Genomic DNA, 115,343 nt, shown 5'->3' with positions numbered 1-115,343 from the left:
ACAATGTCCAGCATTGACAGGTCAGGTATATTCTATAGCGGCAGTAGCCAATGCCACAAGTTACGTTTGGACAGTTCCTACAGGATGGTCTATTACGTCAGGTCAAGGAACAACAAGTGTTACAGTTACTACTGGAAATTCATCTCAAAGCGGTAATATTTCTGTTGCTGCAGTAAATGGTTGTGGTACTAGTACGAACCAAGCTTACTTTTATGTAAATGTTAGTAATCCAGCTCCTGCATCTGCGCCAGTAGCAAGTGCGGCAACTTCTGCCCAATGTGAGGCAGTGGTAGCCAATTGGTCGACAGTAACAAATGCAACGGGTTATTATTTAGACATCGCAACAGACAATGCTTTTACAAATTTTGTTTCTGGATATAATAATTATAATATTGCTTACTCAACAGGAAGTTTTTTTGCTGGTGGATTACCTGGCGGAACTTTATATTATAGAGTAAGAGCGTATAATAGTTGTGGTGTAACAGGCAATTCTAATACGATCGCTTTTTCTACTACAGGTCCTGTAGGCGGTACAGTAGCTTCCGCACAGACAATTTGTTCAGGTACTCAGCCAGCTACGTTAACTTTGAGTGGCAATACAGGAACAATTATCAGATGGGAAAAATCAAGTAACGCGGCTTTTACATCACCTGTAACCATCAATAATACGGCATCAACTTTGACAGGAGCTACTATTGGAAATTTAACTTCCAGTACTTATTTCAGAGCGGTAGTTCAAATTCAATCAGGGTCTTTTTGTACGGCTTTTTCATCGGCAGTTTTAATAACTGTGGGTGATTCTGGAGGGACAGTTGCTCCTTCACAAACAATTTGTTCAGGTACTCAACCTGCTACTTTAACTTTAAGTAGCTATAGCGGAACAATTGTTAGATGGGAAATGGCAAATAATCCTGGTTTTTCATCTCCGACAACAATAGCAAATACAACTGCAACCTTAACAGGTGCTGCAATTGGAAATTTAACTGCAACAACTTATTTTAGAGCTGTAGTACAAAGTGGTAGTTGTCCTGCTGCTTTTTCAAACGCTGCATCTATAACTGTTCAGCCTAATACAAGTGTTGGTGCTGCTTCATCAACTCCAAATGTTTGTGCAGGAACTCCAATGACAACAATTACACATACTACAGCGGGAGCAACAGGAATTGGAGCTCCTTCAGGGTTGCCTGCGGGAGTTACAGCATCTTGGGCGACAAACACAATTACAATAACCGGAACGCCAACTGTTGGAGGTAGTTATAATTATAGTATTCCATTAATAGGTAGTTGTGGTCCTACAGTTTTCGCAACGGGTACTATTAATGTTTCGGGAGCGGCTCCATTAGCCACAGCGGCCACTTCGCCAAATTGTAATGGTTTTACAGCCAATTGGTCGAGTGTTGTTAATGCTACGAGTTATGTATTGACAATAGCCGAGGATAATGCTTTTACAATCCCAGTATCAGGATATAATAATCTTAATGTTGGTAATGTGACGACGTATGTCGCTACAGGATTAACGGCATTAAAAACGTATTATTACCGTGTTGTAGCGGTTTCAGGTTGTGGCAACAGTGCAGCTTCTAATGTTATTTCGATAGAAGTAAAAGCATTATTGAGCACGACTTGGAATGGGACAAGCTGGGATAATAGTGCTCCAAAGAATCCAAATGTAAACATTATTTTTAATGGCAATTATAATTCTTCGGGTGATTTGTCAGGTTGTTCATGTCAGGTAAATTCAGGAACGGTAAACATACTCAACGGTGATATAGTAAAGCTAGTCAATGCCTTGAAAGTTTCGGCAGGTACTTTAATATTCAAAGACAAATCTACTTTAGTACAAACTACTGATGTTCAGAACACAGGAAATATTGTTTATGAGCGTAACACGCTGATCAATCGTTTTGATTATACCTATTACGGGTCACCTGTTACAGGTCAAACAATGGTGGGATTCTCACCAGAGACTTTGGGTGATAAGTTTTTGACTTTTGATGGAGCGAATTCAAAATGGTTTTATGAGAATAATGCCAATGTGATGCTACCAGGAAAAGGTTATGTTATTCGTGGACCACAATCGTTTCACGATACCAACCGATCTTTGTTTGTAGCCAGATTTACAGGAATTCCAAACAACGGTCCTGTAACAGGCGAATCGGTAATTGCAGCAAAAAGTTATGTTGTGGGTAATCCTTATCCCTCAGCGATAAAAATAACAGATTTCTTAGCCGCCAACCCGTTTTTAGAAGGAACGGTTAGATTCTGGACACACAATACCAATATCTCGCCATCAGGCTCATTGTATGTTTATACCTCAACAGATTATGCTTCTTGCAACGCTACAGGTGGTACAGCAGCACAATCAGGAGGAGTTGCTCCAAATGGTTATATTGCTGCCGGACAAGCCATAATGGTAAAAGTAAGAGCAGGAGAGAGCCCATCGCAAATTGTTTTCAATAACGGAATGCGTAAAGCAGATACCGGTAATAATTCGCAATTTTTCAAAACGGGTAAAAACAATACAGAGGCCAAAGTTTGGCTTAATTTTAGTAACCCAAGTGGTGTTTTTAAACAAGCTTTAATTGGTTATGTTGATGGAGCCAGCAACAGTTACGAAGATAAATACGACGGAACAACCAGCAACGCCAACACGGTTGCAGATTTTTATAGCTTAAGCGACAACAAAAGCTTGGCGATTCAAGGTCGTGCGTATCCGTTAGCTTCCAACGATGTTGTGCCATTAGGATACAAATCGACTATCGATGGCAGTTTTACTATTGCAATCGATCATACAGAAGGTGATTTAGATTCTCAAAATGTGTATTTAGAAGACAAAGTACTAAATGTTGTACATGATTTAAAAGAATCAGCGTATACTTTTACTACCGCCAAAGGAACTTTCAAAGAAAGATTTGCACTTAAATACACCAACAAAACGTTGGGAACAGGCGATTTTGAGGCCGATCAGACAGGTGTTGTGGTTTCGGTAAAAGATCAGGTAATCAAAGTTTCGAGCGCTTCGGAGAACATCAAAACGGTTTATGTTTATGATCTCTCAGGAAAGTTATTGTATGAAAAAACGAAGGTTAACGATCTTTCATTATCGATCGAGCGACTACCATCAAGCAATCAAATGTTGCTTGTCAAAGTAGTCTTAGACAATGATTTTGAAACTACTAAAAAGATTGTTTTCTAAAAACATACCTTAATAAATGACAAACCCACTCGAATTAACGAGTGGGTTTTTTTATGTTAAAATTTTAAATTTCAAGAGAAAGAATCACTAAATGTGGGTATTGTTTAGCTTCAATTATTTGGTTAGATTTACTATTAGATGCATATAAAATACTTACCTACAAGCTAATTTTATGCATTTCTTACATATTTTACGTGAAGCCCCAGTTCGCGATTATGTAAACATGACAACTGATAAGTGCAATTTATAATTTCTACTTATTGATTTTTGTAAAAGAAGTACGCCACCATCAGTACCTCTTTTCGTTTTTTTATTACCATTAAAAAGTGTTGTCCTGAATACAGGTAATAGCACGAGTTCATTATGTTCTATTTATGCCCAAATTAATGTTGTTATTTCAACTTCTACCCGTTTAGAAGATACTTGCCTTTTAAAAGACTTTTTTGCCAAGATTGAATTGTAATTTAAAACTATTATCATGCACAAAAAATCACTTTTTAATGCCCAATTGCTATTGGAGCGATTCTTCCTTTCTGATGTTTCGATGGTGCAAAAATCAAATTACTGTAAATTATTTTGTGTCACTTTATTGCTAATAGCTTCCTATACCAATGCTGCGACTTATTATTCGCGTGTAGCAACAGGAGATTTCGCAGCTGTATCGTCTGATATTATTATAGGTAATTTTAAGAATGTCGAAATTTTTACTAAGGGATTTTATTATTATCAATTTGCTTCTAGGACAATGAAAAGCGATAAACTAAATGGCATTACTTTCTTGTTTTGTAAACCTAATCATAGTAGTTTATCATGTTGTTTTTATTGCCATAATGATTCATCTTGTAATCTCGAATGTACAACAGCCGAATCAGTAATAGTGATGCCAAATCCCTTTATTGCATCGGGACAATCTGAGATATTAAAGAGGAAAACGGCTGATCCCGAAGTAAAAATCTGGTTGAATTTTACGCATCCTGAAGGTATTTTCAAGCAATTATTAATAGGATATGTGCCAGGAGCGACTAACGGTTATGAAGATAGCTATGACGGAACTACCTTGGACGCCAATCCGTATGCGGATTTTTATAGTATATGTGATGGAAAAAATTTGGTGATACAAGGACGTTCTTTACCCTGGACGGAGGATGATGTTGTAGTATTAGGTTATAGATCTGCTATAGTGGGCACTTTTGCAATAAGCATTGATCACACAGAAGGGAATGTCGAGAATGTTAATGTGTTTCTGCATGATAAATTGCTTAATGTTTTTCATAATCTAAAACGAACTCCTTATGTGTTTGCCACATTGCAAGGAACATTTAAAGAAAGATTTGCCTTGAAGTATATTGGCAACTCATTAGGGACAGGAGATTTTGAAGCAGGTTCAAATGAAGTTGTAGTTTCTGTAAAAAACAAAACCATTAAGATAGCCAGTACATCAGAAAATTTAAAAAATGTTTTTGTTTACGACATTTCAGGAAAGTTGCTTTACGAAAAAAATAGAATTGATACTACTTCATTAGCTATAGAAAGTTTGCCATTTGGTAATCAGGTTTTGGTGGTAAAAGTTATTTTAGATAATAATTATGAAACCTCAAGAAAGATTGTTTTTTAAAAAACGAATAAATTTTAAGAATTCAATCAAAAGATCACTTCTCAAGTCAAGCAGTTTTTTCAATATCATAAAAAATATATTAAAAAACAGTAAATTTTTTATTGTTTGTTTTTAAATTTTTGTTTAAATTTATTTTTATTATTAATAAAGTGAAGATGTGTTAATTGACTTGTTTTATTGCTGTTTGAATTTTCTGCATGTACTTATGTAAAATTTGGAGCTTAAACAAATTGTATTATTTTCGTTTATTGATTTTATGAAAGAAGTATGCCACTATTGGTATCTTTTGTTTTTTTAAAGAAGAAGTTATCTTGATTTTGAGAGATAATTAAAATTTTGAATGTCGTTTTTGTGCTCTATTTGTGTTTTTACTCTAGCTTCTGACTAAAGATTAGAAGGTTTTTATCAAGATTGAACCTAACCAAAATTAATATTATGAGCAAAAAAAAAACCCTCCGTTCTGCGTTCTTAATGCAACCCTTTGTTCTTCCTCAAGTTGCTATGGTGCTAAAACAAAATTATCGCAGATTATTTTGTGCGATTTTGGTACTGTTAACTTCCTTTGCTAATGCTTCTACCTACCGTTCGAGCCTAACAACAGGAAATTCAACGGATGTGTCACACCGAAGTAGTTTGTCATCGTATTATTTTTGTTCTGATAGTATTTCATTGTACGAAGCCGGATGCGGTGTATCAAAAATCAAAGATAGATTTTCGAATGGTTTTATTCCAACTGAGAAAGCATTAAAACAAAAAGAAGGAATAAACGCTTCTCCTATTGTTTCAAAGAATAAGCCAAAGGTTGATGCAAATGATAGTTTAGTGTTTTTTAATTCTTCAGTAACACAGAATCCAGAAGTGAAAATTTGGTTGAATTTTACTCATCCTGACGGAATTTTTAAACAAATATTGATTGGATATGTTCCAGGGGCGACCAATGGTTATGAAGATAGCTATGACGGAACCACGATGGACGCCAATCCGTATGCGGATTTTTACAGTATTTGTGACGGAAAAAATTTGGTGATACAAGGACTTGCTTTACCCTGGACTGCTGAACATGCCGTGACATTGGGTTATAGATCTGCTATAACGGGTAGTTTTGCTATAGCCATTGATCATACAGAAGGAAACACGGCAGATGTTAATGTATTTCTGCACGATAAATTACTGAATGTTTTTCATAATCTAAAACGAAGCCCTTACACGTTTTTTACATTACAAGGAACGTTCAAAGAAAGATTTGTTTTAAAGTATAGTGACAAATCTCTCGGGACACATGATTTTGAGGCAGATAAAAATGAGGTTGTAGTTGCAGTAAATAATAAAATCATTCAGTTGGCCAGCGAATCAGAAAATCTAAAAACTGTTTTTGTTTACGATATTTCGGGTAGTTTACTTTACGAAAATAATAGAGTCGATAATGCTTCATTATCTATAGAAAGTCTGCAGTCTGAAAATCAGGTTTTGTTGGTAAAAGTTATTTTAGAGAACAATTACGAAACGTCAAGGAAGATTATTTTCTAAAAAAAATAAAATTTTTTTAAAATAAAATTAAAAACTCACTTGTTAAGTCAAGTGGGTTTTTTTGTGTAAAATTTTAGCTACTTATCAAATGCAACTGGTTGTTTATGAGGTTTTTTTGTGTAGGATTTTTAGCTTAAGAAAAGTTTTATAAGATCAATTTATTGAAGGTAATAACTTATTATTTACTAAATTTTAACGTAGCTTATCGGTTTGCACTGACAAAATTTTTATTTTTTGACTTTATGTTGATAATAATTTATATTTTTAACAAAAATTTCGCTATGTGGTCATAAAAAAACGGTCCCTTTTTAAGATCATAATTGTTGTACTTTTAAATGTTATGATATGATAAAAAAATTACTTTTTTCTACACTGCTGTTTTTTGTTTTTTTTAGCAATTACGGACAGTCAGCCAGTAGTTATTGCCTCACTACAACTAACGTAACCTACGCCCATTTTACAGGAACCAATTTCCCCGGATTTCCAAATAATGATGATGACGATGCTATTTCTGGTGCAGTCACACTTCCTTTTTCTTTTGGATTTGGTGGTGCTGATTATTCGCAAGTTAAGGTTTCAAGTAACGGTTGGTTGACTTTTGGTTCTTCGTCTGTTACAGGAACCCAAGATTATGAGAATGTTGTTGCTAATGCTTCAACTTCTAAGCCTATCTTAATGCCTTTATGGGATGATTTAAGAAATGTGACCCGACCTCATTATGAAGTTACGGGTACGGCACCGAATAGGGTTTTTAAAGTAGAATGGTATCAGCAAAGATGGAATTTTCAATCAAATCCTGATGTTATTTCTTTTCAAATTTGGTTGTACGAAACCACAAATGTTATTGAATATCGCTACACAGGAGGAGCAAATGCTATAACTAGTGGTTCAGCAACAATTGGTATTTATGATGCTAATGATACTTATTTGACATTAAATAATGGAACGAATACTGCTACTGCACAAGCGAATGTATTTACTAGTAATATATCTGCGAAGCCAGCAAACGGGCAAGTTTTCAGATTTACGCCTCCAACTCCTACTGCTCAGGCTGGTGGTGCAATTACTTTCTGTAAAGACAATACAGATACGCAGACACTATCTGTTGCTGCGGGTCAGTATGCTTTGGTTAATGTAATAAAGGGTTTTAACTATACTTTTTCGGTTCCAAATATATTTACAGCATCTAATGAAAATTTAACTTTGTTGGATACTTCAAATAGAAATTTCAGTCCCCCAGTGAATGCAACAGGTGCCAGCGGAACTTCTATTACTTGGACTGCTAATTTCTCGGGTCAGCTTAGAGTTGCGTTGTCAAGTAATTGTGGAGGAACTGGCACTGGTACAATGACATTGGTTCAGAATAGTATCGGCAACACCCAGGATTCGCAAATTGCTTCTGGAGCAGGTTCTTGGATCGGACATATTTACAATGCAGGAGGAATTGCACCTGAACCGTTTACAAATGCAAATTATATGGGTTATTACACCGCTGGACTAACAGAATCTTTTAGTGCCAATTTCGGAGGTGATGCCGCTTGTATTCCGGTTCTTTCAAATGGTGTACAAAGAGCTTCTATTTATGCAGAAGGTTTTGCGGTACGTTATAGAATGCAATCGGCAAAAACGCCTGGTTGTTATGTTATTAGAATTACAGGTGACGACGGAGTACGACTTTTTGTTGATCCAAGTGGAACCACAACGCCTACAAACAAGGTTTTTGACCGATGGGTAGAGCAAGGTTCTACAACGTACAACTATATTCTGGTAAATCTAACTGCCAGCGCAAATTTGGTGTTTGACTATTATGAAAATGGTGGGGCTAATGTTACAGAATTTGATATTCAGCCTTTTAATGCTGCATCAAATACTATCACGGCACCCGCAACTGTGAATTTTTGTAGTGGTGGAGATCCTGCAGTAATAAATGGATCTTTGCAATACAATGAGCAAGATGGTAATATGGAGCACCCGTATGTTAATTTTCAATGGCAAGTTTCTACGGATAATGTTACCTATACAGATATTACTGTCAACGGGACATTGAGAACGTATGATCCTGCTGCTATAACAAATAACACAAGCAGTAATATAGTGAGATACTACAGACGAATAGCCACTGTAAATGCAACTAATTCTCCTGGTTTTAGCTGCACTTTCAATGTAAGTAATGTGGTATCAATAACGACTTATCCGGTTAGTGTAGGAGGAACTCTTGGTTTAGTAACCAACGGTACTCCTGTAGTAGGAAGCTCAACGTGTCATGCAGCAACAACTAGTTCTACTACGTTTAGTCTGTCTGGAAACGTAGGATCAGTGATACGATGGGAGTCTTCAACAGATAATTTTGCAACAGCTGGAACTCCAATTGCCAATACAACTACTACATTAACAGTAACAAATTTAAGTGCGACAACCTATTACAGAGCTGTTGTGCAAAGCAACGGTTGTACAGTTGCTTATTCTAATGTTGCTACTATTGTTGTAACGGGAGCTCCATTAGCCACAGCGGCCACTTCGCCAAATTGTAATGGTTTTACGGCCAATTGGTCAAGTGTTGTTAATGCTACGAGTTATGTACTGACAATAGCCGAGGATAATGCTTTTACAATTCCGGTATTAGGATATAATAATCTTAATGTTGGTAATGTGACGACGTATGTCGCTACAGGATTAACGGCATTAAAAACGTATTATTACCGTGTTGTAGCGGTTTCAGGTTGTGGCAACAGTGCAGCGTCTAATGTTATTTCGATAGAGGTAAAAGCGTTATTGAGCACGACTTGGAATGGTTCAAGTTGGGATCATGGCGCTCCAAATAGTGAGGATGTGAATATTGTTTTTAATGGAAGTTATACTTCATCAACCAATTTATTAGGCTGTTCATGTCAGGTAAATACAGGAACGGTAAACATAGTAGGGCCTAATGTCCTGACTTTGGTTAATGCTTTGAATGTTTCATCAGGTATTTTAACCTTCAATGACCAGTCTAGTTTGATGCAAACTACCAATGTTCAGAACACAGGAAATATTGTGTATCAGCGTAACACGATGATTAACCGTTTTGATTATACCTATTATGGGTCACCTGTTACAGGTCAAACAATGGTGGGATTCTCACCAGAGACTTTGGGTGATAAGTTTTTGACTTTTGATGGAGCGAATTCAAAATGGTTTTATGAGAATAATGCCAATGTGATGCTGCCAGGAAAAGGTTATGTTATTCGTGGACCACAATCGTTTCACGATACTAACCGAGTGTCGTTTGTAGCCAGATTTACAGGAATTCCAAACAACGGTCCTGTAACCGGCGAATCGGTAATTGCAGCAAAAAGTTATGTTGTGGGTAATCCTTATCCCTCAGCGATAAAAATAACAGATTTCTTGGCCGCCAACCCGTTTTTAGAAGGAACTGTTAGATTCTGGACACACAATACCAATATCTCGCCATCAGGCTCATTATATGTTTATACCTCAACAGATTATGCTTCTTGCAACGCTACAGGTGGTACAGCAGCACAATCAGGAGGAGTTGCTCCAAATGGTTATATTGCTGCCGGACAAGCGATAATGGTAAAAGTAAGAGCAGGAGAGAGCCCATCGCAAATTGTTTTCAATAACGGAATGCGTAAAGCAGATACCGGTAATAATTCGCAATTTTTCAAAACGGGTAAAAATAATACAGAGGCGAAAGTTTGGCTTAATTTTAGTAACCCAAGTGGTGTTTTTAAACAAGCTTTAATTGGTTATGTTGATGGAGCCAGCAACAGTTACGAAGATAAATACGACGGAACAACCAGCAACGCCAACACGGTTGCAGATTTTTATAGCTTAAGCGACAACAAAAGCTTGGCGATCCAAGGTCGTGCGTATCCGTTAGCTTCCAACGATGTTGTGCCATTAGGATACAAATCGACTATCGATGGCAGTTTTACTATTGCAATCGATCATACAGAAGGTGATTTGGATGCTCAAAATGTGTATTTAGAAGACAAAGTATTAAATGTTGTACATGATTTAAAAGAATCAGCCTATACTTTTACTACTGCTAAAGGAACTTTCAAAGAAAGATTTGCACTTAAATACGCCAACAAAACGTTGGGAACAGGCGATTTTGAGGCCGATCAGACAGGTGTTGTGGTTTCGGTAAAAGATCAGGTAATCAAAGTTTCGAGCGCTTCAGAGAACATCAAAACGGTTTATGTTTATGATCTCTCAGGAAAGTTATTGTATGAAAAAACGAAGGTTAACGATCTTTCGTTATCGATCGAGCGACTACCATCAAGCAATCAAATGTTGCTTGTCAAAGTAGTCTTAGACAATGATTTTGAAACTACTAAAAAGATTGTTTTCTAAAACATAATATTACATTCAAAAATCCACTTGCCAAAAGCAAGTGGATTTTTTTTGTCCTTTATCTAAATATCACTAAATGTGGGTATTGCTTTTTAAATTTTAAATTTGAAAGTTTACACTTGTTAAATTTAATAAAATAAAAACATGTAGTAGATGAAAAAATTAGTGGTTGTGGCTGTTTTTGCCTGTTGTCTTTTTTCGAAAAGTACTCAGGCACAACAAGGCAAAATAGATCCTACATTTAACACTTATGATGATGGTTTGATTGGGGATGGTTTTGATAATACCGTGAGAGCAATAGCGTTGCAGGCAGATGGGAATTTGATTGTTGGTGGAGATTTTTTAAATTTTAACGGAGCGTCATTTCCTTATCTGCAAAGGATAAATCCTGATGGAGAAATAGATACTGGCTTTAACCTAAACGGAAATTTTAACAATAAAGTATATGCGATTGCAATTCAGCCCAATGGCAAAATTATCGTTGGTGGTTCTTTTACGGCGTTCTCTGGAAATTCCGTCAATCGATTGGTGCGACTTAATCAGGATGGTTCTTTAGATGCGGCTTTTTCTAACGCTTCAGGTCTAAATAATATCGTTTACGACATTGATTTGTATCCAGATGGAAGCGCAATTATAGTGGGTAGTTTTACAAAATTTGGAGACAGTACCGCTTCTCGCATCGCTAAAATTTTACCGGACGGAACTCTGGATGCTTCTTTTTCGACAGGAGTAGGAGCCAATTCATTGATCGAAAAAGTAATTATTCAGCCCGACGGCAAAATAATTCTGGCCGGAACTTTCACCAAATTTAACAATCAGAATAAAAACAGTATAGTTCGCCTAAATCACGATGGAAGCATTGATGATGGTTTCAATATCGGAGATGGTTTTGATAATAAAGTAACTGCTTTTGATCTGCAAGCAGATGGAAAAATAGTTGTCGTAGGTGCTTTTTTGCATTATAATGGAGTTGCTGTCAACAGAATGGTTCGACTCCTTCCGGATGGTACGATTGATTCAGGTTTTCAGTCGGGTTCTGGTTTTGATGATGATACTTTGTATACCGTGAAAATTGACGAGAACGGAAATATTATGGTTGGAGGTGCTTTTACGGGATCATATAATGGTATTGCGGTCAATAGATTGGTGTTTTTAAATCCTGACGGGACATTAAAATCTGATTTTGATATCGCTGCTGGTCCCGCTTCTTCGTCTGTTTTAACTTTAGAGAAGTCAGTAGATGATTTTTGGTTTGTTGGTGGCTCGTTTTCTGCTTTTGAAGGTCAGAATCAGGGTAGATTAGCAAAAATCGATTCTGGAGGCGTTCTTGATGTCGGATTTCTAACTCCTGGAGTTGGTTTTGATAATTCTGTTTTAAAAATTCTCCCTTTGGAAAATGAAGAATGTATGGTTTTTGGTAGTTTTTCAAAGTTTAATAATCATCCGTCATCCAGAATTGCGCGTCTTTTAGAAGATGGTTCTTCAGATTTTAATTTTAATGTTGGTAACAGCGGAGCCAATAATACGATTAGAAACGCTGTTCAACAAAAGGATGGTAAAATTATAATAGCGGGTAATTTTACAGCTTATAATGGCAATTTGTGCAACAGGCTGGCGAGGATTCTGCCTAACGGAGATTTTGATGCTACGTTTGATACCGGTACCGCAGCCAATAGTATCGTATATGCACTGGCGATTCAGCCCGATCAAAAAATCATTGTGGCAGGAAATTTCACCAAGTTTAATAATCAGACCGTAGGCAGAATTGTGCGGTTGATGCCTGATGGCACTACAGATACAAGTTTTAATACAGGTTTAGGAGCAGATGCTATTATTGATGTAATTGCTATTCAACAGGATGGAAAAATTTTAGCAGGAGGCAGGTTTTCTACTTTTAATGGGGTTTTGTCTCCGCATATTGTACGTTTAAATGCAGACGGTACGATCGATACAGATTTTGCGGTTGGTGCTGGTTTTGATAAAAATGTGTATGCTATCGCTTTTCAATCGGATGACAAAATAATAGTGGGAGGCTCTTTTTTAACCTATAAAGGAGTGCTTCAAAAACGGATTACACGATTATTACCCAACGGAAATTTAGACTTAAGTTTTGAGTCAGGATCTGGTTTTAGTAAAGGGGATGTCAGGGCAATCTTGATACAGCCAAATGATCGAATCTTGGTTGGAGGTACTTTTTCAGGAACGTTTAACGGAGTGCAATCGTTCCGAATTTTAAGGACATTGTCTACGGGAGCGCGCGATATTACTTTTGAGTCTTATTTGAATAGTACTCTTTTTGCGATGACTTTGACCGCCAATCAAAAATTATTGATTGGGGGCAATTTTAACTCTGTCTCTGGTAGTGCAAAACATAGAATTGCCCGGTTGTATCTGTGTACAGATGGCACGACGTGGAGCCATAACTCATGGTCACGTGGTCTTCCGTCTGCGGGGAAGGAACTTTATTTTGAAGATGATTATGCTTCTCTTACGACTACAAACGCTTGCAGTTGCGCTATAGATTCAGGAAAAATAGTCACGCTTCTGGCTGATAATTCTCTATCATTAACCTATAATTATACAGGTGCCGGAACTTTAGTTTTAGAAAATTCGGCTTCTCTTTTTCAGTCGGATAATGATATAATGAATACCGGAATGGTACATCTCAAGCGAATTACGCCACCCATTCGCAGGTTTGATTATACCTATTGGTCGTCACCGGTGCATGACTTTAAACTTGGGGATGTTTCGCCCGAAACTCTTCCTGACAAATTGCTCTCTTTTAGCGGCAAATGGGTTTACGAAGATAAAGAGAGTACTATGAAAAATGCAATTGGTTACGCCATAAGAGGTCCGCAAAGTTATTCAACTACAGAGGCTCAAACCTATAGAGCCGTTTTTAAAGGGATTCCCAATAATGGTATAATTAATGGGGAGGCCGTGTCTGAGGGCAAAAAATACTTGGTAGGAAATCCTTATCCTTCGGCAATTGATGCAGATGTTTTTCTTCAAAAAAATGCTTTTTTAGGCGGAACGATAAAATTTTGGACACATAATACAGCAATTGCTCCAAACGGAAAGTTTTATGTTTACTCTTCGGATGATTATGCGGCTTATAATGCGCTGGGCGGAATCAAAGCGCAATCTGGAGGGGAAATTCCGAATGGTAAAATTGTATCAGGTCAGTCTTTTTTGGTTACTGCAATGGCAAATGGAACTGTCTTTTTTGATAATAGTATGCGAATAGCCGCCGCCGATCAAAACAATCAATTTTTTAAAACCTCTAAAGCAAATAAGTCAACTTCTGAAAAGAGGAGAATATGGCTGAATTTCGTTAGTAACAAAGGTGCTTTCAAACAAATTTTGTTAGGATATGCATCAGATGCTTCTAATGGTTATGACGGTAAATATGATGAGCCAAGCGCTAATACCAATGCTTTTGTTGATTTTTACAGCATTAATGAAGGGAAGAATTTCGTTATTCAGGCAAGAGGTCTTCCATTTGAAACTTCAGATGTGATTCCGTTAGGCTATCAAACATCGGTCGAAGAAAATTTTACGATTACTTTAGATCAAAAAGATGCTTTTTTTGAAAAGAAAAATGTGTATCTGCAAGACAAAAAACTAAATGTTATTTGCAATCTAAAAGAAAAGCCATACACTTTTGTCTCTCAAAAAGGAACTTTTAACGACCGTTTTGTATTGCGGTTTGCAGACAAGACTTTGGATATAAATACGTTTGAAAAAGTGAAAAACACTTTAATTATTTATCAATCTCAAAAAGAAATTATTGTAGAATCTTTCGATCTCAATATTCAAAAAATTCAGGTATATGATGTAGTAGGAAAGTTGATTTTCGAACAACAAACCAACCAAAACAAGGTTGTTGTTTCTAATCTGAAGCCTAGAAATCAGGTTTTAATTTTTAAAATAAAAAAAGAAGGAGGTAAAATGCAGACACAAAAAATAGTATTCTGACGGAATATCAATCATTTTTATTTTTATACTTAAATCAAAAAAAATGCTTTTGACTCGTATCAAAAGCATTTTTGTTAATAGTAAAAGTATTTTTTAAGCTTTTGTTTTTCCAGAAGCTTCAAGATTTCTTTCGATTGTATGCCCTGGTCGGGACCATTTAGGTTTTTCGCCCAATGGAGCAAATTGAGAATCCGCAGCTTCTACAGTTTGTGGCTGCGAAACTTTGGTAAAAGGTTTTTGCGGAATCAATCCTAACATTTCAAACATTTTCATGTCTTCCTGCACATCAGGATTGGGAGTGGTTAATAATTTGTCTCCGGCAAAAATAGAATTGGCACCCGCAAAGAAACACATTGCCTGACCTTCTCTGCTCATGTTTGTTCTTCCTGCAGACAAACGTACCTGAGTATCTGGCATTACAATTCTCGTGGTGGCAACCATACGAATCATTTCCCAAATTTCAACTGGTTTTTCTTCTTCCATCGGAGTTCCTTCAACGGCAACTAATGCATTGATCGGCACTGATTCTGGTTGTGGATTTAAGGTAGAAAGTGCCACAAGCATTCCTGCTCTGTCTTCGATACTTTCTCCCATGCCGATAATTCCTCCGCTACAAACCGTAACATTGGTTTTACGAACATTTTCTATGGTTTGCAAACGGTCTTCAAAACCGCGTGTCGAAATAACATCTTTATAATATTCTTCAGAAGTATCTAAGTTGTGGTTGTAAGCATACAAACCTGCTTCTGCCAAACGTTGCGCTTGGTTTTCGGTAATCATTCCCAAAGTACAACAAACTTCCATGTCTAGTTTGTTTATGGTACGAACCATTTCTAGAACTTGGTCAAATTCTTCGCCATCTTTTACGTTTCTCCAGGCAGCTCCCATACAAACACGAGAAGATCCGCTGGATTTTGCACGCAAAGCTTGTGCTTTTACCTGACTTACACTCATAAGGTCGTTTCCTTCGACTCCAGTGTTGTAACGTGCTGCTTGCGGACAATAACCGCAATCTTCAGGACAGCCTCCCGTTTTGATGGACAATAAAGTAGAAACCTGAACCACATTCGGATCATGTTTTTCTCTGTGAATTGTGGCTGCTTCATACAGCAAATCCATCAAGGGTTTATTATATATGGCGATTATTTCGTCTTTGGTCCAATTGTGTTTTCTAATGCTCATTGATACATTTTTTTGATGCTTCAAAAGTAGTCAAATTGTTCTAATCAACCAATCGTGAATTTCTTAAATAAATATTTGTTAGTTATTTTTAAAAAAGAAACACTTTAAAATCATAAAATTGTATTTTTTATGATTTTAAAGTGCTTAAAAGCTATTTTTATTTTAGAAAATTAATCGGCAGCGTATTTGTTATTCCAATACAGCATGAGCATCATTGTCACAATTACTGAGGAAGCAATTCCTTCAAAAAACAAGCAGATGCAATAAGCGGTTACAGAAGGATCTCCGCCAAATAAAAAGGTTTCCGAAAGCGATTTTACATAAGCATCTCCGCCTCGAGCATAACTGTAAATCAAGAGACCGAACACGCTCATCGAAACGCCAACTACAGAAGTTGCCATTGCCGATACAGCATTCGATACAAAATTGGTTTCTCCTTCAAGAAGGTTCATTTGTAATGTTTTATTGACTCCCCAAAAGATAAAAAACACGTTTAAGGTACGCAGGTAAAACAAATCGGCAAGGCCCAATACATTCATTAATAAAAAATAAAGGCCAATTCCGAGGAAAATTAAAAAGCCATTGAGGATTTCTTTAGGTAGTTTCATAGTGGTTATTTTTTAAAGAAGTTAATAGTAAAGATTTGACATAGAGCTGTCTATATCAAATTTACTAAAAAAATAGCTACAATGATTTAAAAATAAAGAAAAGTACGATTTGAAGTTCTTTAGACTTGACTTACAAAGTCTAAAGCTGCGATTTTGTCCTGATGTAACTGCTCTTTTAGTTGCTCAACCGAGTCGAATTTTTGCTCTTCCCGAAGATATTGTAACAATGAAACTTCGATTTTTTTGCCATAAATAGTGTCATTAAAATCAAAAAGATGTACTTCGATGGTTTGCTTTTGTCCGTCTACCGTGGGGTTAAAGCCAATGTTCATCATTCCAAAAATCTCTTTTTGGTCTACAATTGCTTTTACCACATAAACACCATTTTTAGGAATTAGTTTGTAATCTTCTTCAATTTTGATGTTGGCTGTCGGGAAACCAATCGTTCTGCCCAGTTGTTTTCCTTTTACCACCTCGCCCGAAAAAAAGTACTGATATCCGAGATAATCATTGGCCAAAGCCATATTGCCTTCTTGTAAAGCGGTGCGGATTTTGGTAGAACTCACCGAAACATCCTGAATTTCTTGTGCCGAAATTTGCTCGACTTCAAAACCATATTCTACTCCAAAAGCGATTAAATTATCAATATTGGCAGTTCTGTTTCGGCCAAAACGATGGTCGTAACCAATAATTATTTTATGAATGTGAAATTGATCTACCAAAATAGAATGCACAAATTCTTCGGCGGTTAGTCTGGAAAAACTTTCGTCAAACGGATGAATAACAAGGTTTTCTATTCCGGTTTGCTCTAGAAGTTTGGTCTTTTCGGTTATCGTATTAAGAAGTCTGATCTCTGATTTGTCCTGCAAAACCATTCGCGGATGCGGAAAAAAAGTAAGAACCAGGCTTTCGTACTTGCCGTTTTCGGTATTTTGAGTGATTCGTTCTAAGATTTTTTTATGACCAATATGTACGCCATCAAAGGTGCCAAGAGTTAAAATTGTTTTCTTGGTTGACCGAAAGTCGTTTATAGAATGAAAGAGCTTCAAAGCAAGTTATTTAAGATGTTGCAAATTTATACTATCTATTTTAAATCTAATAACAACCCGAATTGATTTTTGCTATTTTAATTTAATTTTAAAAAAAAATGAAGAACTCGTCGACAAAATCGTATTAAACGTCGTATATCTATTTGAATTTAATTTAATTCGTTTATTTTTGATCAATTATAATTTTTCGGTTATGAAAAAAGCGCTACTCTTTGTTTTAGTTATTTTCAATTTTACGCAACTTCAGGCTCAAAAAAATGAGCTTTGGCAAAGGGTTGGCGGAAGTGTTGCAACGGCCAAAGGTCAATCTGACACAGACGATAGAAAGCTGTATTATAAACTGAATGATACATTTTTGAAGGAAAAATTAGCCGCCACTTTTGCTTTAAAAGATGATAAAATTACTACGGTAGTTACTTTTCCTAATGCTCACGGAGTTTTAGAGCGTTTTATGGTTTGGGAAGCGTCAAATTTTGCCCCGGAATTACAAGCAAAATATCCCGATATAAGAGCTTATGCAGGTGTCGGAATAGATGATAAAAATGCAAAAATTAATTTTAGTATGTCGCCACTAGGTTTGCAAACAATGGTAATTCGTGCTACTGAAAATAATGAGTTTATAGAAAACAATATTGCTGATCAGTCTCAATATGTAGTTTTTACTTCAAAAGATACTAATTTTTCTAAATCTGCTTTGATTTGCTCAACTGTTGATAGTTTCAATTCGATTGCAAAGAAAACAAGCACTGCAAAAACCACTGCCAATAATAAAGTTTTTAAGACGTTGCGATTGGCGTTGTCGTGTACTGGCGAATATGCTCAGTATTATGGTGGAACAAAAGCAGGAGCTTTGGCTGGTATGAATGCTACAATGACTCGGGTAAACGGAATTTTTAATAAAGATTTGGCTTTAAACTTGATTTTAATTGCTAATAATGATGCTGTAATTTTTACTACTGCTTCTTCTGACCCTTATTCAAATGCTTCTTCTGGTGTAAATGGTGCATGGAATAATGAGGTACAGACTACATTAACCAATTTTATTGGAAATAGTGCGTATGATATTGGTCATTTATTTGGCGGTTCTGGCGGAGGCGGAAATTCAGGTTGTATTGGTTGCGTTTGTGTTGATCCTACAGCTTCTTTTCCAAATGCGAAAGGTAGTGCTTACACCTCGCCTTCGGATGCAAAACCACAAGGTGATACTTTTGATATCGATTATGTGGCTCACGAAATGGGGCACCAATTAGGAGGCAATCATACTTTTTCTTTTGATGGTTCTGAGCGCACAGATGTAAATGTAGAGCCTGGAAGTGGTTCTACAATTATGGCTTACGCCGGAATTACCGATGATTATGATGTTCAAGGGGCTTCAGACGATTATTTTGCGTACGCTAGTATTTTGCAAATACAAGATAATTTGGCAACCAAAAGTTGTCCTGTTAGCACCAGTATTGCTAACAATCCTCCCGTTATCAACGCTGGTGCCGATTATACGATTCCGAAAGAAACTGCTTTTGTGCTTACAGGCACAGGTTCTGATCCTGAAGGTGATACAATTACGTATTGTTGGGAACAAAATGATTCGGCTACTACCACTTCTGCAGACAACAGCAGAACATATCTTACCAAGCCAGATGGGCCTATGTTTCGCTCTTTTGCGCCAACAAATTCGCCTGTTCGATATATGCCAAGTCTTAGTTCTGTTGTGCAAAACAGGTTGAGCACTCCTTGGGAGTCTGTTTCCTCAATTGCCAAAACAATGCGTTTCACGCTTACCGGCCGTGATAATGCGGCACAAGGTACTGCGCAAACCAATACCGATTTGATGTTGGTAACCGTCAATTCGTCAACGGGACCATTTGCGGTTACATCCCAAAACACAGACAATATTAGCTGGGCAAATTCAAGCCAGCAGTTAGTAACTTGGGCGGTAAACAACACGACGACTCTGGCGGGTTCTTCATCAGTAAATATTAAGCTTTCTACCGATGGTGGACTGACTTTTTCTACCGTTTTGGCTTCTAATACTCCAAATGATGGCTCAGAAGTAATAACGGTTCCCGCAGATGTAAAAGCAACCAATTGCAGAGTTTTAATCGAGCCAACAGCCAATATCTATTATGCGGTAAATGGCAAACCGTTTTCTGTCGGGTATACTTCTGTAACAAATTGTAATTCGTATAGTTTTGGAAACTCATTTTCGATTCCAAACAGCAACAATTTTACTGTAAGGACCATTACTGTTCCTGCTTCTGCACAAAAAATTTCAGATGTAAATGTTTCAGTAAATGTTACGCACGCCAGCCTGTCTGATTTAGAGTTTCAAATGGTAAGTCCGCAAGGAACGGTAGTAAAATTACTTTATAAAACATGTGCGGCAAGTACGAGTCAGAATTTCTTAATGCAATTTGATGATTCCGGAACAGCTTTAGATTGTACTGTGGCAACATCTCAAACAGTACTTCCTTTTGAATCTTTGGGTGCTTTTACGGGAGAAAATCTTCAGGGAACCTGGACTTTTAGAGTTCGTGATCTTGTATCGGGAACATCGGGTACAATAAATGCCGTTTCTCTAAATATTTGCGATCAGACATATACTTTGGGAACAAAAGAAATAGATAATATCAATTTTGTGCTTTATCCAAATCCTAATAAAGGAAATTTCACTGTTCAGTTTTCGAGTGACTCCATTAACGAAGTTAAAATTTTTGTGCACGATATTTTAGGCAAAAAGCTGTACGAAAAGACTTTTGAACGTACTTCTGTTTTTAGTCAGGAGATTCAAATGCCAATTACCAATGCTGGTGTGTATCTCGTAACTGTCCTCGAGGGAGAAAAAAAAACAGTTAAAAAAATAATTATCAATTAAATTTTTTAATGGGCTATTGCCATGCAGGCGATACTAATTTTGGCTCCGGGAATTTTTAGCAGTGCTCTCGAGCAGGCTTCAAGAGTGGCGCCAGTCGTGATTACGTCGTCTATGATCAAAAAATGTTTGTCGTGGTTTTCTACCTTCAAAATCACATCAAAAATATTTTCTATGTTCTCAGATCTTCCTAAAAGGTTTTTCTTAGATTGTGTTTTTGAATATTTTTTTCGATATAAAATAGAATCATCGTATTTTATTTTTAAGGCATCAGATAACGCTTGTCCAAAAGTAGTGACTTGGTTGTAGCCTCTTTCTTTTCGCTTTTTTTGATGCAACGGAACCGGAATAATCATATCAAAAGGAGTTTCTGCGTGGGCAAGTTTTAAATCTTCGCCATACCAATTTCCTAAAACTGTTCCAATTTCTTCCATGCCTTTGTATTTTAAGTTGTGAATGAGTTCCTGAACGATTCCTTTTTTATTAAAATACAAAAAAGCAGATGCATGCTGGATTTCTATTTTACCATAAAATTTCTTTACTGCTTCGTTTTCTGGATCCAAATGATACTGAGTCAATGGCATTTCATGACGACAATGGCTGCAAAACACTATTTCATTGGTCGTCAAAAGTGTGCGGCATCCGGCACAAACTTTAGGAAAAAACAGGTCAATAATATATTTAAACACAAATAAGAAGAATTTAGTTACAAAAATACAAAAATCACGCCTTCAAACTTTATTATTTTTCTTTTTTTTAAAAGTACTTTTTATATTTTTGCATCACTATGGCAAAACAAGAAGATATATTTAAGAATGTGGTTTCGCACGCAAAAGAGTACGGATTTATTTTTCCGTCAAGCGAAGTATACGACGGATTGAGTGCAGTGTATGATTACGCACAGAATGGCGTCGAATTAAAAAAGAATATCCGTGAATATTGGTGGAAATCAATGGTGCAGATGAATGATAATATTGTGGGCCTTGATGCTGCAATATTGATGCATCCTACTACCTGGAAAGCTTCAGGACACGTGGATGCTTTCAATGATCCATTAATTGATAATAAAGATTCGAAAAAAAGATATAGAGCTGATACTTTAGTTGAAGATTATTGTAAAAAACTTGAGGATAAGGCTAAAAAAGAAATTGATAAAGCAAGAGCTCGTTTTGGCGATGCTTTTAATGAGGAAGAATTTGTAACTACAAATGCTCGTGTAGTTGAATATTTTGCAAAAAAGAAAGAAATTTTATCAAGGCTTGCAAAAGGTATGACTGATGATCTTCAGGATGTAAAAGCTTTAATCGAAGAACTTGAAATTGCTGACCCCGAAACAGGTTCCCGAAACTGGACAGATGTAAAGCAATTCAACTTAATGTTCGGAACTAAACTTGGTGCTTCTGCAGATTCTGCAATGGATTTGTATTTGCGTCCGGAAACGGCACAGGGTATTTTTGTAAATTTCTTAAACGTGCAAAAATCGGGTCGTATGAAGGTTCCTTTTGGAATTGCGCAAACAGGTAAAGCGTTTAGAAATGAGATTGTTGCAAGACAATTTATTTTCCGTATGCGTGAATTTGAACAAATGGAAATGCAATTTTTTGTGCGTCCAGGTGATGAAATGCAATGGTACGAACACTGGAAAGAAACCCGTTTGAAATGGCACTTGTCTCTCGGTCTTGGAAAACAGAATTACCGTTTTCACGATCACGAAAAATTAGCGCATTATGCAAATGCAGCAGCAGATATCGAATTTAATTTTCCTTTTGGTTTTAAAGAATTAGAAGGAATTCACTCAAGAACTGATTTTGATTTAAAAGCACACGAGCAATTTTCGGGTAGAAAATTACAATATTTTGATGCAGAATTGAATCAGAATTACGTGCCTTACGTGGTAGAAACATCTGTGGGTCTAGATCGTATGTTCTTGGCTGTTTTTGCAACATCATTGCAGGAAGAAGCTTTAGAAGACGGCTCTACCAGAACAGTTTTAAAATTACCGGCCGTTTTGGCGCCAACAAAAGCAGCCGTTTTACCGCTGGTTAAAAAAGACGGTTTGCCAGAAATCGCAAAAAAAATCATGGATGATTTGAAATGGGATTTTAATGTGGCGTACGATGAGAAAGATGCTGTAGGACGTCGTTACAGAAGACAAGATGCTTTGGGAACTCCGTTTTGTATCACAGTAGATCACCAAACTATCGAAGACGAAACGGTTACTATTCGCCATAGAGATACCATGAAACAAGATCGTGTTAAAATAACCGAGCTAAAAGATATTATCGAAAATGAAGTTTCGATGAAAAACTGGTTGATGAAAATGTAATTTTTCAAAACTATTCAAGACATCCCAAATTCCGTTACGGAGTTTGGGATTTTTTTTGGCTTTACTTTTGTGCATAAATTTTATTACATTTATGCGCTTTGTCGACTATATTTGCATTTGGTCGATTATAGGACAGTTTAAATGATTTCAAATCGTAATCATGCTACTTTTAGTCTACTGTAAACCGTAAATCAATACGCCAATAAACTTGAAAAAGTATTCGTACATAATCGTAGACGAGAGTGCTGAAAGTATCTTAAAAACCAAATCGCTTTTGGATGGTTTTGCAGAGTTTAGCTATTTGGCTGCGGGCGAGAATTATCGGGACGGCCTTAGTTTGGTTTTAGAACATCAGCCGGAACTTATTTTTCTCGAAATCGATCCCGAAAATGCTGAAACTCACTTATCTTTTTCTTTTATCAACGAATTGCATCGTTTTTTAATTCATATCCCTAAAATAATTATAATAACTTCTAAAAAAGACAAGGCTTTTGAAGCTATTCAATATCAGGTTTTTGATTATATTCTGAAGCCTTTAGGCAGGGTAGATGTGATGAAAACCATTTTGAAACTGCATAAAATTGCCTTTGAAGCATATCCGATGCAATTGAGTCTTGAGCCCGCTTTGATGACATCACCAGTTGTCAAAAGAGAAAAACAATTGATAATTTGTGTAAAATCGTACGGAGATTATCGTTATCTGAGAGCAGCCGATATTTGCTATTTTCAGGCCGATAATAACTCTACCGATATTTATATGAATTCGGGCGAAATGATCACTGCATTCAAGACACTTAAACATTTTGAGGCTATTTTGTCAAGTCCTTTTGTTAGAATACATAACAGCTATATTATCAACATCAATTATATCGCCAGAATACATAACGGAAACTCAGTCTGTTACATTAAAAATTCGCCAAAAAAAATTCCTTTCTCTAAAACATATAAGTCTAATGTTGATCTTATTATTACAGAATTTTCAAAAGGAAATTATATTGAGGTCTAAAAATTAAATATTTACACGTTTTTAACACTCATTCACTATCATTTGGGGGTATTTTACCACAAATGCTAATTTTTGTGCAAGAAAATCTCGATTTAGGTTTTAGTTTTACATCAGAGAATTAGCGCTAAGCTACTCATTTAAAAAGATTTATAAAAACTAAAATAAAACCTCAAATCATGAAAAAAACAGCTTTAACAATCGGATTATTTTCTTTAGTAATGGTATTAACTTCTTTTGCTTCACCAGAGGTAGTTACAAGTACAACCCCAATCATGGATGCTGGTATTAACGAAGGATATACAGTAGTAACTAGAAAACTTGATGTAGAGAAAGTGGGGTCAAAAAGCACAGAAGTTGCACTAAAATCGTTAATAGCTATTGAAGACAATGGAGGCGGTTCTACAGGCGGCGGAAGAAAATTAGATTAAAAAAATATACCTCAAAATAGTAAAGGTTGTCAATTTTTTGGCAGCCTTTTTTTTTGTGTTCATAGTTTTAGTATTTTTGATTAAACTCAAACGCTGCAATTGAAAAATAAGTACCAAATACTATTGTTTTTATTTTTTATTTTATGGGCTTGTTCCAAAAAAAATAATTCGAATGAAAAGATAACTTCTCTCGAAGATAGCCTCTCCACGTATCTTTCTTTGGCCAACGATATTAATTTGCCTCTTGAGTTTAAGCAGAAATACAATCAGAAAGCTTTTAATGTTATCATCAGTCAGGATAATGATTCTTTAAATAGAGTAAATCTTTTTAAAGTGGCCAATCGCTATTATAATATGAGCGATTGGAAAGCCTACAAAGACATCACAGAGATCGTTTTGGAGCGGTCTATTAGCAGCAAAGATTCTGCAAATATGGCCAAAGCCTACACGTATCTCGGCGATTATTACGGTTCACGGTCTGTTGCAGATAGTGCGTTTCTACATTATTTTAGAGCAGAAAAACTTTATTTAAGAATTGGAGATCATTATAATCTGGCCAAAGCTTTTATGAGCAAAGCGAGTTTGCAATATAACGAAGGCATTTTTTTTGAAAGTGAAATAGCCGTTTTTAAGGCTCTAAGCAACTTAAAAGGATTAAAAAATGTAAACGATCAGTTGTATGAATGTTACAATCTTTTGGGACTTTTGTACAATGAAAGAGAGGAATATGATAAGGCTTTAGAGTTTCAGAATAAAGCTTTGGAGGTGTTGCAAGATAAGTCGATACCATCAGAATTACAGTTAAAGGCAACTTCATACAACAATATAGGTTTTGTATATTTTAGTAAACGAAATTACAGGCGAGCTAAGTTTTTCTTTGAAAAAGGTTTGGCAGAAAATAATCTGTTTAAAGAAAAAACTATTTTGTACGCAATTCTACTGGATAATATTGCTTATTGTAATTTCAAATTGAATGAAGATAAAGATTTACCGGAACAATTTTTTACTGCTTTAAAAATTAGAGATAGTTTGGGATTAAAGGCGGGAATAATTTCTAGTAAAATTCATTTGTCTGAATATTTTTCTTCTAAGAAAGATACTTTAAGAGCCATACAATATAGCAAGCAGGCACTTTTAATGTCAAGAAATTCAAATAGATTGCGCAATACTCTGGAGGCGCTCAAGCAACTTGCTATTGTTGATCCCGAAAATGCTTCGGTCTATTCTAAGGAATACATCAAACTCAATGAACAAATGCTCAAAGCCGAGCGTGTCATTGGGGAAAAATTCTCTCGTATTGAATACGAAACCAATGAAATTAAAAGCGAAAATTCAAATCTGGAAGTTCAAAACAGAACATTGGTTTATGTTTTTAGTTTTTGTACGCTAATTGGACTGTTTTTTTACATTTATAAAACACAACAAGCCAAAAACCGAGAACTTATTTTTAAACAACAGCAGCAAATAGCCAATGAAGACATCTATAATTTGATGATCTCTCAGCAAAAAGAGATTGAGGCTACTAGAATTAGAGAAAAGAAAAAGGTTGCACAGGAATTACACGACGGTGTTCTGGGCAGAATGTTCGGAATTAGGATAAGCCTGGATAGTCTCAATAAAATAGACGAAGAGTTTGCTGCGCCTAAAAGAAAAAAATATTTGGCAGAGTTAAAAAATATAGAACAGGATATTAGGGAAATTTCTCACGACTTAAGTAGGGAAAAGTCAGAATTAATTAATAACTTTATTCTTATTTTGACAAAACTTTTTGATGACCAAAGAAATACCTATGATACAGAGTTGATAATATCGATGGATTCTCATATCAATTGGGATTTGGTAAGTAATACAATAAAAATCAATTTATACCGTATTATTCAGGAGGCTTTACAGAATTGTAATAAGTATGCAAATGCAACAACAATTTCAATCGAATTTAAGAGCGAAATTAATCATTTGGTGCTTTCAATTTCTGATGATGGAGTTGGGTTTAACCCTAAAAAAGCAAAAAAAGGGATAGGCTTGCAAAACATTTTTTATCGAACCGAGGAATGTTTGGGAGCTGTAAGCATCAATTCTAGTAAAAATGAAGGAACCTTGATTACGATTAAGATTCCTATAGATCAAAAAATTAACCTACAAACAAATGATAGCTGAACTAAACCCACCGTCCATTTCGCAATTAATCCAGCGAAATATCCTAATAGTAGACGACCATCCGTTTATTATCGAAGGATACAAAAATGCGATTACCCGCTACAAGCCCAAAGGGTATGAGTTTTTTATTTGGCAAGCCAACGATTGTAAATCGACGTATGATCTTTTGGAAGACTCTAAAACGCCTCAGTTTGATATTGCTTTTCTTGACATAAGTATGCCCGCTTATGATGAAAAAGAAATATTTTCTGGCGAAGATCTGGCAAAATTAATCCTCAAGAAAATGCCCGACTGTAAGATTATTTTGCTCACTATGTATACAGAATTACTCAAAATCAAGACGATTATCAGAACCATTAACCCCAGTGGACTCATTATCAAAAATGACTTGACTTTTGACGAGCTTCTTTTTGCATTTGATAAAATAATGAAAGGAAACAGGTATTACAGCCAATCTGTTGTAAAAATGCTCAATCAGTCGCCTCATAATTCGATCGAAATTGATCAGTTTGATAAACAAATATTATTTCATTTATCAAAAGGAACGCAAACCGAAGAAATGCCGCAATACATTCCGATTTCTTTGAATGCAATTGAACGCAGAAAAATTAATTTGAAAGAATTACTAAAAATCAAAACCGGAGAAGATGTCGATCTGGTGAAAGAAGCCAAAAGTAAAGGACTTTTTTAAATAAAAAACGACATCTTATCTGATGTCGTTTTTTGTCGCAGGCAATTTTTTTATTCGCTTAAAGCGTCCCATCCTCTTGCTTTTAGCGGAATTTGAGTATTGGCTCTCGTGACCAAATTGATTCCTTCGCTTTCGTGAGCCATGTGACCAATAACCGAGAAATTTGGATTTCCTTTTATTTTATCAAAATCATTAATATCAATGGTAAATAGCAATTCATAATCTTCACCTCCATTGATGGCAACGGTAGTACTATCAATATTAAACTCTTCGCAAGTCGAAATAAATTGCGGATCCAGAGGCAATTTGTCTTCGTATAAATTGCAACCCACATTTGATTGTTTGCACAAATGAATGATCTCTGAAGACAATCCGTCTGAAATATCAATCATAGACGTTGGTTTTATTTCGAGAGCATGCAATAAGGTGCGTACATCTTTTCGTGCTTCTGGTTTTAACTGACGTTCAATTAGATATGTGTAAAGATCTAAATCGGGCTGACTGTTTGGATTGACTTGAAAAACTTGTTTTTCGCGTTCTAAAACCTGCAATCCCATGTAGGCAGCACCGATATCACCTGTAACAACCAAAAGATCGGTTGCTTTGGCGCCGTTTCTGTAAACAAGTTCTTCTTCGCTGGCTTCACCAATAGCGGTAATGCTAATAATCAATCCTTTTTGCGATGAGGTGGTGTCGCCACCAACAACATCTACTTTATATTCGTTTGCAGCGTGCGTAATGCCTTCAAAAAGTTCTTCTAGGGCTTCTAGAGGGAAACGATTAGAAACGGCAACAGAAACCGTTATTTGCGTCGCTTTGGCATTCATGGCACAAATATCAGAGATGTTAACCACCACTGCTTTGTAACCTAAATGTTTTAAGGGCATGTAGGCCAGATCAAAATGTACGCCTTCGATCAATAAATCGGTAGAAACGACTACTTTTTTATCTTTAAAATCTAGAACGGCGGCATCATCGCCAATGCTTTTTAGTGTCGATGCCTGTTTTACATCAAAGTTTTTGGTCAAATGTTCAATAAGGCCAAACTCGCCTAATTGTGCTATACTGGTACGTTGTGGGTTTTTATCTTCAATCATTTTTCTAAATCCAAATGGTTTTTATCAGACAAAGGTACAAAGTTGTAAAGGTTTTTGTCTAATTTTAAAAGAAATCCCTTTGCATTCTTGGTTTAGGATTTGATTTTTTCGCATCTTTAAAGTTGAATTAAAATAGTATATGATGAAAAACTTTGATATTGTTACCCTTACGGTGAATCCTTCTATTGATAAAAGCACTCATTTTTCGGGATTGATTGCCGAACAAAAAATAAGATGTCAAACGCCTCTGTTTGATGCTGGCGGTGGCGGAATCAATGTTTCGAAAGCTATTTCCCGCTTGGGCGGAAGTTCGTTGACCGTATTCACTTCTGGCGGACCCGTGGGCGAAATGTTGCAAGATCTTGTTGCCAAAGAAAATATTGAGTTTGAAAGCATAACAACAAAATCTGCAACACGCGAAAATTTTATTGCTGTTGATGATCATACCAATTCGCAATACCGTTTTGGATTTACAGGAGGGAGTTTGTCGGAAACTGAAAGTAAAGCGGTTTTGGACACTATTTCGAATCTAAAACCAAAGTTTTTAGTTGCCAGCGGAAGTCTGAATGAAGGTTTGGGAGATGATTTTTATCAAAAAGTAGCACAAATTGCCCAAGCATCACATTCAAAATTAATAATAGATACTTCTGGAGCAGCATTGCAGAAAGTGCTTGAAGTGGGTGCTTACCTCATTAAACCCAATGTGGGAGAGCTGGCTAAACTTATTGGAGTGGAAAGACTGGAAATGGAGGAAGTAAACGAAGCCGCACAAAAAATTATTGCCAAAGGCGGTGCCGAAATTGTAGTGGTTTCGCTCGGGCCTCAAGGCGCAGTGCTGGTTACTAAAGAGGTTTATGAATATGTGCCTGCGCCCAATGTGGCCAAAAAAAGTACGGTTGGCGCTGGTGATAGCATGGTAGGCGGAATGGTGTGGGCATTGTCTCAGAATAAAAGCCTGAAAGAAGTGATTCGCTGGGGAGTGGCCTGTGGTTCTGCCGCAACAATGAATGAAGGGACTCAATTGTTTAAAGAAAATGATGCCAAACGTTTGTTTGAATGGTTGAAAAATAAATAATAGAAATAGTAATAAAAAATATTTTTACTGCTGACAAACTGTTGTCACCGACCCTCAATAATTTTGGAGTATTAAAATATAAAACTTTAAAATCATGAAAACATTAGCAGCGCAAGTAATTACTCCAGAAGATTTGTTGAAACATTGGCAAGGTCATCGCAACCTTACCCGTCGTTTAATTGAATTGTTTCCTGAGAAAGATTTTTTTGAGTTTTCGATAGGAGGTATGAGACCTTTTTCTCAGTTGGTTGATGAACTTCTGGCAATTGCCGGTCCGGGTCTAAAAGGAATTGTAAGCCGTGAAGTGCAACCGTATACCGAAAGTCCTGAAAAATTAATTTTTAAAGCGCAATATCTTCAAAAATGGGACGAAGCAACAGCTCAAATCAATGAGTTGTGGGAAAAATTGAGCATCGAAGATTTTAATGAAACGTTTAATCTTTTTGGGCAGTATGAATTTCCGGTTATCCAGAACATTCTTTATTTTATTGATAATGAAGTGCATCATCGTGGGCAAGCTTATGTGTACCTGAGAGCTTTAGGTATCGAACCTCCTTTTTTCTGGGAGAGATAAATTGCTGCCGTTTTGCATTCTAAAAAAACACCTAAAGAGATAGCCTTTCTCTTTAGGTGTTTTTTATTGTAATTTAATTTTAATTTTCTCCAGCAATTCCAATACTTTTTCTTTTAAACTTTCGGGTTCTACGATGGTAGCATAATCGCCAAACATGAGGATCCATCGAGGAAAGCCTTCTTCGATGCTGCTTGACATAAAAGTCATTTCGATCTCTTCGCCTACTTCTTTTTCTGAGACATAACCGTGGTATTTTTGCTCGTAACGCAGGTAATTGATAATTTTTTTTGAGACTAAAATCCGAACTTTTGTGGAGGGAAGGGTTTGGTCTTTGTTGAGGTAGGTCTCGAGCGAGTCGTGTTCTAGGGTAAAATCATGTTCTGTTTTCTGAATGCCCTGAATGCGGTCTGTACGAAACTGCCTGTACTCTTTGCGCAAATGGCAAAAGCCTAAAAAGTACCAATTGTTGTGATCGTGAAAAACGCCAACGGGTTCTATGTTTCTGTTGGTAGCAGTTTCGGATTCGAGGGTTTTGTACGAAAGTAGGATTTGCTTTTTTTCGGCAATACTTTCGAACAAAACGGCCAGTGTATTGGGAGAACTATCATTGAACATGGGTTCTGAGGCTTGCATGACAATTTTAGACTCGATGTTGGTCAGCCAATCTTTGTCGGTGCTGCGCAAAACCGATTTTAGTTTGTACATCGCCGAGGCGTGATGATTGCCCAGGGCGGTGTCTGTAAATTTTTGCATGAGTTTTTCGGCAGCAATAAAACTGCTTACTTCTTCTCGGGTAAACATGACGGGTGGTAATCTGTAGCCTTCCATCAAGGCATAACCCACTCCGGCTTCGCTATAAATTGGGACACCCGAGGCTTCAAGAGTTCGAATGTCGCGGTAGATGGTTCTTAAACTTACTTCAAAACGATCGGCCAATTCCTGCGCTTTTACAATTTTTTTGGATTGTAATTGAATCAGGATGGCAACAATTCGGTCAAATCGTTTTGGGGTTTCGTCCATTTTTTTCTTTTGAAGATTTTTTCTAAGGTGCAAAGGTTCAAAGATACAAAGGTTTTTGCTTTTACTTCTTTACATTTTTAACCCATAGGCGTGCATATTTCGATCAAAAAACCATCAAGGTCTCTTATGTAAGCTACTACTTGCCCCCAAGGTTTTGTTTTTGGGTTTTCGAGAATTGTTGCGCCTGCTTTTACCGCCAATTCTACAGTTGCTTCGACATTGTCTGTTGTAAAACCAATTTCGATTCCAAAAGGTTTGTTTTCCAAACTGCTTTGGGTAAAACCGTCTTTTAAATTTGAACTTGCCAACGTTACCGAAGCAAACGAAAGTGTTGTTTCACCCATTAAAAGTTCGCCATAACTGTTGTCTGGTGTTGTAAATTTCTTTGAAAAGCCGAAAGCTTTTTCGTAAAAGGCAATTGTTTTCTCAACGTCTTGTACATAAAGTATTGTGTAAGCAAATTTTATCATTATTTCTATGTTTTAGTTTTTGAAGTTAAACATTTTAGCTTTAAGTTTTTGTGGGGTAAAGTTGTAGTCTATTTTCTGATCCTGCATTGGTTTTGGTACAAAATAATTTTCTATTAAGCCAATTGCGACTTTCCATTGCTGTAGTTGTTGTCAATAGTGCTTATTTCTCGAGCTCGAGTATCAATTTAGCTATTTCATCATCTATTTCCGTTATTGAAATAGGATTCCCATTTCCTATTGAATAAAAATTGTTTGATATTTTGATTAATCTTCCCATGAGTGAATTATCATTGTTAAAAACCGTTGCTGTCAGCGATAGTATTTTATTCAATTAAAAGATTGCCTAAATTCAATGGGTGAGCTATTGGTTTTATTTTTAAATAATTTACTGAATGAAGCAGGATATTCAAAACCCAATTCATAAGCGATTTCACTAACGCTTAGGTCTGTAGTTGATAATTTTTCTTTAGCCTTTTCAATTAATTTATTCTGTATGTGTTGTTGCGTACTTAGCCCGCTACTATTTTTTAGTACACTACTTAGGTAATTAGGCGAAAGATTTAGATCATTTGCTATTTGAGTAACAGTAGGGACTCCGTTGATCAGCATTTCTTTATTTTCGAAATAGTTGTTTAATGTTTCTTCTATTTTTGTAAGGATTTGGCGATTCGTAATTTTCCTTGTTATAAATTGTCGCTCATAATAACGTTCTGCATAATTTAGTAATAGCTCAATTTGGGAAATAATTATATTTTCACTGAATTTATCAATATTAGTTTGATATTCTCTTTGAATGTTTTTGAATATTTCCACTAAAATGTTTTCTTCTTTTTCGGACAGAAAAAGTGCCTCATTAACAGCGTAACCAAAGAATTCATAGTTTTTAATGGTTTTTGCTAGGGATGTATTCCATAAAAAATCTGGGTGGAGGAGTAACAACCACCCAGTTGCATTTGTTTTTACATTTTGATTTATTTGAATGTTCAGCGTTTGTTGTGGCGCAACAAAACACAATACACCTTCGTTAAAATCATATTTCTGTTGTCCGTAATTAAACTTTTCAGTTACATTTCGTTTTAAACCAATAGAATAAAAATCTTGTACCCACTTAATTTCATCTGAATCTGCGGGGTAGTTTACTTTACTATAATCTACTAAACTGATTAACGGATGTTCTGGTTTAGGCAAATTACTGTAATTATGTAATTCACTAATAGATTTAAACCGATGTATTGTTTTCATTCGTTAAATTTAAGAATTACATTTCTTTATACAAAACCATTCCTGCGTGATAGAGGATTCTATTTTTGAATTCTCCATCTGCAATAAAACCAGTATCGTCTTTATAGTCAATATGATTTCCAGTTACTTTATAATCTCCTTGATAAGCATTTTTTTTGTAACCTCTTGCTTCATCGTATCGGTTATTGGGCAATAATTCGTGACGGATATGTCCATCATCTGTTACCCATATTCCAATATATTGTTTGGATTCTTCCATTGTTATATGCTCCATATTTTAATTGTTAAATCCTGAAGATGTTCCCAAAACCTGATGCTCTTTCATCGCTTTTTGGATAGTTTCAATTTTTAGATGGGCATAATGGTAAGCATCTTCTCCCATGAAAAAATGTACAGGTGGGTTTTCCTGTTCACTTAAAGTGATAAAAATTTCTGCAGCTTTTTCTGGGTCATTAGGCTGATTTCCATTTATTTGATTTAAATGTGCTTGTTCCATTTCACGAGCAGATTTGTAATCTTCAATCGGATTAGCAGGTGTTTGAACAGAGCCTTCTGATAAAAAATTTGTTCTAAAATAACCTGGATATACTAGGGTTGTATGTACTCCAAATGGCTTCATTTCTTCGGCCAAAGCTTCTGTAAATCCTGCAACTGCAAACTTTGTAGAACAGTAAATACCAAAGCCTGCAAAGTTTCCTGTATAACCTCCTATTGAAGAAATGTTGAAAATATGCCCCGATTTTTGATTGCGCAGGTATTTTGAAGCATTTCTAATTACATTGAGAGAGCCAAAAACATTTACTTTAAAATTACGCTCTACTTCAATTTCAGACAGTTCTTCCAAAGTTCCAATTTGACTGTAACCTGCGTTATTAACTAAAACATCAATTCTACCAAAGTGACCAATTGTAGTTTCAATAGCGTTTCTAACATCATCATTTTTGGTTAAATCCATTTCAATTGGTAAGAAGTTCTCATTTTCTTCTCCAATTTCTTTAATTAACGATTTTCTGTCCCTTGAAGTAGCAGCTACACTAAAACCTTGCAAAAGAAGCTTTTTGACTAAAGTTAGCCCAAGACCTTTAGACGCTCCTGTTACAAACCAAATTTTTTTTGTATCCATTTTTCTTTAGATTTTAAATTAGGGTACAAAATTGGTCCAATAAAAAGGTTATCACTTTTCCAAATCTAAGAAAGATATAGTCAAATCTACTTTTGAGTTGAATCTCTTAGTTTATAATAGTGCTAACGCTCGGCTACCAAAGCTAGTTTGTCACTAAATTAAAAATCTATTTTCGGATTTGCCAAAACATCCCAAAGATAAAACCAACTTTCTTATTTGGCCTGAAACTCAAATCTAGCGAATTCTTTGCTGTTACGAGAGATTTTTATTCTTTGAGCGTTTTAATTAATCCCAAAATTTTAAACTCCAAATAACTTTCTATGGATGATTTTTTTGGTCTAAATTCATTAAAATTCTCTAAATTTTTAATCTCATTTAATTTAGATTTAGGATATTCTGGAGTCTGCTTGAACTTTAAAAATTGTTTTTTCTTTAGTTTTAAAAAACTTTTATAGTTTAAATCATAATGTTTTTCAACTTTTCCGTTGTTAAATTCAAGCACAAGATAATTTGGATAATGTATATCAGTCCAATTTGATTTTCTTACTTCAATCTTTTTCCCATAAGGAATTGTTTGTATTTTAGAATATAAATCCATTATGATTTTCTTTTTGTCTTTAAAAAAAACTTCAAAGACTGACCTTGATTCTAAATGTTTTTCTTTCTTAACTAAAATTTTAATATCGGTTAGAAATAACGAGTCATTTTCAATTGTATAAGTGAAAATATAGTATCCATAATTTGCAGTTGTTTCAATTGCATCATCAGGAACTTTAAAATTAAACGTTTCTAAATAATCTCTTGCTGGATTATAATTATTCCATTCATATGTTTTTCCATTATATATTAAAATATCAGAGATTTGTTCTGTTGCAAAAACTTTCAAAGATATTATTAATGCAAATAGGATTAGTTTCTTCATTTAAGAATGTTTCTTAAGTGTTGCAAAAACTTTTCAGGTTCAAAATCTTCAGCTATTCCACTATCAATTCCTTCTTGAATTGCTTTTCGTAATAAAATAATTTTGTTTTCTTGATCTTCAAGAAGACGAAGAACTGCACGTACAACTTCACTTGCATTATTTAACCTGCCATTATTGACGGTACTTTCAATAAAACTGTCAAAATGATTTCCTAGAGATATAAAGGTATTGCGTCCCATATTTTAATTTTTAGCTAAGTTACCAAAAATGGTAATTTTGAAATTTGAGCACGAGTTTTTGGAAATCTGACATGACGTTGTTCTTTTACTACAGCCGCTTTGACAAATTCCAGAAATCCATCGTGTTAGCTGTTATACCTTGTTATTTTAGAATTCGTATATGTTTCAATTTCCTGCCATTGAATAATTCTATTTCTATCTCTAATTTATTAAATTTTTCTAATGAGGTATTTAAATTTTCGGGTAACCAAAAAGAATAATATTTATTAGAAATACTCCAACCCGAATCTAAACCTCTATTGTCATATTTTCCTTTGTATGCATCCCCAGCTATTGAATTATACAACTTGATAAAATCGTCTATATTTTTTATGATATGATTTCTATTCTTTGTTATATCACTTTTAGTAAGCTTTCCTCCGAGATGTTTTCTTTTTAGGTTTTCAATTAATTTACCATTTTTAGGTTGGTAACATTCACAACTAAAATCATTTACATTAAATCGTCCTTGAATGTATTTTTCAAAACCGTTGAGCATTTGAGATTCTTCAATGTTAAATAGTTTGTCTGTAACGTCTATTTGTTTTTTAATGTTTTTAAAAATTATTTTTATTTTCTTGATTCTTTCTTTAGTTCCATCTACACCTGGCTCAAAAGCACAACAATTACTTCCTTTCCGAGGATTGTCATAAATTACGTCAAGTTTAAATATTATTCCAATTTTTCTATTCTTTTTTATTGAGTCAGTGACATTAAATAATGAACAAGGTATATCATTTATTTTTTCATTATAAATCATCGCTATATTGACATCATTAAGTGAAAACGTGTCTTTTTCTTCATTTTCTTTCTTTTGCGAACATGAAGCGAATAAAAAGACGAATATGATATATAAGGTGATTTTCATTTTTCTTATGCGATTTTGTTTATAATAAGGTATTACGTTCTGGTATTATAGCGGGTTTGGGACTAGATTAAGCCATATTCTCGAATTTGCCAAATCATCGCAAATACAAAATCAACTTCCCATCAAGCCAAATGCCAAAATCCGTTGTAGCATCTGTTGGCAGATCTGCGGTTATTCAGATTTCTCTTTTGTAATTTCCAATTTCATTAATTCTTTTTCGTCGAATTCAAAACTTTGGTTATTCCCATCTGTTCTTTTGATATTTACAATTATGTTGTTAGGAATTCTGTGATTATTTATTAAATGTTTTTTATATAAATAAGCAATATTTTTAGAGTTCAATGTTAGATTTGTTGAGTTTTCTTTTAAAGAATCACAATTAGTAATGTCAATTATGTAATCTTTTTTTTCATTACGATGTTCAACTTTCTTAGATCTTGTATCTATTTTTTCAGGATAATATATTTTTCCAATTTCTTGTATAAATGTGTCATCCAAATCCTCGCCATTGTCAACGACATCTTTTTTTCCTTGACAAGAAAATGCAGCAATCAATATTAAATATAGTATAAACTTTTTCATAGTTTCTTTTTAAGTGTTCCGGTAAACTGTCTGACACTTCTTAATTCCTGAAAAAACTTTCGCTTATCTATACCATAATCAGGTTTAAACACAAAGTCTTTCTCGAGCATTTGTTTCTCAAATATATTTATTTTTCCTTACAAATGAGCTATTGTTTCTAGCAAACAAAAAACCCAACAACTTTCGTCATTGGGTTATTATTATTTATTTCGATTCTTCCAGATTTCAGGACTTCTTGAAGTATGGAAGATAGCAAAAACGTTTACTACTTTAAGTTCGTCATCAATTGTGTAATGAATTAGATACGGAAATTTTTCAATCTTTCGGCATCTTATTTCATCATATTCTATTGAGAACAAATATGGATTTTTCTTTAAGGAATTAATCTGTTTTTTGGTTTGATTTTTATAACGCAACCCCAAACCTTTCGATTGCATTTCGTATCATTCAGAAGTGTTTTGAATGTCATTGAAAGCATCAATGTCTATTTTTATAGAGTAATTCAAAAATTACAGCTTTTTAGAAACTTCATCCCAGTCTAAAAGCCTTTCAGGATTGGTTTTGGCTTTTGCTATTCTGTTTAAAACTATTTCCTGATGCTCAATCGGAATTTCAATGTTATCATTCCAGATCGCATCATTGATTTTCAACCGGTCTTTAGGAGATAATTGTTTAACCGCTTCAACCAATTGGTTTACACTGAGATTTATATTTAATTTTATACTTTCCATACTAACAAAGTTAATAAAAAAATGATTTACGCTTTAAATTTTCTAAAGGATTGGAATAATCTGTTACTAAAAAGAATTTTTGTTGCTCTGTTGTAAAATTTACTGCTGTTATTGTGCTTAAAAACATTTTCTCTATAAACTTAAACAAAAAACCCAACAACTTGCGTCATTGGGTTAAATCTATATTCTTTGTTCTTTATTCTATTTTCTAAAACAAATCTAGTCGTTAAGTTTCAAAACAGCCATAAAAGCTTCTTGCGGAATCTCAACGTTTCCTACCTGACGCATACGTTTTTTACCTTTTTTCTGTTTTTCAAGCAATTTACGCTTACGCGAAATATCTCCTCCGTAACATTTTGCGGTAACGTCTTTACGAAGTGCTTTGATGGTTTCGCGAGCGATAATTTTGGCTCCAATTGCAGCTTGAATCGGAATATCAAATTGTTGTCTCGGAATCAATTCGCGTAATTTCTCGGTCATTTTTTTACCGATATTATACGCGTTGTCTTCGTGAATCAATGCAGAAAGCGCATCAACGGTTTGTGCATTTAAGAGAACATCGAGTTTTACTAATTTTGAAGTTCGCATTCCGATAGGTGAATAATCAAAAGAGGCATACCCTTTAGAAACTGTTTTCAAACGATCGTAAAAGTCGAATACAATTTCGGCCAAAGGCATATCAAAATTCAATTCGACACGCTCTGTTGTCAAATAGGTTTGATTGGTGATTAACCCACGTTTTTCGATACACAAACTCATTACGTTTCCTACGAAATCGGCTTTTGTAATGATGGTTGCTTTGATATATGGCTCTTCGACTCTGTCTAAACGAGAAGGTTCAGGCAAATCTGAAGGATTGTTAACTACGAATGGAGTGTCTGGTTCTTTTTTGGTGTAAGCCAAATACGAAACGTTAGGAACAGTGGTAATAACCGTCATGTCGAATTCACGCTCTAAACGCTCTTGTATGATTTCCATGTGGAGCATTCCTAAGAATCCGCAACGGAAACCAAATCCTAAAGCAGCAGAACTTTCGGGAGTAAAAACTAGCGAAGCATCATTTAATTGCAATTTCTCCATAGAAGAACGCAAATCTTCGTAATCTTCGGTGTCAACAGGGTAAATTCCGGCAAAAACCATTGGTTTTACATCCTCAAAACCCGTAATCATATTAGTGGTTGGTGTTTTAGCATCGGTTAGCGTATCACCTACTTTTACTTCTTTAGCTTCTTTAATTCCAGAAATCAAATACCCAACATCACCTGTCGAAATAACATTTTTCGGAACCTGATTTAGTTTTAAAGTTCCTACTTCATCAGCAAAATATTCATTGCCAGTGGCCATGAATTTGATTTTTTGCCCTTTTCTGATTTCACCATTTACAACTCTGAAGATAACTTCAATTCCACGAAACGGATTGTAATGTGAGTCAAAAATTAAGGCTTGTAGCGGTTCATCAACATTTCCTTTTGGAGCAGGAATTTTTTCGATAATAGCCGCCAAAATATTTTCGACACCAAAACCTGTTTTCCCCGAAGCATGAATAATATCCTCTAATTTACATCCGAGCAAATCGATAATATCGTCACTCACTTCTTCTGGATTGGCACTTGGTAAATCTACTTTATTCAAAACCGGAATAATCTCCAGATCATTTTCTAAAGCCAAATATAAATTTGAAATCGTTTGTGCCTGAATACTTTGTGCTGCATCTACGATCAAAAGAGCGCCTTCGCAAGCGGCAATCGAACGAGAAACTTCGTATGAAAAGTCAACGTGACCAGGAGTGTCAATTAAATTCAGAATATATTCTTCTCCTTTATAGGTATATTCCATTTGTATGGCGTGACTTTTTATGGTAATTCCACGCTCACGCTCCAGATCCATGTTGTCCAGCAATTGTGCTTTCTCTTCACGAGCGGTAACGGTTTGTGTGGCCCCAAGTAATCGGTCTGCAAGTGTACTTTTACCGTGGTCAATGTGTGCAATAATGCAAAAGTTACGTATCTTCTTCATTTTAATATATCAATTCTCTAAACGAGTTTTAGTAATTTTTGGGTATGAATCTGCGCTAGAGCAATTGCTTTAGAGCGTGTTATTAAGGAGCAAAGATAGCGCAAAGTTTTGGATTCTGGAATGAAGATGAATTATAGTTGATTGGGACGATTGTAAATTCTAAAAATTAGGCTTTTTTTGAATCTTCAACAGGCTTTTCTTCGTGCTTTTTCTTCAATGTTTCGTACCATTTTTCTATGGATGGATACACAAATGCCGCGACTTTTTTGATCGGATTGTAAAAAATAGAGCGATCAAGCGTTTCTTTTTTGGCAAAAGTGTTATTAAAATTTACTTTTTCGAATAAAGCAATAACAATACTTAAAATCAAGATGGTTTTTAGAACTCTAAAAAAGCCACCACCTAGGTTGTTTAACCATCCCAATTGAGCAAAATCGGCCATCCCGGTTAAGAATTTGGCCAATAAATAAACAGCAATTACCACGAGTATAAAAACCAAAAAGAACGCCACGACCTGAATGGTGCTGGGATTCCAGGAAACATGTTTGATGAGAAAATCTTTCATAAACGAAGAAAATTTTATCGCCAAATAAATTCCTAACAACAAAGAAACAAAGGAAGCAATCTCTACAAAGAGTCCGTTTTTGATGCCTTTGTACAAACTAAAAGCCAAAAGAGCACCCAAAAATATATCCAAAAAGCTCATATTATTTGTCTGTTTAATAAAAAGGCAAATATAAAAGAATTATCAAGGATATGTTCTCAAATTTCAAGTGTGTATCTTTGCGGGAACAATTTTAGAGTTGAGATTGTAGATTTTAGATCAAAATCCTTTATAATCAACAATGTAAACGCTACATTCATAATATATTAACATCATGTCAAGAGATACACAACTAAAAGAGCGCTGGGAAAAGCTTGTCGATATATTATCCAATCAATTCTCGCAAGGAGAAGATTTAGATCTGGATGCCATTATTTACCTTATCGGAGTGCAAGAACTCGGAAAAGTGCATCGCGAATTTAAAAAAGACGAAAAATTAAACCTCATGCACATTGCAATTTGCCGTTTATTAGAACCTTACGGTTATTACGAATTTGAGTTTTTTGATGATGAAGGTTGGCCACATTACAAGGTAAAAGAAGAATTGCCGCCACTAAAAGCAGGAGAACAATCAGTTTTAATGAAAGAAGCGATTGTCAATTATTTTTTAGAAAGACAACTTATTGAGTAAATTGTAGCAGGCAGATTTTAGATTTTAGATAGAAAATTTTAGGAGATTGTAGAAATAGTTCTTACATCTCACCGCTAACGTTTCACTTTTTTCGCTAAATTTGCACCTTCAAAGAAAGACCGATGATAGAGAAGATCAAACAGCATATAGAGGAAGCTAAAGCATTCAATGATAAAAACAAAGAATCTTTAGAGCAGTTCCGAATCAAATATTTAGGAAGTAAAGGTTTGTTGAAAGAGCTTTTTACTGAGTTTAAAAACATCCCTAACGACCAGAAAAAAGACTTCGGGCAAGTGATCAATACTTTAAAGGCTGTTGCCGAAGAAAAAGTAAGGGTAATTCAGGAAGAACTAGAAAGCAAAGTAGAAGTAAAAGGCGTTTTTGGCGATTTGAGTCGTGCGCCAGAACCCGTAATTATTGGTTCTCGTCACCCGATTTCGATAGTTAAAAATCAAATTATAGATATTTTTGCCAATATTGGTTTCAATGTTTCCGAAGGACCAGAAATCGAGGACGACTGGCATAATTTCACCGCTTTAAACTTGCCAGAATACCATCCGGCGCGTGATATGCAGGATACGTTTTTTATCCAGACCAATCCAGACGTGTTGTTGCGTACGCATACATCATCTGTTCAGGTGCGTTACATGGAGAACAATAAACCGCCAATTCGTACCATTTCTCCGGGCCGTGTGTTTCGTAACGAAGCGATTTCGTCACGTTCGCATTGTATTTTCCATCAAGTGGAAGGATTGTATATTGACAAAGACGTGTCTTTTGCCGATTTGAAGCAAACCCTGTTGTATTTCACCAAAGAAATGTTCGGAAAATCTAAGATTCGTTTGCGCCCGTCTTACTTTCCGTTTACAGAACCAAGTGCCGAAATTGATATTTATTGGGGCCTAAAAACCGAAACCGATTACCGTATCACCAAAGGAACTGGCTGGCTGGAAATTGGAGGTTGCGGAATGGTTGATCCTAACGTACTTAAAAATTGCGACATCAATCCTGACGAATTCAATGGTTTTGCTTTCGGAATGGGAGTAGAGCGTATCGCGATGTTACTGTATCAAATTGGTGATATTCGTATGTTTTACGAGAATGACGTTCGTTTCTTAGAGCAATTCAAAGCCAATATATAACATAATTCGAAAATCAAAAGTCGAAAGTCTCAAAGTTGAGGCTTTCGACTTTTAATTTCAGAGCTATTTTTCTGAAATCAAAAATCAAATTATACTATTTTAAGTTTTAAGGAGCTATTTCAGCTGTCATTCCAATCTTTTTTTGGCTAAGAAAAATAGCCCAAAAAAGGATTTTCCCTTCCATCTGGGCTATGGCTCTCCGTTACAAATGATATTTTAAATAACTTAATGACGTTTTAGTTGAGGAGTAATATCTGAAATCAAAAATCGTTATTCGACAATCAAAAATCAAATGAAAAAAGACATAACAATCCCAGAAGTAGAAAACGTATTTCTAGCCGCAGTGCAGGAATGGAGCGATGATTTTATGGAGAAAGTATGGTATGCTTATCTCGTAAACGACAGCGATTTTAATTTAGATAGCGTGATGGTGGTCTCAAAAGCATTTGGAACCATCGATGGCGAAATGAAGAAAACATCAGTATTACGTCATGCTTTTGTTGAGGTTCCAGCGGTTTCGGTAGTAAAAATCGAAATGATAGAAAAAAGCCTGTTGGTTTTAAACAACGAATTTATGGTCACTTTCTTCATCGGAAACACCTTATACGACAAGAAATTTATTTTTAAGTCTAACTTAATCAACGAAAACAATACAGAAGAAGTGCCGATTCTCTTTGTTGAAGGTGTGATGGTGAAGTAGTATTCAGTGGTTGGTTTTTGAGTGAGCAGTCACAGTAATATAAAAAGTCCGAAAAAATGTTTTTTCGGACTTTTTATATTTTAAATACGGGGCTTCAAATTTAAGAACCAAATACTTCGACTGATCACTCAAAAATTGGCCACTGAATACTGTACTATTTAATCCAACGATTCGGTTAGTTTCTTAAAAACAGATTTAGCATCTTTTCCTTCGTATAAGATCGCGTAAACTGCATCGATGATAGGTGTTTTGGCTCCATAGCCCTGATTGAGTTTATAAGCGCTTTTAGTGGCGTAATAACCTTCGGCAACCATGCTCATCTCCATCATCGCACTTTTTACGGTGTAGCCTTTACCAATCATGTTTCCGAACATTCTGTTTCTTGAAAACACAGAATAACCTGTAACCAATAAATCGCCTAAATAAGCCGAATCATTGATGTTACGTTTCATTTTATGTACTTTTCTGATGAATTTCTTCATCTCACGAATACCGTTACTCATCATTACCGATTGAAAATTATCGCCATAACCCAATCCATGTGCAATTCCGGCCGCAATAGCATAAATATTTTTAAGCATCGCTGCATATTCTGTCCCGATAATGTCATCAGAAATTTTGGCTTTGATGTAGTTTCCGGACAAATATTTAGCAACATTTTTTGCTTTATCAGGATCACCGCACGCAATAGTCAGGTAAGAAAGTCTTTCTAAAGCAACTTCTTCGGCGTGACAAGGACCCGTAATAACCCCAATATTGTAATACGGAATGTCGTATTGTATATGAAAATGTTCGCCAACGATTAAACTCGTTTCAGGAACAATTCCTTTTATGGCCGAAAAAATAATTTTATCAGCCAAAGAAACTGTTAGTTTCTCGAGTTCAGCATTTAAAAAAGCAGAAGGAATCGCAAAAATGATATAATCTGCATATTCGACCGCTTCGTTTATATTGTTGGTGAGTTTAAGTTTGTTGGTGTCAAATTCTACCGAACTTAAATAATTTGGGTTGTGTTTGTATTTCTGAATGTGCTCTATAGCAGCATCGTTGCGCATGTACCACGAAATTTCGGGCAGATTCACACAAAGCATTTTTACAATTGCCGTCGCCCAACTACCTCCTCCAATTACTGCAAATTTTAAATTTTGGCTCATTATTTTAATAATTTAAAGCAAAAGTACTTAATAATGTACTAATAATACAATGTGTCATTTAAGAAATTTGAAACGAGTGTATGATATTACTTCAAATTTAGAAAGTATTTTTTATCTTCGGAAAAACTAATTACTATAAAAAAGTATTACATTAGATGAAATTTCTTTCAAATATGAATAATAAAATCTTGAATCTTATTTTGATTTTTACCGTTGGCTGTTCTTTTTCACAAAATAAAGATTTCAAATATTTTGATAAAAACTGGCAAGAAACTATTAAAGATAAAGCATTCTTTTATAGAATTATGCCGTCTAAAAAAATTGATAATCTCGTTCTAATCGAAGATTTCTACATTAATAAAACACCTCAGTTTCAAGGTTATTCTTTAGAAAGTGACGAAAATAGTCATGTTGGGGATATTGTCTGGTATGATGAAAACGGTTTTGATTCTTCTGTTTATCAATATTATAATGTTTCAGCTCCTGTTTTGACTTATTATTATCCTAACGGAAAAAAGCTCAGAACGGTTGAATACAAAAAAGGTAAAAAGGACGGATTTACAATTCTTTATCACCAAGACGGAACCGTTTTAATGAAAGGGAAATATCTTGAAGGTAAACCTGTAGAAGGAGATTTTGAGGATATTAGTACTTGGGATGATTACAGACGCAACGAGTCAGAAGTAGAGACTGACTCTACAATAGACGCTGATCCTGTAGTCGTATCGTCGGTTGAGGTTATTACAAAAGATTCTCCTGTAGAAGTTACTACTATGCCTAAAAAGAAAACAGCAAAGAAAATAGTGAAGCAAAAAATATTCTGGATAAACTCAAAACAAGTGGCACAGGAAAAATGGTACGATCCTGAAAATTATCGCATGTATCCGTATAAACAGATGAATTATGATGTAAACGGAAAACTGTTGCAATCCATCGATAAAAGTGGTTTTGAAGAATATGGTAACAGAATTTCGAATGGTATTTTTTATTGTTATTATCTTCAAAATAAATTTGCAGTCGCCATTAAATGAAAAACTGTTTATAATCATGGGCAAAAATCAGGAGAAGAAATTAAATATTATCCAAACGGTAAAATTCAGGAATTTACTAAGTATCTCGATGGTAAAAAAGTGGGTGATGAGGTGGTTTATGATAAAAATGAAACCGTAATGAAAAAGCGAACATATAAAAATGGAGAACCTTTTGAAGGAAATTTTGACAATCATTTTTTGAGCGGCTTAATAATAAACGAGAACTATGTAAAAGGTTTAAAAGAAGGCGAATCAATCGTAAAATCCGATAAAGACAGTATTGTCGCTAAAGGTATCTACAAAAACGATAAGCCCTACAATGGAACATTTATTGTGAAAATAGGAGAAGATGATTATGAGTTAGTTCATTTGGTAGATTTTAAGAAAAACGGATTGCAAAAAGTTTTCAAGTACAATATTGATGATGTTATTAAAACATATACCTGTGTAAACGACGTGATAAATGGTGAAACTATTTTTTATGAAAGTGGACAAGTTACCGGAAAACTGGAATATAAAAATGGTTTGCCTTATGAAGGAAAATTAGTTAAGGCTGAAAGTGCAACAATCTATAAAAACGGCGTAATTACCGAAGAGATTTTTTACATGAGCAATTACGAAAGTAAAGATGAAACCAATATCCTGAAATCGAAATATTATACGAACGGAAAACTCTCGAAAATAGCTAATCGCTCTTTTGCTATTGCAGATGATGTTAAGGATTCTTATGAAGGGATTTATAAAAATGAACAGCCTTATTCAGGATATTTTTCAGCAGATTTGAGGGAGTTTAATTATGTTGATTATTACGAAAAAGGTGAAAAAAAATATCAATTTTCTAATAATTATTTAGAAAATTTGGACAATTATAAACATCCAAATTATAATATAAAGTCTACGTATAAGGACGGAAAAATAATAGACGGTGTAGAATATATAAAGTTTGATCGCCAGTTTATTTCAAAATACTGGAAAAACGGCGTTTTGCAAGCTTTTGATTGTGACCTTTTTGCAACACATTATTTTAATCGTTTTCATTTTGAATTAAAAAATAATACCATCTCAATTACCGAATTTAATACAGAAAAAACAGGTAAAATCAGCAGGCAAAAAATAGGTAATAAATATGTAAGCCAATTAATTATTGGGGAAAAAGTAATCATGTCTGTTTCATCTTTAGAAATAAACGATGTAATTCCGGAAGAGACAGGAAGTATAGTGTATTATGAATCAGATAATACAATCGAAGCTAAAATTTTAAGTTCTGAAGAAATAAATTATGAAGGGCGAAAAGAATCAGAGTTGATGTATGAGATATTTTCATCAAGTATAAATAGTTCAATAACAATGGAGGAAAACTTCAATTTATTGGCAGATAATTTTTCGAAAGGAAAAAATATTGAAGGGATGTTTGGTAAAGGCGATACTGCGTATGTATTGACAGGTATAAGATTTAATGAGGCAAAAAAACCAGAAATCGGAACCCTGATATTAAAAAACAAAAACAATAGTTATGACCTGAAATCATTTTTTAAACGAAAAATTTTTGAAGAAAAGAAGAACATCGAACTGAAAAATATCAAGCAGGAGATTGAAATACTGGCAGCATCTTTTCAGAAGAAACTGAATGAAGATTTTAAATAAGACACTTCTTTCAGTTGTATCTTAATCATTTATAAAAAAATATTGTATAGACTGCGAAATAAAATAACAACAGCTATGTTGTAGCTCTTTCTAAATTGGGACATTAATAAGTTTGCCAAGAATTGAGTTAGTTTTGTCTTTAGTATAATAAAAAGGCGTTCTTAAGTATGTTTAAGAACGCCTTTTTATTATAATTAAATGAAGTTTTTAATAACTCATTTCGACAATCGATTTTACTTTTTCTAAAGTAACTAATTGTTTTTCACCCAATCCTTTCCAACCTCTTTCCTCGAAACGGTTAACAATAAAGTCGGCTGTTTTTGAGTAATCATCAGTGTATTCAGAAAGTTTGGTGTCCATTCCCATAGTATGGAAAAAAACTACAGTTTGGTTGATCGCTTCTCTAGCCACTTCATCATCAGTACCCGTTAGGTTGAAAATTCTTCTTCCGTATTGTGCTAATTTTTCCTTTTTTGTTTCAAACATCACACGGTACAAACTAGGCCCGATAATTGCCAACGTTCTCGCATGATCAATGCCGTACAAAGCCGTTAGTTCGTGACCAATCATGTGTGTCGCCCAGTCTGAAGGAACTCCTTTCTGAATCAAGCCGTTTAGCGCCATTGTACAACTCCACATAAAATTAGAAGCCAACGCATAATCCGTTGGGTTTTCTACCACTTTTGGACCTACTTCTATTAGGGTTTGCAAAATACCTTCGGCAATTCGGTCTTGTAAATAACCTTCGTGCGGATACGTTAAATATTGCTCCATTACATGCGTGTAAGCATCTACAACACCATTTTGCAATTGTCTTTTTGGTAAAGAAGCAATAACAGTTGGGTCGCAAATAGAGAATTTAGGAAACATTGCGCTACCACCAAAAGCCAATTTCTCTTGTGTCGCCTGAATGGTTACCACTGCTCCAGAATTCATTTCGCTCCCTGTTGCTGGCAAAGTCAAAACGGTTCCAAAAGGCACTGCATTTTCTTTAATGAGAATACGCTTTTGCAAAATATCAATCGGATTGCCATCAAAATTAACAGCTGCCGAAATAAATTTTACACCATCAATAACAGAACCACCACCTACAGCCAGAATAAAATCAATTTTTTCGGCTTTAATGACTTCAACCGCTTTCATCAAAGTTTCAAAATGTGGATTTGGCTCTATTCCGCCAAATTCTACAATATCAAAACCTTTTAAATTTTGGATGACTTGTTCGTGAATTCCGTTTTTAAAAATACTTCCTCCGCCATACGCCAATAGTATTTTGGCATCCTTTGGCACTAAAGTAGATAGCTTTTCTATTTGTCCTTTTCCGAAGATTAAATTCGTTGGATTGTATAATTCAAAGTTTAACATTTTTTTTAAGTTTCTGAGATACTAAGTTGTTAAGGTTCTAATTTTTAAATCCTGGCAACTCGATATCTTTTTTATTAATATTTTATTTGATACTAAGTCGCTAAGTTTTTTTAAGATATTCAAATCTTAGGAACTTAGCGACTCAGCAACTTAGAACCTTATTTGTTCAATTTTTCCAATAATTTACCAGCAACTAACTTAGACGAGGCTGGATTTTGTCCCGTAATTAGCAATCCGTCCTCAACAGCATAAGGTTGCCAATTGCCTATTTTTGAGAATTTTGCTCCGTTTTGAGTCAACGCATCTTCTAATAAAAACGGAACCACTTTTGTTAAACCAACTGCTTCTTCTTCTTCATTTGTAAATCCGGTTACTTTTTTGCCTTTTACTAGAAATTCACCGTTCACTTTTACATTTTTTAAAACTGCTGGCGCATGACATACAAAAGCAACAGGTTTTTTATGATTGTAAAAAGATTCGATCAAAGCGATAGAATTTTTATCTTCGACCAAATCCCACAAAGGTCCGTGTCCGCCTGGGTAAAATACAGCATCATAATCTTTTTGGTCAATTGTAGAAAGTTTGTGCGTGTTTTTTAATTTTTCCTGTAATGTTGTATCGGCATCAAAACGCTTGGTGTCTTCGGTTGCAGATGCAGGATCGGCACTTTTAGGATCAATGGGTGGCTGGCCTCCAAGTGGTGATGCAATTGTAATTTCGATACCTTTGTCTAATAATTCATAATAAGGTGCAGCAAATTCTTCTGACCAAAATCCTGTTTTCTCTCCTGTGTTGCCTAGTTTATCATTACTAGTAACAACAAATAATACTTTTTTCATCTCTTTTTTATTTAATTTTTGAGCCATAACTGAAACGTTTCCAGTTATCAATGTCATAATTGCGATTAAGGCTATTTTCTTCATTAGTGAATAATTTTTTACAAATTTACGACTAAAGTGATATTAGTAAAAATAAAATAAACTATGTTTGTTATAAATATATCTATATCATGGTAAATCTGGAATGGTACAGAACTTTTAAGTCTGTCTACAAAAATGGAAATTTTTCGGTGGCTTCTAAAGAATTGTTTATGAGTCAGCCTGCTGTTAGCCAGCAAATTGCGATGTTAGAAGCACATGTTGGTTATAAATTGTTTAACCGAAAATCGAAAGGTGTCGAACCTACGGAATACGCTAAGTTACTCAATAATTTGATCATTGACGCACTAGATCGATTAGAAAACGTTGAAAGTGGGTTTAGGGCAAAAGCAGAAGATTCGGTTCGGTTGATTTCTGTAGGTATCTCCAAGGATTTATTCAATAGTTGTGGAAGTATCTTAATTTCTAAATTCGATTTTATCGATTTTACCTTTGCAGAAGACGATGCTCTTTTTGCGCTCGTTGATGCTAAAAAACTCGATTTTGCCATCGTAACCAAAAGATTTGATACGTTTGATACAATGTATGAAATTGTCGGAAAAATTAAATTGGTAATGGTAGCGCCAACAAGTTTAGACATAACAGATTTTCGTCAGAAACTAAAATCAGATAATTTATCTGAGACAGAACAATGGCTGAATGAACAAAAATGGTACAGCCACGACGCGAGAATTCCGTACGTAAAATTATTTTGGTTGCACGCTTTTAATAAAAAAAGGCCATCAATGGTGCCCAATTATATTATTCCGTTTGAATCTGAAATGCTCGAAATGCTTTCTAAAAATACAGGTATTGCAGTAACCTGGAACTGCAATGCAAGGAAATATATCAAGGAAAATAAATTGCAATTGGTCTGGAATAGTTTTCACGTTCCTGAGGAGTTTGTTTATTTACTAACCGCTAAAAACAACAATCTGAACTCATTTTATGAGAGTATTGGAAAAGAATTAAAATTGTTTTTAGGTAATAGAATGTAAGTATTTAATTGTGTCTTAGTTTACTTTTAATAAATATTTAATTAACCAAATTTCTAAATAACCTAAAATGAAAACACCTGTAAAGTTTTTATTAATTATAACAGCATTTTTTGTTATTAATTCCTGCACCGAAGAAGACTTAGACAGAATAACAGATTGTTGGGGACAATCATCTGTAGTTGAGATACAATATTCTTTAGATCCGCTTAATGCCAAGAAAATTACGTATTCAATTAAATACGAGGGAAGCGGAACCTTAAATGATGTAACATGGTCGTTTGGCGATGGAAAAGCAGCTGTAAAAGGTTTAAAAGTAACACATATTTATGAAACTGCAGGAACCTATGAAGTTAAGGCTGATATAGCAGTTAAAAAAAATCAAACGGATTGCAGTTTAAACCTAAAGAAAGATGTACAGGTAAACTAAAATTAAATTAGGAAAATTACTGAAATTCATGGCAAACTTTTTCGTTTTAGTATAACAACAGGGAACTTCAATAGTTATATTTGTTGTTAATGTGTTTGAGTTATGGAAAATTTTCAAAATATTAGAATTGCCGTTGATGCCATTGTTTTTGGATATAAAAACAATAGTTTATACGTGCTTTTGATTGAACAAAAATTTGGTTCGGCAGATCAATACTGGGCGCTTCCGGGCGGTTTGGTAAAAAATGATGAATCGTTAAGTGATGCCGTTATCAGAGAGCTGCATGAAGAAACCAATGTTCAGTTAACTTTCATGGAACAGCTTTATACTTTTGGGGATGATATTTATAGAGATTCTCGAAACCGCGTAATTTCTGTTGCGTACTATGCTTTGGTCGATGCTTCCAATCTTGAAATCAAAGCCGATTCAGATGCCGAAAAAGTACAATGGTTTAAAATAGATGCAATTCCAACTTTGGCATTTGATCATAACTTAATTATTGAAAAAGCCATTTCACGATTAAAGGCCAAACTAACTTATGAACCAATTGGATTTGATTTACTACCGCCTGAATTTTTGTTTTCTGATCTCGAAAATCTTTATTGTACCATTTTAGAAAAAGAAATTGATCGAAGAAATTTCAGAAAAAAAATACTTAGTTATGGTTTTTTGGAACAAACAGATCATTTTTCGCCGGTAAAAAATGGTAGACCCGCTAAATTATTTCGATTTAATAAATTGAAATACAATGCTTTGTTAGAGCAAGGGTTTCACTTTGAAATAAAGTTTGCGTAAATTTTACACAAAATAAATTGTAGAACAAAAATATTAATCTATATTTGCGTAATATTAACGCAAACTAAAAAACTATGATACTTAATTTAGACCCAAAATTTACTCCATTTCTTAATCAGGAAGAAATCAAATTTCAAAGTTTTACCTTTTTTGGGGGAGAACCACACATTAAAATCGATCCTAATTTTGATGTTAGTCAAAAAGTAACCATCACGCACCGATTAAATTCCTTCAACGATTTAGGTTTGTTGTGTATTACGGTTGATGCCTTACGCAGAATGGATGTTCAAGTAATCGATTTGTTTATTCCTTATTTTCCAGCTGCAAGACAGGATCGTGTGATGATAAAAGGAGAATCTCTTTCTGTAAAAGTGTATGCCGATATTATCAATGCTTTACAACTTAATAAAGTTTTTGTTTTTGATGCGCACTCTGAAGTTACGCCGGCGTTGGTCAACAATTGCGAAGTGATTCCGAATCATACTTTCATAAAAGAAGTTTTAAAAGTAATTGGCGAAAACGTAAAATTGATTTCTCCAGATGGTGGCGCTCTCAAAAAAATCTACAAAGTTTCTGAGTTTTTGGGCGGAGTTGAGGTCGTAGAATGCAGTAAAAGCCGTGATGTAAAAACGGGCAGATTGTCTGGTTTTAAAGTGTATGAAGATGATTTAAACGGTGTAGATTGTTTGATTGTTGATGATATTTGTGATGGTGGCGGAACTTTTGTTGGCTTAGCCGAAGAATTAAAAAAGAAAAATGCTGGAAAATTATACTTAGCCGTAAGCCACGGAATTTTCAATAAAGGTTTTGAAGTTCTCAATTGTTTCGATAAAATATTCACTACCAATTCTGTAAAAGATTTTGAGGATGAAAAAGTACTTCAAATAGCATTGAATGAGTTGGTATGAAATACACGATCCAAAATATAGTATCAGAAAGTAAATTTTTATTTTTCTGGGGACATCAGCCTAGCAAAGACGGAACCATAACCAAAACTTGTTTTAGCCAATGGTGGTTGAGTTCTTTTGAAGTTGATAAAATAATTTACAAAACAGCAGAACATTGGATGATGGCCAAAAAAGCCGAGTTGTTTAATGACAGTGAAGTTTTAGAAAAAATCATTAAGGCTAATTCTCCCGCCGAGGCGAAAAAGTTAGGTCGAGAAGTTAAAAATTACGATGATAAACTTTGGTTAGAAAATAGATTTGAAATGGTAAAGCAAGGAAATTATCATAAGTTCAGTCAGCATGCGGCTTTAAAAGCATTTTTAATCAATACAAAAGATAGAGTTTTAGTAGAGGCAAGCCCCGTTGACCCTATCTGGGGAATCGGAATGGCGAGCGATCATAAAGATGTTTTGAATCCGGAAAAATGGAAAGGTCTAAATCTTTTGGGTTTTGCTTTGATGGAAGTTAGGGATGAATTGAAATAAGTAGTGAAATGAAAGATATTAAATATACAAAAGGTGATGCAACATCTCCTCAATCAGATGATAATAAAATAATAGTGCATATCTGCAATGATATTGGAGGTTGGGGAAAAGGATTTGTAATGGCTATTTCAAAAAGATGGAAAAAACCAGAAGAACAATATAGAGAATGGTTTAAATCAAAAGATGGTTTTGAATTGGGAAAAGTTCAGTTTGTTCAGGTAGAAGAAGATCTTTGGGTAGCAAATTTAATTGGTCAGCATAAAATCAATAAAGATGAAAATGGAAATGCTCCAATACGATATGATGCTATTGAGGATGGCTTGAAAGAAGTAGCTTCATTCGCAAAAGAAAACAAAGCAAGTGTTCACATGCCTAGAATTGGATGTGGCTTGGCAGGAGGAAAATGGGAAGAGATTGAACCTATTATTTTAAAAATATTATCAGATAATGATAGTGAAGTAACCGTTTATGATTTCTAGACCAAAAAAAACAATTAGAATCATGAATGAAAAAACAGCAAAAAATATTAGCAAATTTCTAAGTTTAGTTCTCAGACATTCTCCACAGACCATCGGATTAAAATTAGATGAAAATGGCTGGGCCGATGTTGAAGAATTAATCGCAAAATGTTCTCGAAACGGAAATGTTTTGAACAAAGAACTTTTGGATTATGTGGTAGAAAACAATGATAAAAAACGTTTTGCTTTTAACGAAGATAAAACCAAAATTAGGGCAAGTCAAGGACATTCTGTTACTGTAGAATTGAATCTCAGAATCGTCGAGCCATTAGATTATTTATATCACGGAACAGTCCAAGCCAGTATTGACGCTATAAAAGAGAAAGGTTTGCAAAAAATGAGCCGTCAGCATGTGCATCTTTCTAAAGACAGAGAAACGGCTATTAAAGTGGGGAGTAGAAGAGGAGTTCCGCAGATTTTAACAATCAAAAGCGGAGAAATGTTTAGAGATGGATTTACATTTTATTTGTCTGAAAATAATGTTTGGTTGACAGATGAAGTTCCAGTGAAATATATCGAGTTTCCATCTTAAAAAGAATTAAACTCCATTCAAATTAATAATCAAAAACAATAGTTATGATACTAGAAGCAGCAATAGGCGATGCATATGGCGCAGGTTTTGAATTTCGCGATTTAGATTTCATTTCTCAAAACAACAATTTGACACATTATCACAAGCATGGGCTTTATACCGAGATTTATAAGAGATATACAGATGATACCCAAATGGCCATTGCAATTTCAGAATTGTTATTAGAAGAGGAAAATTGGAACGAAATTAAAGTTGCAGATAAGTTTGTCGAAGTATTTCACAGAGACAAAAGGCGAGGGTATTCAGACAGAGTTTACAATGCTTTGGATGCGAGTAAAAATGGATCTGATTTTATCAAGATAATCAATAACGGCAGTAACGGAAATGGTTCTGCAATGCGCGCGTATGGTATTGGCTATTTGAAAAATATTGATCAATTGATGGATTTCTGCGAGATTCAGGCAAAAACTTCTCATCATACAACAGAAGGAATTAGTTGTGCGAAACGTATCGCTTTGGCTGTTCATTATTTTAAATATAATTTAGGTGATGGATCTAATTTGACTGCTTTTTTGAATGAAACTTTAAAAGAAAATGAAACGTATAGAATCACTTCGCCAATTGACATGCATGGATATCCCACAACTCAAGCTGTTATAAAAATTGTCTCAGAAGCTACTTCTATGAACGATTGCCTGAAAACAAGTATCGGTTATGGTGGTGATACAGATACTGTGGCAGCTTTATGCATGGCGATTTTAAGTCATAAACAAAATTGTGATAAAGTACTTCCTTCGTTTTTGTATGAAGAATTAGAAAATGATACATTCGGGAAAGACTTTTTGATTAAATTGGATTTGGCGCTATTGAATAAGTTTAAATAATTGGCGATATCATGAAACGAACATTAGTTTTTGGTGATATTCACGGCGGTTTAAAAGCTTTAATTCAATTACTTGAAAAAGTAGAGGTTAAAGAAAACGATAAACTTATTTTTCTTGGAGATTATGTTGATGGCTGGAGTGAGTCAGCGCAAGTAATTGATTTTCTGATGCATTTGACTCAAAAGCAAGAATGCATTTTTATAAGAGGAAATCATGACGTTTGGTGTCACGAATGGCTAAAGAACGGAGTTGTAAATGATATCTGGTTTCTGCATGGAGGAAAATCTACTATAGAAAGTTATCAGAACATTAATTCGGTAGTTAAAGAGAGGCATTTTGATTTTTTTGAAAATATGAAAGATTATTTTGTAGATGAATATAATAATTTGTTTATTCACGCTGGTTTTTCATCGATGCATGGTCCAGAAAAAGAACATTATGCCAGCAATTTTTCTTGGGACAGAACGCTTTGGGAAATGGGTTTAACGATGGATAGGAGAATCCAAAAAGATTCGCTTTCTTATCCTAAAAGATTGTTGCTTTATAATGAAATTTACATCGGTCACACCCCAACAATTCATTATAATATTGAGATTCCGATGCAAGGCTGTAATGTCTGGAATATTGATACTGGAGCAGGTTTTTACGGAAAATTAACTTGTCTTGATATTGAAACAAAAGCATTTTGGCAAAGCGATGTAGTGCAAACATTTTATCCAGGTGAAAAAGGAAGAAATAAATAAATACAATGAAAACAATTTATAAAGCTCCTGAAGAAATTCCTTTAAAAAATAGCTTGAAAACAATATTTTTGGCTGGTTCTATTGAAATGGACAAAGCAGTAAACTGGCAAAAAAAGTGTGAAGAGTTATTAAAAGATAAGTATATACTTTTTAATCCGCGAAGAAGCGAATGGAATAGTAGTTGGTCACAATCTATAGAAAATGATAGTTTTAAGCAACAGGTAAACTGGGAGCTTGATGCTTTAGAAAAAGCAGATATAATTATTATGTATTTTGCAAGCGATACGATGTCACCTATCTCTTTACTTGAGTTTGGATTGTATGCTCAATCAAATAAAATGAAAGTAGTTGTAGACGAGAATTTTTGGCGTAAAGGTAATATCGATATTGTATGTGAAAAATATAATATTCAACAATTTAAAACATTAGAAGAATTAATTAAAAGTTTACTAAACTAAAATATATGAACCCACTACTATTAACAGATGGTTACAAAGTTGACCACAGAAGACAATACCCAAACCAAACAACTTTAGTCTACTCTAACTGGACGCCAAGAAAATCAAGAATAGAAGGTCTTGATGAGGTCGTATTTTTTGGATTGCAATATTTCATCAAAAAATATATCATTCATGATTTTGATACTCATTTCTTCAAGCAACCAAAAGAAGAAGTGGTTAAAAAATACGCGCGAAGAATCAATAACTATTTGGGCGAAAATCAGGTTGGCACCCAACATATCGAAGATTTACACGATTTAGGGTACATTCCGATGGTGTTTAAAGCGTTGCCAGAAGGCGCAAGCGTTCCGCTTAGAGTACCTATGTTTACGATGTACAATACGATTCCGGAGTTTTTTTGGCTGACGAATTATTTCGAAACCTTACTTTCTGCGGTAATTTGGTTGCCTTGTAATTCGGCTACAATTGCCAGAGAATACAGAAAAGTATTAGACAAATATGCTGCTGAAACGTCATCGGTACCTGATTTTGTCAATTGGCAAGGACATGATTTCTCGATGAGAGGAATGGGCGGAATCGAAGCGGCAGTAACTTCAGCAGCAGGACATTTGCTAAGTTTTACGGGATCGGATACAATTCCGGCAATTGATTTTTTTGAAGAGTATTACAACGCTAATTCAGATAACGAACTCATCGCAGGTTCAGTAGCCGCAACAGAACATTCTGTAATGTGCATGGGAACTACCGAAGGAGAATATGAAACCTTCAAAAGATTAATTACCGAAGTATATCCAAAAGGAATTGTATCGATAGTTTCAGATACCTGGGATTTATGGAAAGTGTTAACAGATTATCTGCCGCGTTTAAAAGAGACTATTGTTGCCAGAGAAGGAAAAGTAGTTATCAGACCTGATAGTGGCGATCCTGTGGATATTATTTGTGGAAATCCAAACGGAAAGACGGAAGAAGAAAAACAAGGCGTTATAGAGCTGCTTTGGAATGTTTTTGGTGGTGAAGTTAATGCAAAGGGATATAAAGAGCTTGTGCCTCAAATTGGAGCCATTTACGGCGATAGTATTACGGTCGCTCGTGCCACTCAAATTTGTGAGCGTCTAAAAGCAAAAGGTTTTGCTTCTACTAATGTGGTTTTAGGGATTGGTTCGTTTACCTATCAATACAATACCCGCGATACGTTTGGTTTTGCCATGAAAGCCACTTACGGCGAAGTGGATGGTGAAGGAAGAGCCATTTTTAAAGATCCTATTACAGATGATGGTACAAAAAAATCAGCAAAAGGATTAATGCGAATTGATTTAGTTGATGGCATTTATCAATTAAAAGATAATGTGAGCTGGGAAGAAGAAAAACTAGGAGAATTGAAGGAAGTTTTTAGAGACGGAAAACTTCTGGTTAATGAATCTCTTAGCGATATACGATCTCGAGTAAAATCTCAGATTAGCGTTACGGCATAAAACTTAAAAAGCCTGAATTTTTAAAATTCAGGCTTTTTTTTGCGTTCATATCCTTTGGTAAGGGCTGCGAAAAGCATAGTCTTTGCGAGGTACGAAGCAATCTCACTTGCTAAGTTTAATGAGTAGTATTCTAGAGAGATTGCTTCGTACCTCGTAAAGACAAAATTGCGGTTATTTACTTCTTATAAAAATTGTTGTGATCAATATATTCCCAAACTTTTGACGGTAAAAGGGGCTGAATGTTTTTTCCTTCCTTGATGCTATTTCGAATAAAAGTAGACGAAATTTCTACAATTGGCGCATCAATAATATGTACTTTGGGGTGTGATTTGAGTTCTATATTTTCTTCTTCTGCAGAAATTCTGGGATAAACATAGATGTCATAATGCTCTAAAATAACTTCGTAGTTTTTCCACTTATGAAGCGTTTTCAGATTGTCTTCTCCCATAATTAATGAAAATTCGTGATTGGGATATTTCTCCTGCAAATGAACCAGGGTATTTACGGTATAATTGGGTTGCTGCAATTTAAATTCAATGTCCGAAGGTTTTATTTTTGGATAATCTTCAGTAGCCAAAAAAACCATTTGAAAACGATGATGATCGTCGAGTAATGTAGCCTTCTTTTTTAATGGATTATGCGGCGTAACCACCATCCAAATCTGATCTAAATCTGCAAATTCGGCCATGTGATTGGCAATAATCAAATGACCAACATGAATGGGGTTGTACGTTCCGAAATATAATCCTACTTTCATAGTTGTCTTGTTTCAAAGAGATTCACGAAGATTTCACAGAGATTCGTAAAGTAATTAAAAAAAATCTGTGTCTCTCTGCGCTTTTATTTTGTGCAGCTCTGTGTTAACTTATTTATTTACAAAGTCTTTTACCAATTGATACGCTTCTTCTTTAGCGGTATCTAAATCGTAATTTTTTATGATCGTGTCAAATTGTGGCGCTGTAGCCAATTCTACCGAGGCTTTGGCGATGCGCATGTTGATCTTGTCATCGCTTTCGGTCGAGCGTTCTTTTAATCTGCGCTTCAATTCGTCAACGCTGGGTGGTTTTACGAAAACGGCCAAAGTTTGTTCTGGAAATTTATGTTTGATACGCAATCCGCCAGAAACATCAATATCAAAAATCACGTTTTTTCCTAAAGCCCAAATTCGTTCAATTTCCGATTTTAATGTACCGTAGAAATTATCGCGATACACTTCTTCCCATTCTAAAAAATCTTCTGCTTTAATGTGCTTTTTGAATTCTTCTAGCGAAATAAAATAATAATCTGTCCCGTTGATTTCTCCTCCACGTGGCTCACGCGAGGCTGCGGAAATCGAAAATTCTAAATTCAAATCTTTCTTTCCAAGTAAATGTCTTACTATAGTTGTTTTTCCTGATCCTGATGGGGCTGAGAAAACAATTAATTTTCCTTTGTTCATTATGTGTGCTTTAGGCTCTAAGCAATACGCTTTAAGCTTTTATTCTTTTGTTTTTTATCCTACAGCTCAAAGCCTATAGCTTTACAAAACATTCAAAACCTGTTCTTTAATTTTCTCCAATTCATCTTTCATCATTACTACCAATTTCTGCATTTGTGCATGATTGGACTTTGAACCCATTGTGTTGATCTCACGACCCATTTCCTGCGTAATAAAGCCTAATTTTCTACCATTGGCTTCGGTTCCTTTGATCGTCTCTAAGAAATAATCTAAATGGTTGGTCAAACGTACTTTTTCTTCTGTAATGTCCAGTTTTTCTAAATAATAGATCAGTTCCTGCTCAAAACGATTTTCATCCACATTTACTTTCAACTCGGAAATTGCGTTTTGCAAACGATCTTTTATAGCCTGAACGCGCTCCGGATCTAGTGCCAAAGCATCATTCATGTATTGGCGAATGTTTCCGATACGCAGGTTGAATTCTTTTTCCAGAGATTCACCTTCGTCTTTTCTAAAATTCAGAATGTTTTGAAGCGCTTCTTCTATGATTACCTGAATCTGATCCCAATCGTTTTCATCAATTTCTTCTCGTTCGGTTTTCAGCGTGTCAGGCATACGAACTGCCATTTTCATCAATTCAGTTTCATCGGCAGCAGGATAAACTTCCTTAAGCTGTGCGATATAGTTTTTTACAACAGGAACATTTACTTTGGTCGAAGTCTGCTCAGAAGTACTTTCAATGTAAATTCCAAAATCTACTTTTCCTCTTTCAAGTTTAGTCGATATTTGAGTTCGCAAACCCAGCTCCATTTCGCGATAAAGCGATGGCATTCTTACGTTTAAATCTAAACCTTTACTATTTAAGGATTTTACTTCGACGGTAATTTTTTTTGTAGGCAATTGCAAAGAAGCTTTGCCAAACCCTGTCATAGATTGTATCATATAATTGAGTATAAAGGCGCAAAGATACTAAAAAATTCAAAGTGACAGTTTCTCGTTTTTTAGAGCTAAAATTTTAGTTTTCTTGGGCGTTCCCTTCGGGCGGGCTATCCGCTCCTAATCTTTTTTTGAGCAGAAAAAGCTCAAAAAAAGGATTTCTGCTTTTATCCCTAACGCAAACCCAGAGGTTTTTAGAATTTTTAGAGTTTATTATTGCCCTAAAGCTTTCATCATGGCAAGAATGTTTGGCTGTGTATTACCAATAAAAATTTTTCCATCAATAATAAAAACAGGACGGCTTAAAAAAGTATAATGTTCCAAAATGTATTTTCTAAAATCATCTTCTGTCAGGGCTTTGTCTTTCAAGTTCATAGACTTGTACAATTGTGCTTTTTTACTAAACAATGCTTCGTAACTTCCCGCAAGCTGGTACATCTCGTCAAGTTCTGCAGGAGTTATTGGGGTTTGTTTTATGTCATGAAAGGCCAGATTATTATCTTTCGGAAGATTTTTGATGATTTTTCGGCACGTATCGCAAGACGCTAAGTAGTATATTTTGTTCATGGTTTTGAATGTTTTAGAATGCAAAGAAAATTCATTTGAACCTTAAATTTGATTATTTTTACAAAAAAAAAATATAATATGAAGTCAGTTTTAGAAGTGCACAAAACCCTTAGAAGTATTTTGATAAAAGTTCTCGATAGTCATTCGTTAGAACAACTCAACAAAATCCCAAACGGATTCAATAATAATCTAATCTGGAACATTGGTCACTGTGTGGCTACGCAACAAGTTTTGGTCTATAAATTATCGGGTTTACCTACTTTGGCTTCGGATGAATTTATAGAAAAATACAAAAAAGGAACAAAACCAGAGGGTGATGTTTCGCAAGAAGAAGTGGCAGAAATTAGAGGTTTACTTTCTAAAACGGCAGAGCAAACAGAAGAAGATTTTAGAAAACAACTGTTTGTAAGCTACAATGTGTACACAACAAGTATGGGTTTTACCCTAAGCAATGTTGAGGACGGATTGAGCTTTAATAATTATCACGAAGGTATTCATACCGGAATTATAATGAATATCCGAAAGCTGGTTTAGGCTTTCGGATATTTATTAATTCATTATTATTTCTATAGTAACTTTCATGGCGCCATGCGCTTTATTGGTCGTTATGTCCATAAAAGCTCTTTTAGACAAATCCAATTCTCGGGTTTTTACAAAAGGGCCACGATCGGTAATTTTTACAATTACAAACTTCCCGTTAGCCTCGTTGGTTACTTTAAGTCTTGTTCCAAAAGGAAGTTTTTTGTGTGCAGCAGTATATTTATTATTATTAAACCGACTGCCATCTGCGGTCTTTTTTCCATTAAATCGGTCAGCATAGTAGGATGCGTGCGCCGTTTTTTTGTATGGCTTTAGTTTTAAACCTTCGACCGAAAAAAGAGAATCACTTTCTGTAGGTATAGCAATCTTCTCTTTTGGCGTTTTTAAGGTGTCTTGTGTTATTTTGGGATCAATTGGTTTTGCCTGACTCATTAAGTATGTAAAGCTACAACTCAAAAAGAGAAGGGCAACAATTGAGACTATTATGGTTTTTTTATTAGTCATATATTTTTATTTTTCATAGTTTGGGGACTTATGCAAATAACGTGCCTGTATAAAAAAAGACCTATAATGGGTAGTTTTTTATTTTTGAAACCAAAGGCTCCAAGGTAATCTGATCAATATAAGAACTAAGCCTAATCCGTAAAAGATGGCGAATTTTTTGAATTTGTCTTTGCTGTTAATTAGTTTTTTGTGTTGAGACCAGCCAATAGTAATCAAAGTAATGGCGATGAGGTTGATTAATGGATGCTCTAATGATGTAAGTCGCAGCGCAGCATTTGACATTTGTCCGAAAGCAGCTTTTCCAAGCGGAGATACAAAGTAAAGAATCAATCCAACCAAGAGTTGAATGTGAATTGCAATCAAGGCAAACAGGCCAATTTTGCGATCTTTTGCGGTAAATTCTTTTTTAGAAGTGATACCAATGATAGCATTTACAACCGCTACCAATAATAAAAGTAGTGCCAAGTAGGCCCAACCTGAATGAAATTTTTGAATAAAATTATACATAAATTAATTGTTTTATTTTCAAATGTAATAAAAAAAGGCGTAAAAAAAACGGCATAGAGTCTAAAGTCTATGCCGCATTTTATTATTTATTTTGTTTCTTATTTAGAATACAAAGGATAAATTAGTTACCAAATGTATATCTAAGTGTAAATTGTGCTTGCCAAACATCAAATGTTGAAGCATTTTTCTGGAAAGTATCTTTAATTAAGAATCTGTTTCCATTAACGTCTGTTTGTGTTGCCAATCTGTAAAAAGGTACATTAGCCGTTGTTGTATTATATGCCAATACGTTTGCGTTAGTCGCTCTTTGGCTAATTCCCCAATCTTTATTTAACATGTTAGTAAAGTTTAAGATGTCAGCTCTAAATTGGAATGAATTCTTTTTACCAGCAATTTTAATGTAAATGTCTTGAGAGATAGACAGGTCTAATCTGTGTAGCATTGGTAATACAGCACCATTTCTTTCTGCATATTTACCTCTTCTTGTACGTAGGTATTTGTCCTGATCGATATAGGCATCAAATGCAGTTCGTTGTTCTGCTTCTGTATAAGTTCTAGTTGTTGTAACTCCACCAACTGTACTTGATACTGTAAGAGGAGAAAAACGTAATTCGTTTGCATTATTTGGTACATAAAGTAAATCATTTCCATTTACTAGATCGCCATTCATGTCACCACTATAAGCGTAAGAGAAAGGGCTTGATTGTTCTCCAATATATCCTAGGTTTATAGAAGTTGCACCACCCAAACCTTTACCATATTCGATTCTGTACCCAATAACACCCACTAAACGGTGAGGAGTGTTGTTGTTTGATAAAGAAACATCTAAATCATTATTTCCGTTTACAGATCTGGCACCTGTCCAAGAACCAGATGCAACTGATCCTGGAGAAATTAAGTCTGTAGCCTCAGAATGTGTGTAGGCAAATGATCCCCATAGACCTTTTTGGTATGGATATTCTAATTTGAATGTTGTAGAGTAGAAATATCCTTTGTCAGAGTTAGTTAAAACGATACCATTTGAAACATTATCATTAACTCTTGTACCAGCATCGTTACGTGAATATCTTGGTCTGTTATCAGTACCAACAAAAGTACCTACTGGAGCATCAAAGTTAGCGTTGTAATAGTTGATCGCATTAATGTTTTTCTGTAAAATACCTTCAACGGTACCTACAAATCCAAAAGGAAGTTTTTGGTCAACTGCCATAGTAGTTTTCCATACTTGTGGATATTTGAATTTTTTGTCTGTAAAAGCCAAGTCAAATGTAGCAGGCAATGTAGGAGTTGCAGGAGTAAAATAATCAGCAGGTCTTGGTGTAAAACCATATCCGCCAGTTGCTACGTTAGTGGTACTTGCATCTACAACACCTGAAAGTACTCCATTGTTTCCAATTTGGTTTGATAAGTATACTGATGGAGCTCTACCTGTAAAGATTCCAGAACCTCCACGAACAATTGTTGAAGCGTTTCCGTTTAAATCTAAATTGAAACCAAGTCTTGGTTCGAATAAATATTGAGCATCAGGCAAATCTCCAGTGTTGAACTTTTCGCCATTAGCAAAAGTCATAGCAGTTACTGCAGGGTTTTCTAATGCAGTATCAGCAAACCAAACTCTAGAGGCTCTAAGACCAACTGTTAATTTAAATTTGTCGCTTAACTTCATTTCGTCCTGAGCATACAAATCTATTTTGTTTGATTTTAAAATTTGTAATGGTTCTGCACCACCTGGTAAAGCAGAATATCTAAATTGAGTTCTAACTGGCAGAGTAGCTACAGTAGTTGAAGGCGCACCTCCATTGTTTACAGATTCTGTCGCAGCAGCGTAAAAATCATCTAATGAGTTAAAAATAAAAACACCGTTTGATCCTTGGAAGAATAAGTTACTTGATTTAAAATATTCAAAGTTAGCACCTAAAAGTAGAGAGTGTTTTCCAATAGTTTTAGTTAAATTATCTGTAAAGTGTAAAGTTGAATAAGTAAGCTTATTTCCTTGTGTAAATGGGTCTAAACCTACTGATATAAGTGTAGTTGTTCCTGTTGTTGTTGCAGTACCATTTTTAATGTCAATAGTAGGGAATAAACCACCGCCTTGTAAACCTCTGTCTTCAATTTGCTTGTCGTAACCAGCAATAAAATTGTTGTACCATGAGTTACCAAATTTACTGTTTAACTCAACTACAATAGATCTTGTGTTGTCTAAGATAGTGTAACCACTATTTTTATATGACATCGCTAAATTGCTTGTTCTTCTGTTACCAAAACCTAACGATGCAGAGTTCGAAGTCAACTCGTCTGAAGATGAGTTATGAAATACGTAACGAGCAGTAAGTTTGTGATTATCGTTGATGTTCCAATCTATTCTTGTTAAGAATTTTTTAGATGTTTTTGCAGCGTCATAATTTTCCCAAGGCCCTGTTTCATATCCAAATTTATCTCTCATAAAGTTAGATAATGTTTCCATTTGAGTATAAGTAGGATTTGATATTTGTCCACTTGGGTTAGGAGACCCAGTAGAAGTCCATGTCGTAGCAGGGCTTGTGTTGTCGATTGTCTCAAGGTTACCAAAAAAGAATAATTTATCTTTGATGATTGGTGCTCCAATACGAGCTCCCCATATTTTTTCTTCAAATTTACCAGGAACAATTGTTATATCACTACCAGGATGAGTTCCAATAAAGCTCTTTTTATTGCTTCTTGTAGAAGTGTAAACAGATCCTTCAATTTCGTTTGTTCCACTTCTTGTAACAGCGTTTATTCCAGATCCTAAGAATCCTGATTGACGAACGTCATAAGGAGCAATATTTACTTGCAATTGTTCAATAGCATCTAATGAAATAGCCGTTGAACCTGTTCTGCCTCCAGCCTGAGAGTCAGATCCTAGTCCAAAACCATTGTTAAATACAGATCCGTCAATTGTAAAGTTGTTTAATCTTGAATCCTGACCACCAAAAGTTCCGTTTGCACCAGCATTTGCATTGTATTTTGTAACAGAGTTGATTGAACGAGCTCCTAATACTGGAACTGCAGCGATTTCTCTGTTTGAAAATTGTTGTGATGCTCCAGTTCTTCCTTTATTAAAATTCCCTTTCGATTTAGTCGTAACAACTACTTCTTGTAAAGCATTTTGTTCTTCCTCAATGGTTACGTTTACAGTTAAGTTATTTCCTAATCCAGCGGTAATGTCTGTAATAGCAGTCGTTTTATAGCCAATGTAGCTAACTTTTACCGTGTATGGTCCACCAGGTCTAAGCCCTTGTGCAGAGTATCCTCCGTCAAAATCAGTTGTTGAAAAGTACTTCGTCCCAGTTGGTGTATGAAGAATTTCAACAGTCGCGCCGGGAAGGGCTTCTCCTTTATTTGATCGTACCATACCAGACATTGCAGCGCTGGTAACTTGGGCATGCCCAATGGCCGATAGTAAGACAATCAAAATAAAAATAATTTTTTTCATTTCTTAAGTTTGTTAGTTTAATGTTTTTGGCAAAATTATAACAATTAAATCAGTTAATGTTATCGAAATGTTAAGAAAGTTTCGATTTAGGACTTGTGTTGCAGATTTAAATGACTTTTTCAATTTTTATTAAATAAAACGTTTGTTTTCTAGGTTTGGGGCTGTATATTTTGTTAAAATAATAAGTATAGTGGTGGTGTTGTCAGTCGAAACATGCAAAGAAGGGTGCTTTCTAATCTTAAATTGGTCAATTTGTACAAAAAAACGCCTTAATTATTGTTAAATTAAGGCGTTTCAATTTGTTAAGAAAACTTTTTTCTGCTTTTTATTTATTTTTTAAAAAATGATTCAACAAAAATGAAGTCGAACTATCATGATTTTTAACTGTTTTTGTATTGATTTCTTCCAGAATAGAATTTGCCAATTGTTTTCCTAATTCTACTCCCCATTGATCAAAACTAAAAATGTTCCAAATTACCCCCTGCACAAAAATTTTGTGTTCGTATAAAGCAATTAGTGAGCCCAGAGTTTTTGGAGTTAATTTCTGAATTAAAATAGTATTGGTTGGCTTATTGCCTGTAAAAACTTTAAAAGGTAGTAAATAAGATGCTTTTTCTGCCGAAAGGCCTTGTTTGTTAAATTCACTCTGAACTTGCGCCTCCGTTTTTCCAGTCATCAAAGCTTCTGTCTGTGCAAAAAAGTTCGACATTAATTTGTCATGATGATCTTGATTTCTGTATAAAGGTCTTACAAAGCCTATGAAATCTGTCGGAATTAATTTTGTCCCTTGGTGTATCAATTGAAAAAAAGCATGTTGCGAGTTAGTTCCGGGCTCTCCCCAAATAATTGTCCCAGTCTGATAGTTAACAGGTTTCCCGTCGCGACCAACACTTTTTCCATTACTTTCCATTGTAGCTTGCTGCAAATAAGGAGCTAATTTTTGTAAATATTGTGTGTACGGAATCAAAGCTTCGCTTTCTGCGCCATAAAAATTATTGTACCAAATACTTAGCAAAGCTAAAATTACAGGGATGTTTTGATCAAATTCAGATGATTTAAAATGCTCATCCATTTCGTTGGCACCTTTCAATAATTCATTATAATGCTCAAAACCAACTGCCAGACTAATGCTTAGTCCAACGGCACTCCACAAAGAAAATCTTCCTCCAACCCAATCCCACATTGGGAAGACATTTGCAGGATCAATACCAAATTCTGTTACTTTTTGAATATTTGTTGAAACTGCCACAAAATGTTTGGCAATATCTTTCTGCGAAGCCGATTGTAAAAACCATTCTTTAATGGTTTCAGAATTGGTTAGTGTTTCTTGTGTTGTAAAAGTTTTAGAAACTATTACAAATAATGTTGTTTCTGGATTTAGCTTTTTTATGACTTCGTTGACGTGGTCTCCATCTACATTTGAAACAAAATGAATATTCAGGTGATTTTTGTAAAACTGCAATGCTTCAACAGCCATCACTGGTCCTAAGTCAGAACCTCCAATACCAATATTAACAACATCTGTAAACGCTTTTCCGGTAAAACCTTTTCTTTCGCCTGAGACAACTTCATGCGTAAAGTTTTTGATTTTATTTTTTACCTCGTAAACTTCCGGAATCACATTTTCTCCATCTACTTTTATAACAGCAGATTCTGGTGCGCGTAAAGCAGTATGTAAAACGGCTCTATTCTCAGTTTGATTGATGATTTCTCCACCAAAATATTGAGCAATTGCATCTTTCAATCCAATTGAATTTGCAAATTCTAATAAAAGCGTAATAGTTTGCTGGGTGATGTTATTTTTAGAATAATCAAGCAAAAAGTCATTCCATTGCAAGTTAAATTTTTCTGCACGAGCTGTGTCTTGCTGAAATAATTCTTGTAATGTGGTGTTATGAATTGCGTTATAGTGGTTTTGTAGATTTTTCCACGCTTCAGTCCCGGTTGGGTTGGTTGTGTTTAAAGCCATTTTTATATAAATTGTAATATTGTTTTTTGAAACACAAAAATACTCAAATTACTTTTAATACTTTTAAGCTTCGCAATTATATAACAATTAGTTACGAAAACGTTTTATGAGGCTATTTGTTTCGATTTCGGGTAGTTATTATCACCGCGCCATCATTTTCTTTTTCATTATAGATAATACGACTACTATTTATATTCAAGAAATTTAAGTTGCCTATATCAGATTTTTTGAGAGGAAGTAAAATAGTGTCTTGTTTTTTATCGTATCGAAAGGGAATTCCGTCGATTACCATTATAGGAGATGATCCAATTTGATCTTTTTCGAAAGCATTTCCAACTGATGCTGAAACAAAATATCTGTTTTCTGTCGTGTCATTCAAAACAAATACTTTTGGATTAGAGCATCCAGTTAGTATTGTAAAAGAAAGGATAATCAAAATTTGTTTCATCAATTTTGAGATTTAGGACATTGTTTTTAATCGAAAGCCTTACCAAATTTTCCACCAAGGTTTTTTAATTTCAATCTTTTTTGTGTTTTTGTTGATTGCTATTTCTTGTGGAGATTCGTTTATTTCTGAGTCGTTAAAAAACATTTCGCCATCAAGGCTCATCCCAATTGGGAGTTTCGTTCTTTCGATCCAGTCTTCAGTTTGTAATGCTAGAATTAAATCTGAATTAATTTTGTCAGCAAAACGTTTTTGGGCTTTTTCGATGATTTCTTCTTCAATATTTGAAATTGAATTTTTAAACAGCGAAACAGCATTATCTGGAATATTTAAAAGAAAAACTTGGGTTTTATTTTCCGCTTGCTGAATATCTAGTACTTTAAAATAGGCATCCGAAGCCAATAGATAATGTCCTGTTTTTGCCGCATCAGGATCAAATTTTGATAAATCTTTGGCGTCAGCACTGGCAATCAAATATCTAAAATTACCTGAAAGTCCGCCACCAATAAAAGTCATATCGGTAAATCCTCTTTCTTTAATTATTTGCCCAATTTTATAATTTGAAATTAAATTTTCAGTAAGATTGGTGTCTCTGTAAAATAATTTTAAACCTGAAAAAGTTTCGTTGTAAATTGCTTCAATCCTTGCATTTTCCATAGTTTACTTTTGTTTTTTTAAATTAGATGTAAACAAAAAAACATTAACTTTTACAGTATTATAGATTTCCAATACTGTCCAGCTCTCTTTTCAAAGGTTCCATTTGTTTTAAGAAACGCTCTTTTGCATTTCCTGTCAAAGATTCTCCAGTTGGTAAGTTAAGACGAAGTGCATCAACCTGCATGCCGTTTTTCCAGAAACGATAACAAACATGGGGTCCTGAAGCCAATCCTGTGCTTCCTACCAAGCCTATTTTTTGTCCTTGGGTCACCCGTTGACCGCGGCGAACCAAAATTCTCGACATGTGCAAATATTGGGTAGAGTAGGTGCCATTGTGTTTTACTTTTACAAAGTTTCCGTTTCCGGCAGTATAACCTGTTTGTTCCACAACTCCAGAAGCGGTTGTAGAAATTGGAGTTCCTCTTGGGGCGGCATAATCGGTTCCTTTGTGCGCTTTCCATCTGTGTTGCACTGGGTGAAAACGATTCATCGTAAAGCGAGAAGTAATGCGGCTGAATTTGATAGGCGTTTTTAAGAAAAAGTTTTTCAGTGTTTTTCCCTCATCGTCATAATATTCGATTTTTCCGGAAAGTGAATCTTTTTCAAACGGGAAGGCATAAATAATTTTTCCTTTGTATTCAAAAAAAGCAGCTTGCAAATCTTCGACACCATCGTATGTTTTGCCATTTATAAAACGTTCGGTAAAAATGAGTCCGTAACGATCGCCTTTTTTTAGTTTAAAGAAATCTATTGACCACGAAAATACTTTTGTGATTCTGTTGGCCAGTGCAGCTTCTACGCTTTCGTTTCCTAAAGTTTCAGAAAGAGAGCTTTTTAGAACGCCTCCGATTATTTTTCGCTTTAGCGTAACCGGTTTTATTTTTTTGAAACAAGTGGCAATACTGTCTTTTAAATTAATAACATAATACGTTAAAGCATCGGGCTGATAAATGAAGTATTCCAGTTTGTTGGTTTTGTTTTTTGAGCGAAGAATCGTATAGGGTTTGTTGTATCGAATGCTTCTTACATCAAAAGTATCTTTTACCTGAGCCACAATATCATAGACTTTTTTATCACCAATATTCTGACTTTGAATGATGGTTCCAAAAGAATCTCCTTTTTTGATGGTGTCCTGAACGACATTAAAATCTGCGTAATTAAAACCAAATTCTATTTTTTTGGACTTTGGCTGGCTAATTTTAGCGGCTACTTTTTGATCGGTTTTATTACATGAAACAATAGAAAATAATACTATTATGATGACGAATACCTTTTTCAAACTTCTACTTTTTAAAATTAAACTCCCGATTCATTTCCCCAATTGGTCAATTCCTCTTCGGTCCACAATTTAGGAAAAAAGATGCGTCTTTGGTATTTAGGATGCATATATTTTTGCCAGTCACTTCCGCCGGTCGCTTCGCCGTTTCCTTTTCCGCTTTCTAAGATGTATTTTCTTGCAGTGTTTAGGTGCTGCATCACCCAGGTAATGTTTACGGTGTGATCATAATGACGCATCGCTTTTACTAATTCCTGATTTTGTTGGTCCTCAAGTGGTAATTGTGTGAATTTTTGCCAAATATTTTTGGTTTTAAATTCGGTCATTTGTTCTAGAAACAGCTTTTTGTATTTGTTTTCAAACTCTGACAATAAATAAGATTTTTGACCTGTTTGATAATCTTTTCCTGCAGCTTGCCAATACAAATGCTCGAAAGTAGTTTCTAGATCGGTATTTTCGTCAAAAGAATCTTTGTATCTTCTGTCGGTAAGATTGATGACGTCTGTAGAAGCAAATTCAATCAGTCGGTATTGTGCACTCTGAAAACCACTTGCGGGAGTCAGTGTGTTTCTAAATTTCATGTATTGATCTACTTCCATTCCGTTTTCCATGATGCTAAACGAATTGGTCAGCATATCAAAATAACGCGTGATTCTTGATAATCTTTCGCTAAAAAAAGCAACCTGAATATTTTGGTTTTCAGCAATTTGCTCAATTTCCCACAGAATCATTTTAAAGATCAATTCGTTTACCTGATGGTACATGATAAAAACCATTTCGTCAGGAAGTGTAGTGCGTTGTATTTGAAGGTTTAAAAGAGCGTCAGTCTGTATGTAATCCCAGTAAGTAATTGGTTTTGACCAAAGTAAACCTTCAAGCTGGACTTCAGTTTTTTGGTTTAATGATTTGTATTTCTGGTCAATTTCTTCTAAAATTGAGGCTGATCGATCCGCTGTGGTATTCATCATTTTTTTACTTTAAATGGATTTTTTAATCCTTTGTATTCGTCCAGATCTGCTTTAAGTGATCCTACGGCCAAATCTGCTTTTATTCTAATCGGGACTTTGTTGTTGTCGTCTGAAATCCAAAGTGTTAAACTTTCTTTTTCCTTAAAAACACGTCCTGTCTGCACAAGTGGTTTAAAGACCATGCAGGAAACGGTTCCAAATTTACTTGTAATATCTTGACGCCCTATGTATTTTAACTTAAATTTTGTGATTTCATCGTCAAAGAACATATCGATTCCGATGGATTCACCCGATTTTAATTTATCAATATTCGGATGATTTCTTAAATAATAAAAAGAAGAAACGATGTCTTGAACTTCATCATTATTAATAACAAGTGTTTTTTCAGATTTGTGTTTATAATCTTTAACCAAAATTCTATTTTCTTTTTGATTAAAAATACCTTCCTGGTTTTTAGTATAACCGCCTTCGTCAATTTTTCGAATATAGCGATACGGATTTCCGGTTTCTTTGTCAAAGTAGCTTTCGTAGAGATCTTCGACCTTAAAGAAAAATTTTGACATACCGGTTGTGTAGCCTTTTCCCACGGCATGAAAAACTTTTTTGTTGCTTATTGTGGCGTCTTTTACTTCTAATGTGGCGTAACCGGCATTTACAATTCCGTAGTGAATTCTAAATTTAAAATATTCTCCCGTATCAAAGGCATCTTCCCTTTGAGTATCGAAAGCAAAAGTGGTGAGAACAAATATGAGTAGGACTAATTTTTTCATAGTACATTTTTTACATTTAGTTATTAAAGATAATTAAATGCAAATTCTATTCCAAATGTACCAAAACAAAAAAACTCAGTCAAGTAAATGACTGAGTTTTTATGCTATTAACTAACCAAAAAACTATAAATTATGAAAATTTATATCAATTCGGAAGGAAACCACCCCTTCCTGATTTGCGAGTGCAAAGGTAGATACAAAGTTTATAAAATAAATAGCAAAAAGTGAGTTTAACATAACTTTTGCATTAAAATCATCAATTTACAGAGGATTTTTTTACATAATGTAATAAATATGCAATTTTACAAGGTTCCTCTCAATTCTTGTTCTCTCTCAATTGACTCAAAAAGGGCTTTAAAATTTCCTGCACCAAAACCTTTGGCTCCCATTCTTTGTATGATTTCAAAAAACAGTGTTGGTCTGTCCTGAACCGGCTTTGTAAAAATTTGCAATAAATAACCATCTTCATCAGCATCGACCATGATGGCTAATTTTTCTATTTCGTTAATGTCTTCTTTCATCATCTCCATGTGAGCGCCTAATCTCTCCGGAATTGCCTGATAGTAAGTATGAGGCGGTGCTGATAAAAACTCAACTCCGCGAGCTTTTAATTCAGATACCGTTTTGATGATATCGTCTGTAGCGATGGCGATATGCTGAATTCCGGGACCGCCGTAAAAATCCAAATATTCTTCTATTTGTGATTTCTTCTTTCCTTCAGCCGGTTCATTAATTGGGAATTTTATTCTTCCGTTGCCGTTAGACATTACTTTACTCATCAAAGCAGAGTATTCGGTATTGATTTGCTTGTCATCAAAAGACAGGAAATTGACAAATCCCATTACGTCTTCATAGAATTTCACCCAAGTATTCATTTCGTTCCAACCCACATTTCCTACCATGTGATCGATATATTTTAATCCAGTTGGTTCAGGATTGTAGTCTGATTTCCATTCTTTATAGCCTGGAAGAAATACTCCGTTGTAATTTTTTCTTTCTACAAAAATATGAACGGTTTCTCCGTAAGTGTAAATTCCAGAACGAATCACTTCTCCAAATTCATCTTTTTCTACTGTTGGCTCCATAAAAGAGCGAGCGCCACGTTTCATGGTTTCTTCGTAAGCGCTTCTTGCATCTTCTACCCAAAGTGCTGCTACTTTTACACCATCGCCATGTTTTTGAAGATGGGCGTGAATTGGCGAATCTTGTGTTAATGGCGTAGTTAAAACAATTCTGATTTTGTCTTGTTTCAAAACATAAGAAGCCTTGTCTTTTACACCTGTTTCTAGTCCTGCGTAGGCTAAAGACTGGTATCCGAAAGCTGTTTTGTAATAATGCGCTGATTGTTTTGCGTTTCCTACGTAGAATTCTACATAATCTGTTCCTAATAATGGAAGGAAATCTTGTGCTCCTTCAAAGATTTTCTCTAATCCGTATTCTACTGATTTTACTTCTTTGCTCATTGTGTTTATTTGTTTAATCGGTGCATCGTTTAATTGAGGAACCGAAGTGTTGTTTTTGAATTTTGATTTTTAGCCCTGATAGAAGGGAAAATCCTTTTTTGTTGCTTTTTCTGCAATAAAAAAGATTGGAATGATAGCAGGAAACAGCTCCTTAATAGTATTTGAAATACGTAGTAAGATTGCTTCGTTGCACGCAATGACTATTCACACCAAGATTTATAATATTGCCCATCGTCAAGACCCATCGCTTCTTCGGTAACCATTAAGGGTCTGAAAGTATCAACCATAACGGCCAATTCTTGCGTTTCTTTATGGCCAATACTGCGCTCCATAGCGCCGGGTGCTGGACCATGCGGAATGCCTTTTGGGTGTAAAGTGATATGACCTTGCTCAATATTATTACGGCTCATAAAATCGCCATCGACATAATATAAAACTTCGTCTGAATCGATATTGCTGTGATTATAAGGTGCCGGAATTGCCTTTGGATGATAATCGTAAAGTCTTGGGCAGAACGAGCAAACGACAAAAGTAGCCGTCTCGAAAGTTTGATGCACCGGTGGCGGTTGATGCACGCGTCCGGTTATTGGTTCAAAATTATGAATCGAGAATCCGTAGGGAAAATTGTATCCGTCCCAGCCCACAACATCAAAAGGATGTGTAGCATAAACGACTTCGTGAATCATGCCTTCTTTTTTGATTTTGATTAAAAAATCTCCTTTTTCGTCATGCGTTTCCAGTTCGTTTGGCAAAATAAAATCGCGCTCGCAAAACGGCGAATGCTCTAAATGCTGACCAGATTGGTTTTTATAACGTTTTGGTGTGTAAAAAGGGGCGAAAGATTCTACGTAAAACAGTCGGTTTTCGGTTGTTTCAAAATCTATCTGGTAAATAATGCCACGTGGAATAATGAGGTAATCACCGTATTCAAAAGGAATATTGCCCAGCATCGTGCGTAGTTTTCCTTTTCCTTTATGGATGAAAATCATTTCGTCTGCATCGGCATTTTTGTAAAAATAATTGCGTAGTGATTCTTTGGGAGCAGCCAAACCAATAATACAGTCTTTATTGACTAATATGGCTTTGCGGGAGTCGAGAAAATCGTTTTCAGGTCGTAATTCGAAACCTTTTAACAACAATGATTTTATGTTTTTGCCAATTGCTATTTTGGGCTCAACCGAATATGATTTTAAAATTTCTTTTACCTGTGTAGGTCTGTGAACATGATAGGACAATGAAGAGTGTCCGTGGAAACCTTCGGTGCCAAATAATTGTTCATAATAAAAACCACCGTTTGGCTTTTCGAATTGTGTGTGTCTTTTTTGAGGAAAGTCTCCAAGTTTGTGATATAATGGCATGGCTTTTCAATTAGATAATTTGTAAATTAACTTAGTAGAAAATAAGAATTGCAAGAACAGATAACTAGATTATTTTCTAATTGTCTAATTATCTCAATTCGATAGTTTACTCAGGATTTCTCTTGATGAGGAATTGAAGATACTCTAATAAACCTGTCCATTTTGTTTTCATTACAACAAATATCGTAATTTTTATTGATTTAAATTACAAATTAAAACAAAAATCCTATGCTAAACCACGTATATCCTTTTGGTGTTTCCGGAGACCATGAATGCTTGATCTCAATAGGGCCGATAATAGTTTCCAATCCGTAACCTACAGCATAACCGGTGTATTTGGGCATCGAAATCCAGTCTACGGTTCTAAAAAGCCCGTCGCCCAAGTTGGCGAAATTAGCAGAAAAGTTCACGTGATTTTTTTTCAGAATTTCATAATCCAGCGTAATTGTGGTTTTGATATAGCTGTCTGCGGCAATACTTAAAAAGTCGTATCCGTAGAAATAATTAAAATTATTGATTTTATTATAACCGTATCCTCCTAAAATAAAATCGAAAAAAGGAACACTGTCGCCTCCAATTGATAGGCCGGCTTCGGTCTGAAATTTTACAGTAGCATTTTTGAAAAGTGTTCTGGCAAAACCAGCTTCTGCTCTGGCAGTGGTAAAAGGATTAAAAAGTCCTGTATAATTTGATGAAGCCAAATACGTCTGAATATCGCCAGAACCATACCAGCCTGTACTTGGGAAGCTTTTATTGTCGAAAGAATCGTATTTTAAATACCCAAAAAGACTTAAATAAGTACTTTCATCAATTTTGGGAGCGGTTGTCGCAATTGTGGGCGATTTTATGTTTAAGAATTTGTATTCGACTCCACCACCCATTAAAAATTTCTGAACAAAAATAGTTTGAAAATACGCCTGATTCGAAACGTCCAGAAAGTCAACATTGATCAAGTTGATGCTAGGATTATCAACCCCGATATTACTGATGCTCTTAACCACATTTCTGTTGAATTGATTGAGTCGTGAGCGAAAACCAAAACTTATATTGAAGCCATTTTCGACATAATAATTTAAATCGTATCTAAAATTATCTCCTAAAATAATATCCAGCGAAGTGTTGTCATTTTTTAAGAATGTTTTCTTATGTGTAAGATTCAATAAAATGGCGCTTTTGTAAAGTCCGTCATAATGAAGGCCTAATTTCAGGTAGGTTTGAGTAGGGTTTTCTGTTAATTGTAAATTTAGATCATCTTTTTCTCCATTCGGATCCAGACGATACGACATAGCACTAAAGTTTTGCGTAGAATTTATATTGTTCATTCCTACTCGCAAATCTTCATAAGTAATTGTGCTTCCAGGTTTAAAACGAAGCTTACTGTTGATGTATTCTTTTGTAAAATTTTCGAGCTTATTACTGTTTATTTTTCCTATGTGTAAGGTATCAGAGCTTATTTGAAGTTTTGGCTTTCTATACAAATTTTGCTTATCGGCCAAAGAATCGATTTTTTCATAAATGCTAAAAGCAGCTTCTTCTCCTTTTCGGATGATTTCGGTGCCTTTATCAAAAGAGATTACACCATAATTGCGAATGTCTGGTTTTATATAAAGATCAGTGTTTTTAATCTTCCTTTTCATCTTTTCTATAGAATGAAGATTGGAAATCTGAACTAATATTCGGGTAGCATTTTTCAAGCTTTTTCGATCCAGCAAGTCGTCTTGCACATCGACACCAATGATGATATCGGCACCTAACTCCCGAACTTCTTTTATGGGGTAATTATTGATTACACCACCGTCAACTAATAATTTACCATCTATTTCTACAGGTGAAAATAAAGAGGGAAATGCAGCACTGGCCATCATTGCCTGAACCAAATTTCCTTTGTCTAGCAACACTTCCTCGCCTGTTTCGATATTGGTACCAATGCATAAAAAGGGTATGGGCAATTTATTAAAATCACGAACATGACGCACATTTCTGGTAAGGCTTGTCAATAAATTATAGTTGTACATTCCTTTTGAAAGTGCTTCAGGAATTCCTACTCTCAATTTGTTAAAAGGCAAAACCAATGCATATAATTCGTCGTTTCTTTTGCCATAAAAGTTTTTTGAAGATCGCGGAATATAATCGTTTATCAATTCATCAAAATTGGTTTGTTGAAAAATAGAATCAATTTGTGTTGCATTGTAACCAGAGGCATAAAGGCCTCCAATTATGGCACCCATACTTGTCCCGCCAATAAAATCAATTTTAATTCCAGCTTCTTCAAGGACTTTCAAAACACCAATATGTGCAAATCCTTTGGCTCCTCCACCGCTTAATACAAGTCCGATTTTTTTTCTTTTTACGGTATCTTGCTTTATTTCTTGCGAAAATATTTTTTGAGAATTAAATAAAATGACGCAAAAAAGAATCAGCCACAATTTACAAATAGAAAGAGAAAAAAGGGTCTGAAAATAAGATGTTTTTTCTTTTAGAAGTACCGCCAGCCAAGAAGCCTCTTTTTTAGGTTTGCGAAAAAAGCCTTTTGAACAAGTATCTAATTGGTATGGCAAATTTTGGTACATAGAAAAAAACGGGTTGGTTTTGTAAAAGTCGGAAATATTATTGAACTATATAAATCATTCTTGTATTAATAACATTATTTATTTAATAATAATAGGTTATTGTTTTTGTCAAATTTCCAAACATCAGTGTGCCATTGTGCGCCACCGCGACAACTGGAATCAAATGTTTTCTGTTTTTTGTTTATTTGAACATCACAAAATTCATCACATTTGGGATCACAATTTGAAGGCATTTTTAATTTTGCAAACGCTTGATTTTTCTGATTATAAATAAAGATTTGGTAAATCGAGTAAACGCCCATTCCGTCATCAAGGCGATAAACTGCAAAATCATTAAAACCATCAAAATTGTAATCTTCGATGATAAAATTTGTTTCTTTTTCGGTTAAAGATTCTTCGAGATTGTTTATAATCTGTGTTTTATCATTCTTACTATTCGAAATTTCTAATTTTTCAAAATTATTTAGTGCCTTTATTTTTATTTGCGTTTGATCCTTTAGATAAAATTCAATATTTTTTTGGCTGTAACTTTGGTATGAAAATAAGGCGATGATCAAGAAAAGTACAATTCTCATTTGGTTAGGGTTGACTGTTATGGTAAAAAAGGGTGATTTTTTTAGCTTTTGATACTCCAATAACGTCTGAAATCTCTTTTTCTGTTGCTAACTTTAATCTTTTTACACTTTTAAAATGTTGTATTAACGTAACCATTGTTTTTTCGCCAATGCCCGGAATACTTTCTACCGAGGAATTTAGTGCTGCTTTGCTGCGTTTGTCACGATGAAAAGTAATTCCAAATCGGTGTGCTTCGTTTCGCAATTGCTGAATAACTTTCAATGTTTCAGATTTTTTATCAAGGTAAAGCGGAATCGAATCTCCGGGATAAAATAGTTCTTCCAGACGTTTTGCGATTCCTATTATGGCAATTTTTCCGCGCAATTCTAATGCATCGATACTTTTTAGTGCCGCAGAAAGTTGGCCTTTTCCGCCGTCTATAATAATCAATTGCGGCAAAGGTTCGTTTTCGTCCAATAATCTTTTGTAACGGCGATAGACAATTTCGCTCATCGAAGCAAAATCATCAGGTCCTTCAACAGTTTTTACATTAAAATGGCGGTAATCTTTTTTGCTTGCTTTTCCGTCTTTAAAAACTACGCAGGCCGCAACGGGATTGGTTCCCTGAATGTTAGAATTATCAAAACATTCGATATGGCGAGGCTCAACAGGTAAACGTAAATCTTTTTGCATTTGCGCCATGATGCGATTTGTGTGTCGGTCAGGATCTACAATTTGCAATTGTTTGAGTTGCTCAATTCTGTAAAATTTGGCATTTCGAATGGATAAATCCAGAATCTGCTTTTTATCTCCAAGTTGCGGAACCGTGACTTTGATGTTTTCGCCTAAATCAATTTCAAACGGAACAATAATTTCTTTTGATAATAAATGAAAACGCTCACGAAGCTCGACAATTGCAAGCTCCAGCAGTTCCTCATCTGTTTCATCCAGTTTTTTCTTGATTTCTAAAGTATGCGATCGAATGATCGATCCATGCGAAATTTGAAGAAAATTGACATAAGCTGCACTTTCATCAGAGATTATCGAGAAAACATCAATATTGGTGATTTTTGGATTGACAATCGTAGAACGCGACTGATAATTCTCCAGAACTTCTATCTTTTCTTTTATTTTTTGTGCTTCTTCAAAGTGTAAATCTTGAGCGTATTGTAACATCAAACGCTTAAAATCTTTCATGCTTTCCTTAAAATTTCCTTTCAGAATTTCGCGGATCGCATCTACTTGTTTTTGATAATCTTCCAGTGATTCCAAACCTTCACACGGTCCTTTGCAATTGCCAATATGATATTCGAGGCAAACTTTAAATTTGCCCGAATTGATATTGGATGCATTCAAATCATAATTACAGGTTCGTAACGGATACAATTCTTTGATTAAATCTAAAATAGTATGAACCGTTTTGAAACTCGTGTAAGGACCAAAATATTCAGAGCCATCTTTTACCATTCTTCGAGTCGAAAATATTCTCGAAAAAGGTTCTTTTTTAATACAAAGCCAAGGATAACTTTTGTCGTCGCGCAACAGCACATTATATCTTGGCTGCAAGGTTTTGATTAAGTTATTCTCTAATAAAAGCGCATCGGTTTCTGTGGGAACCACGATGTGTTTTATGGTAATGATTTTTTTTACCAATACATTGGTTTTGGCTGTGTCGTGAATTTTGTTGAAGTATGAAGAAACTCTTTTCTTTAAATTTTTGGCTTTGCCAACATACAATATTTTGCCATCTTTGTCATAATATTGGTACACACCAGGATTGTCTGGCAAGGTCTGAATTTGTAATTCTAAAGATGGATTTTGCATTCGTTTTAGTGCTGAAAATACTTGAAATAGTGAACTCCAATAATCATTCCGATTTTCTGGGGAGTTTAACATTGAATTAGTTTCAAATTTACAAAATCCAAATAATAATTTCTATATTTAGAATTTTATATTTCGATATGAAATAGGCGTGTCCCTTCTTGGGTCATAAAACTTCGATACAATATGCAAATTTCATGTTTCAATACCATACAAATAGTATCTGCTTATGAAAGATAGTAAAACCATGCTCATTTTTGGGGAGTCTATTTTACCCGGAGAAAACAGGACGATAAATGTCGAAATTGCTCGTTTGCATACTACTACAAAACTTAATATTCCGGTGATTGTTCGGCGTTCTAAGATTGATGGTCCAGTAGTTTTATTTTCAGCAGGTATTCATGGTGATGAAATAAATGGTGTCGAAATCGTGCGTCAGATCATTAGTAAAAAAATAAACAGACCTTCGAGAGGTACTATTATTTGTATTCCGGTCATTAATATGTATGGTTTTGTCAATAAATCTCGTGAGTTTCCTGATGGCCGAGATTTAAATCGTGTTTTTCCTGGAAGTAAAAAAGGCTCTTTGGCCAGCAGATTTGCCTATCATATCGTCGAAGAAGTTTTGCCGATTATTGATTATGCGATCGATTTTCATGCGGGTGGAGCAAGCCGTTTTAATGCGCCACAAATTCGAATTTCAGAAAATAATCCCGACTTAAAACTTTTGGCCGATGTTTTTAATGCGCCGTTTACCTTGTATTCAAAAAACATTTCGGGCTCCTTCAGGAATACATGCGAAAAAGCGAATGTAAAAATGCTTCTTTTTGAAGGAGGAAAATCAATAGACATCAATAATGAGGTCGCTAATGAAGGAGTGAAAGGAGCCAAACGCCTGCTCGCTCATTTGAATATGTTAGATGCCAATCAAATGGTAGATCCTATAGAAACGGCCACTATTTATATAAAAAATTCGGTTTGGTTGCGTGCCAAATGTTCGGGCTTGCTTCATGATTATGGTTTTATTGCAAAATATGTTCAAAAAGGAACTATTCTCGCCACGATTACAGATCCGTTTGGTAAATTTGAGCGAAAAGTAAAAGCCCCTCACGACGGTTTTATTATCAATGCCAATCATTCGCCTATTGTCTACGAAGGCGACGCTATTTATCACATGTCTTATACCACTGCAACCAATGCCAACGAGTAAAAAAGAGCTGCGTCTCCATTACAAAAATCTTCGCAAGAATCTTACTCCCGATCAAGTCGAAGAATTGAGCCTTACAATAGCCAATCAGGTGCTGCAATTGCCTATTTGGGAGAAAACATATTTTCATGTTTTTTTGCCTATCGAAGAACAAAAAGAAGTCGATACCGAATATCTTTTGCATTTGCTTTCCGGAAAAGATAAGGAAATTGTAATCTCGAAAAGTGATTTTGAAACCCGAAAAATGACTCATTTTTTATTGACAGAAAATACTAAAATAAAAAAGAATGAATACCACATTCCAGAACCTGTAAATGGTCTGCCAGTTCCATCAGAAACAATAGAGGTAGTTTTTGTACCCCTTTTGGCTTTTGATGTTTTAGGAAATAGAGTGGGGTACGGAAAAGGTTTTTATGATAAATTTTTATCCGAATGTAAACCCGAAACCATAAAAATTGGTCTTTCTTTTTTTGAAGCAGAAACCAAAATAGAAGATATTTTTGAATTGGATATACAATTAGATTATTGTGTAACGCCCTGGAAAATCTATGAATTTTAATTTTATTCAGACGGTTTTGATAATGTTTTTTCCAAATTTGTAATTCTTCGGATAATATTTTCTAAAATTCCTTCTGGAAAAGTATTGCCTAAGTTTTCTATTTTTCTAATCATTGTATTATTATCATTTTGTGAGAAAGTATAGTTCTCATTATTCTCTAAAAAATAATTTAGGTTAACACCAAAAAGGTTGCAGATTTTCTCCATTAATAAAAAATCAGGAATATTTTTATCAGCTTCAATATTAGATATAGAAGTTTGTGCAATACCCACTTTGTATGCTAATTCTTCTTGACTCATCTTGTTATTTTGATACCTTAGTTTTCTAATTTTTGTTCCTATACTCATAAATTTTATTATTTTAATGTTCAAAAATAGCAAATATTTATTGAAATTTCTTACAATAAAAATAGATAAAGAAAAGTATTGTTAATATTTTTACATCAATTATTAATATTTTAAAACTTTACTTTATGAAAAATGTTGGAATTCGTTGTGTTAAAAATTTAAAACTATATTTATTATTATGTGTGTTGTTGTTTATAGTAGGGACAATTTTTGTTGCGTGTTCAAGTACTTCTGACGAGAGATTTAAAGAGACCTCGATTGATTCTAATTTGAGAAAAGATTTTCTTGAAGGGAAAAATTTCGATGAAGTTAAAAACAATTTCTATGAATTAGAAACTAAAAATAAATATGCTCTCTGGAATGATAAAATTAATCAGTTACTTACTCAAAAATTACCAGATGAACATGTAGCAATTTTAAAACAACTTAAAGTTGAATTGGTAAATATGGCAGATGATAAACCTAATAAAATACCAGAATTAGCGATACAATTAGCCAAAATTACGCCAAAACAAGATTTTATTAGAATGTTTGCTGAATTAGAAGATTATAAATACGAGGGTAGATTTCATGATGACGAAAAAATATCTAATGAAATAATAAATACTTTCAGAACTGTTATTAGCAACAGGACTATGGAAGCTGATAGATCAAGTGCTAAAACGAGTAAGAAAAAAAAGTGTAATTGTAGTTGGACTTGTGATAGTACTGTTGGAGGTTATACAACAAATTGTGAAGAGACAACATCAGGTTGTGGCTTTATGTGGGCTTTTCCATGTACAGGTCGAGTGTTTGATTTAACAGAACCTACACCTGCCTTACCTACGTTTCCAAAAGATTCATTAGGTATTAAGCCCTAAAAAAGGTTTTACAAGAGAAGTAGTTATCAATATTTAGAAATCATGTTTTAATAGTAAAACATGATTTCTAAATATTGTTTTAATGATTTATTGCTGGAATATTAAAAAATAATTAGTTGTTATGAAATTAAAACAATTTTTTTTGTCTATTGTGATTATTTTACTCTACACGATTTTTGGAACTATAACTTATGGTGACCATTCTTTGATGCTGATTTTTACATTGTCATCCGTATTTATGATTTCTTTATTCATTTTTAAAAAAGTAGATAAAGAGGAGTATTTTAAATATATAGGTTTGCTAATTGTCCCCTTTCTGTCTATTCTTTTGTTTATTTCTATAGGTTATAGTGAATATTCGAGAACTATTTTATATCTTATTTTTATACCCATAAGCAGTTGTTTAGCATACTTATATTTTAAATATAGAAAAATTATAATTGTACTATTCTCTATTGCATTATTCTATAGTGTTGGTTATATTCTATTTCCTAATATTTTTAGTTTTTTACAAAATAGAAATGCGGTAGTCAATAAATTATTACCAAATGTGACGATCATAGATGAAAATAATAAAAAAGTTAATCTAGAAAAAGATAAGATTATTGTACTTGATTTTTGGTCAACAAGTTGTGCAATTTGTTTTGCTAAATTTCCATACTTAGAAAAAACATTTGAAAAATATCAAAACAATCCTAAAGTTGAAATTTACACTGTGAATGTTCCTTTAAAAAATGATGACTTTGTAAAGACAAATAAAATATTAGATAGTATTGGCTATAAATTCCCTAAGCTATATGCGAAATCTTCTAAAGAAATCAAGGATAGTTTGAATATATCTTCTTTCCCACATTTATTAATTTTAAAAAATGGACAGATTCGTTATGACGGTACATTTATCGAAGACAAAACAGTAATCTATAATACAGAGAGTGAAATTGAAAAACTTTTAAAGGAATGATTATTTTATTTTTTTAAATTAGATTATTGTGTAACGCCCGAGAAGCTTTATACCTTTTAGAAGTTTATTCTTTTTTCAATAGTGTTTATAGTTTTTTAAACAAGAATAGCTATTGAAAAATAGTTGGCATTAGTTAAATTTAAAATTTTTAAACAAACGATAGTTAGCGGATAGATTTACTATATCTTAGTGTTTTTAAAAGAAAAAAAATATGAATTTGAAAAATAGTCTGGTCATCAAAAAGTTTTTTACTCCAATGATTTTTTTATTGTTAGTCGTCCTTATCGGCGCTATTTTTCCGCATGAGTACAAAAAGTATCTTCTTTTCATCGTTTTGCCATTTGCGATAGCAAAGATCGCAGCTGACCTAATAAAATCCAGAAAAAGAGATCAATTGAATCAGACCAACAATTTCTGGTTTTCTTTGCTTAATCTTACCGTTACCATTGTTATATTGCTGGTTTTGTGGTTTACAATTAAAGGATAAAATTATTTTACTTCCCGAATCGCCATAGTATCAATCCAGCCTTCTGTTCCGTCCGTGAGTTCTATTTTTTTCCAGTTCCCTAATGTTTCTTGCACATAGACTTTTGCGCCTTCGTGCAATAAAATAACTGACGAACCTTTCTTTTGAGGCTCGCTTCGCACTTCGGTCATTTCAGCGAAAACAATTGCTGGTCTGTCATTTTCAAAGTTATTTCTCTCAGACATTCCTGCGGCCACACTCAGTAGTAAAGCAAACAACATTACAAACATTCCGATAAAAAACAACCTTTTTGAAAGCGAAAGTTCTGAAAAATAATACCCAATAAAGCTTAACAAAAAAGCAAATGAAAGGCTAACAGCAATAATCGCCCAGGTATTGTAATCAAATATTGAAGTAAAATTTTGAATAAGTTTTGAGAAACCTACTTTGGGTATTTCTTTGATTTCGTCAATAGTTAGTTTTTTGGCAAATTTTAAATTGTTCAAAGTTTCGGGATCATTTGGTTTTAAAACCAAAGCTTTCTCGTAATTATAAATCGAAGGTGCCACTTTGTTTAGTTTGTAATAACAATTCCCTAAGTAAAAATACAACTCTGCCGATTGCAGTTTGTCTTCTGCAACAACGCTTTCATACGCCTGTGCGGCTTCTTTATACAGCCCTTTTTGGTACAAAGCAGTTCCTTTTTCGAAATTGCTTTGAGCAAAGAAAACTTGTGAAATTAATAAAAAGAGATAAATTATATTTTTCATTTTAATGCTGTTTTAGCGCTTTAAACTGTTTTATAAACCTGTTAAAACTACTTCTTAATCTAAACAATTTGTTTTTCTAATTCTGAAATAATCAAAATTGCTTTCTCATAATCCTGCTGAATCGAAGCACTTGATGCCGGAGCATAGCGGGCAAATTCGCAATTTTCTGTCAGTGTAATAAAACTTTGTACCGCTTCCGGATTTGCATTGCGTGACAATAACAATTCCTGAATATTGTCTTTGCTCATTTCTGAAGTTTCAATATGCAATTTGGCTTTCAGGAAATTATGCATTGCTTTCTCCAAGGCGATATAAAATGGTTCTTTGTTATTAAGATGTTTTTTGGCTTCAGAAAGGTATTTTTTGGCTAGTTTGTTATTCATCTTAATTCGTTTGCCAGTAATATCGTTGTCTATCGCTTCTTTTCTCTTTTTTGCTATGATAATAATGGGTATAATGATAAACGGTAAAAACAATAATGTATAATACATTTTTGAACCATAAAAATCATTTTTGGACATGCTCACTAAAACCGTTTTTGGTCGGGTATATTTGAATTGTTCGACCGCTGTACTAATGTTTTTTGAGGTCTGATTGGCTTCTGCCAAAACAGGGCCATCCAAAACATCTACCATTATTTCTGGGGAAGTTATCTTTTTGTAAGTGCCCGAATTCAAATCAAAATAAGAGAATTCCATTGGTTTTATAGCGTATTTCCCTTTGTATTGCGGAACAATAGTATACTTATCCGAAATTTTTCCGCTCATTCCAGCCAGAGAAGTCGTTACCTTTTCGTCATGAACAGGATCGTACATTTCTAATGCATTAGGCACAACTGGTTTTGGTAATGTAAACAATTTTGTATTTCCAGTTCCGCTTGCACTTACGATTAAGTCGAGACTTTCTCCGTTTTTCAAAGTTGTTTTAGAAGGGGTAACTTTAAAATCAAATTTACCAACAGCTCCTGTAAAACCGGCTGGTTTGCCTGTTTCCGGAAGTGCTTTTACGCTAATGGTTTTGGCTCCAGCCGAAACGATTTTGTTTCCATCGGTAAGAATCATTTGGCCAAACATATCTCGGCGGTTGCTCGGATATTGTACTCCAATATCAAGTGATAACGGCTCAATGGTTAATCGTCCTGATTTTTGAGGATATAGAATAGTTTTTTTAAGAACAACAAAATAGCATCTTTCTCCCTTAAAACTGCCTTCTTCTACCTGCAATTGTTTGATTTCGATATTTTGGTTCCAAAAATCATTGTATTTTGGTTTTCCAAGCTCTTTAAAACCTGTTACATTGATATTATTAAAATATAATTTATAAACAACGGTAATCGGTTCATTTAGATATGGAGTAGTTTTAGAAATTTCGGCAACCAGATTTATGGTCGCCTCCGGGCCACCTTGTTGTTGCTGTCTGTTTTCAGGATCATTTTCGGGAGCAACGGCATTGGTCACTTTTATTTTTACAGGAGCGGTTTTATAAACCTGCCCATTGTACTCAATAGACGCTTGTTTGACTACAAAATTACCTTTTTGAGTAGGCTGCAATATATACGAATATATTTTTTGAAAAGAGCTTCTGCCATTCACCCAGGACTGACTTATTTGCTGACTTGGGCCCGCAACAACTCTAAATCCTTCAAATGTAGGTTGCTCAAAATTGTCACCATCGACATTCATCATAAAGTCAATGCGAAATCTCTCATTAACACCAAGTGTGTTTTTACTTACTCTGGCTTCAAATTGAACTTGGGCCATGAGCCCTTGAAAAGTGAACAGTAATAAAATTAAATATCTTTTCATTTAATGTTTAATCGTTTTTAATATTTAATCGTTTAATGGTTAATTTGTTTAATCGCTTTTTTAACGTTTTAATTGTTGAGTAGAATTAACAATTTAAAGAATAAACGATTTACCCAAAATCCTTACCAGTCTTTTTCTGTTTTTCTAGGAGTTCCTTTTACTTTTTGTGCGTTTACTTTATCTTGAATTTTCTTTTCTTCATTGTTTACAGCGTCTAATAAATTCTGAACACGCTCTTTTGAAATCCCTCCAGGCATTGGTTTTGGTTCGCCATTATTAGACGGATCATCTTTTTTTGGATCTCCTTTTCCGTCTTTTTTGTCCTTGTCTTTATCTCCTTTGTCGTCTTTCTTCTGGTCGTCTTTTCCGTCCTTCTTGTCTTTTTTGTCGCCGTCTTTTTTGTCGTCTTTCTTATCTTTGTCCTTGTCCTTATTTTTATCCTTGTTTTTATCGTTTTTAGGCGGATTCTCTTTTAGTTTTTGCTTGGCATAAGCATAATTATAACGCGTTTCATCGTCTGTAGGATCATTGCGCAATGCTTGTTTGTATGCTTCAACAGCTTGCGTATAATCTTTCTCTTTCATAAAAACATTTCCAAGATTATGAAAAGCTTTGTGTTTGTCGGTTTTCGTTTTGGCATTTTTTATGGCTTTCGCGTAAGCAAATTTAGCCTCAGAAACTTGGTTTTGTTTGTAAATGCTATTTCCTAAATTATAGGAAGAAATACTTTTCTTTGGAAATTTTGATTGCGAAATTCTATAATTAGCCTCGGCATCAACAAATTTATTCTGCTTATATTCTTCATTGGCATCCGGCAATGTTTTGTCTTTCTCCTGAGCCGAAACCGTCAAAGAAAACGTTAGTAAAATATAAAGAAGTAAATTTTTCATTCTAATTTTTTTTATTTTTTGCTTCGAATCTTTATCCGAACCATTATTTCTTTTCATTAAACAAATTCAATTCATTAATCCAATTTGTTTTTCTTTCTAATAGAAAAATATCCAAAAACAACAGCAAAAAAGCAAAGCTCAGAAACCACTGAAATTGCGATTGAAAGTCTGCCATTTGCGTCGCTTCAAATTCTGTTTTCTGGATGTTATTTAAAGCATTTTTTATGTATTCTAAAACCTCTTTTGTGTTTCCGCCATAAACATAACCTTTAGTAGATTTTGAAAGGGTTCTTAAACTTTCTTGATTGAGTTTTGTAATGACTGTTTCGCCATTTTGATCCTTTTGATAACCTTTGATGACACCGTTTTCTTTTAGTGGAATCGTAGCTCCTTTTTCGGTTCCAACACCTATTGTAATAATTTTCATCCCGAGTTTGGTGGCTTCTTCTGCTGCAGCTAATGCGCCTTCAGAGTGGTCTTCTCCGTCTGATATCAAAATCAATAACTTGCTTGTTTTGCTTTTTTCATCAAAATATTTTGACGACAATTGAATGGCTTCGTCTAGCGAAGTCCCTTGCGATGAAACCATATCTGGACTCATGCTTTGCAAGAACATTTTGGCAACGCTATAATCTGTTGTAATAGGTAAAACGGGGAAGGCGCTTCCAGCATAAGCCACAATACCTATACGGTCATTTCCTAATTGATTAATGATTTGAGAGACCAATTGTTTGCTTTTTTCAAGTCGACTTGGTGCTACATCTTCGGCCAACATACTTTTAGAAACGTCAACGGCAAAAACAATATCAATTCCTTCGCGTTTAACGGTTTCCATTTTAGTACCGATTTTCGGATTTACCAAACCAATAATCAAACATGTTAAGGCCAAAAGTACTACCACTAATTTTAAAACCGGTTTAAAAGTAGAGCGCTCAGGGCTTAGTTTTTTTACCATTTCCAAATCACCAAATTCGCGTTGTTTTTTTCTTTTCCAATACAAATTAAAAAAGAAAATACACACCAGAATTGGGAGTAATACAAGCAGGTATAAATATTTTTTTTCGTCTAATTCCATCTTTTAATTTCAGATTTCTGAATGTAGATTTTAGATTTTTTCTAAAATTATTTTTTATTTTTAAATTCCCCTTTCGGGGGTCAGGGGGCTTTAAATAAAGCTTCTGTAAACTGTATTTCGTAATCCAACTTCCAACAATAATAAAAATACTGCCAGTAAGACAAAAGGTCTGTATTTTTCGTCGTAATCGTAGAATTTTAGTTCCTCGATTTCTGTGGTTTCTAATTTATTAATGGAGTTGTAGATTTCGGCCAATTTATCATTGCTGGTAGCTCTAAAATATTTTCCGTCTGTTTTTCTGGCAATGCTTTTCATCAATTGCTCGTCGATTTCTACTTTTTGCATTTTAAATAAAAAGCCTCCGTTTGGTGCATACGCATACGGAAATTCGGCCATTCCGTTGGTTCCGATTCCTACGGTGTATACTTTTATACCATATTGCTTCGCAATATCTGCAGCCGTTTCTGGTTCGATAAAACCGGCATTGTTTACACCATCGGTCAACAAAATAATCACTCTGCTTTTTGCTTTGCTGTTTTTCAATCGGTTAACTGCGGTCGCAAGTCCCATTCCGATTCCGGTTCCGTCCTGCAAAACATTATCATATTTGATGTCTTTTATGGCTTGCAATATAATCGCTTTGTCACTCGTTACGGGCGTTTTTGTGTAAGCCTCAGAAGCGTACAACACCAATCCGATTCTGTCGTTGGGTCTTTCTTCAACAAAATCTGCAGCCACTCTTTTTAGAGCTTCCATACGATTGGGTTTTAAATCTTTTGCCAGCATACTTCCCGAAACGTCAATGGCCATGACAATATCAACTCCTTTTGTCGTTTTGGTCTGATTGCTAATATCAACCGTTCTGGGTCTTGCCAACGCAATGATCAACGAACATAACGCAATAATTCTGAAAACGTATAAAGAAGGTTTTAGTTTGGTTAATAACGATTCCGAACCTTTAAAACCTTGTATCGAACTCATTTTTAAGGTTGCCGACTGTTGATTGCGTTTCCAGAAGAACCAAGCAATTACAACTGGAATCAATAAAAACAACCAGAAAAAAGCTGGATTTAAAAAAGTGATCTTTCCCATTAGTTACTTGCTTTTTTAAGTTCAACCGAATTTAAAATACGCTCTGCAATTTCGTTGCCATAAGTATCTCCTTCTTCGTGAAAAATAGCGATCTGCTGCAAGCCACCGTCTTGACTAAAAAGCAAGATTTCGTAATACATTTTGGTACTTGATTTACTATTTGTATCAATATTGCTAAAGGTTCCGTATCCTTTTATTCCCGTAATTCCTTCGTTGGTTTGAAAGTCTTCTTGCTTTACAATCATATTTCTAGCACCTTGCGCTTCAATTGTTTTGAGTGTAACTTCGAGAGATTTTGCTAAATCTATTTGGGTTTCCTGCTTGTATTTTAATGTAGAAACCATTATCGAAAAATTATCTATAAGACTTCCATAACCAAAAGTCTGCATTTGTTTTACCAATGCCAATCCTTCTTTTGGAAGTGTTTTAGTAAGGTCAATTCTTTTTAAAACTTTTGGAGTTTCAATCAAAATGCCAGGGTTTCCGTACTCGCTTTTTACCCAGTCACTTTCTAATAATTCTTTCGTTGGATGACCTATTACATTATCTTTTACAAAATTGAAACCTTTGGTAACAATAAAGTAAGTTGTTGTGGCAGTAACCAAAAACACTACAGTTGCAGTTGCAGTAATAATACGTTTGTTTCTTTTTCTTTTTAATTGAAGTTGAATCTGTTTTTGTTTTTGTGCTTCATTCAGTAACAAATCTTCTTCTTCAACAGGTATTTCAGTTGGAATTGCATTGTCAAGCGTTAAAATCGCTTTCTGAATTTTGTTGCGATCTTCGGTAATTTCAAATTCTAAAGGTTTAGATTTTGCAAATTTTACCAAATCGGCCTGACGTAAAACACGCTCCAGATTTTCTACCGTTTCTTTACTCAAACTCATTTTCTTCTTGGTTGAAGCCGTTTTAAGACCCTGAATCAACTCAGAAGTAGTGCTTTCCATGGCTGGAATCTGAATGGCTTCTTCGATATAATTTCTCGCAATATCAGTCAATTCACTGTAATATTCTTTTATTTCACCTTTTTGCCAAAGTTCTTTTTTTTCAAGGCTGTTTAGTAAACTTGTCGCTTTTTCGATAGGTGTTTTATATACTTCTTCCTCGATTTTTTTCTGCTGGCGTTTTTTGATGTACCAATACACAAAAGCACCAATTCCTAAAATAATCAAAATGCCCAAAACATATTTCCACCAGTCTCCCAAACCATTGTCTACAACAGTAATGTCTTTGATTTCATACATTTTTTGCTGTAAAGTATCTAGTTTTACATTGGTGACTTCAACAGCTAAAGAGTCTGTTAAAAAAGGCGCTTTATCGATTAAGATTTTGATACTTGGAATCGTATATTTTCCAGAATCAAATTGCGTTAAGCCATATTTTTTGATAAGCTCGTACTGGTCATTCTTTTTGACAGTGTCAATCGGGTAGGACTCAATTACTTCAAGAGCACCGATGTTTTTCAGTTGAGGAAATACAACTTTAGATTTTGAACTCACCACCGTTTTAAGTGTTAACTTAAACTCGGCACCAATTTTATTTTTTGTAGTATCAATGCTGGTTTCCACTTGTTTTTGTTGTGCAAAAACAGCGGTTGAAAGCAGTAATAAAAATATGTAAAGCTTTAATTTCATTTGATTTTTTATTTCAGATTTTATTCTAAAATGAATGCTTAATAAGGCACGCAGATTTAAGCGGATTTTATTTTGTATAATTTTCAGCAGAAATCTAAATTCTAAAATCTGCACTCTAAAATTTTATTTATCTCGATTTAAAATAACCTAACAGTTTAGTAACGTAATTTTCGTCAACTCTTGTATTGACAACTCCTGCACCAGATTTACTAAAAACTTCCTTGAAATAATTGACTCTTTCATGATAATGCTTTTCGTAATTTATTCTCACCGATTTTGAACCCGTATTGACCAACTGAACTTTCCCAGTCTCAGCATCAACCATCGTGACCATACCTAAATTTGGGATTTTTTCTTCTCGAATGTCATACACCCGAATTCCGGTAATATCGTGTTTTTTAGAGGCAATTTTTAATGTTTGCTCATAATCTTCGGACATAAAATCTGAAATCATAAAAATAATGGCTTTCTTTTTTTGTGTTCCCGATAAGAATTTCAAAGCTTGAGCAACATCTGTTTTTTGACTTTTTGGTTCAAATTCAATCAATTCCCGAATGATTCTCAGAACATGCGAACGGCCTTTTTTGGGTGGAATATACAATTCAATAGTATCCGAAAATAATATTAAACCTATTTTATCATTATTTTGAGTGGCCGAGAAAGCCATGGTGGCCGCAATTTCGGTAACGATGTCTTTTTTAAATTGACTTTTAGATCCAAAACCTTCAGAACCCGAAATATCAACCATCAAAACCATGGTCAGTTCGCGCTCTTCTTCAAAAACTTTTACGTGTGCTTCGTTATAGCGTGCGGTCACATTCCAGTCGATGTTACGAATATCATCTCCATATTGGTATTGACGCACCTCGCTAAAAGTCATACCACGACCTTTAAAAGACGAGTGATATTCGCCCGAAAAGATATGATTGCTCAGTCTTTTGGTTTTGATTTCTATTTTACGTACTTTTTTTAAAAGCTCTTTTGTATCCATTGGATTTGTTTAAAGTTTAAAAGTTTCAAGTTTCAGGTTAGCTTTATTACAACATGAAACTTGAAACATTAAACAAATTTTTAAGGTACTTCAATCTCGTTTACGATTTTGTTGATAATGTCTACAGAAGTAATGTTTTCGGCTTCAGCCTCATATGTTATTCCAACTCTATGACGCAGAACATCGTGTACAACCGCGCGAACATCTTCCGGAATTACATATCCACGACGTTTGATAAAAGCATAACATTTTGCCGCATTGGCTAAATTGATACTTCCACGTGGCGATGCTCCAAAGCTAATAAGTGGTTTTAAGTCGGCTAGCTTGTACTTCTCTGGATAACGAGTAGCAAAAATAATATCTAGAATGTATTTTTCGATTTTTTCATCCATGTAAACTTCACGAACCGCTTCTTGTGCACGTAAAATTTGTTCTACAGAAACAACAGGATTTACTTTTTCGTAACTTCCTTTTAAGTTTTGACGAATAACAAAACGCTCTTCATCAATTTTTGGATAGTCAATGACGGTTTTTAGCATAAAACGATCGACTTGCGCTTCAGGAAGTTGGTACGTTCCTTCTTGCTCAACCGGGTTTTGAGTGGCAAGAACCAAAAAGGGACGATCCAGTTTAAAAGTGGTGTCGCCAATCGTTACTTGTTTTTCCTGCATGGCCTCTAATAATGCAGATTGTACTTTGGCCGGAGCACGGTTGATCTCATCTGCAAGTACAAAATTGGCAAAAATAGGCCCTTTTTTAATCGAGAATTCGTTTGCTTTGATGTTGTAAATCATCGTTCCAACAACATCGGCAGGTAACAAGTCAGGCGTAAACTGGATACGGCTGAAAGATCCTTGAACGGCTTGCGACAAAGTATTTATTGCTAAGGTTTTTGCCAATCCCGGAACACCTTCCAACAAAATATGGCCTTGACCCAAAAGCCCGATTAATAAACGCTCGACCATATGTTTTTGGCCTACAATAACTTTGTTCATTTCCATTGTCAGAAGGTCTATAAAAGCACTTTCTCTTTCAATTTTTTCATTTATCGCTCTAATGTCTAAAGTCGTTGTATTTTCTTCCATATAAATATTTTTAAAACCTTGATTTTTATGCCTTACTTTTGAGAGTGCAAATTGAATATTTTTTGAGAAGTAAGATGTTAAAGAATGGTTAAAACTTCGACCAACGACCTAATTTTAAGGACGAATTGTGATTCTATTTTTATATTTTTAAGAACTTTGATGATTATGTTATAAAAAAGCATATTTAATACCACAAATAACGCAATAAAACCATGAGCAAAACTGCATTATCGCCTATTATTTCAGGCACTATGAATTGGGGCGTTTGGGATAAAAACCTTACTCCAAAAGAAATGGAAAACATGATACAAATCTGTATCGAAAATAAAATTACCACTTTTGATCACGCCGATATTTACGGTTCGTACACCACCGAAGCCGATTTTGGAAAAGCATTTCATGCAAGTAAAATCGCAAGAGAAAAATTGCAATTGATTACCAAATGCGGCATCCAAATGATCGCGGAAAGTCGTCAGAATAAAATAAAACATTACGAATATTCTAAAGATTATATTATTTGGTCGGTTGAAGAATCTTTAAAAAAACTTAAAACAGAATATGTAGATGTTTTTTTATTGCACAGACCAAGTCCGTTGATGCAAGCAGACGAAATCGCCGAAGCGGTAGAAAAATTAAAAACGGAAGGAAAAATAATCGATTTTGGACTTTCTAATTTCTCTAGTTCTCAAACCGAATTGATTCGTCAGAAGACAGAAGTGAGTTACAATCAGGTACAATTTTCAGCAACAAATTACGATCCAATGCTGGACGGGAGTTTTGATTACATGCAAACACACGGAATTCGTCCACTTTCGTGGAATCCGCTTGGGACTGTTTTTAGAGAAGACACCAAAAAAACACGTCGTTTGAAAAAATTGTTAGTGAGTTTGGTCGAAAAATACAATTTAGGTTCTGATACTCTTTTACTTTCGTGGATTTTAAAACATCCCGCAGCTGTAATTCCGATTGCAGGAACGGTAAATGTTGCTCGAATTCAGTCGTTGATGAAAGCAGTAGAATTAAAATTAGACCAAGAAGACTGGTTCGCCATCTGGACAGAAAGTATGGGCGATGATGTACCATAAAAATAAAAATCGATAGTAGGTTTAAATGTTCTTATTTGCCACAGATTTTTATAGCTCTTAAAATCATTTTAATCTGTGGCAAAAAATAAATATATCAAAATGAAAAAAACAATTTTAATTACTGGCGCCACCAGCGGAATAGGAAAAGCAACGGCACAGTTATTTGCTAAATATCATTATAAAATCATCATTTGCGGAAGAAGAAAAGACCGACTTATTGAGTTGGAAAAAGAACTTTCAGAATATACAGAAGTGCATTCTTTAGCCTTTGATGTTCGCGATAAAGAAGCGGTTTCGAAAAGTATTAATTCGTTGCCAGATTATTTTTCAGACATTGATATTTTAATTAATAATGCTGGGAATGCGCATGGTTTAGACCCAATTCAAACGGGTGATTTGGAAGATTGGGATGCGATGATTGACATCAATGTAAAAGGTCTTTTGTATGTTTCGAAAGCGGTAATTCCGAAAATGACAGCAAAAAAATCGGGACATATTATTAGCATAGGATCAACTGCTGCCAAAGAAGTTTACCCGAACGGGAATGTATATTGCGGGACAAAACACGCTGTTGATGCCATTAGCCAGGGAATGCGAATTGATTTGAATCCTTTCGGAATCAGAGTTGGTGCTATTCATCCAGGAATGGTTGAAACCGAGTTTAGTGAAGTTCGTTTTAAAGGAGATGCCGACAGAGCTTCTAATGTTTACAAAGGTTTTCATGCGTTACAAGCTGAGGATATTGCAGATATTATTCATTTTGTAGTTTCGAGACCATATCACGTAAATATTGCAGATCTTGTTGTAATGAGCACAGCGCAGGCCTCGTCGACTATTGTTAAAAGAGATTAATTTATTGTGCTTTTCCTGCAAGGTTTTTTTTTAACCTTGTAGGTATTATTTGTTTTTAAAATTAAAATCCTAGAAGGTTAAAAAAAAACTTCTAGGATATCATAAAGTCTAATAATCTAAGAAGTCTAAAATAAATGATCAATAAACGCCTTTTGATAAAAAATCTTCTCGCTCACAATGACGAGAACAGTTTTTATGATAAAAAAAGGCAGCTGAATTTGCATTCGCGCGAGGGAAAAGGAAAGTTTTTGAAACATATTTGTGCGTTGTCAAACTCCAATCCTACCAATAATTCTTATATCGTAGTGGGCGTTGAAGATCATGACAATGAAATTGTCGGCGATGATTTCTTTGATGACAGCCGAATTCAGAATTTAGTGAATGCTTTTCTGGAAAATCCACCGAAAATTCAGTACGAGAATGTACCTTTTCCAAATCTTCCAAAAGACAAGGTGGTAGGTTTGGTAACCATTAAACCCAAAAGTAAAGTTTCGTATTTTAAGAAAGGAATTCATACCACTCCTGCCAACAGTATTTTTGTGCGACGCGGAAGCAATTCGGTACCAGTAGAAGGCGAAATAGAGAAAAATTATCAGAACACTGAAACGGTAATCGGAATAGAAAATAGCTCTCGAAATAGTATTCAGTATACGCTAGATGGAGTTATTGATTTTATGAATTTCAGGCACAAAGACATGTCTCCAAAATACCATGTTTTTAAAGAGTTGTTTGTAATTTGTTGGGCTGGTGTTCCTAAAAAGTCGCGCGATACAATGTTCTTGTCCCGCGTAGATATTGAGTTAATCAACGAGCAAATTAAACTCTTTTATTCTGCACAGGATGTCGTGACCATTGTTTTTGATGAGGATAGTTTTACGATAACAGAGTACATTCCGCTAGGATTAAACGATAAAACGAGTTATTATCCTTTAGAAGAGCAAACGCTGCATTTTTTTGATAACGGATATTACAAAATCGACCGAAAAATGCTTTTTAAACCGCCAGAATTCAATATAAAAATGTTGTATCATATTTATAATTCGAATATGGCATTGCTTCAAAAACTGCAAAAAGGATTGTTATTGTCTCATAGAGAATTGAAGGATTTAGAAAATCTTCCGTCTACTTTTATGATTTGTTATTTGAATGGTTTTGAAGAAGCGAAGCAAAAATTAATCGATGCAAAATTGCTTTTGAAGCCTTTTCCGCAAGTGTATTTGTCTTTTAAAGAAGCTTTGAGGGTTTTAAGAAAAATGAAATATGATTTTCAATAAAAAAATCCGAGTTTACCTAAAAATTAAATAATCACTAATTGCGTCATAAGGAAAAAGCAGTTCCAGAGGGCCTTCTGCGTACGAAGCAGCTTCATACGAGTTGTAGTATAAAAGTAAACCCTGATTGGTGTAAAAAATATTCTGCGGAAGCTGAAAAGAGTCATTTTCGAACATAAGACCAGTTGAATTGATGTTGGCCGCGGACGGAATTTTAAATTTGGTTCTGAATTCTTTTTCAGCGAAAGCTTTGAATTTTTTTTCGTTTTTGAATAATCGATTGTTAGGAATATTTTTTCCAGTTTTCGGATCAAATAATAGCGATCGAAAACCTTGATAACCGTGAGCGCCGCCAGTAAAGGTATAATGGTCGATTTTTATATTAAGAATTTGTTCAGATTGAAATTCGACATTTCCAGCTATTTTGGCTTCCCAACCAAAGGTTTCACTAGGAAATTTTTTGTGCATTTCTTCATAAGAAGCAATAAAAGAGGCCGCCAGAGTAGCATAATCTTTAGCTTCTGCAGGTTTTTCTCCAAAATAAACAATTTCTTTTAAGATGTTTAGAATTTTTTTGTTGATACTGTCTACTACTGGACTATTTTTTGCCACAGGAACATCAATGCTGATTTTGGGACAATCTTTTTTGCATGGCAAAGCCGATTCTTTTTTAACGGTTTCATTTTCAAATGAAAGTTCTTTAGTACAGCTGGCGAATACAAATAGTAAAAGGAGGGATAGAAGGCAGTTTTTCATGTCAAAAAATGTTAATTATATACAAAGGTAGTGAGTTGTTTCAGGATTAGAATAAATTAAACGGTAAATTTGTAGAATATTTAAGTCGTTAAAAATCGTAACTATATGAAATTCAATACAAAAGTAATACACGGTGGTCAGCATCATGACCCAAGTACGGGAGCTGTTATGCCTCCGGTATATCAAACTTCTACTTTTGTCCAGACAAGTCCGGGGCAACCGTTGGGAGATTATGAGTACAGTAGAGCATCAAACCCTACGCGTACGGCTTTAGAAAATGCTTTGGCAAGTATCGAAAACGGTACTCGCGGTTTGGCTTTTTCTTCTGGTTTGGCAGCTACAGACTGTATTTTGAGATCTTTTAAGGCAGGAGACGAAGTCATTGCAATGGATGATTTGTACGGCGGAACGTACAGAATGTTTTCGAGAATTTACAAAGATTCGGGAATTAAATTTCATTTTGTAGACATGACCGATCTTACAAAATTGAAGTCTTTGATTAATGAAAACACCAAATTGGTTTGGGTAGAAACACCTACCAATCCGCTGATGAAATTGGCCGATATTGCAGAAATTGCCAAAATTACAAAAGAGCATAAAATCTGGTTTGCGGTAGACAATACTTTTGCGACGCCTTATCTGCAAAAACCGCTTGATTTGGGCGCCGATATTGTAATGCATTCAGCGACCAAATATTTAGGAGGCCACTCAGATGTAATCGCTGGTGCCTTGATAGTAAAAGATGAAGCTTTGGGAGAGCAATTGCATTTTCAGCAATTTGCAACGGGTGCCACACTTGGGCCAATGGATAGTTTTTTGGTTTTAAGAGGTATCAAAACGCTTTCGCTAAGAGTACAAAGACACTGCGAAAATGGAGAAAAAGTAGTCGAATTTTTGAACAATCACCCGAAAATAAAAACGGTATATTATCCAGGATTGCCTAATCATCCGTTTCATGAAATTGCCAAAAAACAAATGAAGGCTTTTGGCGGAATGGTTTCTTTTACCTTCGTTTCTGGTAAAAAAGATGATTCTATTGCCTTTTTAGAAAAATTAAAAGTATTTACGCTGGCAGAATCTTTGGGAGGTGTAGAATCACTAGCCAATCACCCGGCGTTGATGACGCATGCTTCAATTCCGGCAGATAAACGTGCTGAGGTTGGTATTACCGATGATTTGGTGCGACTGAGTGTAGGTATAGAAGATGCAGAAGATTTAATAGCCGATTTAGAACAGGCATTAGCATAAAAAGCAAAAACCCCAACTCGAGAGAATTGGGGTTTTGTTTTATATATAAATTTTTTAAAACTCTAAATAATAAATGTATCCTACGTTAAACCAGACTTGCCAGTCATTGTTTTTGTTTTCGGTATAAATATCTTTGTTTGGGTTTAATCCGTCTACCCAGTCAGAACTAAACATCTGGAAACGAGCTTCGACCATTATATCATGCATGTCGGCTATTTTGTAATGAGCTCCAAGACCCGCAGTTGCCGATAAAACGACACCGTTTTCGCTTGAAAAACCAAATTGATGCCCGTCTGACGGTGTTAAATATTTAGGAAAAGTGGTATCAGGTGTGCCTAATTGACCCAAATCTGATCCTACATGTGATTTGTAATAACTTACTAAAAATCCTAAACTTACATAAGGACTAAAGGCGCCAATAGTGTTTTCGAAATCATGAATTTTCATAAAAGGAGAAAATTCTAATTGACTACCAAGATTGAACACAGTTGATGATCCACGCATCGCTTTAAGCTGTTGTACACCTAGTCTTGCAGGATCTTTTTCGACCCATTCTCCAAAATGTTGGAGGTTTGTTTTGCTGAATGATAATTCTGACCTAACTTTAAAGTGTTCTGAGAAAAAACGGTCACGATTATTGTTAGCAGAAAAGTTTAAGTAGTGAGTTACTCCGATACCAAATCCTGTATTGCCAAGATTTGTGTCTAAATCATGGCGTTCACCATAATCAGATTGAAAAGTTACGGGTCCAAAAATAACACCTATTTCATGAGCAAAACCGCCCTGAGCCATTGATGTAGTTGAGAAGCCGATAAGAGTAACTAACGAAAATGCAATTTTTTTCAACATATCATTTGGGGGCTTTCGAATCATGCAAATATATAAAAAACCTCTATGATACAAAATATTAAATAGTTGTATTGAAAAATAATTGATAAAAGACTTAATTTGCTAACTTTAATTATGGTAATTTGTTGTAAAATCTAAACTGTAAAATGCTATTTTTGGTATTGATTGAAAAATATACAATTCGATCTTCAGAACAAAAAAAAATAACATTGAATTATCATTTTACTGTATCTTTGTGTGTTAAAACGAAAACGTTTTCTTAAAAGTATTTTTCTTATTTAATGAAACGAAAATTAAAATATTTACTTGAATAATTTATTTCAAAATGGAACAAAAAATAAATGAATTTATGGCTCTTGTTGAGTCGAAAAATCCAAACGAGCCAGAATTTCTTCAAGCCGTTAGAGAATTTGCAGAAACGGTTATTCCATTTATCGCAGAGCGAAAAAAATACGATGGAAAAAACTTACTTCTTAGAATTGCAGAACCAGAACGTTCTATAATATTTAGAGTTCCGTGGGTAGATGATAGAGGAGAAATAATAGTAAACAGAGGTTTTAGGATTCAGATGAATTCTGCGATCGGACCTTATAAAGGCGGGATTAGATTTCATCATACCGTAAATTTATCTGTTTTGAAATTTTTGGCTTTCGAGCAAGTCTTCAAAAATAGTTTGACAACGCTTCCTATGGGAGGTGGAAAAGGAGGATCTGATTTTGATCCTGAAGGTAAGTCTGATGGTGAGGTGATGCGTTTTTGCCAATCGTTTATGACAGAATTATGCCGTCATATTGGTCCTGACTTAGACGTTCCTGCCGGAGATATTGGTGTAGGTGCGCGCGAAATTGGGTATTTGTTTGGTCAATACAAAAGAATTAGAAACGAGTTTACCGGAGTTTTAACCGGAAAAGGAATTGCTTACGGAGGTTCATTAATTAGACCCGAAGCTACAGGATACGGAGTGGTTTATTTTACAGATCAGATGTTGCGTACCATCGGGCACGAGATCAAAGGAAAAAGAGTTGCTGTTTCTGGATTCGGAAATGTGGCTTGGGGTGTTGCTTTAAAAATAAATGAATTAGGAGGTAAAGTAGTGACTATCTCTGGACCTGATGGATATATTTATGATGAAGAAGGAATCTCAGGAGATAAAATTGATTTTATGCTCGAAATGAGAGCCAGCGGCGATAACCGTGCTGAGTCTTATCGTGATAAATACCCACATGCTGTTTTTCATAAAGGAAAAAGCCCTTGGGAAGTAAAAGTAGATATTGCTATTCCTTGTGCTACTCAAAATGAGTTGAACGGTGATGATGCTAAAAAACTTATTGATAATGGTGTTTTATGTGTAACAGAAGCAGCCAACATGCCATCGACTTTAGACGCAATAAAATTGTTTTTGGATAATAAAGTATTGTTTGCGCCAGGAAAAGCGGCAAATGCTGGTGGAGTTGCTGCATCTGGATTAGAAATGACGCAAAACTCTATTCGCCTTAACTGGACGAGCGAAGAAGTAGATTTGAGATTAAAAGACATCATGGTTGGTATTCACAATCAATGTAAAAAATATGGTGCTGGAGAAGATGGTTATGTAAACTATGTAAAAGGAGCTAACATTGCCGGATTTGTAAAAGTTGCTGATGCTATGCTTGCACAAGGTGTAGTGTAATTTTTCTGAATAACATTTTAAGAAAGCCTTCATTTTATTTCGAAAGAGATAAATGGAAGGCTTTTTTGTTTTAAAAAAATATTTGAATCAGAACAAAATTCAAATACTTTCGTTTGTAGTATATTTGTTTATTCGAATCGGTTTAACATGAAAAGAAGCTTCCTTTATATAGTGTGTTTAATGCTGCTGCAATTTGGTTTTGCACAAAATAAATTGTCGTGGCAAGGTTATTTTTCGTTTAACGAAATTAAAGATATTTCAGAAGGTGCAACAGCAGTTTTTGCAGCTTCAGAAAATGCTTTGTTCTCAAAAAATGCAACTTCCAATCTACTTACAACGACTACTACTGTCGAGGGACTTTCGGGACAAACGATATCGGCTGTTTACCACAGCGAAGCTTTCAAAAAAACAATCGTTGGTTACGAAAACGGTCTACTGATTGTGATCAATGAAACTGATGGAACTTTACTCAAAAAGGTAGATATAATTAACAAACAGTTGCCATCAAATCTCAAAAAAATCAATCATTTTATGGAGCATAATGGTTTGGTTTATGTTTCTTGCGATTTTGGAATTGTGCAATTTAATTTAACTACTTCTCAGTTTGGAGATACGTATTTTATAGGTGAAAACGGAGTAGAAATAAGTGTTAAACAAACAGCTTTTTTTAACGGATTTATTTTTGCCGCTACTTCAAGCGGAATCAGAAGAGCCAATAGTACAAGTCCAAATTTAATAGATTTTAGCCAATGGCCCGCCATAAATAATGGTGAATGGTCGAGTATTGAAACGCTGGATGCAGAATTGATAGCCATCAATACTACAGGAAATATTCATCGTTATAATTCGAATACATTTGTTGGGTTTTTGCAACTTCAACAACCTTCTATAGATATGCGTGCGGTCAATAATAGCTTGTTTATTACTACGCCCAATACAATTTTTGTCTATAATAATCAGATGGTTTTAAGTCGCCAAATTTCGAATACTCAAGTTTTGAGTGATAAATTAAATTTTAGTTGTGCGACTTTTGTTGACGATTTAATTTATATCGGAACAAAAGAAAATGGTTTGTTTTCGGGTACTTTGTCCTCAGGTTCTGTTTTTGAAAATAACACGCCAAAGGGGCCAACTCGAAACAATATTTTTTCTGTAGATGTTACTCCAAATTCGCTTTGGGCTGTTTATGGCGATTATGATTTGTTTTACAATCCATACAATTTGGATAGTTACGGAATTAGCAAATACAGTAATTCGGCATGGTTGAATATTCCGTACGAGGAAGTTTTCGATGCCAAATCGATAACGCGAATAGTGATCAATCCGAGTAATGAAAATCAAGTTTATGCTAGTTCTTTTTTTTCGGGATTATTAAAGATAGAAAATGATGTCCCTACTTTTTTGTTTGATTATACAAACAGCGGTTTAGAAACTTTAACCACCGAAGGCCCCACTTATTTTGATGTCAGGATTAATGGAACTGCTTTTGATAAATCGGGAAATCTTTGGGTGACCAATAGCCGAATCAAAAATGGCTTGAAAGTGCTAAGAACCAGTGGTCAATGGCAAACTTATCCGATCAGTACCATTCTAGACAATCCGGAAGCTACTAATTTTTCGAATATTGCGATTGATAAAAACAGCACAAAATGGATTGGTACCAGTAAAGACGGTGTGATTGGTTTTAACGAAAGTCTGAATACTTTTAAAAAAATGACTTTTGGAGCCGATGCAGGCAATTTGCCCACTACCGATGTAAGGGCAGTTGCAGTGGATACTAAAAACCAGCTGTGGATAGGGACGACAAAAGGTTTGCGTGTTTTGTCGAATGTAAATAATTTTCAAAGCGAAAATCAATTAAAAGCCAATCCGATTATTATTGTTGAGGAAGATCTGGCCCAAGAGTTGCTTTACGAGCAATTTATCACGGCTATTGTAGTAGACGGAGCCAATAACAAGTGGATAGGTACTGCCGATTCCGGTGTTTTTATGGTGTCACCAAACGGTCAGGAAACCAAATATCATTTTACCATAAATAATTCGCCGTTGCCAAGTAATGTTGTAAATGATATTAAGATTAATAGCGCCACGGGAGAGGTTTTTATCGCCACCAATAAAGGAATGGTTTCGTTTAAAGGTATTGCTACAGATGCCAATGATGACTTGAGCAATGTTTATGTATATCCAAATCCGGTGCGGCCTGGATTTTCAGGAACGGTAAAAATTGCGGGTTTAATTGATAAGGCCAACGTAAAAATTACAGATATCGAAGGAAATTTGGTTCACGAAACTACCGCTGAGGGAGGAACAATTGAGTGGGACACTAGCGCTTTTGGCAAATATAAAGTGGCTTCGGGCGTTTATATGATTTTTATTTCCGCACAGGATGGGAGCGAGACAAAAGTCAAAAAAGTGATGATTATTAGGTAACTTTTGTTTTGTTTTTCAAAATTCTAATATCTAAATACTTCAACCTTCAAAAAAAATAATTTTGCAAGTCAAAACCAAAGCAATCGTTATTTCGGCCTTAAAATTTCAAGAAAAAAGTTTGATTGTAAAGTGTTTTACGCTCTCCAACGGACTGAAATCTTATTTTGTTCGTGATGCTTTTTCAAGTCGAAAAGCGAGCCAAAAGATTGCCTATTTTCAACCTTTGACTATTCTTGAGATTGAAGCGGTTCATAAAAACAAAGGCACTTTAGAAAATTTTAAAGAAATAAAAATTGCGACTCCTTTTCAGAGTATTCATACCGATCTGGTAAAAAGTACGATGGTAATGTTTCTCTCGGAGATGCTGCATCACTCCATTCAGGAAGAAGAAAAAAACGAATCGCTTTTTGTTTTTTTAGAAACTGCCCTGACGTGGCTTGATCATCATGACGAAATTTCTAATTTTCATTTGATTTTATTACTCGAAACTACCAAATACCTCGGTTTTTATCCCGATGTTACAGAACTTGATTTGCCTTATTTTGATATGAATGATGGTGTTTTTACGCTTTTTCAAAGTGGTAGTGCCCTGACGGAACACGAAACAAATCTGTTTAAAAAACTACTGGATTTGAAATTTGATAACGATCAGAAAGTTTTTCATGTTGTTGAAAGACAGTTGCTACTGAAAATTCTGATAGATTATTACAGCTTTCATTTGGATGGATTCAAAAAACCTAAATCTGTAGAAGTTTTGAAAGAAATATTTTCTTAAACTCAACCCTATTTTTATATATTTGCGTAGTGAATTTTTATTAAAATTTTGTTCATCATTATTTTTAATAGATTAAATTCAGCTACGAAATCTACAGCTTAATTATTAATTCTTTTTAAAGAAAAACTACTATGAAGAAAATTACATTTTCGATTTTTTTACTTTTATTAGTAAGTGTTTCGGCTATTTCTCAGAGAAAATATGACGAAATAATTACTACAGAGAACAATGTACAAGACATGGTTCAGAATGAAATAACAGGAATCGTTGTTTTTAAAGAAGGTGGAACTGTAAAAGGTTTGGACCCTGAAACTAAAAAAATCGTCTGGACATTGACCAAAGAAGACTTTGGAACAACATCTGCTGCCGATATTTTGAGCGATCCTGACTTTGGAAAACTTTTTAAAGAAAAAAGTGCTTTAACAAGCGTTCCGGGAAGTCCTTATGTTGAGGCGTACATCAATAACAAGTACATCATTATCAATACGGATAGTGGTAAAGTGGTTTACAATTCGTCAAAAGAATCTTTTTGGGTAACACAATCGGATTTTATTCCTGAAACCAACGAGTATTTGCTAACTCTAAAAAAAGACGGAGATATGGCAATCGCTTTGCTGGATATGCAAACAGGAGAATTGAAATGGAATACGACTGTTGATAAAGCAAAATCATTATTTAGTTTTTCTTTTAAAGAGTCAGTAAATACAAATGTTGCTACAGTACACGGATCAGTAATCTACTATTTATTATATGGTAAATTGTACTCTTTTGACAGAGCTTCAGGTAAATTAAACTGGAAGGGAGAAGAGGATTATTCGAAATTCTTCTTGACTCAAAATGATAAAAACATTGTTGTGGTAAATAATACAGGGACTTTTTCTACAAAACAATATTTGAATGTTTTGAATACAGAAACAGGAAAAAGTATCTGGAAAGAATCTATCAAAACAAAAAGAGTAGTGTATCTTGAAGATTGGGGAACAAAGATATTGGTTGCACACTACAGCGGTTTTAACTTTTATGACCTTAATACAGGAGAAAAAATCTGGAAAAAAGATGCTCGTGGAGACGGATTGAAAAGAGTAATTCCGATTGATCAGGACTTCTTATACGTTGCCGAAAACGAAATGATGTTGATCAATAAAGACGGAGAAAAACTTTGGAAAAAATTTATTGAAATCTCTGATGATAAAGAAGACCCGATTTATTACTTAGGAAAAGTGGGTGAGAAAGTAATGTATCTTACAGGTACTTACGGAAACATGGTAGATTATAAAACAGGGGTTAAACTTTGGAAACGTAATATCAGTTTTGATAAAGAACGCCCGGTTTTGCCTACTTATGACGAAGCTACAAATTCATACTTAGTATATAACGATGAGAAATTGTACAAATTTGATCCAAGTATCAGCGACAAACCAGAGCCTTTTGCTAAAGTAAACATCAAAAAAGAGAAAGAATTAAACAGTATCGAATTGTTTCCTTGGGGAGTTGTACTTGCAGGTCCAGTTGAGGTTATGGGTGTGAATATGGATGGAACTGTAAAATACCACCTGACTTACAGTCAACCGGGAGAAACAGGAAGACGTCTTATGAAAAGTGCTGCCATTGCAGGAAGTATTGGTTTAGGGATTGGTTCAGGAGTAAGCTCGCTAAAATCTGGAGAAATTACAATGACTTACCGTGATTCTAATGGTAACATGAGGTCTGATGTTTTAATTGAAGGTGACAGAAATAATAAAAATCAGGCAAAAGCCTATGCTGCAGGATCAGCAGCTCTTGGAATTGTAGCGGCTAAGTTTAATTCTCGTTTTAATGCAATGAAGCAAAACAGAGATTTTTCATATATTTTTGCAAAAGCAGAAACTGGCGAAAAAATTCTTGTAAAAGTGAGTAAAGCTGATGGACTTGAGGTTGATAAAATTATCTTCAATAATAACAAACCTATTTATGAAGTAGATCCAGCGACACAAAATATTTTTTATGTTTCTGATAAATCGATTCAAATTTTTAATAAAAAATAAAAACCCAGAGCCATCAGAATTAGTTTCTGATGGCTTTTTTTTTGCCTATGAAAAAAACATTACTCTTAATTGCTTTGCTTGTGATTGGTTCAATTCAGGCACAAGAAAAAATAAGTTCAAAAAAGAAGAAATTTTACATACCTGTAATTCGATACTCAGAATTTCCAGTTCTTGATAATGTCTTGACGCAAACTACTTTTTATCAAATGGATAAACAGTTGGTTCAGGAAGAAACTGTATTAAAGAAAAAATATTTTAATATAGAGGGCTTTATCAAAGATCCTGCAAACGGAAAACTAAGGATTTATTTAACAGTTACATTGCCGAAATACAAAGCAACGGCTATTGATAGTACATTTGATAAAAAAGAAAATAGATGGCAGTTTCAAGTCTACTCTAATTACGATGTAAGGATAAAAGTAGAAGCCAAATGCGCTGATAAGGTTTTGCTTTCTCAAGATTTTAATAGTATAGAATCATCTATTGTTGGAGCATCATACCAAAAAGGCAGTTTGAAAGCTACTGTAGCTTTAAATAATCAAAGAGTGGAACAAGCCGAAAAGGATGATGATTATACTGCAGCAGAGTTAGGAATAGATAATGTAATATATAGCTCTGTTGAAAGAATCCAGAACTATCTGAATTATAAATTGGCTTATAATACAGATGAATCTAAAGTAAAGTTTGAATTTGTAACTTCAAAAGGACATTCAGAATACAACCAAATGTTGGCATTTGAGAATGAAATTACGGCTCAGATGGAGAAAGTAACTCTGGAGAAAGGTCTGGATGAGAAGTTGCTAACGCCTCATTTGCAATATTTAGAAAGTTTGTTGGTCAAATATCCGCTTTCGCCAGCAAATGAAAACATTCGTTTTATTGTTACAAATAATCTGGCAGAAACGTATTTTTTACTTGAAAATAAAGAAAAAGCGTTGCAATATGCCAATTTATTGATCGAAAACGACAAACAAGATTCTAGAGGTTCGGCCATTGTTAAAAGATTGAACAATGCCAACTTTGCTGATAAAAAAATAAGAAGTCATACCACTCGTTTTGCAGATCTTAAAAAATTGGGACTCAAAATTGCCGAAGAAAAAGAAGAAAAAAGATTGGCTTTTTTTGAAAAAATAGAGCAACAGGATGCAGATTGGGGGCAGGAAAAAGCAAATCGTGAAGCAAAATTAGAAAAGTCTAAACTGCAAAGGAATAATATGCTTGATTCTATTCCGTATCAGCTGAATCCTAATTTGTTGGCTAAAGTTGTAGCCAATTTAGGCGGAAGCCAGGCTTTGAAAAATATCGAAAAAGCACATTTTCTTGCTAAGCTTTCGATAGAAGGAAATAATGTACCTCAAACAGAAGAAAAATGGGCAACGACTACCAATTATCTTCTAAAGAAAAAAATGCCGGAGACTTATTATGAGATTGTCAATGGAGCCGAAGCATGGAGTCATGACGATCGCGAAAGTGGTGTGACTGCAAAATGGGCAAAATTTTCGACTTATGATTATAACAACATAGTTAAGAATGTTGATTTGGTTAATTTTCTAACCGATTTAAGACTTGATTTATGGAATAATTTTGAATTGATGCAAGACGAAATGTACGAAGGAAGGTTGTGTTATCATCTGAATTATTTCGAGAAAACATTAAGCACGGGTAACAGAACAATTCCTAAAACAGATTACCATGTTTTTGTCGATAAAGAAAATTTTAATATCGTTTCAACCGAAAAAACAGAATTCGATAACGGAAATAAAAGTTTTTTCGAGCGCAAGATTTTCGGGGATTACCGTCCTGTGGCGGCTTTAAATTCTGGAAAAATTCCGTTCAAGATTAATTATGAAATCGAAGATTTTAATGGTGAAACTTTGTATCAGGAAGTACGAGAAAAAGTAGAAGTGAATCCCGTTTTTGGAAATAGAATCTTTATGAAGGAAGTTTATTTCGGCGGATTTAAATAATTGTTATCATCCTATTAAGGATAATTAGAATTGATTAGTTTTTGGTTTATTTGCTCAGCGTTTTGAGAATAATATCAGAAACTAATCAATTTTTTTGTTTTTGGATCTATTAACTCAACAAAAGTTTGTGAAATTTTAATAAAGTGATGGACAATAATTCAAAATTCCTTACTTTCGCACCTCGATTTAGAAAAGGATAAAATGAGCACAAAATTTACTGAATACAAAGGACTTGACTTGCCAACAGTAGCGTCAGAAGTACTTGATTTTTGGAAGAAAGAAAATATATTTGAAAAGAGTGTAACCACTCGCGAAGGTGCAGAGCCTTACGTATTTTTTGAAGGTCCGCCTTCTGCAAATGGATTACCGGGAATTCACCACGTGATGGCACGTGCGATTAAAGATATTTTTTGCAGATATAAAACTCAAAAAGGTTTTCAGGTAAAAAGAAAAGCCGGTTGGGATACTCACGGATTACCTGTTGAGTTAGGTACTGAGAAAGAACTTGGAATTACAAAAGAAGATATTGGGAAAACCATTTCTATCGAAGAATATAACGAAGCGTGTAAAAAAACCGTAATGCGTTATACTGATGTATGGAATGACCTTACCGAAAAAATGGGCTATTGGGTAGATATGGAAGATCCGTATGTGACTTACAAACCCAAATACATGGAGTCTGTCTGGTGGCTTTTAAAACAAATCTACGATAAAGGTTTATTGTATAAAGGATACACGATTCAGCCTTATTCTCCTAAAGCGGGAACAGGATTGTCTTCTCACGAAGTTAACCAGCCAGGCGCTTACCGTGATGTTACAGATACTACCATTGTAGCACAATTTAAAACGTTGCCAGAAACGTTGCCAAGCTTTTTACAAGGATTTGGTGATATTCACATTTTGGCCTGGACGACGACGCCTTGGACATTGCCTTCGAACACAGCTTTGACCGTTGGTCCAAAAATCGATTATGTTGTAGTAAAAACGTTCAATCAATATACTTTTGAACCTGTAAATGTTATTCTGGCTAAAAATTTAGTTGGAAAACAATTCGGAAAAGGATTTTTTGCTAGCGAAGACGATGCTGATTTCGATAAAGTAAAAAATGGCGACAAACAACTTCCGTATAAAATTTTAGCGGAAGCAAAAGGAGCTGATTTAGTTGATATCCGTTACGAGCAATTGTTGCAGTACGTATTGCCTTATCAAAATGCCGAAAATGCCTTTAGGGTAATCGCCGGAGATTTTGTAACCACAGAAGATGGAACAGGAATTGTACATACAGCGCCTACTTTTGGTGCAGATGATGCTAAAGTTTCTAAAGAAGCAAAGCCGGAAATTCCGCCGATGTTGGTTTTAGACGAAAACGGAACACCAGTGCCTTTGGTAGATTTACAAGGGAAATTTACTTCGCATTTGGGTGACCTTGCGGGTAAATACGTAAAAAACGAATATTATGATGAAGGAAAGGCACCAGAACGTTCTGTAGACGTTGAAATCGCTATTCGATTAAAAGAAGAAAATAAAGCCTTTAAGGTTGAAAAATACGTACACAGTTATCCGCACAGCTGGAGAACAGACGAGCCGTTATTGTATTATCCGCTAGATTCTTGGTTCATTAAAGTAACCGATGTAAAAGATAGAATGTTCGATCTGAACGAAACTATCAATTGGAAACCTAAGTCTACTGGTGAAGGACGTTTTGGAAATTGGCTCAAAAATGCCAACGACTGGAACCTATCTCGTTCTAGATATTGGGGTATTCCGTTGCCAATTTGGAGAACTGAAGACAAAAAAGAAGAAGTTCTTATTGGTTCTGTTGAAGAATTATACAACGCAATCGAAAAATCTATCGAAGCTGGTTTTCAAAAAGAAAATCCGTTTAAAGGTTTTGAGATTGGAAACATGTCTGAATCTAACTATGATTTAGTTGATTTGCACAAAAATGTAGTCGATCAAATTACTTTGGTTTCGGCTTCCGGACAGCCAATGAAACGCGAAAGCGATTTGATTGATGTTTGGTTCGATTCTGGTGCGATGCCTTATGCACAATGGCATTACCCTTTCGAAAACAAAGATAAAATTGATGAGAAGAAAGATTTTCCTGCGAATTTTATCGCTGAAGGTGTTGATCAGACTCGTGGATGGTTTTATACTTTGCACGCTATCGGTACTTTGGTTTTTGATAAAGTAGCCTATAAAAATGTAGTTTCGAATGGTTTGGTTTTGGATAAAAACGGACAAAAAATGTCCAAACGATTAGGAAACGCAACGGATCCTTTTGAAACAATTAAAGAATACGGTCCTGATGCCACCCGTTGGTACATGATCTCGAACGCAAATCCTTGGGACAACTTAAAGTTTGATCTGGAGGGAATTGCTGAGGTACGCCGTAAATTCTTCGGAACATTATACAATACATACTCGTTCTTTTCATTATATGCCAATATCGACGGTTTTAAATACGCTGAAGCGGAAATTCCTTTACACGAAAGACCTGAAATCGACCAATGGATTATCTCTGAATTGCATACTTTAATAAAGTTTGTTGATGAATGTTACGAAGATTACGAGCCAACAAAAGCGGCAAGAGCTATTTCTGACTTTGTGCAGGAAAATCTGAGCAACTGGTACGTTCGTTTGTGCCGTCGTCGTTTCTGGAAAGGCGAATATGCCCAGGATAAAATTGCGGCCTATCAAACGCTGTATACTTGCTTGTTGACCATAAGTAAATTAAGTGCGCCGATCGCTCCTTTTTTTATGGATAAATTGTACCGCGATTTAACGATTTCAACAGGATCTGAGCAATATGCCAGCGTTCACTTGGCTGAGTTTCCGAAATTTGTCGAAAACTTTGTTAATAAAACGTTAGAAAGCAAAATGCAGAAGGCGCAAACTATTTCGTCACTGGTTTTATCACTCCGTAAAAAGGAAATGATTAAGGTGCGTCAACCGTTACAAAAGGTAATGATTCCGATACTTGACGAGAGTCAGAGAGCAGAAATTGAGGCTATTGCAGAGCTTGTAAAAGCCGAAGTAAACGTCAAAGAAATAGTGCTTTTAGATGATGCTTCGGGTATTTTGGTAAAACAAATTAAGCCTAATTTTAAGACTTTAGGGCCACGTTTTGGTAAAGATATGGGTCTGATTTCCAAAGAAATACAATCTTTTTCGTCAGAGCAGATTGACCAATTAGACAAGCAGGGCACCTTAGATATTGTTATTGCTGGAAATAATGTAACTTTATCTCTGGAAGACGTCGAGATAACTTCGCAGGATATCGAAGGCTGGTTGGTGGCTAATTCAAACGGAATTACAGTTGCGCTGGATATCACTATCTCTGAAGAATTGAAAAACGAAGGGATCGCAAGAGAATTGGTAAACAGAATTCAAAACATTCGTAAAGATTCTGGATTTGAAGTTACCGATAAAATTAAAGTTCAATTAATGCGAAATAGCCTTTTGGAAGAGGCAATTCTAAAAAATGAAGACTATATTAAGTCTGAGACATTAACAGATAGTTTGGTTTTTGTAGATGCTCTGGAAAGCGGCACAGAAATTGAGTTTGATGATATTAAAACAATGATATTAATTTCAAAATAATAGAAAATGATAGATGAAATTACAAGATACTCTGATGCTGATTTGGCAGAGTTCAAAGAAATAATTCAAAATAAAATACAAAAAGCACAAGCCGATCTGGATTTAATAAAAAGTGCTTACATGAATGATTTGAATAATGGGACAGATGATACCTCTCCTACGTTTAAAGCTTTTGAAGAAGGAAGCGAAACAATGTCTAAAGAGGCAAACTCACAGTTGGCTATCAGACAGGAAAAGTTTATTCGCGACCTAAAAAATGCTTTATTCCGTGTAGAAAATAAAACATACGGTATTTGTAAAGTTACAGGTAAATTGATCGGTAAAGAAAGACTGAAAATTGTACCTCACGCTACCATGAGTATCGAAGCAAAAAACTTGCAACGATAATTTTAGATAAAATCAACGCTCCTTTTTGGGGCGTTTTTTGTTTATAGTGTTTTTATACTAAATTAGAACCATTTTGATAAGGAATGGTTCTAATTTAGTACATAAAATTATGCCAGATTTTTTTCTAATTCTAATTTGTGTTTCTTAAGAACGGCTCTCGTCATTCCAAGATTTGCCTTGGCAGAATCTGCGGCAAGATAGATCATGAATTTTTTGTTTGGAGAAATATCGATGATATGAATTTGATTCGTCAGCGTAATCAAAATGTCCTCGATATCCTGATTGAGATTTAAAGCTTTTACAGCATTCAACTTGGCTTTTACAACTTCCAGGTTGTACGCCGCCGCAAGTTCAGGATCAAAACTAGGATCTACTGTTGCATTCCCAAAGCTTAATCCAGATTCGATTTCTGTTACAGCAACAGCAATAAAGCCGTTTACATTGGTTTTTATCTCTGATAAAAACACATTTAAAAAGTCGTTACTCATAGTTATTGGTATTTATTTGTTAATGGATATGGGTGATCTATTTTAATAGCGGATTTTTTCCAAGTTCAGAAGCAAGTTCTTCTGTGTTATGCATTAATAAGCCAATATTACTGGAGCTTTCAGAGAAAACGACAATAAAGTTTGAGGTGTTAATTTTGTTACCAATCACAATACCTTCGGTGGTTTTTAGGTACAATTGTTTTAATGACCCTTTTTCCAGATCAGAAAGAAATTTTTCGCACATGGAGAGGATTGCGGCGCTCATAGCGGCTACACTATCACTGTAATTAATGTCTAATGAGGTGATTAATTTTCCTTTAACGTCGAAGATAAGTGCAGAAGTGGTCTTGGTATTGATTAAAAAATCATTTAAAACGGTTTTGATGTCATTCATTTTTGGTAGATTTGGTAAATGTGTTAAAAATATTGGATTAAATCTTCTTTACGGCAACAAAAATGTATTTTCTAGGCAATATTTGTTAATTTTATTAACAAATATAAATTAATTTTTTGTATTATTGTAGCGTTAAACTGTAAATAATTTTTTTATTTAACATATAAAACTTACAATTATGGCTAAAATACTGAAAATCAAGGAGGTTAATTCTAATATCGAAATTAGAATGAAAGATTTTGAAAAACTGAGATTAAAGTTAAAAACAGAAAAGGCTAAGCGGGTAAACAAGCCAAAAGAAGGCAAAGGTTTACTTAAATCGATCTCTGATTTTTTCAGTGATCCGCTCTCTCCGCCAAAGAAACTGGTCGAAAATAGATAGCTTTAATTTTCTACTCAAAGAAAAATAATAGTAATACATTTAATTACAAAAGAATTAACGCTCCTAATGGGGCGTTTTTTTTGATTAAATTGTTACTTTTGCCCATCAAAAATTTATAAAATGTCATTACGAAAAGCATATCTCCTTATATTTTTAGTTTTATTAGTCGATCAACTCTCTAAAATTTATGTAAAAACAAACTTTGTTTTAGGTGAAGAATATAGGGTATTTGAGTGGTTTAAAATTCATTTTATAGAAAATGAAGGAATGGCTTGGGGAACTAAAATTCCCGGACAATACGGAAAATTAATTTTGACAGTTTTTAGAATTTTTGCTGTTTTCGGAATCGCGTATTGGTTAAACGACGTGATCAAAAGGAAACATTCGACTTATTTGGTTACCGCTGTTGCCTTAATTCTGGCCGGTGCAGCAGGAAATATTTTTGATTCTGTTTTTTATGGAGTGATTTTCGATGACAGTTCTAATAATTTAGCGACCATTTTTTCTCCTAATCCATACGGAACTTGGTTTCACGGTTTAGTAGTCGATATGTTTTATTTTCCTATTTGGGAAGGAAACTTGCCATCTTGGTTGCCAATCTGGGGAGGAAATCATTTTACATTCTTTAACGCGATCTTTAATGTTGCCGATATTGCTATTTCTACAGGTGTCGGAATCTTGTTGGTTTTTAATAAAAGAGCATTTCCTAAATCAGCATAGTTTTTTTATAAAATCAAAAAAAATATATATATTCCAAATTCCAATATTTGATGCGCTTGTAGCATGCAGATATTGGAATTTGGAATTCTGTAGTATTGGGATTTAATATTTAAAGTGCTATTTTTACAATACTAAAACCTCTCTTATGCAAAGTCCGTCTTTTTCTATTTACGATGCATCGGCAGGTTCTGGAAAGACTTATACTTTGGTCAAGGAATACCTTAAAATTATTTTGTCTTCGCCTAAAAATGATGCTTATCGGAATATTCTGGCCATAACTTTTACTAATAAAGCAGTGCATGAGATGAAAAGCCGAATTGTTGGTAGTTTGTCTGAATTTGCCAAAGACGAACCTTCGGCGAAAGCCATCGAATTAATGGAAGATTTGTCCAGAGAAACAAGTCTTTCTATTATTAAAATCAAGACAAAGTCTCAAAATATCATCAAGCATCTTATTCACAATTATGCTGCTTTTGATATTTCTACTATCGATAAATTTACCCACAAAGTTATTCGTGCTTTTGCGCATGATCTTAATTTACCGATGACTTTTGAGGTTACTTTGGATACCGAAAATTTATTGATAGAAGCCGTTGATGCTATTATTGCACAAGCGGGTCAGGACGAAACGCTGACCAATTTGCTCGTAGATTTCACGATGGAAAAAACCGATGATGATAAAAGTTGGGATGTTTCGCGTGAGATTCTTGAAACGGGTCGTTTGGTTTTGAATGAAAATAATCGAAATGAAATTTTGCATTTTCAGCACACTTCTATCGAGGAATTTGTAGCGGTCAAAAAGAAAATGTCGGCTCTTTGTGCCGATTTAGAAAAAGAAAATCAACAGGCTGCAGAAGAATTACTCGATTTAATTGACAAAAACGGAATTGATTTGAAGTCGTTTTCGAGAGGAACTTTCCCTAATCATTTAGAAAGTATTCGAGACGGTAAATTCAATCCTAGAAATAAAACTTTTCACGAATTTGAAGATATTGCCATCAATAAAACCGCCAAAGACCGAGCTTTAATTGAAAATATAATTCCTGAGTTACTCCATAATTTAGATAAAATTTATAAAAAGTTTGAAAAAAGAGATTTTTACAAGGCTTTTCTAAAAAATATTACGCCGCTTTCGTTGCTAAATACGGTGAGTAATGAGTTGGCGAAAATTCAGTCAGAACAAAATGTTTTGTCTATTTCTGAATTTAATGCGATTATTCATCGAGAGATTCAGAATCAGCCAGCGCCTTTTATTTATGAGCGCTTGGGCGAAAGATACCGTCATTTTTTTATTGATGAATTTCAGGATACGTCTGAAATGCAATGGCAAAACCTAATTCCGCTGATTGATAATGCGCTTTCGGGGCAAGATGATTTGGGCAACAAAGGCACTCTGATGATTGTTGGTGATCCTAAACAGTCTATTTATCGCTGGCGTGGCGGAAAAGCAGAACAGTTTATCGAACTGAGCAAAGACACGAATCCGTTTAATAATCCTGATAAAGAAATAAGACATTTAAATACCAATTATCGCAGCTACAGCGAGATCATAGATTTTAATAATGCTTTTTTTAAGCTGATTTCGACCGAATTTTCAAATGAAGATTATAAAGATCTGTACGAAAATCACAGTTTTCAAAATTCAAATGCTAAAAAAGGAGGTTATGTCAATATTTCTTTTCTTCCGATAATCGAAAAAAATGATGTTGCCGACGAAGAAGAGGTTGTCGAAAAAAATGATTTGTATGTTTTGGCAACATTAAATACAATTCAGAAAGTACTTCGAGAAGGTTTTGAATACAAAGATATTGTGATTTTGACTCGAAAAAGAGATCAGGGAATCGCAATCGCGACATATCTCACAGAGCAAAATATTCCGCTTTTGTCCTCAGAAACTTTGATGATTCAAAATGCTACTGAAGTACGCCTGATTGTTCATTTATTAAAATATTTGAATAATAGTGCAGACTTAGAAGCAAAAGCAAATTTTCTGCATTTTTTGGCGGTCAGTAAAGCGGTTGATTTGCCCATTCATGATTTTATCGCAAAAGGAATGGCTCAGAGGCAGGAAAATGATTTCGAAAAATGGCTTTTAACGCTGGATCTTTCACTTTCTTTTGAAGGAATTCGTAAAAAATCATTGTACGAAGCGGTCGAAATTATCATTTCAAAATTTCTTCCCGCTCAAGGAAATGCTTATGTACAATATTTTCTGGATATTGTTTTGGAAAGAGATATTCGCAATCAGGCTGGAATAGCTGATTTTTTGGCGTACTGGGATAAAAACGGATCTAAATTTAGTATTCCTTCGCCGGAAGGCAAAAATGCCATTCGCATCATGACGATTCATAAGTCTAAAGGATTGGAGTTTCCTGTTGTTATCATGCCTTTTGCCGAAGAAGATTACAGCCGAAAACCAAAAGATAAGTTATGGCTCGATACCGAAAATGATGATCTGGGACTTCCA

Annotated in this window: 101 protein-coding genes (2 of these 101 running past the window's edge); 49 read left to right on the top strand and 52 right to left on the bottom strand. The window is 34.7% G+C overall.

The window, feature by feature from the left end; genetic code table 11:
* The 5 genes from LNP22_RS04390 to LNP22_RS04370 all read left to right on the top strand — a co-directional run.
* A protein-coding gene (locus LNP22_RS04390; protein WP_229975509.1) for a T9SS sorting signal type C domain-containing protein crosses the window boundary here: on the top strand, window positions 1-3,196 show its 3' portion. The gene continues 1,820 nt to the left of window position 1, outside the view; 3,196 of the gene's 5,016 nt are visible here — the last part of the coding sequence; the start codon falls outside the window, past its left edge; it ends in the stop codon at window positions 3,194-3,196.
* A 478-nt stretch (window positions 3,197-3,674) separates the two neighbouring features.
* A complete protein-coding gene (locus LNP22_RS04385) occupies window positions 3,675-4,811 on the top strand; it encodes a T9SS sorting signal type C domain-containing protein (protein ID WP_229975508.1) in 1,137 nt (378 codons plus the stop codon).
* 435 nt (window positions 4,812-5,246) lie between these two features.
* Window positions 5,247-6,338 carry a T9SS sorting signal type C domain-containing protein gene (locus LNP22_RS04380; RefSeq protein WP_229975507.1) on the top strand — a complete coding sequence of 364 codons (1,092 nt, stop codon included), beginning with the start codon at window positions 5,247-5,249 and terminating at the stop codon, window positions 6,336-6,338.
* Between the two features lie 345 nt (window positions 6,339-6,683).
* Window positions 6,684-10,694, top strand: coding sequence for a T9SS sorting signal type C domain-containing protein (locus tag LNP22_RS04375; RefSeq protein ID WP_229975506.1), 4,011 nt, complete (start codon window positions 6,684-6,686; stop codon window positions 10,692-10,694).
* 153 nt (window positions 10,695-10,847) lie between these two features.
* Complete coding sequence (locus LNP22_RS04370) at window positions 10,848-14,672, top strand: calcium-binding protein (RefSeq protein ID WP_229975505.1); 3,825 nt, start codon at window positions 10,848-10,850, stop codon at window positions 14,670-14,672.
* Window positions 14,673-14,765: 93 nt separating this feature from the next.
* Here LNP22_RS04370 and bioB read toward each other — a convergent pair whose 3' ends face one another.
* The 3 genes from bioB to LNP22_RS04355 form a co-directional block, all read right to left on the bottom strand.
* Entirely contained in the window at window positions 14,766-15,854 is a 1,089-nt protein-coding gene (bioB, locus tag LNP22_RS04365) for a biotin synthase BioB (protein ID WP_229975504.1), read from the bottom strand.
* A 170-nt stretch (window positions 15,855-16,024) separates the two neighbouring features.
* Window positions 16,025-16,462, bottom strand: a complete 438-nt coding sequence (locus tag LNP22_RS04360) for a hypothetical protein (protein WP_229975503.1) — start codon at window positions 16,460-16,462, stop codon at window positions 16,025-16,027.
* A gap of 119 nt (window positions 16,463-16,581) precedes the next feature.
* Window positions 16,582-17,511 carry a bifunctional riboflavin kinase/FAD synthetase gene (locus LNP22_RS04355; RefSeq protein ID WP_229975502.1) on the bottom strand — a complete coding sequence of 310 codons (930 nt, stop codon included), beginning with the start codon at window positions 17,509-17,511 and terminating at the stop codon, window positions 16,582-16,584.
* A gap of 193 nt (window positions 17,512-17,704) precedes the next feature.
* Between LNP22_RS04355 and LNP22_RS04350 the strand changes: the two genes are divergently transcribed.
* Complete coding sequence (locus LNP22_RS04350; RefSeq protein WP_229975501.1) at window positions 17,705-20,383, top strand: zinc-dependent metalloprotease; 2,679 nt, start codon at window positions 17,705-17,707, stop codon at window positions 20,381-20,383.
* A 5-nt stretch (window positions 20,384-20,388) separates the two neighbouring features.
* Here the strand turns inward: LNP22_RS04350 and LNP22_RS04345 are convergent, their stop codons facing one another.
* Window positions 20,389-21,069 (bottom strand): ComF family protein, encoded by a 681-nt coding sequence (locus tag LNP22_RS04345; RefSeq protein ID WP_229975500.1) that lies wholly within the window; start codon window positions 21,067-21,069, stop codon window positions 20,389-20,391.
* A gap of 98 nt (window positions 21,070-21,167) precedes the next feature.
* On the opposite strand from LNP22_RS04345, the gene LNP22_RS04340 reads away from it, so the two are divergent.
* The 5 genes from LNP22_RS04340 to LNP22_RS04320 all read left to right on the top strand — a co-directional run bounded on the left by LNP22_RS04340 (window position 21,168) and on the right by LNP22_RS04320 (window position 26,988).
* On the top strand, window positions 21,168-22,706 hold the full coding sequence (locus tag LNP22_RS04340) for a glycine--tRNA ligase (protein ID WP_229975499.1): 1,539 nt from the start codon (window positions 21,168-21,170) through the stop codon (window positions 22,704-22,706).
* Between the two features lie 208 nt (window positions 22,707-22,914).
* Window positions 22,915-23,712 (top strand): LytR/AlgR family response regulator transcription factor, encoded by a 798-nt coding sequence (locus LNP22_RS04335; protein ID WP_210666058.1) that lies wholly within the window; start codon window positions 22,915-22,917, stop codon window positions 23,710-23,712.
* Window positions 23,713-23,888: 176 nt separating this feature from the next.
* On the top strand, window positions 23,889-24,140 hold the full coding sequence (locus tag LNP22_RS04330) for a hypothetical protein (protein WP_210666059.1): 252 nt from the start codon (window positions 23,889-23,891) through the stop codon (window positions 24,138-24,140).
* Between the two features lie 99 nt (window positions 24,141-24,239).
* A complete protein-coding gene (locus LNP22_RS04325) occupies window positions 24,240-26,297 on the top strand; it encodes a tetratricopeptide repeat-containing sensor histidine kinase (RefSeq protein WP_229975498.1) in 2,058 nt (685 codons plus the stop codon).
* Entirely contained in the window at window positions 26,287-26,988 is a 702-nt protein-coding gene (locus LNP22_RS04320; protein WP_229975497.1) for a response regulator, read from the top strand. The genes LNP22_RS04325 and LNP22_RS04320 overlap by 11 nt, the downstream gene beginning before the upstream one ends.
* 50 nt (window positions 26,989-27,038) lie before the next feature.
* On the opposite strand, the gene thiL is transcribed toward LNP22_RS04320, so the two are convergent.
* Window positions 27,039-28,085: a thiamine-phosphate kinase gene (thiL, locus tag LNP22_RS04315; RefSeq protein WP_229975496.1), complete on the bottom strand. Its 1,047-nt coding sequence runs from the start codon at window positions 28,083-28,085 to the stop codon at window positions 27,039-27,041.
* 139 nt (window positions 28,086-28,224) lie between these two features.
* Here thiL and LNP22_RS04310 point away from each other — a divergent pair, with 139 nt between their 5' ends.
* Together LNP22_RS04310 and LNP22_RS04305 are read left to right on the top strand one after the other, a co-directional pair.
* On the top strand, window positions 28,225-29,160 hold the full coding sequence (locus LNP22_RS04310; RefSeq protein ID WP_229975495.1) for a 1-phosphofructokinase family hexose kinase: 936 nt from the start codon (window positions 28,225-28,227) through the stop codon (window positions 29,158-29,160).
* 94 nt (window positions 29,161-29,254) lie between these two features.
* Window positions 29,255-29,734, top strand: coding sequence for a DinB family protein (locus LNP22_RS04305; protein ID WP_229975494.1), 480 nt, complete (start codon window positions 29,255-29,257; stop codon window positions 29,732-29,734).
* 63 nt (window positions 29,735-29,797) lie between these two features.
* Here LNP22_RS04305 and LNP22_RS04300 read toward each other — a convergent pair whose 3' ends face one another.
* The 13 genes from LNP22_RS04300 to LNP22_RS04240 all read right to left on the bottom strand — a co-directional run bounded on the left by LNP22_RS04300 (window position 29,798) and on the right by LNP22_RS04240 (window position 39,692).
* A complete protein-coding gene (locus LNP22_RS04300; RefSeq protein WP_229975493.1) occupies window positions 29,798-30,754 on the bottom strand; it encodes a helix-turn-helix transcriptional regulator in 957 nt (318 codons plus the stop codon).
* Window positions 30,755-30,831: 77 nt separating this feature from the next.
* Entirely contained in the window at window positions 30,832-31,224 is a 393-nt protein-coding gene (locus LNP22_RS04295; RefSeq protein ID WP_229975492.1) for a VOC family protein, read from the bottom strand.
* 327 nt (window positions 31,225-31,551) lie between these two features.
* Window positions 31,552-32,466 carry a helix-turn-helix domain-containing protein gene (locus LNP22_RS04290; protein WP_229975491.1) on the bottom strand — a complete coding sequence of 305 codons (915 nt, stop codon included), beginning with the start codon at window positions 32,464-32,466 and terminating at the stop codon, window positions 31,552-31,554.
* 16 nt (window positions 32,467-32,482) lie between these two features.
* Window positions 32,483-32,740 (bottom strand): Atu4866 domain-containing protein, encoded by a 258-nt coding sequence (locus LNP22_RS04285; protein ID WP_229975490.1) that lies wholly within the window; start codon window positions 32,738-32,740, stop codon window positions 32,483-32,485.
* Window positions 32,741-32,743: 3 nt separating this feature from the next.
* Window positions 32,744-33,589 (bottom strand): SDR family oxidoreductase, encoded by an 846-nt coding sequence (locus LNP22_RS04280; protein ID WP_229975489.1) that lies wholly within the window; start codon window positions 33,587-33,589, stop codon window positions 32,744-32,746.
* Window positions 33,590-33,854: 265 nt separating this feature from the next.
* Window positions 33,855-34,511 carry a hypothetical protein gene (locus tag LNP22_RS04275; RefSeq protein WP_229975488.1) on the bottom strand — a complete coding sequence of 219 codons (657 nt, stop codon included), beginning with the start codon at window positions 34,509-34,511 and terminating at the stop codon, window positions 33,855-33,857.
* The gene (locus LNP22_RS04270) at window positions 34,508-34,750 is read right to left on the bottom strand and encodes a type II toxin-antitoxin system ParD family antitoxin (RefSeq protein ID WP_229975487.1); all 243 of its coding nucleotides are present in this window, start codon (window positions 34,748-34,750) and stop codon (window positions 34,508-34,510) included. Before LNP22_RS04270 ends, LNP22_RS04275 begins: the two co-directional genes overlap by 4 nt.
* Before the next feature lie 142 nt (window positions 34,751-34,892).
* Window positions 34,893-35,657 carry a hypothetical protein gene (locus tag LNP22_RS04265; protein ID WP_229975486.1) on the bottom strand — a complete coding sequence of 255 codons (765 nt, stop codon included), beginning with the start codon at window positions 35,655-35,657 and terminating at the stop codon, window positions 34,893-34,895.
* Window positions 35,658-35,828: 171 nt separating this feature from the next.
* The gene (locus LNP22_RS04260; RefSeq protein WP_229975485.1) at window positions 35,829-36,239 is read right to left on the bottom strand and encodes a hypothetical protein; all 411 of its coding nucleotides are present in this window, start codon (window positions 36,237-36,239) and stop codon (window positions 35,829-35,831) included.
* Between the two features lie 200 nt (window positions 36,240-36,439).
* Window positions 36,440-36,676 (bottom strand): type II toxin-antitoxin system RelE/ParE family toxin, encoded by a 237-nt coding sequence (locus tag LNP22_RS04255; protein WP_229975484.1) that lies wholly within the window; start codon window positions 36,674-36,676, stop codon window positions 36,440-36,442.
* Window positions 36,677-36,748: 72 nt separating this feature from the next.
* Window positions 36,749-36,970 (bottom strand): addiction module protein, encoded by a 222-nt coding sequence (locus LNP22_RS04250; protein ID WP_229975483.1) that lies wholly within the window; start codon window positions 36,968-36,970, stop codon window positions 36,749-36,751.
* Window positions 36,971-37,189: 219 nt separating this feature from the next.
* The gene (gene lepA / locus LNP22_RS04245) at window positions 37,190-38,986 is read right to left on the bottom strand and encodes a translation elongation factor 4 (protein ID WP_229975482.1); all 1,797 of its coding nucleotides are present in this window, start codon (window positions 38,984-38,986) and stop codon (window positions 37,190-37,192) included.
* 166 nt (window positions 38,987-39,152) lie between these two features.
* Window positions 39,153-39,692: a CvpA family protein gene (locus LNP22_RS04240; RefSeq protein WP_229975481.1), complete on the bottom strand. Its 540-nt coding sequence runs from the start codon at window positions 39,690-39,692 to the stop codon at window positions 39,153-39,155.
* Between the two features lie 172 nt (window positions 39,693-39,864).
* Between LNP22_RS04240 and LNP22_RS04235 the strand changes: the two genes are divergently transcribed.
* The 3 genes from LNP22_RS04235 (at window position 39,865) to LNP22_RS04225 (ending at window position 42,063) form a co-directional block, all read left to right on the top strand.
* Window positions 39,865-40,221, top strand: a complete 357-nt coding sequence (locus tag LNP22_RS04235) for a hypothetical protein (protein WP_229975480.1) — start codon at window positions 39,865-39,867, stop codon at window positions 40,219-40,221.
* 122 nt (window positions 40,222-40,343) lie between these two features.
* A complete protein-coding gene (pheS, locus tag LNP22_RS04230; RefSeq protein WP_229975479.1) occupies window positions 40,344-41,363 on the top strand; it encodes a phenylalanine--tRNA ligase subunit alpha in 1,020 nt (339 codons plus the stop codon).
* Window positions 41,364-41,655: 292 nt separating this feature from the next.
* Window positions 41,656-42,063, top strand: coding sequence for a hypothetical protein (locus tag LNP22_RS04225; protein ID WP_229975478.1), 408 nt, complete (start codon window positions 41,656-41,658; stop codon window positions 42,061-42,063).
* A gap of 158 nt (window positions 42,064-42,221) precedes the next feature.
* Here the strand turns inward: LNP22_RS04225 and LNP22_RS04220 are convergent, their stop codons facing one another.
* Entirely contained in the window at window positions 42,222-43,217 is a 996-nt protein-coding gene (locus LNP22_RS04220; RefSeq protein ID WP_229975477.1) for an NAD(P)H-dependent glycerol-3-phosphate dehydrogenase, read from the bottom strand.
* A 173-nt stretch (window positions 43,218-43,390) separates the two neighbouring features.
* Between LNP22_RS04220 and LNP22_RS04215 the strand changes: the two genes are divergently transcribed.
* Both LNP22_RS04215 and LNP22_RS04210 read left to right on the top strand, forming a co-directional pair.
* On the top strand, window positions 43,391-44,248 hold the full coding sequence (locus tag LNP22_RS04215) for a toxin-antitoxin system YwqK family antitoxin (RefSeq protein ID WP_229975476.1): 858 nt from the start codon (window positions 43,391-43,393) through the stop codon (window positions 44,246-44,248).
* Between the two features lie 138 nt (window positions 44,249-44,386).
* Window positions 44,387-45,892 carry a hypothetical protein gene (locus LNP22_RS04210; RefSeq protein ID WP_229975475.1) on the top strand — a complete coding sequence of 502 codons (1,506 nt, stop codon included), beginning with the start codon at window positions 44,387-44,389 and terminating at the stop codon, window positions 45,890-45,892.
* Between the two features lie 207 nt (window positions 45,893-46,099).
* Here LNP22_RS04210 and LNP22_RS04205 read toward each other — a convergent pair whose 3' ends face one another.
* Both LNP22_RS04205 and LNP22_RS04200 read right to left on the bottom strand, forming a co-directional pair.
* A complete protein-coding gene (locus tag LNP22_RS04205; protein WP_229975474.1) occupies window positions 46,100-47,257 on the bottom strand; it encodes an iron-containing alcohol dehydrogenase in 1,158 nt (385 codons plus the stop codon).
* Between the two features lie 158 nt (window positions 47,258-47,415).
* Entirely contained in the window at window positions 47,416-48,180 is a 765-nt protein-coding gene (locus tag LNP22_RS04200) for a type 1 glutamine amidotransferase domain-containing protein (RefSeq protein ID WP_229975473.1), read from the bottom strand.
* A gap of 86 nt (window positions 48,181-48,266) precedes the next feature.
* On the opposite strand from LNP22_RS04200, the gene LNP22_RS04195 reads away from it, so the two are divergent.
* From LNP22_RS04195 to LNP22_RS04145, 11 genes are all read left to right on the top strand, one after another.
* The gene (locus LNP22_RS04195; RefSeq protein WP_210666079.1) at window positions 48,267-49,172 is read left to right on the top strand and encodes a LysR family transcriptional regulator; all 906 of its coding nucleotides are present in this window, start codon (window positions 48,267-48,269) and stop codon (window positions 49,170-49,172) included.
* A gap of 67 nt (window positions 49,173-49,239) precedes the next feature.
* Window positions 49,240-49,599: a PKD domain-containing protein gene (locus tag LNP22_RS04190; protein ID WP_229975472.1), complete on the top strand. Its 360-nt coding sequence runs from the start codon at window positions 49,240-49,242 to the stop codon at window positions 49,597-49,599.
* A 102-nt stretch (window positions 49,600-49,701) separates the two neighbouring features.
* A complete protein-coding gene (locus tag LNP22_RS04185; RefSeq protein ID WP_229975471.1) occupies window positions 49,702-50,394 on the top strand; it encodes an NUDIX hydrolase in 693 nt (230 codons plus the stop codon).
* Window positions 50,395-50,468: 74 nt separating this feature from the next.
* On the top strand, window positions 50,469-51,302 hold the full coding sequence (gene prs, locus LNP22_RS04180) for a ribose-phosphate diphosphokinase (protein ID WP_229975470.1): 834 nt from the start codon (window positions 50,469-50,471) through the stop codon (window positions 51,300-51,302).
* A complete protein-coding gene (gene ybiA, locus LNP22_RS04175) occupies window positions 51,299-51,826 on the top strand; it encodes a riboflavin biosynthesis intermediates N-glycosidase (protein ID WP_229975469.1) in 528 nt (175 codons plus the stop codon). Before prs ends, ybiA begins: the two co-directional genes overlap by 4 nt.
* 8 nt (window positions 51,827-51,834) lie before the next feature.
* Complete coding sequence (locus LNP22_RS04170; RefSeq protein WP_229975468.1) at window positions 51,835-52,305, top strand: macro domain-containing protein; 471 nt, start codon at window positions 51,835-51,837, stop codon at window positions 52,303-52,305.
* Window positions 52,306-52,327: 22 nt separating this feature from the next.
* On the top strand, window positions 52,328-52,876 hold the full coding sequence (locus LNP22_RS04165; RefSeq protein WP_229975467.1) for an RNA 2'-phosphotransferase: 549 nt from the start codon (window positions 52,328-52,330) through the stop codon (window positions 52,874-52,876).
* Window positions 52,877-52,920: 44 nt separating this feature from the next.
* Window positions 52,921-53,760 carry an ADP-ribosylglycohydrolase family protein gene (locus LNP22_RS04160; RefSeq protein ID WP_229975466.1) on the top strand — a complete coding sequence of 280 codons (840 nt, stop codon included), beginning with the start codon at window positions 52,921-52,923 and terminating at the stop codon, window positions 53,758-53,760.
* Window positions 53,761-53,771: 11 nt separating this feature from the next.
* Window positions 53,772-54,503, top strand: a complete 732-nt coding sequence (locus tag LNP22_RS04155; RefSeq protein WP_229975465.1) for a metallophosphoesterase family protein — start codon at window positions 53,772-53,774, stop codon at window positions 54,501-54,503.
* Between the two features lie 5 nt (window positions 54,504-54,508).
* Window positions 54,509-54,961, top strand: a complete 453-nt coding sequence (locus tag LNP22_RS04150; protein WP_229975464.1) for a nucleoside 2-deoxyribosyltransferase domain-containing protein — start codon at window positions 54,509-54,511, stop codon at window positions 54,959-54,961.
* Between the two features lie 5 nt (window positions 54,962-54,966).
* Window positions 54,967-56,436: a nicotinate phosphoribosyltransferase gene (locus LNP22_RS04145; protein ID WP_229975463.1), complete on the top strand. Its 1,470-nt coding sequence runs from the start codon at window positions 54,967-54,969 to the stop codon at window positions 56,434-56,436.
* A 175-nt stretch (window positions 56,437-56,611) separates the two neighbouring features.
* Here the strand turns inward: LNP22_RS04145 and nadD are convergent, their stop codons facing one another.
* The 4 genes from nadD to LNP22_RS04125 form a co-directional block, all read right to left on the bottom strand.
* Window positions 56,612-57,193, bottom strand: coding sequence for a nicotinate (nicotinamide) nucleotide adenylyltransferase (gene nadD, locus LNP22_RS04140; RefSeq protein WP_229975462.1), 582 nt, complete (start codon window positions 57,191-57,193; stop codon window positions 56,612-56,614).
* A 108-nt stretch (window positions 57,194-57,301) separates the two neighbouring features.
* A complete protein-coding gene (gene gmk / locus LNP22_RS04135) occupies window positions 57,302-57,874 on the bottom strand; it encodes a guanylate kinase (RefSeq protein ID WP_229975461.1) in 573 nt (190 codons plus the stop codon).
* An 81-nt stretch (window positions 57,875-57,955) separates the two neighbouring features.
* On the bottom strand, window positions 57,956-58,816 hold the full coding sequence (locus LNP22_RS04130; protein WP_210667765.1) for a YicC/YloC family endoribonuclease: 861 nt from the start codon (window positions 58,814-58,816) through the stop codon (window positions 57,956-57,958).
* A gap of 207 nt (window positions 58,817-59,023) precedes the next feature.
* A complete protein-coding gene (locus LNP22_RS04125) occupies window positions 59,024-59,377 on the bottom strand; it encodes an arsenate reductase family protein (RefSeq protein WP_229975460.1) in 354 nt (117 codons plus the stop codon).
* A 78-nt stretch (window positions 59,378-59,455) separates the two neighbouring features.
* Between LNP22_RS04125 and LNP22_RS04120 the strand changes: the two genes are divergently transcribed.
* Window positions 59,456-59,911 carry a DinB family protein gene (locus LNP22_RS04120; RefSeq protein ID WP_229975459.1) on the top strand — a complete coding sequence of 152 codons (456 nt, stop codon included), beginning with the start codon at window positions 59,456-59,458 and terminating at the stop codon, window positions 59,909-59,911.
* Window positions 59,912-59,926: 15 nt separating this feature from the next.
* On the opposite strand, the gene LNP22_RS04115 is transcribed toward LNP22_RS04120, so the two are convergent.
* The 14 genes from LNP22_RS04115 to uvrC all read right to left on the bottom strand — a co-directional run bounded on the left by LNP22_RS04115 (window position 59,927) and on the right by uvrC (window position 78,237).
* Window positions 59,927-60,421 carry a septal ring lytic transglycosylase RlpA family protein gene (locus LNP22_RS04115; RefSeq protein WP_229975458.1) on the bottom strand — a complete coding sequence of 165 codons (495 nt, stop codon included), beginning with the start codon at window positions 60,419-60,421 and terminating at the stop codon, window positions 59,927-59,929.
* Window positions 60,422-60,499: 78 nt separating this feature from the next.
* Window positions 60,500-60,928 (bottom strand): hypothetical protein, encoded by a 429-nt coding sequence (locus LNP22_RS04110; protein ID WP_229975457.1) that lies wholly within the window; start codon window positions 60,926-60,928, stop codon window positions 60,500-60,502.
* A gap of 121 nt (window positions 60,929-61,049) precedes the next feature.
* The gene (locus LNP22_RS04105) at window positions 61,050-64,382 is read right to left on the bottom strand and encodes a TonB-dependent receptor (protein WP_229975456.1); all 3,333 of its coding nucleotides are present in this window, start codon (window positions 64,380-64,382) and stop codon (window positions 61,050-61,052) included.
* A gap of 325 nt (window positions 64,383-64,707) precedes the next feature.
* Complete coding sequence (gene pgi / locus LNP22_RS04100) at window positions 64,708-66,351, bottom strand: glucose-6-phosphate isomerase (RefSeq protein ID WP_229975455.1); 1,644 nt, start codon at window positions 66,349-66,351, stop codon at window positions 64,708-64,710.
* Window positions 66,352-66,463: 112 nt separating this feature from the next.
* On the bottom strand, window positions 66,464-66,799 hold the full coding sequence (locus tag LNP22_RS04095) for a hypothetical protein (protein WP_229975454.1): 336 nt from the start codon (window positions 66,797-66,799) through the stop codon (window positions 66,464-66,466).
* Between the two features lie 39 nt (window positions 66,800-66,838).
* A complete protein-coding gene (locus tag LNP22_RS04090; RefSeq protein ID WP_229975453.1) occupies window positions 66,839-67,453 on the bottom strand; it encodes a hypothetical protein in 615 nt (204 codons plus the stop codon).
* 58 nt (window positions 67,454-67,511) lie between these two features.
* Window positions 67,512-68,732 (bottom strand): M23 family metallopeptidase, encoded by a 1,221-nt coding sequence (locus tag LNP22_RS04085; RefSeq protein WP_229975452.1) that lies wholly within the window; start codon window positions 68,730-68,732, stop codon window positions 67,512-67,514.
* Between the two features lie 17 nt (window positions 68,733-68,749).
* Window positions 68,750-69,694, bottom strand: a complete 945-nt coding sequence (locus LNP22_RS04080; RefSeq protein ID WP_229976352.1) for a tryptophan 2,3-dioxygenase family protein — start codon at window positions 69,692-69,694, stop codon at window positions 68,750-68,752.
* Window positions 69,694-70,467 (bottom strand): DUF3108 domain-containing protein, encoded by a 774-nt coding sequence (locus LNP22_RS04075; protein ID WP_210667745.1) that lies wholly within the window; start codon window positions 70,465-70,467, stop codon window positions 69,694-69,696. Before LNP22_RS04075 ends, LNP22_RS04080 begins: the two co-directional genes overlap by 1 nt.
* A 302-nt stretch (window positions 70,468-70,769) precedes the next feature.
* Window positions 70,770-71,930 carry a 4-hydroxyphenylpyruvate dioxygenase gene (gene hppD, locus LNP22_RS04070; protein WP_229975451.1) on the bottom strand — a complete coding sequence of 387 codons (1,161 nt, stop codon included), beginning with the start codon at window positions 71,928-71,930 and terminating at the stop codon, window positions 70,770-70,772.
* A 200-nt stretch (window positions 71,931-72,130) separates the two neighbouring features.
* Complete coding sequence (locus tag LNP22_RS04065; protein WP_229975450.1) at window positions 72,131-73,288, bottom strand: homogentisate 1,2-dioxygenase; 1,158 nt, start codon at window positions 73,286-73,288, stop codon at window positions 72,131-72,133.
* A 212-nt stretch (window positions 73,289-73,500) separates the two neighbouring features.
* Window positions 73,501-75,723: a patatin-like phospholipase family protein gene (locus tag LNP22_RS04060; protein WP_429670532.1), complete on the bottom strand. Its 2,223-nt coding sequence runs from the start codon at window positions 75,721-75,723 to the stop codon at window positions 73,501-73,503.
* Window positions 75,724-75,932: 209 nt separating this feature from the next.
* The gene (locus tag LNP22_RS04055; protein WP_229975448.1) at window positions 75,933-76,433 is read right to left on the bottom strand and encodes an XAC2610-related protein; all 501 of its coding nucleotides are present in this window, start codon (window positions 76,431-76,433) and stop codon (window positions 75,933-75,935) included.
* Between the two features lie 4 nt (window positions 76,434-76,437).
* Window positions 76,438-78,237, bottom strand: a complete 1,800-nt coding sequence (uvrC, locus tag LNP22_RS04050) for an excinuclease ABC subunit UvrC (protein ID WP_229975447.1) — start codon at window positions 78,235-78,237, stop codon at window positions 76,438-76,440.
* Window positions 78,238-78,463: 226 nt separating this feature from the next.
* Here uvrC and LNP22_RS04045 point away from each other — a divergent pair, with 226 nt between their 5' ends.
* Both LNP22_RS04045 and LNP22_RS04040 read left to right on the top strand, forming a co-directional pair.
* On the top strand, window positions 78,464-79,444 hold the full coding sequence (locus tag LNP22_RS04045) for a succinylglutamate desuccinylase/aspartoacylase family protein (RefSeq protein ID WP_210667733.1): 981 nt from the start codon (window positions 78,464-78,466) through the stop codon (window positions 79,442-79,444).
* Window positions 79,431-80,000: a 5-formyltetrahydrofolate cyclo-ligase gene (locus LNP22_RS04040; RefSeq protein ID WP_229975446.1), complete on the top strand. Its 570-nt coding sequence runs from the start codon at window positions 79,431-79,433 to the stop codon at window positions 79,998-80,000. The genes LNP22_RS04045 and LNP22_RS04040 overlap by 14 nt, the downstream gene beginning before the upstream one ends.
* Window positions 80,001-80,002: 2 nt before the next feature.
* Here the strand turns inward: LNP22_RS04040 and LNP22_RS04035 are convergent, their stop codons facing one another.
* Window positions 80,003-80,347: a helix-turn-helix domain-containing protein gene (locus LNP22_RS04035; RefSeq protein WP_229975445.1), complete on the bottom strand. Its 345-nt coding sequence runs from the start codon at window positions 80,345-80,347 to the stop codon at window positions 80,003-80,005.
* 125 nt (window positions 80,348-80,472) lie between these two features.
* Here LNP22_RS04035 and LNP22_RS04030 point away from each other — a divergent pair, with 125 nt between their 5' ends.
* From LNP22_RS04030 to LNP22_RS04020, 3 genes are all read left to right on the top strand, one after another.
* Window positions 80,473-81,207 carry a bacteriocin fulvocin C-related protein gene (locus LNP22_RS04030; protein WP_229975444.1) on the top strand — a complete coding sequence of 245 codons (735 nt, stop codon included), beginning with the start codon at window positions 80,473-80,475 and terminating at the stop codon, window positions 81,205-81,207.
* A gap of 121 nt (window positions 81,208-81,328) precedes the next feature.
* Window positions 81,329-82,168 (top strand): TlpA family protein disulfide reductase, encoded by an 840-nt coding sequence (locus LNP22_RS04025; protein ID WP_229975443.1) that lies wholly within the window; start codon window positions 81,329-81,331, stop codon window positions 82,166-82,168.
* Between the two features lie 211 nt (window positions 82,169-82,379).
* Window positions 82,380-82,655, top strand: a complete 276-nt coding sequence (locus tag LNP22_RS04020; protein WP_229975442.1) for a hypothetical protein — start codon at window positions 82,380-82,382, stop codon at window positions 82,653-82,655.
* Between the two features lie 2 nt (window positions 82,656-82,657).
* Here LNP22_RS04020 and LNP22_RS04015 read toward each other — a convergent pair whose 3' ends face one another.
* The 8 genes from LNP22_RS04015 to LNP22_RS03980 form a co-directional block, all read right to left on the bottom strand.
* Window positions 82,658-83,404, bottom strand: coding sequence for a tetratricopeptide repeat protein (locus LNP22_RS04015; RefSeq protein WP_229975441.1), 747 nt, complete (start codon window positions 83,402-83,404; stop codon window positions 82,658-82,660).
* A 59-nt stretch (window positions 83,405-83,463) separates the two neighbouring features.
* A complete protein-coding gene (locus tag LNP22_RS04010; RefSeq protein ID WP_229975440.1) occupies window positions 83,464-85,209 on the bottom strand; it encodes a BatD family protein in 1,746 nt (581 codons plus the stop codon).
* A gap of 122 nt (window positions 85,210-85,331) precedes the next feature.
* Window positions 85,332-86,099, bottom strand: coding sequence for a tetratricopeptide repeat protein (locus LNP22_RS04005; protein ID WP_229975439.1), 768 nt, complete (start codon window positions 86,097-86,099; stop codon window positions 85,332-85,334).
* A gap of 43 nt (window positions 86,100-86,142) precedes the next feature.
* Window positions 86,143-87,174 (bottom strand): VWA domain-containing protein, encoded by a 1,032-nt coding sequence (locus LNP22_RS04000; protein WP_229975438.1) that lies wholly within the window; start codon window positions 87,172-87,174, stop codon window positions 86,143-86,145.
* A 90-nt stretch (window positions 87,175-87,264) separates the two neighbouring features.
* The gene (locus LNP22_RS03995) at window positions 87,265-88,266 is read right to left on the bottom strand and encodes a vWA domain-containing protein (protein ID WP_210667713.1); all 1,002 of its coding nucleotides are present in this window, start codon (window positions 88,264-88,266) and stop codon (window positions 87,265-87,267) included.
* Entirely contained in the window at window positions 88,266-89,900 is a 1,635-nt protein-coding gene (locus tag LNP22_RS03990) for a hypothetical protein (RefSeq protein WP_229975437.1), read from the bottom strand. Before LNP22_RS03990 ends, LNP22_RS03995 begins: the two co-directional genes overlap by 1 nt.
* A gap of 127 nt (window positions 89,901-90,027) precedes the next feature.
* A complete protein-coding gene (locus LNP22_RS03985) occupies window positions 90,028-90,891 on the bottom strand; it encodes a DUF58 domain-containing protein (RefSeq protein ID WP_229975436.1) in 864 nt (287 codons plus the stop codon).
* Window positions 90,892-90,971: 80 nt separating this feature from the next.
* The gene (locus LNP22_RS03980) at window positions 90,972-91,976 is read right to left on the bottom strand and encodes an AAA family ATPase (protein ID WP_007807095.1); all 1,005 of its coding nucleotides are present in this window, start codon (window positions 91,974-91,976) and stop codon (window positions 90,972-90,974) included.
* Between the two features lie 212 nt (window positions 91,977-92,188).
* Between LNP22_RS03980 and LNP22_RS03975 the strand changes: the two genes are divergently transcribed.
* The 3 genes from LNP22_RS03975 (at window position 92,189) to LNP22_RS03965 (ending at window position 95,187) form a co-directional block, all read left to right on the top strand.
* Window positions 92,189-93,061 (top strand): aldo/keto reductase, encoded by an 873-nt coding sequence (locus LNP22_RS03975; RefSeq protein ID WP_229975435.1) that lies wholly within the window; start codon window positions 92,189-92,191, stop codon window positions 93,059-93,061.
* 99 nt (window positions 93,062-93,160) lie between these two features.
* On the top strand, window positions 93,161-93,913 hold the full coding sequence (locus LNP22_RS03970; protein WP_229975434.1) for an SDR family NAD(P)-dependent oxidoreductase: 753 nt from the start codon (window positions 93,161-93,163) through the stop codon (window positions 93,911-93,913).
* A gap of 134 nt (window positions 93,914-94,047) precedes the next feature.
* Window positions 94,048-95,187 carry an ATP-binding protein gene (locus LNP22_RS03965; RefSeq protein ID WP_229975433.1) on the top strand — a complete coding sequence of 380 codons (1,140 nt, stop codon included), beginning with the start codon at window positions 94,048-94,050 and terminating at the stop codon, window positions 95,185-95,187.
* Between the two features lie 12 nt (window positions 95,188-95,199).
* Here LNP22_RS03965 and LNP22_RS03960 read toward each other — a convergent pair whose 3' ends face one another.
* The gene (locus tag LNP22_RS03960) at window positions 95,200-95,940 is read right to left on the bottom strand and encodes a DUF3298 and DUF4163 domain-containing protein (RefSeq protein ID WP_229975432.1); all 741 of its coding nucleotides are present in this window, start codon (window positions 95,938-95,940) and stop codon (window positions 95,200-95,202) included.
* Window positions 95,941-96,045: 105 nt separating this feature from the next.
* On the opposite strand from LNP22_RS03960, the gene LNP22_RS03955 reads away from it, so the two are divergent.
* Window positions 96,046-97,188 (top strand): cystathionine gamma-synthase, encoded by a 1,143-nt coding sequence (locus tag LNP22_RS03955; protein WP_229975431.1) that lies wholly within the window; start codon window positions 96,046-96,048, stop codon window positions 97,186-97,188.
* Between the two features lie 54 nt (window positions 97,189-97,242).
* Here LNP22_RS03955 and LNP22_RS03950 read toward each other — a convergent pair whose 3' ends face one another.
* Window positions 97,243-98,037 (bottom strand): THC0290_0291 family protein, encoded by a 795-nt coding sequence (locus LNP22_RS03950; protein WP_229975430.1) that lies wholly within the window; start codon window positions 98,035-98,037, stop codon window positions 97,243-97,245.
* Between the two features lie 325 nt (window positions 98,038-98,362).
* Here LNP22_RS03950 and gdhA point away from each other — a divergent pair, with 325 nt between their 5' ends.
* From gdhA to LNP22_RS03915, 7 genes are all read left to right on the top strand, one after another.
* Entirely contained in the window at window positions 98,363-99,706 is a 1,344-nt protein-coding gene (gene gdhA, locus LNP22_RS03945; protein WP_229975429.1) for an NADP-specific glutamate dehydrogenase, read from the top strand.
* Between the two features lie 147 nt (window positions 99,707-99,853).
* Window positions 99,854-102,136 carry a type IX secretion system anionic LPS delivery protein PorZ gene (gene porZ, locus LNP22_RS03940; protein ID WP_229975428.1) on the top strand — a complete coding sequence of 761 codons (2,283 nt, stop codon included), beginning with the start codon at window positions 99,854-99,856 and terminating at the stop codon, window positions 102,134-102,136.
* 61 nt (window positions 102,137-102,197) lie between these two features.
* Complete coding sequence (gene recO / locus LNP22_RS03935) at window positions 102,198-102,911, top strand: DNA repair protein RecO (protein ID WP_229975427.1); 714 nt, start codon at window positions 102,198-102,200, stop codon at window positions 102,909-102,911.
* A gap of 131 nt (window positions 102,912-103,042) precedes the next feature.
* Window positions 103,043-104,935 (top strand): outer membrane protein assembly factor BamB family protein, encoded by a 1,893-nt coding sequence (locus LNP22_RS03930; protein WP_229975426.1) that lies wholly within the window; start codon window positions 103,043-103,045, stop codon window positions 104,933-104,935.
* A 29-nt stretch (window positions 104,936-104,964) separates the two neighbouring features.
* On the top strand, window positions 104,965-106,902 hold the full coding sequence (locus LNP22_RS03925) for an Atg14 domain-containing protein (RefSeq protein ID WP_229975425.1): 1,938 nt from the start codon (window positions 104,965-104,967) through the stop codon (window positions 106,900-106,902).
* A 201-nt stretch (window positions 106,903-107,103) separates the two neighbouring features.
* Complete coding sequence (ileS, locus tag LNP22_RS03920; protein WP_229975424.1) at window positions 107,104-110,505, top strand: isoleucine--tRNA ligase; 3,402 nt, start codon at window positions 107,104-107,106, stop codon at window positions 110,503-110,505.
* A gap of 6 nt (window positions 110,506-110,511) precedes the next feature.
* A complete protein-coding gene (locus LNP22_RS03915) occupies window positions 110,512-110,892 on the top strand; it encodes a TraR/DksA family transcriptional regulator (RefSeq protein WP_007807070.1) in 381 nt (126 codons plus the stop codon).
* A 107-nt stretch (window positions 110,893-110,999) separates the two neighbouring features.
* On the opposite strand, the gene LNP22_RS03910 is transcribed toward LNP22_RS03915, so the two are convergent.
* Together LNP22_RS03910 and LNP22_RS03905 are read right to left on the bottom strand one after the other, a co-directional pair.
* Window positions 111,000-111,380, bottom strand: a complete 381-nt coding sequence (locus LNP22_RS03910) for a hypothetical protein (protein ID WP_210666188.1) — start codon at window positions 111,378-111,380, stop codon at window positions 111,000-111,002.
* A gap of 37 nt (window positions 111,381-111,417) precedes the next feature.
* Window positions 111,418-111,774 (bottom strand): roadblock/LC7 domain-containing protein, encoded by a 357-nt coding sequence (locus LNP22_RS03905; protein ID WP_210666187.1) that lies wholly within the window; start codon window positions 111,772-111,774, stop codon window positions 111,418-111,420.
* Between the two features lie 178 nt (window positions 111,775-111,952).
* Between LNP22_RS03905 and LNP22_RS03900 the strand changes: the two genes are divergently transcribed.
* From LNP22_RS03900 to LNP22_RS03890, 3 genes are all read left to right on the top strand, one after another.
* Window positions 111,953-112,156, top strand: coding sequence for a hypothetical protein (locus tag LNP22_RS03900; RefSeq protein WP_229975423.1), 204 nt, complete (start codon window positions 111,953-111,955; stop codon window positions 112,154-112,156).
* Between the two features lie 120 nt (window positions 112,157-112,276).
* A complete protein-coding gene (locus LNP22_RS03895) occupies window positions 112,277-112,876 on the top strand; it encodes a lipoprotein signal peptidase (protein WP_229975422.1) in 600 nt (199 codons plus the stop codon).
* 145 nt (window positions 112,877-113,021) lie between these two features.
* A protein-coding gene (locus tag LNP22_RS03890; protein WP_229975421.1) for a UvrD-helicase domain-containing protein crosses the window boundary here: on the top strand, window positions 113,022-115,343 show its 5' portion. It continues 834 nt past the right edge of the window; only the first 2,322 of its 3,156 coding nucleotides appear in the window; the start codon lies at window positions 113,022-113,024; its stop codon lies off the right edge, out of view.

This window comes from Flavobacterium flavipigmentatum (assembly GCF_020911905.1).
Lineage (GTDB): Bacteria > Bacteroidota > Bacteroidia > Flavobacteriales > Flavobacteriaceae > Flavobacterium > Flavobacterium flavipigmentatum.
Note: the sequence above shows the minus strand (reverse complement) of the source record. Positions and strands in the feature narration are given on the sequence as shown.

Bases quoted from the DNA above. Each gene is read 5' to 3' on its own strand.
- LNP22_RS04385 (WP_229975508.1), top strand. From the start codon at position 3,675: ATGCACAAAAAATCACTTTTTAATGCCCAATTGCTATTGGAGCGATTC.
- LNP22_RS04380 (WP_229975507.1), top strand. From the start codon at position 5,247: ATGAGCAAAAAAAAAACCCTCCGTTCTGCGTTCTTAATGCAACCCTTT.
- LNP22_RS04375 (WP_229975506.1), top strand. From the start codon at position 6,684: ATGATAAAAAAATTACTTTTTTCTACACTGCTGTTTTTTGTTTTTTTT.
- LNP22_RS04370 (WP_229975505.1), top strand. From the start codon at position 10,848: ATGAAAAAATTAGTGGTTGTGGCTGTTTTTGCCTGTTGTCTTTTTTCG.
- bioB (WP_229975504.1), bottom strand. From the start codon at position 15,854: ATGAGCATTAGAAAACACAATTGGACCAAAGACGAAATAATCGCCATA.
- LNP22_RS04360 (WP_229975503.1), bottom strand. From the start codon at position 16,462: ATGAAACTACCTAAAGAAATCCTCAATGGCTTTTTAATTTTCCTCGGA.
- LNP22_RS04350 (WP_229975501.1), top strand. From the start codon at position 17,705: ATGAAAAAAGCGCTACTCTTTGTTTTAGTTATTTTCAATTTTACGCAA.
- LNP22_RS04340 (WP_229975499.1), top strand. From the start codon at position 21,168: ATGGCAAAACAAGAAGATATATTTAAGAATGTGGTTTCGCACGCAAAA.
- LNP22_RS04330 (WP_210666059.1), top strand. From the start codon at position 23,889: ATGAAAAAAACAGCTTTAACAATCGGATTATTTTCTTTAGTAATGGTA.
- LNP22_RS04320 (WP_229975497.1), top strand. From the start codon at position 26,287: ATGATAGCTGAACTAAACCCACCGTCCATTTCGCAATTAATCCAGCGA.
- thiL (WP_229975496.1), bottom strand. From the start codon at position 28,085: ATGATTGAAGATAAAAACCCACAACGTACCAGTATAGCACAATTAGGC.
- LNP22_RS04310 (WP_229975495.1), top strand. From the start codon at position 28,225: ATGATGAAAAACTTTGATATTGTTACCCTTACGGTGAATCCTTCTATT.
- LNP22_RS04305 (WP_229975494.1), top strand. From the start codon at position 29,255: ATGAAAACATTAGCAGCGCAAGTAATTACTCCAGAAGATTTGTTGAAA.
- LNP22_RS04300 (WP_229975493.1), bottom strand. From the start codon at position 30,754: ATGGACGAAACCCCAAAACGATTTGACCGAATTGTTGCCATCCTGATT.
- LNP22_RS04295 (WP_229975492.1), bottom strand. From the start codon at position 31,224: ATGATAAAATTTGCTTACACAATACTTTATGTACAAGACGTTGAGAAA.
- LNP22_RS04290 (WP_229975491.1), bottom strand. From the start codon at position 32,466: ATGAAAACAATACATCGGTTTAAATCTATTAGTGAATTACATAATTAC.
- LNP22_RS04285 (WP_229975490.1), bottom strand. From the start codon at position 32,740: ATGGAGCATATAACAATGGAAGAATCCAAACAATATATTGGAATATGG.
- LNP22_RS04280 (WP_229975489.1), bottom strand. From the start codon at position 33,589: ATGGATACAAAAAAAATTTGGTTTGTAACAGGAGCGTCTAAAGGTCTT.
- LNP22_RS04275 (WP_229975488.1), bottom strand. From the start codon at position 34,511: ATGAAGAAACTAATCCTATTTGCATTAATAATATCTTTGAAAGTTTTT.
- LNP22_RS04270 (WP_229975487.1), bottom strand. From the start codon at position 34,750: ATGGGACGCAATACCTTTATATCTCTAGGAAATCATTTTGACAGTTTT.
- LNP22_RS04265 (WP_229975486.1), bottom strand. From the start codon at position 35,657: ATGAAAATCACCTTATATATCATATTCGTCTTTTTATTCGCTTCATGT.
- LNP22_RS04260 (WP_229975485.1), bottom strand. From the start codon at position 36,239: ATGAAAAAGTTTATACTATATTTAATATTGATTGCTGCATTTTCTTGT.
- LNP22_RS04255 (WP_229975484.1), bottom strand. From the start codon at position 36,676: ATGCAATCGAAAGGTTTGGGGTTGCGTTATAAAAATCAAACCAAAAAA.
- LNP22_RS04250 (WP_229975483.1), bottom strand. From the start codon at position 36,970: ATGGAAAGTATAAAATTAAATATAAATCTCAGTGTAAACCAATTGGTT.
- lepA (WP_229975482.1), bottom strand. From the start codon at position 38,986: ATGAAGAAGATACGTAACTTTTGCATTATTGCACACATTGACCACGGT.
- LNP22_RS04240 (WP_229975481.1), bottom strand. From the start codon at position 39,692: ATGAGCTTTTTGGATATATTTTTGGGTGCTCTTTTGGCTTTTAGTTTG.
- LNP22_RS04235 (WP_229975480.1), top strand. From the start codon at position 39,865: ATGTCAAGAGATACACAACTAAAAGAGCGCTGGGAAAAGCTTGTCGAT.
- pheS (WP_229975479.1), top strand. From the start codon at position 40,344: ATGATAGAGAAGATCAAACAGCATATAGAGGAAGCTAAAGCATTCAAT.
- LNP22_RS04225 (WP_229975478.1), top strand. From the start codon at position 41,656: ATGAAAAAAGACATAACAATCCCAGAAGTAGAAAACGTATTTCTAGCC.
- LNP22_RS04220 (WP_229975477.1), bottom strand. From the start codon at position 43,217: ATGAGCCAAAATTTAAAATTTGCAGTAATTGGAGGAGGTAGTTGGGCG.
- LNP22_RS04215 (WP_229975476.1), top strand. From the start codon at position 43,391: ATGAATAATAAAATCTTGAATCTTATTTTGATTTTTACCGTTGGCTGT.
- LNP22_RS04210 (WP_229975475.1), top strand. From the start codon at position 44,387: ATGAAAAAGCGAACATATAAAAATGGAGAACCTTTTGAAGGAAATTTT.
- LNP22_RS04205 (WP_229975474.1), bottom strand. From the start codon at position 47,257: ATGTTAAACTTTGAATTATACAATCCAACGAATTTAATCTTCGGAAAA.
- LNP22_RS04200 (WP_229975473.1), bottom strand. From the start codon at position 48,180: ATGAAGAAAATAGCCTTAATCGCAATTATGACATTGATAACTGGAAAC.
- LNP22_RS04195 (WP_210666079.1), top strand. From the start codon at position 48,267: ATGGTAAATCTGGAATGGTACAGAACTTTTAAGTCTGTCTACAAAAAT.
- LNP22_RS04190 (WP_229975472.1), top strand. From the start codon at position 49,240: ATGAAAACACCTGTAAAGTTTTTATTAATTATAACAGCATTTTTTGTT.
- LNP22_RS04185 (WP_229975471.1), top strand. From the start codon at position 49,702: ATGGAAAATTTTCAAAATATTAGAATTGCCGTTGATGCCATTGTTTTT.
- prs (WP_229975470.1), top strand. From the start codon at position 50,469: ATGATACTTAATTTAGACCCAAAATTTACTCCATTTCTTAATCAGGAA.
- ybiA (WP_229975469.1), top strand. From the start codon at position 51,299: ATGAAATACACGATCCAAAATATAGTATCAGAAAGTAAATTTTTATTT.
- LNP22_RS04170 (WP_229975468.1), top strand. From the start codon at position 51,835: ATGAAAGATATTAAATATACAAAAGGTGATGCAACATCTCCTCAATCA.
- LNP22_RS04165 (WP_229975467.1), top strand. From the start codon at position 52,328: ATGAATGAAAAAACAGCAAAAAATATTAGCAAATTTCTAAGTTTAGTT.
- LNP22_RS04160 (WP_229975466.1), top strand. From the start codon at position 52,921: ATGATACTAGAAGCAGCAATAGGCGATGCATATGGCGCAGGTTTTGAA.
- LNP22_RS04155 (WP_229975465.1), top strand. From the start codon at position 53,772: ATGAAACGAACATTAGTTTTTGGTGATATTCACGGCGGTTTAAAAGCT.
- LNP22_RS04150 (WP_229975464.1), top strand. From the start codon at position 54,509: ATGAAAACAATTTATAAAGCTCCTGAAGAAATTCCTTTAAAAAATAGC.
- LNP22_RS04145 (WP_229975463.1), top strand. From the start codon at position 54,967: ATGAACCCACTACTATTAACAGATGGTTACAAAGTTGACCACAGAAGA.
- nadD (WP_229975462.1), bottom strand. From the start codon at position 57,193: ATGAAAGTAGGATTATATTTCGGAACGTACAACCCCATTCATGTTGGT.
- gmk (WP_229975461.1), bottom strand. From the start codon at position 57,874: ATGAACAAAGGAAAATTAATTGTTTTCTCAGCCCCATCAGGATCAGGA.
- LNP22_RS04130 (WP_210667765.1), bottom strand. From the start codon at position 58,816: ATGATACAATCTATGACAGGGTTTGGCAAAGCTTCTTTGCAATTGCCT.
- LNP22_RS04125 (WP_229975460.1), bottom strand. From the start codon at position 59,377: ATGAACAAAATATACTACTTAGCGTCTTGCGATACGTGCCGAAAAATC.
- LNP22_RS04120 (WP_229975459.1), top strand. From the start codon at position 59,456: ATGAAGTCAGTTTTAGAAGTGCACAAAACCCTTAGAAGTATTTTGATA.
- LNP22_RS04115 (WP_229975458.1), bottom strand. From the start codon at position 60,421: ATGACTAATAAAAAAACCATAATAGTCTCAATTGTTGCCCTTCTCTTT.
- LNP22_RS04110 (WP_229975457.1), bottom strand. From the start codon at position 60,928: ATGTATAATTTTATTCAAAAATTTCATTCAGGTTGGGCCTACTTGGCA.
- LNP22_RS04105 (WP_229975456.1), bottom strand. From the start codon at position 64,382: ATGAAAAAAATTATTTTTATTTTGATTGTCTTACTATCGGCCATTGGG.
- pgi (WP_229975455.1), bottom strand. From the start codon at position 66,351: ATGGCTTTAAACACAACCAACCCAACCGGGACTGAAGCGTGGAAAAAT.
- LNP22_RS04095 (WP_229975454.1), bottom strand. From the start codon at position 66,799: ATGAAACAAATTTTGATTATCCTTTCTTTTACAATACTAACTGGATGC.
- LNP22_RS04090 (WP_229975453.1), bottom strand. From the start codon at position 67,453: ATGGAAAATGCAAGGATTGAAGCAATTTACAACGAAACTTTTTCAGGT.
- LNP22_RS04080 (WP_229976352.1), bottom strand. From the start codon at position 69,694: ATGAATACCACAGCGGATCGATCAGCCTCAATTTTAGAAGAAATTGAC.
- LNP22_RS04075 (WP_210667745.1), bottom strand. From the start codon at position 70,467: ATGAAAAAATTAGTCCTACTCATATTTGTTCTCACCACTTTTGCTTTC.
- hppD (WP_229975451.1), bottom strand. From the start codon at position 71,930: ATGAGCAAAGAAGTAAAATCAGTAGAATACGGATTAGAGAAAATCTTT.
- LNP22_RS04065 (WP_229975450.1), bottom strand. From the start codon at position 73,288: ATGCCATTATATCACAAACTTGGAGACTTTCCTCAAAAAAGACACACA.
- LNP22_RS04055 (WP_229975448.1), bottom strand. From the start codon at position 76,433: ATGAGAATTGTACTTTTCTTGATCATCGCCTTATTTTCATACCAAAGT.
- uvrC (WP_229975447.1), bottom strand. From the start codon at position 78,237: ATGCAAAATCCATCTTTAGAATTACAAATTCAGACCTTGCCAGACAAT.
- LNP22_RS04045 (WP_210667733.1), top strand. From the start codon at position 78,464: ATGAAAGATAGTAAAACCATGCTCATTTTTGGGGAGTCTATTTTACCC.
- LNP22_RS04040 (WP_229975446.1), top strand. From the start codon at position 79,431: ATGCCAACGAGTAAAAAAGAGCTGCGTCTCCATTACAAAAATCTTCGC.
- LNP22_RS04035 (WP_229975445.1), bottom strand. From the start codon at position 80,347: ATGAGTATAGGAACAAAAATTAGAAAACTAAGGTATCAAAATAACAAG.
- LNP22_RS04030 (WP_229975444.1), top strand. From the start codon at position 80,473: ATGAAAAATGTTGGAATTCGTTGTGTTAAAAATTTAAAACTATATTTA.
- LNP22_RS04025 (WP_229975443.1), top strand. From the start codon at position 81,329: ATGAAATTAAAACAATTTTTTTTGTCTATTGTGATTATTTTACTCTAC.
- LNP22_RS04020 (WP_229975442.1), top strand. From the start codon at position 82,380: ATGAATTTGAAAAATAGTCTGGTCATCAAAAAGTTTTTTACTCCAATG.
- LNP22_RS04015 (WP_229975441.1), bottom strand. From the start codon at position 83,404: ATGAAAAATATAATTTATCTCTTTTTATTAATTTCACAAGTTTTCTTT.
- LNP22_RS04010 (WP_229975440.1), bottom strand. From the start codon at position 85,209: ATGAAAAGATATTTAATTTTATTACTGTTCACTTTTCAAGGGCTCATG.
- LNP22_RS04005 (WP_229975439.1), bottom strand. From the start codon at position 86,099: ATGAAAAATTTACTTCTTTATATTTTACTAACGTTTTCTTTGACGGTT.
- LNP22_RS04000 (WP_229975438.1), bottom strand. From the start codon at position 87,174: ATGGAATTAGACGAAAAAAAATATTTATACCTGCTTGTATTACTCCCA.
- LNP22_RS03995 (WP_210667713.1), bottom strand. From the start codon at position 88,266: ATGGGAAAGATCACTTTTTTAAATCCAGCTTTTTTCTGGTTGTTTTTA.
- LNP22_RS03990 (WP_229975437.1), bottom strand. From the start codon at position 89,900: ATGAAATTAAAGCTTTACATATTTTTATTACTGCTTTCAACCGCTGTT.
- LNP22_RS03985 (WP_229975436.1), bottom strand. From the start codon at position 90,891: ATGGATACAAAAGAGCTTTTAAAAAAAGTACGTAAAATAGAAATCAAA.
- LNP22_RS03980 (WP_007807095.1), bottom strand. From the start codon at position 91,976: ATGGAAGAAAATACAACGACTTTAGACATTAGAGCGATAAATGAAAAA.
- LNP22_RS03975 (WP_229975435.1), top strand. From the start codon at position 92,189: ATGAGCAAAACTGCATTATCGCCTATTATTTCAGGCACTATGAATTGG.
- LNP22_RS03970 (WP_229975434.1), top strand. From the start codon at position 93,161: ATGAAAAAAACAATTTTAATTACTGGCGCCACCAGCGGAATAGGAAAA.
- LNP22_RS03965 (WP_229975433.1), top strand. From the start codon at position 94,048: ATGATCAATAAACGCCTTTTGATAAAAAATCTTCTCGCTCACAATGAC.
- LNP22_RS03960 (WP_229975432.1), bottom strand. From the start codon at position 95,940: ATGAAAAACTGCCTTCTATCCCTCCTTTTACTATTTGTATTCGCCAGC.
- LNP22_RS03955 (WP_229975431.1), top strand. From the start codon at position 96,046: ATGAAATTCAATACAAAAGTAATACACGGTGGTCAGCATCATGACCCA.
- LNP22_RS03950 (WP_229975430.1), bottom strand. From the start codon at position 98,037: ATGTTGAAAAAAATTGCATTTTCGTTAGTTACTCTTATCGGCTTCTCA.
- gdhA (WP_229975429.1), top strand. From the start codon at position 98,363: ATGGAACAAAAAATAAATGAATTTATGGCTCTTGTTGAGTCGAAAAAT.
- porZ (WP_229975428.1), top strand. From the start codon at position 99,854: ATGAAAAGAAGCTTCCTTTATATAGTGTGTTTAATGCTGCTGCAATTT.
- LNP22_RS03930 (WP_229975426.1), top strand. From the start codon at position 103,043: ATGAAGAAAATTACATTTTCGATTTTTTTACTTTTATTAGTAAGTGTT.
- LNP22_RS03925 (WP_229975425.1), top strand. From the start codon at position 104,965: ATGGCTTTTTTTTTGCCTATGAAAAAAACATTACTCTTAATTGCTTTG.
- ileS (WP_229975424.1), top strand. From the start codon at position 107,104: ATGAGCACAAAATTTACTGAATACAAAGGACTTGACTTGCCAACAGTA.
- LNP22_RS03915 (WP_007807070.1), top strand. From the start codon at position 110,512: ATGATAGATGAAATTACAAGATACTCTGATGCTGATTTGGCAGAGTTC.
- LNP22_RS03910 (WP_210666188.1), bottom strand. From the start codon at position 111,380: ATGAGTAACGACTTTTTAAATGTGTTTTTATCAGAGATAAAAACCAAT.
- LNP22_RS03905 (WP_210666187.1), bottom strand. From the start codon at position 111,774: ATGAATGACATCAAAACCGTTTTAAATGATTTTTTAATCAATACCAAG.
- LNP22_RS03900 (WP_229975423.1), top strand. From the start codon at position 111,953: ATGGCTAAAATACTGAAAATCAAGGAGGTTAATTCTAATATCGAAATT.
- LNP22_RS03895 (WP_229975422.1), top strand. From the start codon at position 112,277: ATGTCATTACGAAAAGCATATCTCCTTATATTTTTAGTTTTATTAGTC.